The 90,659-nt window shown below is 51.1% G+C and carries 81 protein-coding genes and 1 tRNA gene; 31 read left to right on the top strand and 51 right to left on the bottom strand.

What is annotated here, in order from left to right:
- Positions 1-1,099, bottom strand: a 1,099-nt coding sequence (locus IQ268_RS17840) for a GDSL-type esterase/lipase family protein (protein ID WP_228035477.1), incomplete at its 3' end; no start/stop codon positions are given.
- 393 nt (positions 1,100-1,492) lie between these two features.
- Positions 1,493-1,639, bottom strand: a complete 147-nt coding sequence (locus IQ268_RS17835; protein ID WP_193881890.1) for a hypothetical protein — start codon at positions 1,637-1,639, stop codon at positions 1,493-1,495.
- Between IQ268_RS17835 and IQ268_RS17830 the strand changes: the two genes are divergently transcribed.
- The gene (locus tag IQ268_RS17830; RefSeq protein ID WP_193881887.1) at positions 1,632-4,208 is read left to right on the top strand and encodes a U32 family peptidase; all 2,577 of its coding nucleotides are present in this window, start codon (positions 1,632-1,634) and stop codon (positions 4,206-4,208) included. The genes IQ268_RS17835 and IQ268_RS17830 overlap by 8 nt on opposite strands.
- Positions 4,209-4,226: 18 nt before the next feature.
- Here IQ268_RS17830 and IQ268_RS17825 read toward each other — a convergent pair whose 3' ends face one another.
- Together IQ268_RS17825 and IQ268_RS17820 are read right to left on the bottom strand one after the other, a co-directional pair.
- Complete coding sequence (locus IQ268_RS17825) at positions 4,227-4,736, bottom strand: cyclopropane-fatty-acyl-phospholipid synthase family protein (protein ID WP_228035476.1); 510 nt, start codon at positions 4,734-4,736, stop codon at positions 4,227-4,229.
- Positions 4,729-5,136: a hypothetical protein gene (locus IQ268_RS17820; protein ID WP_193881884.1), complete on the bottom strand. Its 408-nt coding sequence runs from the start codon at positions 5,134-5,136 to the stop codon at positions 4,729-4,731. The genes IQ268_RS17825 and IQ268_RS17820 overlap by 8 nt, the downstream gene beginning before the upstream one ends.
- A gap of 218 nt (positions 5,137-5,354) precedes the next feature.
- On the opposite strand from IQ268_RS17820, the gene IQ268_RS17815 reads away from it, so the two are divergent.
- The 4 genes from IQ268_RS17815 (at position 5,355) to IQ268_RS17800 (ending at position 8,487) form a co-directional block, all read left to right on the top strand.
- Entirely contained in the window at positions 5,355-6,047 is a 693-nt protein-coding gene (locus IQ268_RS17815; protein WP_193881881.1) for a response regulator transcription factor, read from the top strand.
- A gap of 206 nt (positions 6,048-6,253) precedes the next feature.
- Complete coding sequence (locus IQ268_RS17810; RefSeq protein WP_193881878.1) at positions 6,254-7,543, top strand: cell wall metabolism sensor histidine kinase WalK; 1,290 nt, start codon at positions 6,254-6,256, stop codon at positions 7,541-7,543.
- An 88-nt stretch (positions 7,544-7,631) separates the two neighbouring features.
- Positions 7,632-8,198 (top strand): hypothetical protein, encoded by a 567-nt coding sequence (locus tag IQ268_RS17805; RefSeq protein ID WP_193881876.1) that lies wholly within the window; start codon positions 7,632-7,634, stop codon positions 8,196-8,198.
- A 97-nt stretch (positions 8,199-8,295) separates the two neighbouring features.
- Complete coding sequence (locus IQ268_RS17800) at positions 8,296-8,487, top strand: hypothetical protein (RefSeq protein WP_193881874.1); 192 nt, start codon at positions 8,296-8,298, stop codon at positions 8,485-8,487.
- Between the two features lie 50 nt (positions 8,488-8,537).
- Here the strand turns inward: IQ268_RS17800 and IQ268_RS17795 are convergent, their stop codons facing one another.
- On the bottom strand, positions 8,538-9,116 hold the full coding sequence (locus IQ268_RS17795) for a hypothetical protein (RefSeq protein ID WP_193881872.1): 579 nt from the start codon (positions 9,114-9,116) through the stop codon (positions 8,538-8,540).
- Between the two features lie 370 nt (positions 9,117-9,486).
- Here IQ268_RS17795 and IQ268_RS17790 point away from each other — a divergent pair, with 370 nt between their 5' ends.
- The 4 genes from IQ268_RS17790 to IQ268_RS17775 are packed head-to-tail and all read left to right on the top strand — an operon-like array spanning position 9,487 to position 11,960.
- Positions 9,487-10,197, top strand: a complete 711-nt coding sequence (locus IQ268_RS17790; protein ID WP_193881870.1) for a TVP38/TMEM64 family protein — start codon at positions 9,487-9,489, stop codon at positions 10,195-10,197.
- On the top strand, positions 10,197-11,135 hold the full coding sequence (locus IQ268_RS17785; protein WP_193881868.1) for a phosphodiester glycosidase family protein: 939 nt from the start codon (positions 10,197-10,199) through the stop codon (positions 11,133-11,135). The genes IQ268_RS17790 and IQ268_RS17785 overlap by 1 nt, the downstream gene beginning before the upstream one ends.
- Positions 11,136-11,191: 56 nt before the next feature.
- On the top strand, positions 11,192-11,464 hold the full coding sequence (locus tag IQ268_RS17780; RefSeq protein ID WP_193881866.1) for a hypothetical protein: 273 nt from the start codon (positions 11,192-11,194) through the stop codon (positions 11,462-11,464).
- Positions 11,451-11,960, top strand: coding sequence for a hypothetical protein (locus IQ268_RS17775; protein ID WP_193881864.1), 510 nt, complete (start codon positions 11,451-11,453; stop codon positions 11,958-11,960). Before IQ268_RS17780 ends, IQ268_RS17775 begins: the two co-directional genes overlap by 14 nt.
- 34 nt (positions 11,961-11,994) lie before the next feature.
- On the opposite strand, the gene IQ268_RS17770 is transcribed toward IQ268_RS17775, so the two are convergent.
- Together IQ268_RS17770 and IQ268_RS17765 are read right to left on the bottom strand one after the other, a co-directional pair.
- Positions 11,995-12,597 (bottom strand): hypothetical protein, encoded by a 603-nt coding sequence (locus tag IQ268_RS17770; RefSeq protein WP_193881861.1) that lies wholly within the window; start codon positions 12,595-12,597, stop codon positions 11,995-11,997.
- A gap of 9 nt (positions 12,598-12,606) precedes the next feature.
- A complete protein-coding gene (locus IQ268_RS17765; RefSeq protein WP_193881858.1) occupies positions 12,607-13,872 on the bottom strand; it encodes a glycoside hydrolase family 10 protein in 1,266 nt (421 codons plus the stop codon).
- 332 nt (positions 13,873-14,204) lie between these two features.
- Between IQ268_RS17765 and IQ268_RS17760 the strand changes: the two genes are divergently transcribed.
- The 3 genes from IQ268_RS17760 to IQ268_RS17750 all read left to right on the top strand — a co-directional run bounded on the left by IQ268_RS17760 (position 14,205) and on the right by IQ268_RS17750 (position 19,957).
- Positions 14,205-15,038, top strand: coding sequence for a transglutaminase family protein (locus IQ268_RS17760; RefSeq protein WP_193881855.1), 834 nt, complete (start codon positions 14,205-14,207; stop codon positions 15,036-15,038).
- 145 nt (positions 15,039-15,183) lie between these two features.
- Entirely contained in the window at positions 15,184-18,861 is a 3,678-nt protein-coding gene (locus IQ268_RS17755; RefSeq protein ID WP_193881852.1) for a PAS domain S-box protein, read from the top strand.
- A 10-nt stretch (positions 18,862-18,871) separates the two neighbouring features.
- Positions 18,872-19,957 carry a hybrid sensor histidine kinase/response regulator gene (locus IQ268_RS17750; protein WP_193881849.1) on the top strand — a complete coding sequence of 362 codons (1,086 nt, stop codon included), beginning with the start codon at positions 18,872-18,874 and terminating at the stop codon, positions 19,955-19,957.
- A gap of 28 nt (positions 19,958-19,985) precedes the next feature.
- Here IQ268_RS17750 and IQ268_RS17745 read toward each other — a convergent pair whose 3' ends face one another.
- The 3 genes from IQ268_RS17745 to IQ268_RS32990 form a co-directional block, all read right to left on the bottom strand.
- Positions 19,986-21,158: a hypothetical protein gene (locus tag IQ268_RS17745; protein ID WP_193881847.1), complete on the bottom strand. Its 1,173-nt coding sequence runs from the start codon at positions 21,156-21,158 to the stop codon at positions 19,986-19,988.
- Between the two features lie 22 nt (positions 21,159-21,180).
- On the bottom strand, positions 21,181-21,696 hold the full coding sequence (locus IQ268_RS17740) for a hypothetical protein (RefSeq protein WP_193881844.1): 516 nt from the start codon (positions 21,694-21,696) through the stop codon (positions 21,181-21,183).
- Positions 21,697-21,811: 115 nt separating this feature from the next.
- Positions 21,812-21,937, bottom strand: a complete 126-nt coding sequence (locus IQ268_RS32990; protein WP_255527221.1) for a hypothetical protein — start codon at positions 21,935-21,937, stop codon at positions 21,812-21,814.
- Positions 21,938-21,987: 50 nt separating this feature from the next.
- On the opposite strand from IQ268_RS32990, the gene IQ268_RS17735 reads away from it, so the two are divergent.
- Together IQ268_RS17735 and IQ268_RS17730 are read left to right on the top strand one after the other, a co-directional pair.
- Positions 21,988-22,434 (top strand): DUF6335 family protein, encoded by a 447-nt coding sequence (locus IQ268_RS17735; RefSeq protein WP_228035475.1) that lies wholly within the window; start codon positions 21,988-21,990, stop codon positions 22,432-22,434.
- Positions 22,435-22,554: 120 nt separating this feature from the next.
- Positions 22,555-23,337 carry an SDR family NAD(P)-dependent oxidoreductase gene (locus tag IQ268_RS17730; protein ID WP_193881838.1) on the top strand — a complete coding sequence of 261 codons (783 nt, stop codon included), beginning with the start codon at positions 22,555-22,557 and terminating at the stop codon, positions 23,335-23,337.
- Between the two features lie 577 nt (positions 23,338-23,914).
- Here IQ268_RS17730 and IQ268_RS17725 read toward each other — a convergent pair.
- Positions 23,915-23,986 (bottom strand) — tRNA-Gly (locus IQ268_RS17725).
- Between the two features lie 679 nt (positions 23,987-24,665).
- Here IQ268_RS17725 and IQ268_RS17720 point away from each other — a divergent pair.
- Positions 24,666-25,508 carry an Npun_R2479 family HD domain-containing metalloprotein gene (locus IQ268_RS17720; protein WP_193881835.1) on the top strand — a complete coding sequence of 281 codons (843 nt, stop codon included), beginning with the start codon at positions 24,666-24,668 and terminating at the stop codon, positions 25,506-25,508.
- Between the two features lie 184 nt (positions 25,509-25,692).
- On the opposite strand, the gene IQ268_RS17715 is transcribed toward IQ268_RS17720, so the two are convergent.
- The 5 genes from IQ268_RS17715 to IQ268_RS17695 all read right to left on the bottom strand — a co-directional run bounded on the left by IQ268_RS17715 (position 25,693) and on the right by IQ268_RS17695 (position 29,641).
- On the bottom strand, positions 25,693-26,583 hold the full coding sequence (locus IQ268_RS17715; RefSeq protein WP_193881832.1) for a metal ABC transporter permease: 891 nt from the start codon (positions 26,581-26,583) through the stop codon (positions 25,693-25,695).
- A 71-nt stretch (positions 26,584-26,654) separates the two neighbouring features.
- A complete protein-coding gene (locus tag IQ268_RS17710) occupies positions 26,655-27,455 on the bottom strand; it encodes a metal ABC transporter ATP-binding protein (RefSeq protein WP_193881829.1) in 801 nt (266 codons plus the stop codon).
- Between the two features lie 475 nt (positions 27,456-27,930).
- Positions 27,931-28,479, bottom strand: a complete 549-nt coding sequence (locus IQ268_RS17705) for a pentapeptide repeat-containing protein (RefSeq protein WP_193881826.1) — start codon at positions 28,477-28,479, stop codon at positions 27,931-27,933.
- Complete coding sequence (locus IQ268_RS17700) at positions 28,479-28,835, bottom strand: Rieske 2Fe-2S domain-containing protein (RefSeq protein WP_193881824.1); 357 nt, start codon at positions 28,833-28,835, stop codon at positions 28,479-28,481. The genes IQ268_RS17705 and IQ268_RS17700 overlap by 1 nt, the downstream gene beginning before the upstream one ends.
- Positions 28,836-28,963: 128 nt before the next feature.
- Positions 28,964-29,641: a ferritin-like domain-containing protein gene (locus tag IQ268_RS17695; RefSeq protein ID WP_193881821.1), complete on the bottom strand. Its 678-nt coding sequence runs from the start codon at positions 29,639-29,641 to the stop codon at positions 28,964-28,966.
- A 452-nt stretch (positions 29,642-30,093) separates the two neighbouring features.
- Here IQ268_RS17695 and IQ268_RS17690 point away from each other — a divergent pair, with 452 nt between their 5' ends.
- Positions 30,094-31,065 (top strand): metal ABC transporter solute-binding protein, Zn/Mn family, encoded by a 972-nt coding sequence (locus IQ268_RS17690; RefSeq protein WP_193881818.1) that lies wholly within the window; start codon positions 30,094-30,096, stop codon positions 31,063-31,065.
- A gap of 204 nt (positions 31,066-31,269) precedes the next feature.
- Entirely contained in the window at positions 31,270-32,991 is a 1,722-nt protein-coding gene (locus IQ268_RS17685) for a R3H domain-containing nucleic acid-binding protein (protein WP_193881815.1), read from the top strand.
- Positions 32,992-33,447: 456 nt separating this feature from the next.
- Here IQ268_RS17685 and IQ268_RS17680 read toward each other — a convergent pair whose 3' ends face one another.
- The 4 genes from IQ268_RS17680 to IQ268_RS17665 all read right to left on the bottom strand — a co-directional run bounded on the left by IQ268_RS17680 (position 33,448) and on the right by IQ268_RS17665 (position 37,877).
- Complete coding sequence (locus IQ268_RS17680; RefSeq protein ID WP_193881812.1) at positions 33,448-34,275, bottom strand: ABC transporter permease; 828 nt, start codon at positions 34,273-34,275, stop codon at positions 33,448-33,450.
- Positions 34,276-34,449: 174 nt separating this feature from the next.
- A complete protein-coding gene (locus IQ268_RS17675; protein ID WP_193881809.1) occupies positions 34,450-35,307 on the bottom strand; it encodes an ABC transporter permease in 858 nt (285 codons plus the stop codon).
- A 24-nt stretch (positions 35,308-35,331) separates the two neighbouring features.
- The gene (locus tag IQ268_RS17670; RefSeq protein WP_193881806.1) at positions 35,332-36,654 is read right to left on the bottom strand and encodes a PotD/PotF family extracellular solute-binding protein; all 1,323 of its coding nucleotides are present in this window, start codon (positions 36,652-36,654) and stop codon (positions 35,332-35,334) included.
- 20 nt (positions 36,655-36,674) lie between these two features.
- Positions 36,675-37,877: an ABC transporter ATP-binding protein gene (locus IQ268_RS17665; RefSeq protein ID WP_193881803.1), complete on the bottom strand. Its 1,203-nt coding sequence runs from the start codon at positions 37,875-37,877 to the stop codon at positions 36,675-36,677.
- Positions 37,878-38,473: 596 nt separating this feature from the next.
- On the opposite strand from IQ268_RS17665, the gene IQ268_RS17660 reads away from it, so the two are divergent.
- Positions 38,474-39,196, top strand: coding sequence for a GntR family transcriptional regulator (locus IQ268_RS17660; protein WP_193881800.1), 723 nt, complete (start codon positions 38,474-38,476; stop codon positions 39,194-39,196).
- Here the strand turns inward: IQ268_RS17660 and IQ268_RS17655 are convergent.
- Positions 39,185-39,526 carry an IS1 family transposase gene (locus IQ268_RS17655; RefSeq protein WP_193881797.1) on the bottom strand — a complete coding sequence of 114 codons (342 nt, stop codon included), beginning with the start codon at positions 39,524-39,526 and terminating at the stop codon, positions 39,185-39,187. The genes IQ268_RS17660 and IQ268_RS17655 overlap by 12 nt on opposite strands.
- A gap of 18 nt (positions 39,527-39,544) precedes the next feature.
- Positions 39,545-39,670 carry a hypothetical protein gene (locus IQ268_RS32985; protein ID WP_255527220.1) on the bottom strand — a complete coding sequence of 42 codons (126 nt, stop codon included), beginning with the start codon at positions 39,668-39,670 and terminating at the stop codon, positions 39,545-39,547.
- A gap of 259 nt (positions 39,671-39,929) precedes the next feature.
- Here IQ268_RS32985 and IQ268_RS17650 point away from each other — a divergent pair, with 259 nt between their 5' ends.
- Together IQ268_RS17650 and IQ268_RS17645 are read left to right on the top strand one after the other, a co-directional pair.
- Positions 39,930-40,997 (top strand): DMT family transporter, encoded by a 1,068-nt coding sequence (locus IQ268_RS17650; RefSeq protein WP_193881795.1) that lies wholly within the window; start codon positions 39,930-39,932, stop codon positions 40,995-40,997.
- A 1,351-nt stretch (positions 40,998-42,348) separates the two neighbouring features.
- A complete protein-coding gene (locus tag IQ268_RS17645; RefSeq protein ID WP_193881792.1) occupies positions 42,349-42,744 on the top strand; it encodes a hypothetical protein in 396 nt (131 codons plus the stop codon).
- Between the two features lie 145 nt (positions 42,745-42,889).
- Here the strand turns inward: IQ268_RS17645 and IQ268_RS17640 are convergent, their stop codons facing one another.
- From IQ268_RS17640 to IQ268_RS17565, 16 genes are all read right to left on the bottom strand, one after another.
- The gene (locus IQ268_RS17640; RefSeq protein WP_193881789.1) at positions 42,890-44,980 is read right to left on the bottom strand and encodes a penicillin-binding protein 2; all 2,091 of its coding nucleotides are present in this window, start codon (positions 44,978-44,980) and stop codon (positions 42,890-42,892) included.
- Between the two features lie 5 nt (positions 44,981-44,985).
- Positions 44,986-45,549, bottom strand: a complete 564-nt coding sequence (locus tag IQ268_RS17635; RefSeq protein WP_193881784.1) for a cytochrome c oxidase assembly protein COX14 — start codon at positions 45,547-45,549, stop codon at positions 44,986-44,988.
- A 526-nt stretch (positions 45,550-46,075) separates the two neighbouring features.
- Positions 46,076-47,860, bottom strand: a complete 1,785-nt coding sequence (ilvB, locus tag IQ268_RS17630) for a biosynthetic-type acetolactate synthase large subunit (RefSeq protein WP_370584674.1) — start codon at positions 47,858-47,860, stop codon at positions 46,076-46,078.
- Positions 47,861-48,232: 372 nt separating this feature from the next.
- Complete coding sequence (locus IQ268_RS17625; RefSeq protein WP_193881778.1) at positions 48,233-49,489, bottom strand: MFS transporter; 1,257 nt, start codon at positions 49,487-49,489, stop codon at positions 48,233-48,235.
- 168 nt (positions 49,490-49,657) lie between these two features.
- The gene (locus tag IQ268_RS17620; RefSeq protein WP_193881775.1) at positions 49,658-50,248 is read right to left on the bottom strand and encodes a hypothetical protein; all 591 of its coding nucleotides are present in this window, start codon (positions 50,246-50,248) and stop codon (positions 49,658-49,660) included.
- Between the two features lie 140 nt (positions 50,249-50,388).
- Entirely contained in the window at positions 50,389-51,075 is a 687-nt protein-coding gene (locus tag IQ268_RS17615; RefSeq protein ID WP_193881773.1) for an urease accessory protein UreF, read from the bottom strand.
- A 32-nt stretch (positions 51,076-51,107) separates the two neighbouring features.
- The gene (locus IQ268_RS17610) at positions 51,108-51,620 is read right to left on the bottom strand and encodes an urease accessory protein UreE (protein WP_193881769.1); all 513 of its coding nucleotides are present in this window, start codon (positions 51,618-51,620) and stop codon (positions 51,108-51,110) included.
- A complete protein-coding gene (locus tag IQ268_RS17605; RefSeq protein ID WP_193881767.1) occupies positions 51,617-52,492 on the bottom strand; it encodes an urease accessory protein UreD in 876 nt (291 codons plus the stop codon). The genes IQ268_RS17610 and IQ268_RS17605 overlap by 4 nt, the downstream gene beginning before the upstream one ends.
- Before the next feature lie 35 nt (positions 52,493-52,527).
- The gene (gene ureG / locus IQ268_RS17600) at positions 52,528-53,160 is read right to left on the bottom strand and encodes an urease accessory protein UreG (RefSeq protein WP_193881764.1); all 633 of its coding nucleotides are present in this window, start codon (positions 53,158-53,160) and stop codon (positions 52,528-52,530) included.
- Positions 53,161-53,182: 22 nt separating this feature from the next.
- The gene (gene ureC / locus IQ268_RS17595) at positions 53,183-54,889 is read right to left on the bottom strand and encodes an urease subunit alpha (RefSeq protein WP_193881761.1); all 1,707 of its coding nucleotides are present in this window, start codon (positions 54,887-54,889) and stop codon (positions 53,183-53,185) included.
- Positions 54,879-55,301, bottom strand: a complete 423-nt coding sequence (locus IQ268_RS17590) for an urease subunit beta (RefSeq protein WP_193881758.1) — start codon at positions 55,299-55,301, stop codon at positions 54,879-54,881. Before IQ268_RS17590 ends, ureC begins: the two co-directional genes overlap by 11 nt.
- 4 nt (positions 55,302-55,305) lie before the next feature.
- Positions 55,306-55,620 carry an urease subunit gamma gene (locus tag IQ268_RS17585; RefSeq protein WP_193881754.1) on the bottom strand — a complete coding sequence of 105 codons (315 nt, stop codon included), beginning with the start codon at positions 55,618-55,620 and terminating at the stop codon, positions 55,306-55,308.
- Positions 55,621-55,968: 348 nt separating this feature from the next.
- Positions 55,969-56,469 carry a 3'-5' exonuclease gene (locus IQ268_RS17580; RefSeq protein WP_193881896.1) on the bottom strand — a complete coding sequence of 167 codons (501 nt, stop codon included), beginning with the start codon at positions 56,467-56,469 and terminating at the stop codon, positions 55,969-55,971.
- A 150-nt stretch (positions 56,470-56,619) separates the two neighbouring features.
- On the bottom strand, positions 56,620-57,012 hold the full coding sequence (locus tag IQ268_RS17575) for a DUF6464 family protein (RefSeq protein ID WP_228035472.1): 393 nt from the start codon (positions 57,010-57,012) through the stop codon (positions 56,620-56,622).
- A 216-nt stretch (positions 57,013-57,228) separates the two neighbouring features.
- Positions 57,229-59,313 (bottom strand): elongation factor G, encoded by a 2,085-nt coding sequence (gene fusA, locus IQ268_RS17570; RefSeq protein ID WP_193881752.1) that lies wholly within the window; start codon positions 59,311-59,313, stop codon positions 57,229-57,231.
- Positions 59,314-59,629: 316 nt separating this feature from the next.
- The gene (locus IQ268_RS17565) at positions 59,630-59,986 is read right to left on the bottom strand and encodes a hypothetical protein (protein WP_193881750.1); all 357 of its coding nucleotides are present in this window, start codon (positions 59,984-59,986) and stop codon (positions 59,630-59,632) included.
- A gap of 329 nt (positions 59,987-60,315) precedes the next feature.
- On the opposite strand from IQ268_RS17565, the gene IQ268_RS17560 reads away from it, so the two are divergent.
- Positions 60,316-60,639, top strand: coding sequence for a helix-turn-helix transcriptional regulator (locus IQ268_RS17560; RefSeq protein ID WP_193881748.1), 324 nt, complete (start codon positions 60,316-60,318; stop codon positions 60,637-60,639).
- A gap of 297 nt (positions 60,640-60,936) precedes the next feature.
- Here the strand turns inward: IQ268_RS17560 and IQ268_RS17555 are convergent, their stop codons facing one another.
- Positions 60,937-61,209, bottom strand: coding sequence for a SemiSWEET family sugar transporter (locus IQ268_RS17555; RefSeq protein WP_193881746.1), 273 nt, complete (start codon positions 61,207-61,209; stop codon positions 60,937-60,939).
- A gap of 154 nt (positions 61,210-61,363) precedes the next feature.
- A complete protein-coding gene (locus IQ268_RS17550) occupies positions 61,364-61,828 on the bottom strand; it encodes an orange carotenoid protein N-terminal domain-containing protein (RefSeq protein ID WP_193881745.1) in 465 nt (154 codons plus the stop codon).
- A gap of 768 nt (positions 61,829-62,596) precedes the next feature.
- On the opposite strand from IQ268_RS17550, the gene IQ268_RS17545 reads away from it, so the two are divergent.
- Positions 62,597-66,409: a PAS domain S-box protein gene (locus tag IQ268_RS17545; RefSeq protein WP_193881743.1), complete on the top strand. Its 3,813-nt coding sequence runs from the start codon at positions 62,597-62,599 to the stop codon at positions 66,407-66,409.
- Between the two features lie 73 nt (positions 66,410-66,482).
- Here IQ268_RS17545 and glgA read toward each other — a convergent pair whose 3' ends face one another.
- The gene (glgA, locus tag IQ268_RS17540; RefSeq protein WP_193881742.1) at positions 66,483-67,958 is read right to left on the bottom strand and encodes a glycogen synthase GlgA; all 1,476 of its coding nucleotides are present in this window, start codon (positions 67,956-67,958) and stop codon (positions 66,483-66,485) included.
- A 476-nt stretch (positions 67,959-68,434) separates the two neighbouring features.
- Between glgA and IQ268_RS17535 the strand changes: the two genes are divergently transcribed.
- Together IQ268_RS17535 and IQ268_RS17530 are read left to right on the top strand one after the other, a co-directional pair.
- Entirely contained in the window at positions 68,435-69,457 is a 1,023-nt protein-coding gene (locus IQ268_RS17535) for a ParM/StbA family protein (RefSeq protein WP_193881741.1), read from the top strand.
- Between the two features lie 74 nt (positions 69,458-69,531).
- Entirely contained in the window at positions 69,532-69,708 is a 177-nt protein-coding gene (locus IQ268_RS17530; protein WP_193881902.1) for a hypothetical protein, read from the top strand.
- A 124-nt stretch (positions 69,709-69,832) separates the two neighbouring features.
- On the opposite strand, the gene IQ268_RS17525 is transcribed toward IQ268_RS17530, so the two are convergent.
- On the bottom strand, positions 69,833-70,096 hold the full coding sequence (locus IQ268_RS17525) for a hypothetical protein (RefSeq protein WP_193881740.1): 264 nt from the start codon (positions 70,094-70,096) through the stop codon (positions 69,833-69,835).
- Between IQ268_RS17525 and IQ268_RS32980 the strand changes: the two genes are divergently transcribed.
- Entirely contained in the window at positions 70,095-70,220 is a 126-nt protein-coding gene (locus IQ268_RS32980; protein ID WP_255527218.1) for a hypothetical protein, read from the top strand. The two genes, IQ268_RS17525 and IQ268_RS32980, sit on opposite strands and share 2 nt — an antisense overlap.
- A 60-nt stretch (positions 70,221-70,280) precedes the next feature.
- Here IQ268_RS32980 and IQ268_RS17520 read toward each other — a convergent pair whose 3' ends face one another.
- Both IQ268_RS17520 and IQ268_RS17515 read right to left on the bottom strand, forming a co-directional pair.
- Complete coding sequence (locus IQ268_RS17520) at positions 70,281-71,027, bottom strand: SDR family oxidoreductase (RefSeq protein ID WP_193881739.1); 747 nt, start codon at positions 71,025-71,027, stop codon at positions 70,281-70,283.
- Between the two features lie 355 nt (positions 71,028-71,382).
- Positions 71,383-71,508: a DUF4278 domain-containing protein gene (locus tag IQ268_RS17515; protein WP_193881737.1), complete on the bottom strand. Its 126-nt coding sequence runs from the start codon at positions 71,506-71,508 to the stop codon at positions 71,383-71,385.
- A gap of 58 nt (positions 71,509-71,566) precedes the next feature.
- Between IQ268_RS17515 and IQ268_RS32975 the strand changes: the two genes are divergently transcribed.
- A complete protein-coding gene (locus tag IQ268_RS32975) occupies positions 71,567-71,689 on the top strand; it encodes a hypothetical protein (RefSeq protein ID WP_255527217.1) in 123 nt (40 codons plus the stop codon).
- A gap of 159 nt (positions 71,690-71,848) precedes the next feature.
- Here IQ268_RS32975 and IQ268_RS17510 read toward each other — a convergent pair whose 3' ends face one another.
- The 5 genes from IQ268_RS17510 to IQ268_RS17490 form a co-directional block, all read right to left on the bottom strand.
- Positions 71,849-71,989 carry a hypothetical protein gene (locus tag IQ268_RS17510; protein ID WP_193881735.1) on the bottom strand — a complete coding sequence of 47 codons (141 nt, stop codon included), beginning with the start codon at positions 71,987-71,989 and terminating at the stop codon, positions 71,849-71,851.
- Between the two features lie 8 nt (positions 71,990-71,997).
- Positions 71,998-73,377, bottom strand: a complete 1,380-nt coding sequence (locus IQ268_RS17505) for a carotenoid oxygenase family protein (protein WP_193881733.1) — start codon at positions 73,375-73,377, stop codon at positions 71,998-72,000.
- A gap of 361 nt (positions 73,378-73,738) precedes the next feature.
- On the bottom strand, positions 73,739-74,254 hold the full coding sequence (locus tag IQ268_RS17500) for a GrpB family protein (RefSeq protein WP_193881730.1): 516 nt from the start codon (positions 74,252-74,254) through the stop codon (positions 73,739-73,741).
- Between the two features lie 242 nt (positions 74,255-74,496).
- Positions 74,497-75,261: an SDR family NAD(P)-dependent oxidoreductase gene (locus IQ268_RS17495; RefSeq protein ID WP_193881727.1), complete on the bottom strand. Its 765-nt coding sequence runs from the start codon at positions 75,259-75,261 to the stop codon at positions 74,497-74,499.
- Positions 75,262-75,270: 9 nt separating this feature from the next.
- Positions 75,271-76,251, bottom strand: a complete 981-nt coding sequence (locus IQ268_RS17490; protein WP_193881725.1) for a fatty acid desaturase — start codon at positions 76,249-76,251, stop codon at positions 75,271-75,273.
- Positions 76,252-76,654: 403 nt separating this feature from the next.
- On the opposite strand from IQ268_RS17490, the gene IQ268_RS17485 reads away from it, so the two are divergent.
- On the top strand, positions 76,655-78,337 hold the full coding sequence (locus IQ268_RS17485) for a serine/threonine-protein kinase (protein ID WP_193881721.1): 1,683 nt from the start codon (positions 76,655-76,657) through the stop codon (positions 78,335-78,337).
- Positions 78,338-78,379: 42 nt separating this feature from the next.
- Here the strand turns inward: IQ268_RS17485 and IQ268_RS17480 are convergent, their stop codons facing one another.
- Positions 78,380-80,851 carry a BRCT domain-containing protein gene (locus IQ268_RS17480; protein ID WP_193881718.1) on the bottom strand — a complete coding sequence of 824 codons (2,472 nt, stop codon included), beginning with the start codon at positions 80,849-80,851 and terminating at the stop codon, positions 78,380-78,382.
- A gap of 302 nt (positions 80,852-81,153) precedes the next feature.
- Here IQ268_RS17480 and IQ268_RS17475 point away from each other — a divergent pair, with 302 nt between their 5' ends.
- From IQ268_RS17475 to IQ268_RS17460, 4 genes are all read left to right on the top strand, one after another.
- On the top strand, positions 81,154-82,233 hold the full coding sequence (locus tag IQ268_RS17475; RefSeq protein WP_193881716.1) for a glycosyl transferase: 1,080 nt from the start codon (positions 81,154-81,156) through the stop codon (positions 82,231-82,233).
- Positions 82,234-82,435: 202 nt separating this feature from the next.
- The gene (locus tag IQ268_RS17470) at positions 82,436-83,278 is read left to right on the top strand and encodes a FecR domain-containing protein (protein WP_228035471.1); all 843 of its coding nucleotides are present in this window, start codon (positions 82,436-82,438) and stop codon (positions 83,276-83,278) included.
- Positions 83,262-84,971, top strand: a complete 1,710-nt coding sequence (locus IQ268_RS17465) for a CHASE2 domain-containing protein (protein WP_193881713.1) — start codon at positions 83,262-83,264, stop codon at positions 84,969-84,971. Before IQ268_RS17470 ends, IQ268_RS17465 begins: the two co-directional genes overlap by 17 nt.
- A 166-nt stretch (positions 84,972-85,137) precedes the next feature.
- Positions 85,138-87,624 (top strand): PAS domain-containing protein, encoded by a 2,487-nt coding sequence (locus IQ268_RS17460; RefSeq protein WP_193881709.1) that lies wholly within the window; start codon positions 85,138-85,140, stop codon positions 87,622-87,624.
- On the opposite strand, the gene IQ268_RS17455 is transcribed toward IQ268_RS17460, so the two are convergent.
- The gene (locus IQ268_RS17455; protein ID WP_193881706.1) at positions 87,610-89,751 is read right to left on the bottom strand and encodes a caspase family protein; all 2,142 of its coding nucleotides are present in this window, start codon (positions 89,749-89,751) and stop codon (positions 87,610-87,612) included. The two genes, IQ268_RS17460 and IQ268_RS17455, sit on opposite strands and share 15 nt — an antisense overlap.
- Positions 89,752-90,659 lie beyond the last annotated feature (908 nt).

Below are 90,659 nucleotides of genomic sequence, written 5' to 3'. Positions count from 1 at the left end.
GTGTGGGGGTAGGGGCGGGGGTAGGACTGGGTGATGGTGAACTGCTCACCGGAATAAAGTCGATGTAGTCAACCCGTGCCCATTCACCGCCGTCTGCCACTCCACTGAGTTGAATGGTTGAACCCGCTTGCAGGGTTACACCTTGGGCAACAGTACGAGTCGCCTTGGTTTTGGAGGTAACCCAGCTATCGGTTAACCACTTGTCGAATGTCCAGGTATCGGTGACACCGCCAACTTTGACGGTTAGTTGAGACTTTCCATCTGTTTCGTCAAAATAGCCAACAACAACGTTGTAAGTACCTGTAGGGCCGTTGAATGTTCCAGTGGCGCTACCCGTTGTTCCTCCACCTTGATAGAGGCTGATGATTTTGCTGCCTGATGCGGGGCTTTGATTCGACTCAATGACGTAGTTGGTCAACTGCATCGCCTCTGCTTCCAGGCGAATAACGTTGGGCGTTGGGCTGGGGGAAGGAGATGGAGAAGGAGATGGATTACTGAGAACCGGGAGCGGCAGCAGTGCATCGTACCAGACATCCGCAATCTTGGCGTATCCGCTAGCGGTGGGGTGAATGTCGTCAGAGGACAGATCGCTAAAGGTTAATTCTTTGAAAATATCGACGAACTTAACCTTTTTACCCTGGGAGGCTTTGGAGCTAACTAAACCAGGAATCTGGGCGTTGTACTCCAGTACTTGTTGCTGATCGAGGGGTCTGTCAATTGGTGGAATAGAACCGACTAACAGATAAGCGTTTGGAACTTTAGCAACAATTTTGTCGATCAGATTGTTGAGGCGATCGATCGCTGTACTCAGTTGATAATCCTGAAGGACATCATTGGTACCGATCATCAGCATAATGACATCGGGCTGATAGCTCGTTAACCAACTGTCAACGTTGTTAGCAATTTCATCAATTCTCCAGCCCCCGTGCCCCTCATGATCACGATCGATAGTGCTGGGGCCTTCCTTCTGAGAACCAACAAAATCTACATCAAATCCGCTGGATTTTAGTTGATTCCACAGGTTGTCGCGATACCCTGCGGGGTCCCAATCTTTACCACGTGTGTTCGAATCCCCAAGGGGCATTATTTTGATAGCCATTTTTTCTAGCGTGCTTTAATAGTTGATCGTGAGCGCACAACAAATTGCTACAGCGTGCTGCTTGGAGAGTTCAGCGTGCTGCTAGTAAAGTTGTCAGTATCGGTACAACCAGCCAGAAGAAAAGATGAAAGCGCTCTGGCAATGTTGAAACGGGTACGTAGGCTTTCATCCGTAATGGTCAGCTCACCTCGAATGGATGTGCGTAATTTAACAAGTTTATATTAGGCAGGCTCTGCGTAAGATTACTAGAAAACAAATGTGTCTTTATTGACTCTTTATCGTTATCGCTACTTTCTCCATAAAAATGATGAACTCTCGCAAAACGGCGTTATTGGTTGTTAGCCAGGAGAGAATTGCGCCCAGCCGCCATTCGGCTGATGAGCCGACGTTGATCTAAAAATCAGGAGGCGATCGCTGAAATCGGGCAGAAAATCGGGCATTGCGGTAAACCGCTCTAAGCTTGCTACCTTTTAAAGGGGAGAATGCCGACACTGCGGCTAACCTGCCCCGATCGCCATCCTGATAGAAGCCAATGAACACCGATTCAACCCTGTTGTCCTCTGATCGATCCGCCTTGCAACGTCCTGAATTGTTAGCGCCAGCCGGACACTGGGACTGTGCTAAAGCAGCCGTAGAAAACGGAGCCGATGCCATTTACTTTGGCTTAGAGCGGTTCAACGCGCGGATGCGGGCGCACAACTTTACCGAAGCTGACCTGCCTCGCCTGCTCGATTTCTTGCACCGCCGTGGGGTTAAAGGTTATGTCACGCTTAACACGCTCGTTTTTCCGGCAGAACTGGCCGAAGCCGAGCAGTATCTTCGCACCATCATTGCTTCTGGGGTGGATGCGATCATTGTTCAAGATGTTGGGATCTGCCGATTAATCCGCCACCTATCGCCCGACTTTCCCATTCACGCCTCAACCCAAATGACCATTACCAGCATGGCAGGAGTTGAGTTTGCCAAAACGTTGGGTTGTCAACTTGTGGTACTGGCACGGGAATGTTCGATCGACGAAATGGGAAAGATTCAGCAGCAACTTGCCGATCGCTCCATGTCATTACCGCTAGAAGTCTTTGTTCACGGAGCGCTGTGTGTCGCTTATTCGGGTCAGTGCTTAACCAGTGAGTCCTTGGGCGGACGCTCTGCCAACCGGGGCGAGTGCGCCCAGGCTTGCCGGATGACCTACGACCTAGTGGCAGACGGCAAACTGGTTTCGCTGGGCGATCGCCGTTATTTGCTCAGCCCTCAAGATTTAGCAGGTTTGGCTGTTTTACCCGATCTGGTGCGAGTGGGGGTAAGCAGCCTCAAAATTGAAGGTCGGCTTAAAACGCCAGAATATGTCGCTAATGTGACCCGTGTATATCGGCAGGCGATCGATCGTGTCATGGCAGAACTGGCTGGAGTGGAAGGCAACACCCCTGAGGCGCACGACCGCAATCACTACAACCTGGAGATGGCCTTCTCGCGTGGACTCTACACCGGATGGCTGCGTGGCGTTAACAACCAGGAATTAGTACATGCTCGGTTTGGCAAAAAGCGAGGTGTTTATCTGGGTGATGTGACCCGAATCCAGGGCGATCGCATTACGGTACGGCAGCAAGCACCCGTAAAACCGGGAGATGGCATTGTTTTTGACAGCGGACATCCCGAAACCAGGGAAGAAGGAGGACGCATTTATGCGGTTGAACAGCACGACCAGATGGTAGTGCTCACCTTTGGACGAAATGACCTCAACTTGAGCCGGGTGCAGGTGGGCGATAAGGTTTGGAAGACCAGCGACCCGGAACTCGATCGCCAATTGCGCCAAACCTTTGCTGGCGATATGCCCCAGTTTCAGCGCCCCATTTCAATCGACGTTTATGGTGAAGCCGGACAGTCCCTAAGCGCGATCGCGCGCGACTCGCAAGGGCATGTTGTTCAGGTTGAATCATCCATGCCGCTGGTGGCAGCACACACGAAACCCCTCACCACAGAACGGCTGCAAGAACAGTTGGGGCGGTTAGGTAATACTTCGGTTTATTTAGCATCTCTCACAAACCAGGTTGATGGGGCAGTGATGTTGCCCGTTAGTGAGTTAAACCGATTGCGGCGCGAAATTGTGAGCCAGCTAGAAGCATTGAGCGCGCAACCTAAGCGCTGGCAACAGCAAGAAACTGCCTCCTACAAGGATTTACTGCCTGATGTTGATTCATTGACGCGATCGCATCCTCCCCTGGCTCATCCCCAACTCATCGTGTTGGTACGAAACCTGCAACAGCTACAGGCGGCACTGGAGGCTGGCATTGAAACGCTGTATTGCGAGTTTGAAGATCCGCGCCGTTATCGTGAGGCGGTTGCTGTAGTTCGGCAGTTACAGGATAGGGCAGAGAATGCAGCGGGCACCGTTTCTACCCCGTCTATCTGGGTTGCGCCTCCTCGCATTACGAAACCGGGAGAACAGTGGATTTTGAAGCAGGTGCGCGGCTGCAATGCAGATGGCTATCTGGTTCGTAATTATGACCAGCTTCAGTGGTTTGCGGGCGATCGCTGCGTGGGTGATTTCTCGCTCAATGTCGCCAATCCCCTGACGGCTGACTATTTTATCAAGTCTCATACCCAATTAGAGCGTCTGACGGCATCCTATGACCTCAACATTGCTCAATTAGACGATCTGGTGAGTCATTGTCCGCCCCATTGGTTTGAAATCACCATTCATCAGCATATGCCGATGTTTCATATGGAGCATTGTGTCTTTTGTGCCTTTTTGTCGGAGGGAACGGATTACACCAATTGCGGTCGTCCCTGCGAAAGCCATGCGGTTACGTTGCGCGATCGCGTCGGCACAAACCATGTGCTACAAGCGGATGCGGGCTGTCGCAATACCGTTTTCAATGGTGTGGCTCAAACGGGAGCCGAATATGTCCATCGCCTGATCGAACTGGGAGTGCAGTACTTCCGCCTTGAATTTGTGAATGAATCACCCCAACAGGTAACGCAAACGATCGCCTGTTATCATCAATTGCTGCGAGGAGAAATCACTGGTGCCCAACTGTGGCGAACCTTGAAGTTACAAAACCAGCTTGGTGTAACGCGTGGGCCAATGGGGTTAGCCACTGCCGGACGGTAAGCTGTGAGGCAGGCTGCTTTACAGGGCTGGCATGGTTTCTGGAATTACCCAGTAGTAGAGCAATGCGTCTTCTTCATCCGCATGAACAGAGACAGTTCGATCGGGTTTCCAGGTGTCCATGTCAAAGTCGCGCGAGATGATCCGAGTGCCCGGTTTGAGTTGGCGAAACAGGTGAGGACGCAGTTTCAGGTTGAGATGAGGCAATAGATACAGCACAACCACCGTTGCGTCATTGAAATCGCTTTCAAATAAGTCTTCCAGCCGAAAGGTGACGCGATCGCCCACTCCAGCCCAGTGAGCCTGCTCCGTCGCTTCGACAATCCGGGTCGGGTCAATGTCAATTCCAACACCGCATGTGCCAAACTGTTGAGCCGCTGCAATCACCACTCGTCCATCGCCGCTGCCTAAGTCGTACAAAATGTCGTTGGCCGTGACCTCGGCGAGAGCCAGCATAGCGTTGACCATATCTAGAGGGGTTGGAATGAATCCAATATCGGGTTTGCGAGGCGGCATTTCAAACCTATTCATTGATAATTTCGTAGCGCACCAGTCGTCTAACTTCGTTGAGCGATAAATCCAGTTCTTCGGCAATTAGCACTTCGAGTTGGCTCACATCGGTGACGGGAAACTCAAACTCCAGACGTTTTAAGACTGAGTCGGTCGTTCTGATCTCCACCTGAGAGATGCCTTCTGCTCGGTTCACAATGGCCTGAATGAACGACACTCCTACCGCAAACCGAATTTCAAGATTGGTGTCAGCTTGCAGTTTGTTTTCAGTGTCATAGGGTCGGCTCAAAACATGGCTGGTTAATATACTGCCGCCCACCCAAAACGCGATCGCTAAACAGGGTAAAGGCAACCAAAATTCTAAGCCGAGTTGTTTCAACCGACGGTAGAACGAACGAGACGAGTGGGTGGGGCGAGTCATAGCAAACAGGCAGACATGTGCTGGAATAGGAAGAGAAGGAGCGGCAAAATCTCACTGCCGAGAGACGTATACTGCTGCCTTCTTATCTACTCTAGATAAATGTAGGAGTCTTTTAGTGAGTTGACTAGAGGTAACTTGATCGGCGCGACCGTTCCCAACGTAATCTAACTTAATCTTGTCCCATACCCAGACTTCACTACAACTGAATCCTTAAGGGAATGCGAATCTTACTGGCAGAAGACGATCCTAAGCAGTTAGCACCGCTCCATGCCGTCTTATCACAGGCCGGACATACTGTTGATGGTGTCGAGGATGGCGAAGTTGCACAATGGTTACTGTCGCAGAAAGAGTATGACCTGCTGATTTTAGACTGGATGCTGCCTGCCGTGAGCGGCTTAAATCTGTGTCGGCAGTTCCGAAATTTAGGCAAAACGGCACCTGTTTTGATCATGACGGCAAAGGATACCACACCAGACAAGGTGGCTGGGCTGGATGCCGGGGCAGATGATTACCTGGTTAAACCTATTGATGTGCTGGAGTTTTTGGCGCGGGTGCGGGCGTTGGGGCGACGATCGCCCATGTGGCAGGGCGAGACGCTGTACCTGGACGATTTGCAGCTTCATCTCAGCAGCCTTACCGTGGAACGGCATGGCGTTAAAGTTGCTCTCTCCAGCCGGGAGTTTCAGTTGCTCGAATATTTCTTGCGCCATCCTCGACAGGTGCTAAACCGCAATCAGATTGAGCAGGCAGTTTGGGAATGGGGCACGGAACCTGAAAGCAATGCCATTACTGTTTTAGTCCGCAAGTTGCGGCAGCGGCTCAATGCAGTGGGAGCAGGAGACTGGATCGAGACGATCTACGGGATGGGATATCGCCTCTCGCCCCCTAAATCTGCTGTTTCGTCGGCTTGAACCGGGCTTTACTGGGAGAAAAGTACAGCTCTTTTGTACGCTGGAGATCAGCGATCGCCCCACTTTATCCGTTTAGTGTGAGCTGGTTAATACTGTGCAGGTAGACAATATGGTTTTCGCACCGCTCCCCAAGCAGCAGGTTTCCTCCTGTACTCCAACTGCGACCTGGCTTGATATGACTGCTTTGCCAATCCGAGCCAATACCCATGTTTAACCGTAGTCGTCGCAATCTGGCTCGCTGGTTCACCTTATCGATGGGAAGCATTCTGGTTGTCTTCTCAGGCATTATTTATTATCTCGAAATTGAAGATAAGCTAGAATCCCACGATCGGCTGCTGTACCAAAAAGCGAGAGTGATGGCATCGAGTATTGAGTATGAGCTGGTAGATCAGGTGTGGCAGGTAGACCTGAGTAATGTTCCAACCCTGGGTAGCAACACCCAACCGCTGAATGGAGAGTTACTCTATGCCCGCTGGTACGACAGGGGCAGGCAATTGGTTCAGTTTTTTGGCGCACCTCCCCCACCCCAGCTTGCTTTCCCGCCTGGTTTTGTGACGATTCAAACGGAAGAAGGAACGGTGTGGACCATGAAACCGTATCCCTGGATACGCCAGGTGACGCTGCCTGTCCAGGAAGGCGATGTTGTGATTGGCTACCTTCAAGTTGCCACACCGTTAACGACGACCCAGCAGGATCTCCATCAGTTTCGCTTACTGCTGACGCTGGCTTTGCCGATCGCGCTGGGGTTAATTAGTCTGGCCGGGTGGTGGCTCGGCGGAGTGGCAATGCAGCCTATTCGGCAGGCGTATCAGCAATTGCAACGCTTCACGGCTGATGCGTCTCACGAATTGCGAACGCCCCTGTCTGCTGTTCTTAGCAATGCTCAGGTGGGGCTGTTAATGCTGAGTGATGATATCAACCAGCAGCGCGATCGCTTAGAAAATATTGTTGATAGCGCTAAGTCAATGACTCTGTTGGTCAACAATCTGCTGCTGCTAGCGCGCCATCAAGGTCGGCTTGCGCCCGATACCCTGAAGACAATCGAGCTGAATAGCTTGCTTCAGGAGTTGGCTGACCAGTATGAACCAAGTGCCGCCACCGTGCAACTCAAGCTGATCACGGAACTTCCGCCCCAAATCATTGAAGTGCAGGCCGATCCAGACCTGTTGCGGCAGGCAGTTATGAACTTACTCAGCAATGCTTGCAAATACACTCCCGCTGGTGGAGTAGTACAACTGCGGCTGGTGCCCCATCCGGGCTGGGCGATCGTTCAGGTCGAAGATAGCGGCATTGGTATTCCTGAAGCTGATTTACCCTTTGTTTTTGAACGGTTTTATCGGGTTGATACAGAACGATCGCGCGGCAATGGTGGCTTTGGTTTGGGATTGGCGATCGTCCAACAAATCACTCAAGCCCACGGCGGGCAGGTGCAGGTAACCAGTCGGGTGGGCAAGGGGTCAGTGTTTCAGCTTGAACTGCCGCTGTATCAAACATAATGTCGGCATTACGCCATCACTTTTAGATCACAATCATTTTGAACACTATAAGGAGTACAACCCAATGGGATTATAGTTCCGTCATTCTATGAAACTCATTTCACAACCTTTATTTGTAGCTCTGCTAAGCTTAACGATCGCACCATTCACCGTGGCAACGGCTTCAGCTCAAACTGAACCTGTGTCTCCTGCCGTTGAAGCAGATACAGCAGAGATGTTAATGGCTCAAACCGTAGCACCGGGTCGTTCTACTCTTTCAGGCCCCAGCTACATTGGCGTTGGTGGCAATATTGGATTTGGTGGCAGTACGGCTCTGGGTGAGGGCAACTTCACTGTCTTTAGCAAAGTTGGGCTAACTCCCAACCTATCTGCTCGCCCTGCTGTGGTCATTGGCAGCGACCCTACTATTCTTGTGCCCATTACTGCCGACTTTGCGATCGCGCCCATCAGTGAAGGAGTTGGTTTGCCGATCGCGCCCTATATTGGTGGCGGTGTTGCGATTTCTACTGGAAGTGATAGCCTGGTCAGACCTGTGATTACAGGGGGTGTGGATGTGCCCCTCGCTGCACGAATTACAGCAACGGCTAATGCCAATGTTGCCTTTTTCCGAGATACCGAAGTTGGAGTCATCGTTGGTGTTGGCTACAATTTCTAGCGCATTGGTATCTGGCGCATTGATATCTGGCGTATTGATATCTGGCGCATTAATGATAGAGGGAAACACCCATGCCTTGCAGTGAGGAACATGAAACATGAAGCTGTTCCAGCAACTTCTGCCCTTGCTCATAGGATGTAACGTTCTGGCAGGAATTTGGGGCTGCGATTCCCAACGAGATTTTGAGGCTGACTTGGAAGCAGACGAGCAAATTCAAGTTCCAGTGGTTGCACCAACCGCAGACGAGGACGCGATCGCACCAAATTCCACGGCTGATGACCAGGGATAACTTGAGGGGCAAACTGGCTGCTCAGGGGCAGAGATAGAACGCAAGACCGATTAAGATGCCGTCCCCCAGTTGGCCTCTGGCTGGCCGTGGAGAGCTTCAACGTTGGCGATCGCTCGTCGAGCCATCATTCTCCAGTTGGTTTGGTCATCATAGGCCGCTCTTATCAGGTCGCCTGTTGCATCGTAAACCCGGCAAAATAGCACCGTTTCGTCGCTTCCCGGTTGGGGAGATAGGGTAACGGGATGGTGGAGCTGTTGCGGCGACATTGTGGCTAGAGCCGCCAGCACTCCTTTGGAAAAGTTAGAGTCATATCCCGACTCCACACAATAGGGTCGATCGCCTCTCAGGTAAAGCTGCAACTTAACCACAGGCTGTCCCCGACGTTCGACGGTTTCAAAGCGTAGTTCCTGGATGTAACCTGCCAGTGCGGTGGCGGTGATGGGTACAACTTCCCCATCGCGGATGGTATACCACAAACAATGGTTGGAGCGGTTTGCATAAATTCGCATCAATGCTGGCGCTTCCACCAATCCCAATTTAGGCTGTCGTAGGGCTTCTAGCATTTGAGACAACAGCTCGTTTTGCTGAGTCAGGGCGGCCAGGAGTTGTGCTGTTTCTGTCGTACTCATCGGTTGCTTTCCTGTATCTGTACTTTTATATGTAGAGAGTTAAGCGTAGAAGTTAGGCATAGAAGTGTAGGGAGCGATCGCCGCAGTGGGCACTTAACCGAATCTGTTAACTAGAGGATGCGTTCAAACCCATCCCTAATCAGCGGGCAGGAGCTTATGAAGCGAGTCATAGTATATTTGTACTAAATTCTTTCAAAAGTTGCAATTGTCAGCAACAGGATGTAACGCTAGCTTAGGATTGGTCTGGGTTGGTTGGTAGCCCAAATGTCAGTCTTAGGAACGGTGAGAATACCGTTTAATCGCTGTACACCTAATACAATGCCGATCGCACTCTTCCTGTTTAGTTACTTATCTTTCAACACACTCGCTCATGAAATTAGGCTGGCTGCGTAGCCGTAAGGTTTTACTGTTAATGGGAGTCGGCGTGTTACTCGCTTTAGGTGCCAGTCTGTTGCCGCTAGATGCATGGGCCAACAGAGTTCGCCAATGGCTAGAAACGCTTGGTATTTGGGCTATTCCTGCCTTTGTTCTGCTTTACCTGATCGTTACTGTCCTTTGTTTGCCCAACATGATCTTGATGTTGGTGGCTGGAACCGCATTTGGGTTGCCGTTGGGTATCTTTTCGGTGTCGATCGCAGATACAGTCGGTGCAGCGGTGTGCTATGGCCTGGGGCGAACGATCGCCCGGAACCGCGTGAAACGCTTGATGCAGCGCCATGCCGAATTTGCCCATCTTGACGAGGCATTAGGGAATCAGGGCTGGAAGATTTTGTTGCTGACTCGGTTATCGCCCATCGTACCGTCCAATATCCTGAACTATGGCTTTAGCTGCACCAAGGTGAACTTCTGGCACTATATTTTCTTTACCTGGATCGGCATGTTGCCGATTATTGGGCTGTATGTGTACGTGGGTTATTTTGGCGGTGCCATGCTACGGCAAGGCGCTTCTCCACAGGCGTTAGCCATTCAAGCCGTTGGGTTGGCGATCGCCGTGGTTGCCGCAATCTACACCACTCGGCTGGCTAAGTCGGCTCTGTCGCAAAAGCCTTCTAAGTCCACCCGACGACAAGATGCGGAGTAATGCGGCATCGCTACGGCACGCGATTTCAGTCCGGGTTCTGTTTGGCGATCGTTGGGTTGGGCATAGGGTTGGGCTTTCTATGGTTGCTTCGGGTATTGTCATTGCCGCCCAGAGTTCTCCCGGTTGCCCCTTTGATTTCCTCGGTTATTTCCTCACCGCCACCCGTTTTACAGTATGAGAGCCGCAACCTGGGACAAAGCACCGTTCACATCCTGCATATTCCAGCCCAAAGTCGCTTCAGGGTAACGGTGGCGCGATCGCCAGCGGTGGATTCATTAACAACACTGGCTCAAGCATCAGGCGCGATCGCAGCCATCAATGGCGGTTTTTTTGATCCATCGAATCAGCAATCGACCTCTTATGTGATTCAGCGTGGCGCGATCACAGACGACCCAACCGCAAACGAGCGGCTGATGCAAAACCCCGACCTGGTACCCTATCTGCCTGCCATTCTGAACCGGAGTGAGTTTCGCCAATATACCTGCCGTGACTCGATTCGTTATGAGATTGCGCGGCACCGCGATCCGGTGGCGGCTGGGTGTCAACTGATATCGGCCTTAGGAGGTGGTCCCCAATTGTTGCCAACGATGACCCTGGAAGACGAGGGCTTCATTACTACCGTTGATGGGGCGATCGTCCGCGATCCGTTGGGCAGTCGCCAACCCAACGCCAGAAGCGCTGTTGGGCTAACTCGCGAGGGAGACGTAATTTGGATGATGGTAGCGCAAGTAGATGCGCCTTCCCCTTCGGGTTTGCCGTTAGCGGCGATCGCAGAATTAATGGCTGAATTGGGAGCCAACCGCGCTATGAATTTGGATGGCGGCAGTTCATCTGCTTTTTATTACAACGGTGAAACCTGGTACGGTAAAGTCGATGCGGCTGGTAATCCGGTGGTGCGTCCGGTTAAGTCTGCGCTTGTGGTAGAGCCAGTGTCTTGAGTTACAGAGCTGAGTTGTAGTACAATTGTTCTGTTGCAACTCATGTGGAGCCGACGATGGCACGCTACAACGCTTGCAGTGGTTCTGATGTTTATGACGATGACGTAAGCGCGTTGGCAGCGGCGGGTGGCGAGTGGTGGGATGAAGAGGTTGAGCCGTATGACGACTGGTTCATTCAGGATTGGACGGAACGCTGTGAGCAGTACGAAGCGGCAGCGTTGTCGATAAGGGCGATCGCTTCCCCATTGCAGCCTGATGATGTTCCGTTTCCTGAGATGATGGCTGCTGCACGCCAAATGCTGGCACTGGAAACTAGTGAAAAGCGTTAGGTACGGCTTCAGGGGAAACCGGGACGGGTCAGGTGGGTATTCTAGAGCAAAAGAGGTTCGCTCTCTCTATGCTCTGTCTATGCCCCAACGCGATCGCGTACTGGTTGCGATTTTGAACAATCAGCCTGATCTGACCATTGCGCGGGAACAGCACTGGTATCGGATTCCAGTCGAAACCATTGAGAAAGTGTTCCAGAAGCACGGGATGCCGCAATGGCTGGCCTTTTACCAAACTAAGGTGTTTGGCAACGAGGCTTACTCTATAAATTACATGGCTCAGGTGTTGCGAATTACAACCGTAACCCGGTCAGACCTGTTTCCGCATGAACCAGTGAATCAGAAGACGCAACGGCAGTACTACAAACTCGAATTATCTCCATTGCAATCGTTGGCAAGGCCAATTGTGAGCGATCGCTTCAGACGCGTTACCTTTATTCCAACCACGCTTGAGCGGCTACAAACTGCAACCAACCTTGCTGATTTGCACGGGTGCTGATTTGCATGAGTGCTGATTTGCATGGGTAAAGCGTTCAGTCCGGCTGTTTGATAGGAGGCACTTCACACAGCAATTGCGATAAAGCTGAGCCAGTAATGGCTGTGGCGACAACCCATGCCAGTGTTAGCCCGATCGCTTCCCCAATAAACAATCCAGTGATTTGTCGCAGTAAAGCCCCCACTGCCCAGCCGAGCGCTAAAGCCATTGCCCAACTCATCGTATTAATCATCACCCAGCGCACGACGTAAACCGCCTGTTGCTTCAGTGCCCACCCTTGCAGCCAGCCTAACACCAAGCCAGTTTTGATCCCTTCAATGACACCAAAGACGACTCGCGACGGCAGATCGGTTACGGCTTCCGGCACGACCCATCCCATTGCGCCGATGCTAGACCAACCCAACAATCCCCATGCGGCTGTCGTGGCGAGTATCCAGTGCCAGGACTGAGCCAAGTAGTGTCGCAACATTAATCCCTGGAACACACCAATGGCGGCACCTCCAATCAGTCCTTCTACGACACCGAGGTCAGTCTGTTCGCCAAGCTCAATCCAATACAAACTCGCTACAAACCCGGTTGCCGTAGCTAGTAGCCACTGCGGCAAGAAAAACCATCCTGGTTTGATTGATTTGAAGGTCATCGAGAGTGCTTAAGATGGGGTTGCCGAAAACAGCGCTTGAAACCGCGATCGCCTCATCCGAGGTGATTCTGGTGTGATGTATCCCCACAAACTCTCCCAATAGAAGAAAGCCACACCAGTAAATCCTTTTTCGCGTGCCACGTCTACCTGTTGCTGAATTTGCTCAAAGGAGACGGGTCGTCCCCAGGAGCCGGAAAAGATGCCAATTCCAACCGGAATTTTCTCACGGGCAGCTTCAATGGCAGGCCGTTTTAGTTCGGCTTTAAAGGCATTGATATCGTTACGATACGCTTGCAGGATCAGTTCTTCTACCCAACCGTTTTCAACCCAGGTTTGCCAGTCTTGCAAATAGGAACGGTAGGCAAATTGATGTGGGTTGGGGGATAAGGTCACCAAACAGTCGGGATTGAGCGATTTCACGGTTTGAAACAGGCGTTGCATGAATTCGCTGAGTTTCGCGGCTCGCCACTGCATCCATTCGGCCTCCTGCGGGTCGGTTGGAGGCAGTAGACCGTTGTGCTCGGTTTGATAAAGCTGAATAGTAAAGTCATCATAACCAAGGTCAACGGGTAAGCCAAAGTGATCGTCTAGCTGAATGCCTTCAATGTCGTAGCGATTGACCACTTCAACGATTAAATTCAGCAAAAATTGCTGCACGTCGGGATGCAATGGATTTAACCAAACGCGATGGCCGATCGATGTGCCCAATGTGCGTTTTATGGTTTGAAGCGCGGAATGAAGCGGTGAGGATGGAGTATTGGGTAGTTCTTGTTCTTCAATGTTGCCGATCGCTTCAGAGCCATCGAGCCGTTTAGTGACCCAGTCGGGGTGGGTTTGCACCAGACTGGACTGAGCCGGAGCCATAAAGCCATATTCGAACCACGGAATCACCCGTAGCTGCTGGCGATGTCCCTGGCGGATGATCCGCGCCAACACATCGTCTCCAAATCGCAGGCGGTTTAGAAACGGATCTTGCAGTTGGCCGGTTGCTTCTTTGGCGACTGAACTGGGGTAGAAGGTGTGGCCGCGATTCCAAACGACGGGATAAACGGTGTTGAAGTTAAGCTGTGCCAATTGATATAGGGCGCGATCGATGCCCCACGGGTTAAACAACACCGCGCTGTTAATGTTGGTCAGCCAGACCCCCCGCAGTTCAGTGGTTGCTGCGGGGCTGGCCGGAAGATGTGAGGCGATCGGGGCAAAATGATTGGAGAGAGCGATCGCCAGCAGTAAACTGAGTAAACCAATCAGCCAGGTTGTGAGCCACTTCGTCATTTAGCCTGTATCAATACCGTTGATGACTTCTAGACAGTGTGTCCTGTTTAGAATCAAAGCTCCGTTTGCCGTAACAGTTCTTTGCGTATGGGGGTTCCTGTCAGAAACCATTGTCATTTTAAGGGCAAGAATGCAAAATGTTGCACCTCTGCTCCAGGTAACGGCCTGGTTTGCTGGTCTAGGATTTTTTAAAGTTGTTTAAATGAAAATGTCTGGCTCGCGGCGCGATCGGGTCGGTTGCTGGGGAATTTGTAGAATACGCTACTACCAGCCCGGTCGAGTTAGCCCTTATTTGAAAAGAAGCGTTCCTTATTAAAAGGCTGTTCAATCTAATGCAATTTAAACTTGGGTGCGAGCTAAGCTATACCCTGACTGCGCCTAGTACCTTCATTTTTAACATTGGTGTGGCGCAAAACACGCGCCAGCAAGTGTTAGACGAAACGCTATCTATTACTCCAACCATTGAGATGGAGGAGTATGTTGTACCTGAAACAGCAACGCGATTTCTGCGGGTTAATCCTGCTGCGGGCGATCTCCACATTCGCTACAACGCCTTGGTGGAGTTGTCTCACGTCTGGGCCGATCCGCTCGATATTCCAGAAACGCCGACGACGACTTTACCGTTGCAGGTCGTTCCCTATTTGTTTCCCAGCCGCTATTGCCAGTCCGATCGCTTGATGAATTTAGCGCAAGCCGAATTTGGCGATTTGCTGCCGGGCTACTCTAGAGTAACTGCTATCTGCAACTGGATTTACGATAACGTTGCTTATCTTTCGGGCAGCACGAATCAGCATACGTCTGCCTATGATACGGCAGTGGAACGGGCAGGTGTCTGTCGAGATTTTGCCCACTTAGCGATCGCGTTTTGTCGGGCGCTAGGCACGCCAGCTCGATTTGTATCGGGGTACGCCTACCAGTTAAATCCGCCTGATTTTCACGCTTTTTTTGAGGCGTACTTAGGCGATCGCTGGTATTTATTTGATGCAACCCGCCTGGTTCCGATGGCTGGTTTAGTGCGAATTGGTACCGGCAAAGATGCGGCGGATGTATCGTTTGCCACCATCTTTGGCACAATCGAGATGACCAAGATGCAGGTGTTTATCGATCGGCTTCAGCCGCCGGAAACCAGCGAAGCTCCATCCGATCAGGCTGTGTCTACCGCTTGAACGAAAGCGGCTGACTGGAACAGTTGGGGCTGGACGGGCGATCGTCACCCAAAAAAGCGAGCGATTGCGATTAAGCTCGTCTGGGGAGGCATCATTAAGATGATGATTAAATTCACTCACCTCACCTGTCATTTCAGGATTGCTGATGTCTGCCGCTATCTTTGCTGAAATTGATCTGAAAGCAGCGATCGCCCGTCCGTTTCTCACCGTCTCCTCGGATGCGCGAGTGGTGGATGCCGTTCGTCTGATGGCCGGAGTTGCTTCGACCCCAGATTCTAGCGCTGATCGAGGCTTGAAGCTGGCGGAGCCGCACACTAGCTGTGTGTTGGTGATGGAGGGAGTTCGCCTGGTCGGTATTTTGACAGAGCGAGACGTAGTGCGCTTGAGCGTCACTGGTTCTCTGGCCGATAGCGCGATCGCTGACGCCATGTCTCATCCAGTCATTACATTATCGGAGGTTGAGCTTACCGATCGGGTTCTTCCCTTCACCCTGTTGCAACAGCATCAAATCCGCCATTTGCCTGTGGTTAACTCCCACGGTCAGGTTGTTGGGTTGCTAACGTCCGAGAGCCTCCAGTGGAGGGTGCGTCCTATTCAAGGTGGTGAAGAGGAGCGGGCGATCGTTGGCGATGAGGAAACGTCGCAACAGGCACAAAGCCGAGCGTTACTGTCCGCCATTCCCGATTTGATGTTCCGGGTGAGTGCCGATGGGGTGTACCAAGGGTACATGACGGAGCATCGGAGCATTGATATTTTACCGGAAGCGATTAACCCTGTTGGTCGGCGGATGGTGGATGTGTTGCCGCCCGACCTGGCTGAACGGCAAATGCACTATTTGCAGCAGGCGTTGGCGACGGGCGAACTGCAAGTTTATGAACATCAACTTCAAATTGGCGATCGCCTGCAATATGAAGAAGTCAGAGTAATCAAATGTACCGACAATGAAGTCCTGTTCATGATTCGAGACATCAGCGAACGCAAGCAGGCGGAAATTGCACTCTATCAGATGAATCAGGAACTGGAACGCCGGGTAGAGCAACGCACAGCCGCGTTACAGCAGAGTGAAGCTTTATTGCGAGAAACACAGCGGTTTGCCCGTCTGGGTGTCTGGGATTTTGATGTAGCGACTGGCGCAATTCACTGGTCTACCGAGCTATTCCTTATTTTTAGGTGCGATCCTGGCCAACCAGAACCCTCCTACGAGCAGCAACGTCAATGGTTTTGGCCGCCCGACTGGGAACGTCTCGATCGGATGGTTAACCGAGCGGTGCAGTTTGGCGAGCCTTATGCCTTAGACTTGCAGATTGTGCGAGCCGATGGTTCTAGTGGATATATCTTTGTGAAGGGGCAAGCGAACCGCGATGCCACAGGTCAGGTGAATCGGCTGTTTGGTATTGTCATCGATATCAGCGATCGCAAATTGGTAGAAGCCGCACTGCGGGAGAGTGAACGCCGCTATGCCACATTAACCGAAGCAGCTCCAGTGGCCATTTGTCGGTTTGATACGGTGGGTAACTGCATCTACGCCAACGATCGCTGGAGCGAAATGACTGGAAGACCAGTCCAGACGGCTTTGGGAACAGGATGGATTCAGGCGTTGCACCCGGAGGACTGCGATCGGATTCTGAAGCAATGGTCGCAATCCGTAGGGCAAGGCAGAAGCAACCAGGGGGAAGGCAGGCATCTGCGTCCCGATGGCAGCATTCGCTGGTTCTACTATCAGGCCATCCCGGAAACGGATGCAGAAGACTCGCTCATTGGCTACATTGGCACCCTGACGGACATCACCGAGCGCAAGCAGGTAGAGTCTGCCTTACAGCAGAGCGAGGCGCGTTATCGTGCCATCGTAGAAGACCAGACTGAGTTAATTTGCCGATTTCTGCCAGATGCCACTATCCTCTATGCCAATGAAGCGTACTGCCGCTTTTTTGGGCTGAGGCAAGAGGAGATCATCGGCAGGAGCTATGAGCCAATTGTGTTTGAGGAAGACCAGGAACGGGTAACTCGACTGGTTCGTTCCATTAGTTTTGAGCAGCCGTTTGTCACGGTCGAGAATCGGGTGGTTGTCGCTGGAGAGGTGCGCTGGACGCAATGGAACAACCGCGCCTTATTTGATGAGCAGGGCGGCCTGGTTGAGTTTCAATCGGTTGGGCAAGATATTACCAAACGCAAGCAGGCAGAGTTTGAGCTTCAGCAAGCAAACGAACAGCTTACCCGTGCCAATGCAGAACTTGCCCGTGCGACCCGTCTTAAGGATGAATTTCTCGCCAATATGAGTCACGAACTCCGTACTCCGCTTAACGCCATTTTGGGTATGTCTGAAGGGTTGCAGGAGGAGGTGTTTGGCACGCTCAATGCTCGTCAACATCGGGCGATCGCCACGGTCGAACGCAGCGGCAGGCACCTGTTGGAATTGATTAACGATATTCTTGAGGTTTCAAAGATTGAAGCGGGCAAACTGGAACTGGAAATTCGGTCTGTTTCACTGCAACACCTGTGCAACTCCAGTCTGTCGTTTGTGCGGCAACAAACGATCCAAAAAAATATTCAACTGACGAAAACCATTCTGACGGATTTAACAGACATAGCGATCGATGAGCGACGGATGCGGCAGGTGTTGATCAATCTATTAAGTAACGCCGTCAAGTTTACACCCGTGGGCGGGCAGGTGACGCTGGTGGTGCAACTGGAGGACGCAAGGTTGGAACCGAAGCGAGCAGGAATGCCGTCCCTTATGCACCTGGCTCATCACTCTACCCTGCTATTCTCTGTGATTGACACCGGCATTGGGATTGATCCAGAAAATATTAGTAAACTCTTTCAACCGTTTATCCAGATTGACAGCAGCCTGAGCCGTCAACACACCGGAACTGGACTGGGTCTTACCTTAGTGAAACAAATTGCAGAACTGCACGGTGGTTATGTTACGGTCAGCAGTGCGGTTAACCAGGGGAGTTGCTTTAACGTCCATATCCCGCTGGTGGTTCAACCCGATCGCAGGGCTGAACCGCTATTGGTGGCGGCTCCCGCTACGTCTCTGTCGTCAGATAATGATCGGGTTTTGATCGTAGAAGACTCGGTTGTTGCCTCTGAGCAGATTGCTCGCTATCTATATGAATTGGGCATGGAGGCGGTGGTTCATCCACGCGGGGAGGGAACCATTGAGGAGGCGCTACGGCTCCAACCTGGCCTGATCATTCTGGACATCTTGCTGCCCAATCAATCGGGCTGGGAAACGTTGAGACAGCTCAAGGCTCACCCCCAAACGAAGGATATTCCTGTTCTGGTGGTTTCGGTGGTAGATGAGCGATCGCAAGGGTTAGAATTGGGTGCGGCAGAGTACCTGGTAAAGCCGATTATGCGGGAACAGTTTCGGGCAGCCCTGGAGAAACTGCGCGGAACGGAACCCTCTCAATCTGCTGTTTTAGTCGTGATCCCTGACCATTCTGCCGATCGCCCCCTGATTCTGTTAGCCGAGGACAATCAAGCGAATATTGATACCTTCTCTGATTACCTTAGTAGTCGGGGCTATCGCTTAATTCTTGCCAGGAACGGACAAGAAGCCATTGACCTGGCTACAAACCATCATCCTGACCTGATTTTGATGGATATTCAGATGCCTGAAGTAGATGGCCTGGAGGCAATTCGGCGAATTCGTGCGAATCCGCAACTGGCTGCAACTCCTATTCTGGCGCTAACGGCATTGGCGATGCCCCACGATCGGGAAGCCTGCTTACAGGCAGGTGCTGATGAGTATCTGTCTAAACCGATGAAGCTGAAACAGCTTGCTACAACGATTCAGCACCTTTTGAATCAATCATGAGTTCTGATTTATGAACGCTCAGCCTTCGATTTTGGTGGTGGATGACGAACCGAACAACTTCGATGTCATTGAAACCTTTTTGCACAACGAAGGCTATGAGTTGAACTATGCTTCCAGCGGTCAAAAGGCGATCGATCGGCTGGACACGGTGCAGCCCGACGTTATTCTGCTAGATGTGATGATGCCTGACCTGGATGGGCTTGAGGTCTGTCGGCGCATCAAGGCGCAGGTTCGCTGGCAGGTGGTTCCTATTATCGTGGTTACGGCTCTCACAGCAAAAGAAGATTTGGCTCGCTGTTTGGCGGCAGGCGCAGATGATTTCATCAGTAAGCCCATCAACGGCATGGAGCTACGAGCCAGAACTCGTTCTATGTTACGCATCAAGCAACAGTATGACGATCTGCAATCCTTGCTTCAAGTGCGAGAAGACATGGTACACATGATCGTCCACGATTTGCGAAACCCGCTGACCAGTGTGTTGCTATCCACTGAAATGCTGCGGCTACCTGGACTGTCGTCCGAAAAGCAACAAAAAAAGGTTGAACAGATTGCGATCGCCGGATCTCAACTGCAATCGTTGATTGATAGTTTGCTGCTGTTGGCAAAGTTGGAATCTGGCAAGATGACGCTCAATTGTACTGAAATTGACCTTGCTCAGCTTTGTATGGCAGCCGTGACCGATCTGGAAGCGATCGCCGCCCAAAAGCAACTCCGTTTGCTGGCTCAGCTACCCGATGGTGGCGAGCCTGTGACGGTAGATGTTCCTGTTTTTCGGCGAGTTCTCGATAATTTGCTGTCGAATGCAATTAAGTTTGCGCCCCGAAAAAGTCAGGTCTTAATTACAACAGACTATCTGGAAAGCGGCGAGGCAATTGTGCGTGTGACGGATTCAGGCCCCGGGGTTAGCGAAGTGTTAAAGCAGCATATTTTTGAGAGGTACGAGATAGGTACGTTGATCAACGGAACCTCGCAAATTGGGCTAGGGTTAGCGTTTTGCAAGATGGCGATCGAGGCGCACGGTGGGCAAATTACGGTAGAAGATAATCAACCCCAGGGAACGGTGTTCAGTATTTTGCTGCCCCGGCTGGCAACTTAATCCGTATCGCTGCTGTAGAGCCTATGGTCTAAAATGCAGTCTGATACCGTCCCTGCATGGATGAGACAGGATAGCTAAACACAGCAGCTACCGCTGTTCGTTCTGGCATTCGGCTGGGTTCAACGATGTAGACTGTTCCACCACCCGCCAGGGTATGAATGGCGGTGCTGTCTAGCAGGTTTTCGTCTCCTGTTTGAGCCGTGTCGTGCAAATCAACCTTTTCTGTTCCTAAATCAAAGTGCCCCCATTGCTCTGCTCCCGCTAACAGGAATAGGGTTTCAATGTGCTGACGGTAGGCGGCTGGAATAACATCCTGTAGTTTGCCGGACGCGCGATCGGCAACGGCCAGTTCTCGGTACCGTTCGGCTGCGGTCTGGCGCATCTGCTGAGCGTAAGGCTGCACAATCTGCCATGCCTGATGGTGCAGGTCTTCTGGCTTTGTCACGTTTGGATTGCCGCTAATCTCATGATCTAGCAGATGCGGATAGGTGTTTGCTTTGCGATAGATCGAGGTGATGTAGCCAATGCCCGCCAACACCAGGGGAAAGCGATCGCTTCCCAGCAACTCGCACAACCCGGTATCCAATTGCTGGCAGTAGCTCAAAATGGTGTCCTGGTTGGTAGTGGTGCTGACTCCTGAGGATAACAAACCAACGCCCTTTGTAGTTGCCCGGTCGTCCGGTTGCAGTGCGTCTGCTTCATCGTGGCGAAGCGCAATTTGTAAGTCCTCTGGCCGCTGCTGTAAATCAATTTCGCTGATGGACTCACGGGAACAAAGAAACAGCTTTACCTGGTTTTGACTAAAAGCCAGAATGAAAAAGCGCCCGTCTCCTGTCAGGTTGGGAAGCAGGGGAGCCAGACAGAAGCGATCGCCCACGGCTACTGTTGCGTCAAAGTGGAGCGGTAACCGATAGTATCGAAAGCAGTTGGGCGCAATAAAAACAGCCAACCCAGCCCGACAGTTTTGCCAAAAACTGAGATGGTCAATGCCTTGAGCGGGTTTAAGCAGTTCAATGACATCTGGTCGCCACCAACCCAGTTCAGCAAGTTGATTTTCTGCGTCGCGTAGCAAAGCCTTGAATTGAGCAGATATCTGTTGAGGAGTCTGGCTGGCAATATGAGCCGATAAATAGAGCGAGACGCAAGGCCGTTCGGAGATCCTTACCAGATCTCGTAATTCAGTTTTTGATAGCAGAGTCATTTCAGTGTTTGCGTACAGAGAGTTACGCACCGATGGGTTCAACGTAACCTTGAATGTTTTCAGGTTCGAACTGGCGCAAAATGCTAGTAGCCTGACGCACAATGGCATCGGTTCCTTCAATGATGATCAGGTATTTGCCATCATTAAGGCGGTTGCGATAGGCCAGCGCATCGCCACTGCCACTGGTCCAACCAACGCCCCCACCCACTACGACTGCACCCAATGCTGCGGAAGCGGCTCCTAAGAGTCCACCAATGATATGGTTGCCAATGCTGCCTGCCCATGAAAAAATTTCAATTCCAGTCAACAGGTTGAATGCATATCCTGCTACAAAGCCAAAAGGAATGAGCCAGTAGGCCAGTCCACGAGATTGCTTGCGAGCTTCCTGATTTGGCTCGATTAAGCCAAAATCATCTGCATCCTGATAGCCCCGTCCCAAGAGTGTTACCTGGTTCATGGGCAACCCTGCCTGTTCTAAGGCTGAGTAAGCTGATTCTGCTTTCATCCGTTCGGGTAAAACGGCAACTAAATAATTCATAACGATCGCAATGTTGACGATTAACAGGTTTACTTCAACGGTATCGAAGCTGCACCACGTTTCCCTCTGTCGTGAGAGGCTTCATGCTGCGATCGCATTGCGTCATCGGACAGATTTATGGCGCAATTCCCTGCTGATGCCCCCGTTGTCCCAGACCAATGTTAGGACAGTGCCAGAACAGCACCAGAACAGCACCAGAACAGCACCAGGACACTGGATTCTCTCCATTTGGAGATGTCACTCAACGGTGATGAGGATACGGTGAGAAGGAAATTCGGTGATTGAGCTTCATTGCCGACCAGTAGTGTTGCAGTTGGAGATGCAGACAGCATGGTAGATCACAATCAAGGCGTAATGCCAAACGAACCAGAGGCAGTTACCTCGCGCGGCAGAGATAGTGTTGGCACGCCAGAGGATGAGCTTCAAGGAGTAGAATACCGCGACCCGAAGGCAGGTCAACGGCTGGATCGCATGGGCGATCGCATGGCATCTGGGGATGAAACGACTCCCGATCGGAACGCGAACCTGGAGCAAGCTAAGGTAGTGGGTGATGAAGCGATCGGTGGTACTGCTCCAACACCGGAACAGAATTTGACGGAAAGCAACGCAGCGGCGGCAGGAGTCGAGATTCCAGATCGGCAACCATTGGCGGTTGAAGACATGCTCGATCGACGGGATGATCAGCGTTGGGAGCTAGATCCGCAATCCTCCGATGATTATCAAGAGCATGATGTGTAGAAGCAATGCAAGGCCACCGGGGTGGATGGCTGCACTGAAGTCATGCTCAATTAAGTCATGCTCAATTAAACTAATCTGAGTCTTATTCAGACGTTGTTCGGGCATTAGGAGAACTGAATCATGCAGCTAGAGGGAAAGGTGGCTGTGATTACGGGCGGCAGTTCGGGAATTGGGCAAGCAACCGCAGAGTTGTTTGCCCAATCTGGGGCTAAGGTCGCCATTGTTGGGTTATCTTCGGACGATTTGCAAGAAACGGTAAATAAGATTCAGCAGCAGGGTGGAGAGATTCTGGCTTTTTCGGCGGATGTCTCAAAGCCAGAGCAAATTCAGGCTGTTATGAAGCAGACGGGCGATCGCTGGGGGCGAATCGATATTGTATTAGCCAATGCTGGCATCAATGGCGTTTGGGCACCTCTGGAAGAGTTAGACCCGGATGAGTGGGATCAAACCATTGATATTAACCTGAAGGGCACTTTTTTGACGGTGAAATATGCAGTGCCCTACTTAAAGCGGCAGGGTGGTGCTGTTGTTGTGATGTCGTCGGTAAACGGTACTCGTATGTTCAGCAATACGGGGGCAACGGCCTATGCTTGTTCCAAAGCGGCACAAGTGGCGTTTACCAAGATGGTGGCGCTAGAACTGGCAAAGGATCGCATTCGGGTTAATGTAGTCTGTCCGGGTGCTATCTCCACTGACATCAATGAAAGTACTGATCAGCAGTCGTTGGAAGGTATTCGGCTTCCGGTTAAGTTTCCAGAAGGTCAAATTCCGTTGACCGATGGTAAATCTGGTACTTCAATGCAGGTTGCTCAGCTGGTGCTATTCCTAGCGTCGGATGCGTCGAGCCATATCACCGGAACCGAGATGTGGATTGATGGAGGGCAATCGTTGCTGCAAGGGTAATTGCGTTGCTTCAATGCTGGACACTCTTGTAGCAGTGTAAATTTGATGCTTCGTTTCTCACGCCATCGTTGCCAGAATCGTCGAGTTCCCTCCCCATTGGCGTTGCACAATGGAGCGATGAAATCAGGAAAGAAACGACACAGTGCCCAGAATAGGGCGCAACTGACATCAGGAAAACGGGAAACTGAAAGGTAAACGAATTGAACGGCTCAGAGAGGGCATCATACGACTGTGATTAACCCGGGTCAAGCAAATAGGTGAATTACTCCCAATGTTGATGCGCCTGGGACGGTTCTTGAAGTCGGTGGACTGGAAGCGTTTTTGGGGTCAAAAAACAAAATTGGGCTGTGAACGGCGGTTGCCCACTCCCAGCAACGGCTCTCAGGCTGGAAGAAGGCAAGCGTTTAATGCTTTATTTACATCTGGCTTTCGAAAACCCTGAATCTCAGTAGCTCTAACCTGCCTACACCACCCAATCATTCTTGGCGATCATCACAGGCGATCCTGAAAGGGCAGATAGATCTTGCTGAAGTGCAAATGAAGTGCAAAATCTCAATTGCCAGCTTGGTGGGGTGGAAGCGGATGATGGGACTCGAACCCACGACATTCAGCTTGGGAAGCTGACGTTCTACCACTGAACTACATCCGCAAAAGGGTTCCTTTAGAATAACATCAACCGCGATCGATCTCCTGATAGCTCGTCATGCTAATGAAATCACTCGCGGCTACTGGAGCAGCAGGTAAAGGCATTTTCACCGTGGAAGTTGGTTCAAGCCAAGCACTGATAAAACATCTACTGCACGGCGGGCTGTTGCCGGATAGATGCACAAGAGGATGTCTCAGCAGGCTCCATAAAATTCACAGACTTGGGAGACTTTAAGACAGACTGGCTCGGAAGTTACCCAGGCTTGAGGAGTAGGGGGCTGTTCTCGGGCTTAGTACTATTCAAACCTCTCCCAGGACAGCACATAAAAATTAACGATGCTTGGGCTTAGCCTGCGTCGTCCCGAACCGTTAGCTGGTGGATGTAGGCGATCGCCCTTCATCGGACGTTAAAAAATTGATCGACGAGCGTGTTGCTATTGTTCTTCAAATGGGAACACTCAAACCTAAGAGTCTTGTTAGCTCAGATCGCATCTCGACCCTATTCTCAATTTAGCGTCAGTCAGCTTTGCGAGAACCCGTTCCATAACAAAGATTCTTTCTATAATTTAGTTGTGGCTAATGCTCAGCAATAGGCATCAACGCCGTTTTGTCCACCAGTAACTCTATTTATTCGACTGTCCCCGCTCTACCGTCGTTCCTTCTAAATCAAGCGAGCACTCAGGATGTTTAATGCCACCGAACTTCTGATTGATGATTTTGTCAACAAGCTTAAAGAAGGCTACAGCCGGACGTATGGCGGTTGGAAGCACGATTATGAAGACATTATTGGTTGGGTTGGGTCGATGGCTCTGGAAAACATTGCCAATAGCGACGCTCTCTACCACAACGTCGAACATACTATTTTGGTGACGCTGGTTGGGCAAGAAATCTTGCGTGGCAAGCACATCCGCGAAGGGGGCGTTTCGTGCGAAGATTGGCTCCACTTCATTATTTCGCTGGTTTGCCACGACATTGGTTACGTCAAAGGGGTATGCCGTAACGACCAAAACGGCTGGTATTCTACAGGTCGCGATGGCGAAATGATTAGCTTGCCACCGGGTTCTTCAGACGCTAGCTTGACCCCCTATCACGTCGATCGCGCCAAGCTGTTTATCGATGAACGGTTTGGTGGACACAAGCTGATCGATGCCGAACACATCAAGTTCAACATTGAACTAACCCGGTTTCCGGTGCCCAAAGCAGAAGACCACCAGGATACCGAGAACTATCCGGGGCTAATTCGCGCCTCTGATTTAATTGGTCAACTGAGCGATCCCCGCTACCTGAAGAAAATTAGCGCGCTCTACTACGAGTTTGAAGAAACCGGAGTTAATAAGGCGCTTGGGTATCAGCATCCAGGCGATCTTCGCAAAAACTACCCGAAGTTCTACTGGAATGGCGTATTTCCCTATGTTAAAGACGGGCTGCGATATCTAGAGTTGACGCAACAAGGAAAGCAAATTATTGCCAACCTCTATTCCAATGTGTTTGTTGTGGAGCATGAGCCGCTGGGTGGGTGCCCCTAGCTGCCCCGACAGACGGTGGCGATCGCTCAAGACTGCAACTTAAACCTGTAACATTAAGGTGCCTGTTTCTACTGGGGGTTATTCACCTTACAGCAGTTCTCAATCGAGTCAGCCACAGTCTCGCCAAGATGGGTTTGGGGTGTGGTGAATGCAAATGAAAGTGGCTGTAATCAGTTCATGAGCCTTAATGACGACCCAGCAGCCCTTTTAACTCTCGCCAAACCTTGGGTTCCTGGAGGCTTGGCTGCGGGTTGGTAAGTACGCCATGAGTGGGGCTAAACAGCAGCGCTAACCCAAACAGGCCAGACACGACCAGCACAATCGCTGGCCCGGACGGCAAATTATAGAAATAGCTGAGATACATGCCGCTAGTGCTGGCAATAATGCCGATCGCCGCACCCAGCAACATTACCTGATGCAGCCGATTGACCAGCAGGTAGGCAGTGGCTCCCGGTGTAATCAGCAGTGCCAGGACAAGAATCACCCCTACCGATTTCATACTGGCAACAATGGTGAGCGCAATTAGCACCATTAATCCAAAGTTGAGCAAATTAGTCGGCAAACCAGCCGCCTGTGCTCCAACGGGGTCAAACGTATAAAACAGCAGTTCTTTGTAGAGCAGTTTGACAACCACCAACACCAGTAGCGAAATCAGTGCGGTTTGCCAGACCTCAGCCACGCTAACCCCCAAAATGTTGCCAAACAGGAAGTGGTTGAGATCAATTTTGTTATCACGCTGAATTAGCGTAATTAAAGTGATCCCCAGGGCAAAGCAGGCCGAAAATACAATTCCCATTGCGGCATCTTCTTTAATGGGCGATCGCGTTCGAATCCAGGCGATCGCCATTGTACTTAATACGCCAGCAATAAACGCTCCAACAAAAATATTGGCTCCAATCATAAAGGCGATCGCCAAACCTGGCAGCACCGAATGGCTGATGGCATCTCCTAATAGCGCCAATCGCTGTACCATCAAGTAACTGCCGACAACGGCGCAAATTAAGCCAACCAGCACTGCTACGATGAGCGATCGCTGCATAAAGCCATACTGAAGCGGTTCAAGAAGGACATCCATTAATTCGGTCAGGAGTTATAAAAAACAGATCAGCGATTACAGAGCGTTCAACTCGCAGAAGGTTCGTCAGGTCAGGCCGCCTCACCGGAGAAGAAAGCCACCTTTCCGCCATAGGCCGCATAGAGATGATCACGGGTTAGCACCTGCCGCCGCGTTCCGCTGGCAATTAATTCTGTGTTCAGTAAGATCAGGTCGTCAAAATGGGCGATCGCGTCTCCCAGATCGTGGTTAACGACCATCACATGCTTCTCGGCATCGGCCAACTCTCGAAATACCTCAAACATCACGGCTTCCGTTCGCTGGTCAATGCCAATAAACGGTTCATCAAAGCAATAGATTTCGGCTTGCTGCGTCAGTGCCCGTGCCAGAAAGACCCGCTGCTGTTGACCACCCGAAAGCTGACCAATTGGGCGATCGCGGTAAGCGCTCATCCCCACTCGCTCTAGCGCTGCTTCTGCCGTTCGCCGACTGCTGGCTGAAAAGGAGCGGAACCACCCGGCCTGCCGAATCCGCCCCATCATCACCACATCCCAAACGGTAGCGGGATAAGTCCAATCGACCTGCGATCGCTGTGGTACATAGGCAATCTTGTCTAACTGACTGGCTAATGGCTTGCCGTGATAATTCACCGAGCCATGAGTCACTGGAACCAGCCCCAGCATGGCTTGAAGCAGCGTACTTTTCCCGGCTCCATTGGGGCCAATTACACCAACCAAACGACCGGGTTCCAACGTCAGTGTGATATCTCGTAACGCCTGAACCGACCGATACTGTACGCCGAGATGTTGAATGGCGATCGCCCGCTCCAATCTGGCCGGAACGTCGATATTGATTTCGTAAGCAGAGGTAAAGGCGTTAATCGGTAAGTCCATAGGACATCCTGTAAAAACTGCAAAAATGAAAGGAATATGAAAATACGTAAATCCAGGGTAGCCTAAAAAATGAAAGGAATATGAAAAGAAATCGTAATCAAAACCTGAGTAACGGCTCATCCATGACTGGCAGGAGGCGAGCAAGAGAATTACTGTCGTTGGAGGCCAGATCTAGAGAATCTGGCGCTCCAATGGTAGTAAAGCTTTTGCTGTGAGCCGATAGGGTGGGTCAGTTGGCAGACCATTACCGACGACCCCGTTGGCTAACTCACAGGTCGCAGAAGGGGCACAGAGAGTTGAAGTCAGCTATTGCCTTTGCTGCAACACTATCTATAGTGGGCAATGGTTGCCCCACAGAGCATCTGTCCTTTGAAGCAGCTCACTCAAAACAATCCAACCGATTTACCGCTCTGTTGGTAGAGGCTTTGAAGATACGGGATCACTACTGCTGCACTACCGAGTCGATCTGTTTACGTTACTCATGAACCGTGCCATCAGGCAGTATTGTCCATCCCAGATCAATAGTGGTTTCGGTTGCCCATTTCAGTTTGGCTTGTTTGAGATTGGCACCTCTCAAAATAGCAGCCGTCAGGGTGGCATCAGTCAGGTTGGCGCGGCTCAGGTCGGCACTACTTAAGTTGCATCCGGTCAGGGTTGCCCAGCTTAAGTCGGCTCGTTCTAGCTGGGCTTTGGTCAGTTCTGCCCGTTCCAGGTTGGTACCCCGCAAAATTGCCAGCATCAATTTGGCATCGCTCAGGTTTGCCCGTCGCAGGTTTGCGCCCGTCAAGTTGGCACCGTTTAAGTTGGCACCGCTGAGGTTAGCCTCACTTAAATTGACACCTACCAGGTCTGCGCCGCTGAAGTCTGCCCCGCTCAGGTCAATTCGCCACAGCGTTGCTCCCGCTAAATTCACTTCACGGAAATTGCGATCGCCCTGAGCATATCGGCGCACTAATGCCTCTGTATCCATATCTCCCCAGCTCATTTCCCAGCCTGGGGGCAACCATCCAGCATTGAAAGCCATCACAAACCTCCTGATATCTCTACTAAAACGGCATCTCCTTCAACCTGAACCGGATAGCAGTGCAGCGGATTTAAGTCTTTCTCAAGATAGGTGAGATCCGTGGGGTAAACGTTGCGAGGGTACAAATTTTCACCGGTTCGCAGGTCGTACCGATAGTGATGCCAGGGACACTCAATCGCATGTCCCCAGAGCCAACCCTGGATTAGGGGCGCTTGTCGGTGGGGGCAATCAGCCGCGATCGCGTAAAATGTACCCTCTACGTTAGCTAAAATCAGCCGTTGCTCGTTCACGTCCACGGCTCGCATTTCACCGGGAGCCACCTCATCCACCCAAGCCACGTTAACCAACTGCACCATAGCCCTATCTCCGATTTAAGATCAGGGCTGGGAAACTCGTCACTGCTTCTCCAGCCCTGGCGTAGAGGCGCACACCAGCATCCCACTCACTCCTATGCACGCCTCTACCATCCGCATAAACGACCCGCTTACCGATGCCCATGCCCGTTGGGTACTACCATGAACCGGGACGTATAGGGCGATTCTCCGGGGGTGCCTCGCCGGAAGTGCCCCGACGGCCCATCGCCCAAGAACTCAGAGAACCAGGCTTCGTGTTCAATTTCCTCATTCAGAATGGCCAGAGCCAGTTCGTAAGTGCGGTGATCTTTGCCGAAGGTCATGTTGCACAGATCGGTATAGACCCGAATGGCGCACCGTTCTGCCTCTACCAGAACGTGCAGCATCTTATAGATATCTCCCTGCTCAACCGATTGCTTGACATCTGCAATGGCTGCTTTTGCTTCTTCAGTGCTGCCGCCTGTAAACCCAACCCGAGCCGAGGCGTTGCCATTGCCCTGATGTTTTTCTGGTAAGTAAGCATCTGGACAGGCTGCTTCGTCTGCAAACGCCCGGATATCACGGGGCAGTTCTCCGCCCAATTCATAAATGCGGGGCACCAGTGCCTCAAAGTGGTTGCGGTCTTCGAGACGGGCATCTTCAATGATTTCCTTTAAACCCTCGCCATCAAAGCCGATCGCATTGACGCGCAGAATAGTGTAGTAATAATAGGTTGTAAATTCAGCCGAGGCCGCTCGCACTAGCTTTTGAACCAGCTCGTTTACATCAATGCCAGCCGTTTGCACAACTTCTTGAGCAACTTTAGCCATGATCGTTCTCCTAATTAAGAGTCTAATTAAATGAGAATCGCCAGCCGCTCGTTGGGTCACTCCTCAACTGTGTTTAACCTCGTCTTCCTTTGGAGGATGTTGTAAAAGTCTGATTAGTTACCCGATAGGTGTAGGGGCGAAGCATACTCTGCGAGAAGCAAGCTACGAATCAGGATGGCTGGAACAACCGAGACATTGTCTACCAGATGCTTCGCCCCTACTTGGCAATTCAGGATTTTGACTATTCAAATAAAGTCGTAATGAGTATGACTTTATTATGTCTGGGAGCGATCGATCCGAGTAGCAGAATTTGCAAACCTTAATCAGGTTGGAGGTTTCTAGCAGCGGGTTGACTCCGGTATAGCGGCAAGTGGAAGAGCATCTGGCAAAAGGTAGGTCACTGATAGGGCAAGATCAAGAGACTATGAACTAAAAATGAAACCGCAGGAACTATGCAACAACAGAAGACACGATCGCGGTGGCTAGCCATTGTAGGACTGCTGGCAGGGCTATGGCTGGGAGGATGCGATCGGCAAACTACCGCCGAGGGCACAGCGGCTGAAGATTCGTTGCCCAGGGTTGTATCGACCAGTACCATCATCACCGACTGGGCAGAGCAAGTGGGTGGAGATGAAATTAACCTGACGGGGATTCTCGATCCGGGCAGCGACCCGCATGTGTATGAACCAGTGCCAGCGGATACGGTTGCCCTGGAAGAAGCCGACCTCATCCTGTATAACGGCTACAATTTAGAACCTGCCCTGATTCGATTAACCGATTCGGCAGGCGCGAATGCTCAGCGGCTAGCCGTTGGTGAAGTAGTACCCCCTCTACAAACGGAATTAGAAGGACGGAGCAGCGTACCCGATCCGCACGTTTGGGGCAGTGCCGAAAATGCGATCGCTATGGTTGCAGCCATCCGTGATGCTTTGATTGAGCTGTCTCCTGAAGACGAAGCCACTTTTACTCGAAATGCAGAACAACTGACGCAAGAATTAGCGCAGTTGCATACCTGGATTGGCGAGCAGATTGCCACAATTCCGCCCGACCAGCGCAAGCTGATTACAACCCACGATGCGTTTGAGTATTATGCCCGTGCTTATCAGCTCGAAGTGGTTGGCACGCTAATTGGCATCAGTACCGAGGAGCAACCGAGCGCTCAAACGGTTCAAAGGTTAGTGAATGCGGTGCGAGCCGCCGGTGTGCCCACTATCTTTGCTGAAACGACGATCAATCCTCGTTTAATTACCACAGTGGCGGAAGAGGCTGGGGTAGAACTGTCGCCCAATCCGCTCTACTCCGATTCCATTGGGGCACCGGGTAGTGAAGCCGATTCGTATATCAAGATGATGGTGGCGAATACAAGGTCGATTGTTGAGTCGTTAGGCGGAACCTATACTCCTTTTCAAAATGCTTCTGAATGATGCCAGCGCGTATCGATGCATCGATACTGAGAGAACAATCCCTACTGGGGCGATCGGTTCTCCCGCCGCAACTTGAGACGATCTTGCTACAGTTAAGATCTGTACTATTAGCCTGTTATTAGCCTGTTAGCCTGCAACCTTTAGCGATTCGTTCCCAATTGAACCAGCAGTTTGAATTCACCCTAACACCACCCGTTCAGATTGATGCAGATAACTAATGATCTCCAGAAGTTACTGGATATCTTGCCCCCCGAAATTCGGCAGCGGCTAGAGCAACATCCCCAACGAGACAATTTAATTGAAGTGGTTCTGGATTTAGGACGTCGTCCAGAAGCCCGTTTTCCCGACCAAGCAGAATATCTTTCTCATACGGTTGTCACTCATGAGCAGATCAATGAGTGTATTCAGCAAGTGGGCGCGTTTGGCGGCGACAACCGGGCTGGAATTGAGCAAACCTTACACCGCATCAGTGCCATTCGCAACCGAGCGGGTGAAGTCATTGGCCTAACGTGCCGGGTGGGTCGTGCCGTTCAAGGGACGATCGCCATGATTCGTGATTTAGTTGAAACGGGTCAATCAATTCTGATGTTGGGTCGTCCCGGTGTGGGTAAAACAACGGCACTGCGCGAGATTGCCCGTGTACTGGCTGATGATTTAAACAAACGAGTGGTAATCATTGACACCTCTAACGAAATTGCTGGCGACGGTGATATTCCTCACCCGGCGATCGGTCGGGCACGACGGATGCAGGTTGCCCATCCCGAACTTCAGCATCAGGTGATGATTGAAGCGGTGGAAAACCACATGCCAGAGGTGATTGTCATTGATGAAATTGGCACAGAGCTAGAAGCCCTGGCCGCACGGACGATCGCCGAACGGGGTGTGCAGCTTGTGGGAACGGCGCACGGTAACCGAATTGAGAACTTGATCAAAAATCCCACCTTATCGGATCTGGTGGGCGGTATTCAATCGGTAACGTTGGGTGACGACGAAGCCAGGAGACGGGGCAGCCAAAAGGCGGTGTTGGAGCGTAAAGCCCCACCCACCTTTGACATTGCCGTGGAAATGTTAGAGCGGCAGCGTTGGGTGATACATGAGAGCGTTACGGATACGGTGGATAGTCTGCTGCGAGGGCGGCAACCACAACCGCAACTGAGAACGGTGAATGATAGCGATCAGGTTATCATCACCCGTGAGGTTCCCAATCCAGGAACAGGCAGAGCTGCGTCTAGTTCTGTTAGTTCTGTTCAACCCTCTCAGCCCCAACGTGGAGCTGGACAAGTGTTACCCTTTCCGCAGCCGCGCTATCCCGAAAAGAGCCTGGGGACATGGGACCCGTCTCAAAATTTGTCATTGGCAGCACCGCCCTACAATGGCGCACCGTGGGCTGAGCAGACAGATGAGAGCGATCGCCAAACGTTAGAGGGAGCGCTACGGGTTTACCCCTATGGCATCAGTCATCATCAGCTAGAGCAGGTCATCCAAACGCTAAACCTGCCTGTTCATTTGGTACGAGAGATGGATGGGGCAGATGCAGTGTTAACCATCCCCACCCATGTAAAACATCAATCTAAGCTGCAACGGTTAGCAAAACGACGGCATTTGCCAGTGCAGGTTGTTAACACTAACACGGCTCCGGAAATCGCTCGCAGTTTGCGGCGGCTGTTGGGAATGGAACAATCTGAGGCGGTTGCAGAACATGAATTAAGCCTGTTTGAAAGCGGCAACAAAGATGAACTAGAAGCATTAGAAGAAGCGAGACGCGCCGTGGAGCAAATTGTTATTCCAAAGGGGCAACCCGTGGAGTTACTGCCCCGCTCTGCGGCGGTACGTCAGATGCAGCATGAGTTAGTCGAACGCTATCAACTCACTTCTACCAGTTTTGGAGAGGAACCCTATCGTCGTCTGCGAATCTATCCGGCCTAAACGCTCCTGAACCTGATGAAGCGTGAGTACTCTGCATCCATCTGGCCTCTTTCATCTGGTCTACTTCTAAAGTTTCATCAGGAACGCGTCAAAATAGTCCTAAAGTCAGTTCTCGCCCCAGTTCCAGACAACTACTATCTTATGTATTAACAAGATTTTCAAACCGCATCTTACATACTACAATGAACAGCAAAATTCCCTACCAGAGTGGTGCTAAACCTCCTCAAGATAGCCCTACGTCCGTTGAAACAACTTCATCTTCACAAAGGTCTCAAATTGCTCTGTTGCTAAAACGCATCAAGGGCTAACGGCAACAACACTGGGAAAGTGAGAGGGCAGTGCCCTCTCACTTTCCGTTAGGGGATTTTCAGGATTTGGACGTTCCTGATGGGAGCGTAGACGACAGATACCACGATTCTGTAATGCCTTCAGCGCTAAATTGATCAGCCTCTTTAACTACCGTTCCTGCTGATTTTGAAGTTCCTCCAACTTTTGCATGGTAAATAGGGCAATGGCAATCAGCACGAAGGAAAACACAGTCGTTAACGTTCCCAGGGCGTAAAGCGCAGGAGAGGTGACGTTAGTAGTCATCCCAAAAATCTCTAGTGGCAATGTGTTGGTTTCCCCGGAAATCAATGAGGTGCGGGTGAACTCATCATAGGAAAGAGTGAACCCAAGCAGCCCCACACCAATGACGCTGGAGGCTATGAGGGGAAAGACAATGCGCCAAAAGGTGGTGCGATCGCTCGCTCCCAAATCGCGGGCAGCCTCTTCGTAGGCCGGGTTAAAGCGACCAAAAATTCCCAACATAATTAAAAAGGCAAATGGTAACGTCCAGGTCAAATGTCCTGCCAGCGCTGAAGAGTACCATTGAACGGGCAGATTCAACAGACTGAAGACTACACCGATGCCCAACGAAACTAGAATACTGGGCACAATGAGGCTGGAGATCGTCAAATAGAACACCAGGTTCGAGCCTCGGAAGTTAGTGCGAAACGCCAACCCTGCCAAGACGCTAAAGACCACAGTGATGAGCATGACCAGAAGACCCAGCCAAAACGATCGCCCAAAGGCTTCTACAAAATTACCAATTCGCTGTTGTCCAAATACAGCACCAATCCAATGAAAGCTAAACCCACGCATGGGAAAGGTTAATTGGCCTTCTGGCCCCTGAAGTGACAGTAGAAAGACTGCAATCATGGGGCCATAGAGAAACAGAACAAACAAAGCAAAGAAGACCGTTAGCAGATGAGCGGAGAAGGGCGTTTTTTGGGTCGCTGCCATAGCATTTATGAAGAGATGGAGGGATGGTGTTCAGAATGATGGACGGTAGGGCGCTTATAGCAGTTCTCAATCGAGTCAGCTACAGTCTTGCCAAGATGGGTGTGGGGTGTGGGGTGTGGTGAATGCAAATGAAAGTGGCTGTAAGAGGACTGGCAGTAGCGCTATCATCTTGATCTAAATTTGCTTGCGGATATCAACAATGCGGAGAATGCCAAACACAATCAACAGTGTGATTGCTAACAGCACAACGGCATTGGCAGCCGCCATTGGGTATTGCAAGCTATCAATTTGGTTTTTGATCAGATAACCCACCGACGAGGCTTTGCCGCCACTCATCAGGCGCATAGTGGCAAACTCACCCATCACCAGCGTTACAACAAAGATCGTGCCGATCGCCACACCAGGAGCCGCCAACGGCATAATGATTCGTTTTTGAATATTAAAACTGGATGCGCCTAAATCCTCAGCCGCCGAAATTAACGCGCGATCGATCCGCATCATGCTGTTGAAAATGGGAGCCACCATAAACAGCGCATAGAGATGAACCATCGCCAGCACCACCGAGAAGTCAGAAAAGAGAAACATCTCCACAGGCTGATTGGTCAGGTGTAACCCTATTAGCGCTTTGTTAATCAGCCCTTCCCGCCCCAAGAATGGAATCCAGGAGATCATGCGAATGATATTAGAGGTAAGAAAAGGAACAGTACAAATGAGAAACCAGATCGTTTGCCATTTGGAACTCTTGATGCGAAACGCCAAATAGTAAGCCACTGGGTAGCTAATTAGCACACAGACCAGCCAGACCAGAAACGCAAACTTGAAGGTGTTGAGATAGGTTTTGAGGTAAACCGGTGATGAAAAGATACCCAGGTAGTTGTTAAACGTGAATCCTGGAACCGATGTAAATCCATTGAAATCCCAAAAGCTGATGATCACGATCGCCATGATCGGCAGAACCAGCGCAAAGAGAAAGGTGAGGGTCTGAGGCGCAACGAGAAGATAGGGTCGAAGATCTTTGGAAGAGATTTGCATAGAAGAAAGTTGGCGCTAATTGAACTATGCCACAACGAATTCGGTCCATTTGTAGACGAGATACACTTGCTCATTCATAAATGAGTTCCAGCAAACAATGTTGCTAACCCGTTCGTCAAAGTTACCGCCATCGCGTACTGCCCCTGCCGCATCAATGGTCTTACCGTAGGGGTCTACAATATCGATCGCTGCGGTTTTGCCCTCATACCAGAAATCCCATTCCTCTGGCTTCATGAACTTGCGTGCCGTCGAAGGAGTGGCGCTATAGTACCCTTGACGGCTGAGGAAGCCGCCAAGCCAGCCATCCAGCACCCAGTTGAGATATTCATAGGCCGCATCCAGTTGAATGCCGGAGAGATTTTTAGAGAGTCCTAAACCGCCACCCCAGCCGCGATATCCTTCCTTTAACGGGGCATAGATGCAGGGCAATCCTCTTGCTTTTACCGCCGTCACCGCTGGCGACCACATCGATTGCACAATCACTTCTCCAGATGACATAAAGTTGACGGACTCGTCAAAACTTTTCCAGAAGGCGCGAAACTGCCCTGCCTGCTTTTGCTCAATCAAAATCCTTGTTACTTTGTCGAGTTCTTCACGGGTCATGCTGCCTTTATCTTCAAAGGTCATCAATCCCTGCGCTTCAATGATCATGGCGGCATCCATAATCCCAATGGAGGGAATATCCAGCAGCGAGGTTTTGCCTCTAAACTCTGGATTGAACAGCTCCGCCCATGACTCAATCTTTCTGCCAACCAGATCGGGACGATATCCCAGGGTATCGGCACCATATTGGTAGGGAATGATGGTGGCCCAATTGGTAGGGTCAGTGGCAAACTCGGTGGAGTTTTGATCCTTGAGGAACATGACCTTGCGCGGAGCCGTTCCTTGAGACGTGTTCACCTTTGCGCCTGGAGCCAGTTCCCCGGTGGTAAAAATAGGCGTAATCGCATCAAATTGGCTTAAGCGGCTGACATCGATCGCCTGAAGATTGCCAGACGGAATCACTAACGGCAGCGAGAAAAACTCACCATCAAAGATGTCGTACTGCTTCGGCTGAGTAATGCCAATCTGGATGACCTCCGCTGTACTCAGCGCTCGCATCTGAATTTTGAACCCCAGATCTTTTTCGGCCTGGATGCGGATGTCATTACTTTGCGCGGCTCCGGTGCCAACGGTGCGAATGACCACATCTTTGATCTGGTTAGTGATCACTTCGGGGCCTTGAGCCGGGTTGTTGGGAGTACCGCTAGGCGCTTGAGCGACCGGCGCTGAACAGCGAGTTGCCGCGATCGCCGCGCCAGTTGCCAGCCCTGCTCGAATGAATCTGCGTCGATTGATTCTAGACATAGGTTGAAACTTGCTCGATGTTAATGGGGTAGGAATACGCAATCACCTTCTGACCACCGCAGGCTAACCACCTGCCCTTCAGAATACGGATCGGCTTCCCAATCGGTGGTGCGAACCTTGCACAGCAAATCTTTGCCTGTTTTCTCTTCCATCAACGTGATGCGCGTGACATAGCCCGTCATCTCAATCGAGACAATCCGCGCCGTAACGTGGTTGACACGGTGGTTTGGCTGACCGCTGCCTGCCCCTATTGCCTCAATACGGATTAGATCAGGACGAACCGAACACGCTGCTGTAGAACCCAGAGGAACAGCATATCCCTGCGAGTAGAGAGAGCCGATTCCGTCCACTTCTAGCTCAATCACATCCACATCGGATGCGGGTTCAGGAATACAGTGCCGTACCTTACCCTGAAAGATGTTGTTATCGCCCATAAACTTAGCGACAAACTGGGACGCGGGTGCTTTAAACATCTGTGACGGCGTTGCTACCTGATCCAAACGACCGTGACTCATCACCACCACCATATCCGAAAGGGAAAAGGCTTCCTCTGTGTGGTGCGTCACCTGCACAAACGTCATGCCAAACTGTTTCTGAATGCGGCGTAGTTCGGTTCGCATCTGTACCCGCAAGTTTTCATCCAGAGCACTTAAGGGTTCATCGAGCATAAGTACTTGTGGACGAGTCACCAGCGCCCGTGCCAGGGCAATTCGCTGTTGCTGCCCACCGCTCAACTGGCTCGATTTGCGGTTAGATAAGTGGCTCAGCCCCACCAGTTCCAGCATTTCGCCCACTCTGGCTTTGCGCTCGGTATCGGATATCTTCTGCATCTCCAGGCCAAATTCAATGTTTTGCCACACCGTCATGTGTGGAAACAGCGCGTAGCTCTGAAACATCATTGATGTGTTGCGTTTGGCGGCAGGAATATCATTAACGCGGCGATCGCCAATGAAAACATCGCCACTGGTAATCTCTTCATGGCCAGCAATCATCCGCAGTACCGTCGTTTTGCCACAACCGCTTGGGCCAAGCAAGCAGCAATAATAGCCCGCTGGAATATCCAGCGTAATGGTTTCAACAGCCGTGACCGGGCCATATTTTTTGGTTACCTGCCGCAGCGAAACCCCGGCAGCCGCATTCGCCAGAGCGCTTTGAATACTGCCTGTAGCAGGAATTGTTGAACTGGCTCCGGTCACTCTTGCTTTGCGTGCATCAGTTGTCATGACGTTTCCTTCGAGAACAAGTCTGGGTAAAATCAAGCTGAATCAGTTTAAAAAGCCAGCCGTATTGAACCGTCAGCGCCAGATGCCCATACCGTTGGCTGTGTTGATTCAAGTCAGTGCAACTGTTAATGTGCAGTCAACAGCATCTTACTGGCCGCACCAAATCATTATCAGAAGCTACAACCCTTTTCCAGCAGTTGTACAGGCATGGTAAATGAATCAGTTGCCTTCAATTAACCTCCGATCATTGAAAGATTTTTGTATTTCCACTTACACTTTCGTGATGCGTTTAGTGAGTGATGGAACCGCGATCGCATTCTTGTCTAGCAGCGGGATGATTTTGAATGGGAACAACGGGTTTATTTAAGCAGCAGTACCAGAACATGCTGAGGGAATCATCAGGTGCTTAGTCATCCAACGATTAAAACGCGATACCTTCCCCGTCATCGACGATGCTTCGCAAAGAATTGTAAAGTGCTGCCAGCAGAAGTGATTCCAGCTAACAGCCATTCATGCAGAAATCGTATACAATAATTGTGTGCATTTAGATGGGGAAGAGTGCATCGACTTGCAATTGCATGAAAAGGACCCTAACGATGTCTGATGTTCCACACCGCTCTGGCTCTAAAGTTAGGGCAAAACCAACAGAAGATTTCATTTACACTGAACTATATAACGCTATTTGTGAACGCCAACTTCTACCCGACACCAAACTGGGAGAAGTTCTATTGGCAGAGCATTATGGAGTCAGCCGTACGATCATCCGACAGGCTTTGATGCGGCTATCGGGCGATCGCCTCGTGAAGCTAGAACCGAATCGGGGTGCCTTTGTTGCCCGCCTAACCTTAGAGGAGGCACGGCAAATTTATGCCGCATGGCGGTTAGTAGAAGCAGAGATTATTCGAGAAGTGTCTACCACTATCACGCCAGAGCAGGTCGCCCGTCTGCGTGCCTTAATTGCCGCCGAACGCCAAGCCTGTGAAGCAGAAGACTACCCTTTGCTAACTCGGTTATCTACCCAGTTTCATATTCAATTAGCCGATTTGTGCAGCAACCCATTTCTCAGCCGATTTATTAAAGAATTGATTCCGCAAACGTCCCTGGCTTACTTTTACGAAGTTCGTAAAATGCCTCTCTGTACAAAAGACGAACATGGCGAAATCCTGGACTTCATTGCAGTCGGTGATGCTGAAGCAGCCGTTGCCGCCGCAAAAGCCCATCTGGATGGCATTGAAGCCGCTCTGGATGCGCGAGCAGCGCTAGAACCAAAAGCGAGTTTGGCAGACAAATTAAAGTCTAGAATGCCTTCAATGTCCTGAGTCAGTATCGTTTGACGATGTTTCCTCACTGGAAAACAGCCCTGACTGCTTAATCCAGTTATAAAGTGTGCTGTGGCTGATTCCGGTTAGCCGCTCCATTTCGCGCAACCCTAAGCCTGCGCTATACATTTTGATGCAGAGTTGCCGGGTGTCTTCGGAATACCCTCTGACCACATAAGCTTCGATATATTGACGGCCACAATTCTTGCACCGATAGTTTTGTCTTCCACGCCGATGTCCATTCCTCTGGAATTGCTCCGAGCCGCAGGTTGGGCATTTCATGAGGAGGTGTTTTGTTTTAAGGGTGTACTGGGGTAAGACCATAACCATAATTAGTCAATAAACGACTCAATTAAATGCAGCACGATTGCTAAAAGCCGAGCAACGGCAGACGGTTAGCGTTGCGATCGCCATTGCCCTTTCATTGCCCACAACGTTTAGCTGATCGGTGTTCAAAGCGATCGGCTGCGACATTAACCCTTTTTCGACATAGTGCTTTCAGCCGCAACCCGTAGTTGTAACCGGATTGCGTAGTGGCGTGGCTCATCGCTTTCAATCTCCTTTATCGCAGAACCCAACTGAATGTCTGGGATTGACCACAATTAGCAGCACATCGCTTGATTTGCATACCAATTTTACATACAGTAATTGTATACAAAATTTGGTCTGTTTATTTTGTATTTGAAAACACCATTCTTAGCTTCAATCCCGGTTATCCCTACAAACGCTTGCCATGACTGCTTCAACACCTCTTTCCACTCGCCCCTCTCAGCCCGTTGCGCCAGAGTTTCCGTGGCTCTATTTCAAGACGATCGCCAGGCTAACTGCAATGCCTCCAGCCTGGAATAAGGCCGTGGCGATCGCTCAGCCGGTTTTAGGCGGCATCATTCTGGGCATTGCTTTAATTGGCATTGCGTTTGCGTCTATCTTCATCGTGATTGCCGAACAGACGCTCAGCCCCAGGGCGATCGCCTTCAATCGGTTACTGATTGCCGCGATCGCCTTTGCCGGATGGCGTTATGCTCAAAGACGTATGGCACCGCGATCGGCTGTCTCCACAAACCATGCGCCGACTGACCTGCCTGCTGATGTACCCATAACCTGGCAAAACTACCTGCTATTTTTAGTAGCTGGCGTTAGCTTTGCGGCCTCTCTGACCTGTGCGGCATGGTCACTCACTCAAACCAGCGTGGCTAACTCAGCGCTATTGAACAACATGATGCCCATCTTTACCACCCTGGGGGCATGGATGCTGTTAGGTAGGCAGTTTAGCCTGCGGTTTGTCTTAGGGTTAGGAATAGCGATCGCAGGGGTTGTGACGATCGGCCTTCAGGATTTACATGTGGCATCGGGGCAAATCACAGGCGATGCGGCAGCGTTAGGGGCGGCTGTGTTATTAGCTGCTACGATTTTGAGCGTCGAGCAATTGCGGACAAGGTTTTCAACCCCAACCGTCATGATGGCGATCAGTTTGATTGGAGGTGTGGCGATCGTTCCCACGTTGGTGGTGAATGGGGATACCGTCTTTCCTGAAACCTGGACAACTGGACTCGCTGTAGTGGCACTGGCGCTAATTTCTCAGGTGATTGGTCATGGACTGTTAACCCACAGCCTGAAGCAGTTCTCGTCAGAACTAGTATCTGTTTCTATGTTGGCTATCCCTGTCCTCTCTACGGCGTTGGCGATGGTGTTGTTTTCCCAGCAACTCACTCTCGTAAACGGATGTGCGTTTCTGATGGTTCTGGTCGGTATTTACATCTCGATTTCTGCAACCAACCGTAAGAGATCGATTGAACCGTAGCAAACAGGGGGCGATCGCCCTCGTCTCCCTGGTTCTGGTGAAGGTTCGTACGTTCTTTGAAATTAGAGAGCAGGGGACGGTTCAGGTGACAATCAGACCTTTAAAGCATCCTTTAAACACACAAACGCCGACAGACTGAGTCTTTGTCAGGTTGACTCTACTGCCGGCGTTCTACAAAACGGTTGAGGTTGGGTTAAAGACAGACCATGAAGTTAGTTTAGGCTGAAGCGATAGGTATATTTATTTCGCTTCGCAGGGTAAAAGAGCCTGTTTGAATATCTCAAACTAAATCAAAGGCATTTACTAACTGTTTAGAGGGTTCACGTTCAGTTGCCAGCACCGAAGCAAGATTAGGCATTTCCTGCCAGCAGTGGGAGCAAAACCAATAAACACTACCATGTCGAGCGTGGCGGAGCAGTTGTTCGGAGCAGCAAGGGCAAGTATTCATAACGCTAATTAAATCCAGTTTTAATGAGTTGCAAGGAATATAAATCGGAAAGACAAAGGTAGATTAACAGCCAATTCAGTTGCTAAGTATCAAACAAAGAACATGATGAGTAACACCTAAATATTAGTGAATTTTTCAGTGTCTTAACCCTACTTTTTGTGAAGCCTTATTGAGCCGCTACATTCAACGAATCCAGTTACCAGTATGTGATCCCCGGCTTTCTAGTTACGTCTGTCTTCAGATAGATTGATCCCCGTTGGATTAGAGTTAAGAGCTTAACAAACATTAAAGATATAGCAGCCGTCAAACTCATTTAAAGGTAGCAATAGAGACTTTATTTAGTTTGATTCGCAAAATGCAAAAACATACCCTCTCTACAGCAAATCTCCTCTTTTTTGGATTTTATATTGACATGTTTTTTAGATGAAGAGAGTGATCCAAACTACAGTTTTAATTAAAAATAAGATAAGGCGACTGTTCAGTTTTAGTATCGGGATGTTAACAGAAATAGGATGAGGATGAAGCGAAGCTGTTAGTTGGCGATCGTTCACTGCCAACGTTTCCAGCGCCCCTTCAACACCGTAGCAAGCAGATCAGCTCCATCGTTACCTGAAGCCACAACGAAGTTGTTAGTTTAATTTCAATCTTTTGATTCTTGTTGAGAACTAAATAGTTAAATGAAGTTCGAGACTGTTAACAACCCGGATGGGCGCATTCCTCTTGCCTTGCGTTCCACCCATTGCATCGGATTGACGTTCGACTCAGCGATTGGAGGCAACAATACTGCCAATTAGCCGCCGCGCCGAACCGCTGATTGTCACTGGTTTAGCGGTTTTAAGAGCCCCTACAGTCTTAAGAGCCATTACAATCAGTTAAGATAACTTAATCAATTAAATTGTATTCATGCTGAGTGCTCTCTTACCGTTTCAGCTCCATCTCGACTCTGCAACCCTGGCTAGTATTGGTCTTTGGTCTTTGGCGCTTTATCTGGGGTTTTCGCCCATCAGCCATTGGGTCATAGAGCAGCTTAGCCGCTGGTTAGATGCCGCTGAACGGTTATTTTATGTCTCCGCAGAAGAATTTGAGCGTACTCGCCCTCATCGGGAATCGCAAAATGCCCTCTACGCCTCGTTGTTCAGCATTGTGCCGTTTTTAGTGGCAGGCAGCCTCTGCAATTATGCGATCGAAGTTGGGCTAGGTCGCAGTTGGGCTATTAGCGTTGGGATTTTGGCATGTATGGGTAGCGGCGTCTATGAGTTAGGCCGTCGCGATGGAGAAGCGTCTAAGGAGAAAAACTGACTCGCAGGCTCAGGCAGAGATCCCCATTCCATTGGCTCATTCTCAACAAAGGACGAATGACCCGTAACGAACAGTGGCGCAGGAATAGTAGGCTCACTCTCGCCTCGGCGTACCAGCACCGCGCTTAACCGAGCACGAACTCCAATTACCATTGCGTTTCTGTGTCGTACTCCATCGCTTCAGGTGCCGCTTCATCCACCTCCGGGTCGGCTATTGGTTCTTCGTATAACGGTTCTTCGTAGAGGGGTTCTTCATAGAGGGGTTCCTCATACGATGGTTCTTCCAGATAGGACTGATCCATCTGTGCAGAATCGGGTTCTGTCTCGTTAGAGTCAGTTGCCACTGACTCCTGCGAAATAGGTTGGCTTGGCAGAATTTGCTCAAGTGTAATCAGCGCTTCCATAACTGCTTTGGCGATCGGAGCCGCAACGGTTGAACCATAGGCATCTTCGCCCTGTGGCTCATCAATTACAACCAGGATCGTGTAACGCGGGGTATCTACTGGAAACGTTCCCACAAAGCTTGTAATTCGAGCTGAGGCCAAGTAACCGCCATCTGGACTCGCTTTCTGTGCTGTTCCGGTTTTACCCGCAATTCGATAACCAGGAATTCGAGCCGATTTACCAGTGCCTTCCTGCACAGCGGTTTCCATCATGTCTAAAACCGTTTGCGTCGTTTGCAGCGAAAAGAGCGATCGCGCTTCAGGTAAATCCGGCTGCCATTGAAGCTGTCCGTTTGTGTTAACCAGTCCACGAGCCACATGCGGAGTCACCAACTTGCCTCCGTTAGCAATGGCTCCGTGCAACTGGAGCAGTTGAATTGGCGTTAAAGAAAAGCCCTGTCCAAAGGCCGTCGTCGCTGGTTCAATTGACGCACTGGTGAACTGCTCAACGCTTTTCATTTGTCCTACCGTTTCAGCAGGCAAATCGATTTGAGTTGACTCACCAATTCCTAACTTCTCCATCCAGTTGTAATATGTTGCCGCATCCATCTGTTGCATGATTCGCACCATGCCAACATTGCTGGAATACTTCAAAATTTCTCTGATGCTGAGGGTACCGCGCCCGCCATGTTCATTAAAGTCAGAGTTCTGGATCGGCCAGCCACCAATGGTAATTCGTCCTTCATCATTAAAACTATCGTTGGGCTGCACGGCTCCTGCCTCAAGCGCGATCGCCACATTGATCGGTTTGAACGTGGAACCAGGCTCATATAAATCGCTGACCGCCCAATTGCCTAAAAAATCGGTATCAGACTCATAATACTGGTTTGGGTCAAACGTGGGTTGAGAGACAAAGGCCAGCATCTCCCCGGTGTGGACATCCATCACCATTACAGTGCCGCGCTTAGCGCCATAGTGTTCCATTTGGCGGTGTAGCACAACTTGCGTGGTTCGCTGCAAGCGACTGTCGAGCGTTAGCTGTAAACGCAAATCGTCCTGGTGTAGCAACTCATCCGGTACGTTCTCCGGTACGATCGCACCATTACCCATACGCCGCAACTGCATCGCGCTGAGTGACCGTTCTAACTGCTCCTCGTGGCTGGCTTCAACCCCAACCTGCCCATCGCGATCGACATTCACGTAACCAACCACATTGGCAAATAAACTCTGTTGGGGGTAGAGGCGCTGTTGATGTTTAATCAATTCCAGGCCATCCAACTGCAAGTCTAAAATTTTCTCGGTGACATCTTCGGAAACCGCTTCGTTCAACAGGATGCCGCTCTCAGCCTGACTAAACTGGCTAACCAAAGCAGACGCTGGACGCTGTAGTAGCGGTGCCAGTTGGTCGGCTACAGTTTGCAGGGGTACTTTGAAGAGAATCGGATGAGCATACAGCGTAAACACAGGCTGGTCGATCGCTAACACATTGCCCAACCGATCAATAATTGGACGGCGCGGCACAAACGGAAGCAAATGAAGAATTTGCTGTTCCTGCGCCCGTTCCCGCAGCATAGGCGCTTGTACCACTTGCAGCCGAAACAAATTGATGGTCAACCCCAGGCCACCAAGGGTAAGAATGAACCAAACCAACAGCAGCCGAAACCGAGACGGACGCACCAACGGTTCAGTTTGCGATCGCCCTGGCTGACGCACCGGACGACTGACTGCGCCTGCCCCGGCTCGCTTGCGTTTTGGCGTGAACGAAACCACCCTATCTAAAGGATGTTGATGCCTCGTAAGTTCGGTGCGGTGACGAGGTGAGTTGCGGCGAGAGGGAGGAATTGAAGTAGACATACGGGTTAATACCCCAGAGGGCCAGTTGGAGCGGCATCTGGAACCAGTTGCTCTGAAGGGGATGCCAGGGGTGGCCGAGGGGTGGCCGGTTCTAGAAAAATGGTATTACCCGGGCTGGGAAGCAGTAGCCCTGTATCAGACTGTCCGGCCTGCTGAGCCATCTCGTTTTTGAACACCTCATTTGCCGTCGTCAGTTGCCGTTCTTTCCGTTGCAAAGCCTCTAGCTGTTGAAATTGACGGCTCCAGATTTGCTGAGAATAGACTGTCCAACTATAGACCGCTAAAACAGCGGCAATCAAACTCACTGTGACAAGCGAAGAGCCACGATGTGCCACCATCAAAAGTTTCAGCCATGCGGGATCGGCCTGAGCGTTTGGCAGCGATTTTACTGTTTGTCGATTGACCCCCACCGGCATTGACTTGGGCTGAAGCGGAACAATCTGCTGTTTGCTGTGGCGCGATCGAATCGGCGGAGCAAATTCTGCAATCTTAGATTCCTGGCGGTAGGAAACCGATCGTCGTGGCAGCGATCGCTGTTTTGTAACGCTAGATCTAAGGGCAGCAGACATAATTTACTCCTTGCTCACACCACAGTTTCAACACATTGGATTAAATTGCAATCCGGCTTCAACCGTCACCGCCGATTGCATGGACAGCTACAAATTAGCGAACCGCCTGATAGGAACCCTACATTACCCCACAGCCGATCGAGAAACCTCACTATCACTCAGCATCAGTGTACTGCTGATACCCAGAGTGACAAGGCAACGCTGGTTACACAGGCTCAACCCAGTGCCAACGTTAGTGCCTGAGCGGCTGGTATCCCCAAACGTACCCAAGAAGTAGCGTAGATGGTTCCTCAGTATAGATGCGACCCAGTTAATAAACCACCCATTTACGCAATTTTTTCAAAAAATGTCGTCTTTTGGAGTGATTGATCCCCATACGAGGGCCTCGACTTGCTTTCTCTACTATTTCGGCTCGTACCAAAAAAAGCATACCCCCAGAAGCAGAGGTATGCTCATCTCAAAATCATGTTGGTTCTAGAGGTAATCCGAATAGCAATCTTTCTACAGTTTCAGTAGAACCAGAGGGCTAGAGTTTAGTGCCGCATTCAGGACAGAAACTGTTGCTGGACGTGTTTTTAGCACCACAGTTTTGGCAGTAGATCAGCTCGATCGCCTTCTCTAACCTGGGGTGCTCTGGCAACCCAATCATCTGGGAATTGCTCTTGCCAGGAGCCACCATTGGATAACAATTTTCCTCGCGATACACTTCCGCATTAACCAGCACCGGGCCATCGTGCGCCAGCATTTCAGCGATCGCATCTTGCAGTTCGCTCGGATGACGAATGACCATGCCCTTAATACCAAAAGCTTGAGCCAGGATAACAAAGTCGGGCATTCCCACTTCCATATTGGAAGAAGAATAACGCTCACCGTAGAAGGCTTGCTGCCACTGACGTACCATTCCCTGCCAGCCGTTGTTGATGATCACAGTCTTGACGTTGATGCCGTACTGCGCCAGCGTGCCTAGCTCCTGCATATTCATTTGGAAGCTAGCATCCCCGCTGATACAAATAACTTGCTCATTGGGTAATGCTACTTTGACTCCCATCGCTGCTGGCATACCAAAGCCCATTGTGCCTAATCCGGCACTTGAGATCCAACGACGAGGCTTGGTTTTAAGGAACTGAGCCGACCACATCTGGTGCTGCCCCACGTCTGTTGTGTAATAAGCGTCGGGAGCCTGACGGTTGATCTCAACAATCACCCCTTGAGGAGACAGCAATTCGGGATAGCTGGGCACCACTAGCGGGTAATCTTGTCGCCAGCGATCGATCCGGTGCAGCCATTCTCTTGTTTGCTCAGAATCGACCGCAGCGCCTTCTTCTGCCTCTCGCCGCAAGAGTTCCAGCAATACCTGACGCACATCTCCCACAATCGGCACGTCTGGTGCCCGGTTTTTGCCCACTTCTGCCGGGTCAATATCGATGTGAATGACCTTGGCGCGAGAGGCAAACTCGTCTAGCTTGCCAGTGACGCGATCATCAAACCGGGCACCTACCGCAATCAACAGATCGCACTCGCTTACTGCAAAGTTGGCATAGGCGGTTCCATGCATTCCCAACATCCCAACGGCCAGGGGATGATGCTCGTCGAAGGCACCCAGCCCCATCAAGGTCGTTGTGACCGGAATCTGGAACCGTTCTGCTAGTGCCTGAATTTCAGCATGAGCATTGGATGAAATAGCTCCACCCCCGACATATAACAACGGGCGGCGAGACTGACGAATCAGCTTGGCGGCTTGAATTACCTGGCGAGGGTTGCCCTTTACCGTAGGGCGATATCCAGATAGCTTCACGGAGCCAGGGTCTACAGGCGTGTAATCAAACTCTTTTAGCCCTACATCTTTGGGAACATCGATTAATACTGGCCCAGGCCGCCCCGTTTGAGCAATATAAAAAGCTTCTGCCACAATTCGTGCCATGTCGGCGGGATCGCGCACAACATAGGAATGCTTCACAATGGGCAGCGTGATGCCAAAAATATCGGTTTCCTGAAAGGCATCGCTACCAATGGCGGCCAGCGGCACCTGCCCGGTTATCACCACCATTGGAATGGAGTCCATCTGAGCAGTGGCAATGCCAGTGACTAAATTGGTTGCACCGGGGCCAGATGTGCCAAAGCAAACCCCCACCTTTCCGGTAGCGCGAGCATAGCCGTCAGCCGCATGAGCGGCACCCTGTTCATGCCGTACCAGAACATGCTTGAGATGTCCGGCTGCTTCCGATCGATAAAGCTCGTCGTAGATTGGCAGAATTGCCCCACCGGGGTAGCCAAAAACATGCTCGACACCGTGCCGTCTAAGGCTATCCATCAGCGCAAAAGCACCCGTCGCCCTTGCGGGGGTAGCATGGTGGTTCAGCGAAGTACTGTTCAGCGAAGTACTATTGGAAACGGTAGCGTGGGAAGACACGGGTAGAACGTCAGGCATAGTCAAATCTGTAGCTAATGATGCAACTTATTAATACACCAGTCTAGTTCTCAAGACCGCTTTCTGTCGAGCCGTCAAGAACCGGATTCAAAAACGAATTAAAGCCTTCAGGCCAGGACTGTACGGTAGTTTAGCGGTTGCGGTTAGAGCGGTTTGTTCGAGTAGGCTCGATCGCCGTGTCAGGGTTTGATGATGCTCATTTGCATTTCTTGATAATCTCTAACGCTAGATTCCCCACTGGTGCAGATGCGATCGCTATTCAAGCCCATTCGACTGTGACGGGTGAGCCGTCTGCCATGCCCAAGTGCCACCGATGGCAACCGTGACGCTCATGCCAATGAAAACGGCTCGTAGCCCGATCGCATCGGTTAAAGGGCCTGCGAGCGCCAGCGGCAAACTTAAGGCAATATTAATAATGTTATTTTGGAAGCCAAACACCTTTCCACGCATCGACTCGGGTGTTTGCTGTTGAATTAGCGTTTGCATTGGAATAGCAACCAGGGCTGCGCCAACGCCCAGCAGGAGACTTAGCCCCAGCCCCAGCCAGAGAGTTTGAATAAAGGTAAACACCAGCAAGACCGAGGCAACCGTGATGAACCCAACCAGGGTGAGAAACCGATGCGGGAAGCGATCGCCCCAATGGCCTAATGTGCCTGCCCCCACCACCATGCCAATGCCTGCGGCAGCCAGCAAAAAGCCAAATTGGGTTGGTTTTAGCCCTACTTCTTCGGCCAGTTGGATCGTCAAAACAGTGAGCACCGCACACACGGCATATAGAATCATTAACTGAAGCATGGCATTGCTCACCAGCCGATCGTGCTTCAAATAGCGCAATCCCGCTTTGAAGTCGCTCCAGGGATGGGTGGCGATCGCAGATTGGGCGTTCCCAACAGATTGACTCGAAAGGGTTTGCAGCAATGCGCCTGCCAGCAAATAGCAACTGCTAACCAACAGCACCTGCCCATAGTCGCTACTCCACTCTTTCGCCAAACTTAAAAGCGGTTCGCCCACGGCAAAGCCAACAATTAAGGCTCCCATCATGGTCGTGGTGAACAGGGCATTGGCCGACAGCAAATCCTGTCGTTTCACAACAAGTGGAATGGCAGCCAGTTCGGCAGGAGCAAAAAACTGGGTCAGGGTGGACTGGAGAAAGGCGATCGCCAACAGCACCACAAATAGCTGTGGCAGAAACGGCAGAGCCAGCAGCAGCAGCCCCCGGCCAAAATTGCAGGTGGTTAGCACCCACTTTTTGTTGGAGCGATCGACCACAATTCCAGCAATTACGCCAAAGAAGATAGCTGGAAGGGTAAATGCCACCATCAACGTCGATCGCATTGAATTTTCGATGCCTTCTGCTGGCTGATAATTGGTCAACAAGGCAATTAACAGCACAAAAAAAATCTTGTCTGCAATCTGCGATAATGCCTGACCAAACCACAACACCAAAAAGGATTGGTTTCGCAAAAGCTTGATAAAGCTACTGTTTGAAGCAGATGAAGCGGGTGGAAACATACAAATAGCAAATGGCTGTTGGGGTGGGGCATCACAATAGACAGCGTCTCTATAGTTTGTGCTTTGGACAGCAAAAACTACCAGGAATAAGTCTCTTGTCCAGATTAAGAGCTGAATGATTGCCCTGAGGGATGCCCAATTACCAGTTTGAGGAACGGCACAACAACTTTATGTTGCGGCGTTGGTACTGTAGCGATCGAGCAGCGCATTCAGAAATTGAGCAGCGGTGGTCAACTGGCCGCGTTGAGTCGGGTGACGGGTCGCAAGGCGAGCAGGCGGCAGCCAATAGCCGTGAACCGTTTGTGGCGATCGCCACACCTCTAAATGCTCGACGGGCGGGTCGGCATAAAAGCTATCTTCGCCGTTGCCCAACCAGGCTGAACTCCAGTGCGTAAAGTAGTCGTGGCTGACTCGATGAATGGGAAAGTTGGCGTAGAGGGGCACCCCCCAACCATCCAATGCAATAAACGCGTTGACAACACCTCCCTGCCGCTGCCATGCCCTGGCCGCAGCGATCGCCCCCACCACGCCTGCACTAAAGCCAATGAAGACTAGCGGCACCGTTGAGGTGGCATTATCCACCCCAGAATCAGGAGGCTTGAGAGCGTCACTCAAAAAATTCAGGATGTGGATAGGTGAATAGGCTGGCTCAGATTCAGCCGGAAAAACCAGGATGTTGGATGGTTGGTAGGCTAATGCTGTCAAAAAGCGTTGAGTCAACGCTAAGGAATGAATACCCGGACAAACCACGATCTTCATTGCTTCATTATCGCAACAAACGATCGCAACAAATTACCGCAACAAACGATCGCAACAACCTTGCCGACGGGCGATCGCTGATATCAGTTGTAGAACAAGATCTCACCCATGCTCACTAGGGCGAAAAAAACATTTATTCTTCAGGTCGAAAATTGTTTGCTAAGCAGCCGTTGATGCGTCATTTGGGCAATATCGATGGCAGGCGTACAGGACCACATATCATCTAACGAAAGGGCTGAGGCTTGAGTGGCGATCGCGTCCATTTCTGCTGCCATCTTCCAGAGAATAGCCTGCGCGCTCAGGTGTCCCAAAACGCCCAAGCGAATGGCCGCACCGACTAAACCCGTCACAAAGTTGTGGAGAAACGCAAAACAAGTGTCGCTCTCGCTCAACCGCACAGCACGCCCCACCACTGCAAACACGATGGGATGTAAACCGGGCGTTTGGTTGGTATCAATATTCTGCTGCAATGCCTCCAGTTGAGCATCATTCCAGGTCGATCGCGCCACTAGCAACAACGCCTGTCCACTGCGACACTGAGCCTCACGGGTGGCCTGAATTAACGTCTGAGCATATAAGGACTGGTCAGCACGTCGAATTTCGCCAAGATCGGCAGCAGCACTGGCGCGATAGGCATGGAACAAGGCAATTAAATCGGAGCAACCCACTTTGTTGTGCAACAGCAGATAAAGAAACGTTTCTACATCCTGGGCCGAGCGAATTTGCTGGGTTTGCACCATTGCTTCTAAGCCATGAGAAAGCGTGAAAGAGCCTGATGGAAAAAAGGAATCAGACAATTGCATCAGAGCAAGACGAGAATCAACCATAGCAAGCTTTCTATATCGAGCGTTCCAATAATTTAATGATGCGCGTGGGGCGAAAATTGTAGCGGTGCCTCAGGCGATCGCACCTCGTAGCCAATACATAAGCCTGGAATATTGACAGTTCTCACGGTAGCTTCCATCACGGCTGGATCCGCTACCATTTCCACATAAATGCGATCGCCCTGCACCAGAATCGGCCAGTGATGATTACCCAGCACATGCCCCAGATAAATCAGGTCAATGGCATGTCCCGCTGCGGTGCCATTAACGCTCAGCGTCATCACGGTTTGGGCATCCAGATGGATCAGCAGCAGTTGCCCGGGTTGGGTGATAAATACATCTCCCGTGCTGAGCGGCTGTTCGCGGCTTTTAATGATGCCTAGCGCTATTCCAGCGGTGGAATAAGCATGAATCCGACCTTTGGCGCGATCGTCTGGCTGCAAATACACCTCTAACAACGCTCCCGTCTGGCGAGCCTGCGCCACTTGCTGCTGCAAAGCTGGGTCAGTTGTTTGATTGCCCAAGTAGGTTTCTGCCAGGATAGTCATTTTGGGATCTCTGGTAAAGCGGGTTGATGGTTCAGATGCCGCATTCTGTTTAAAGCCTGATTGATGTAAGTTTTCATGAGCGGCACATTAGATGACATAACTCGCACCAGCAAGCCATTACAGTTGGGCAGAGGAGAACTGGCCGCAGTGAGATTGGTCTGTGCATGGGCAAACTGCTCTAAGTCCAGCCCTAGAGCGTGTAAATTAACGCCAGGCAAGATGATCATCACACTGGCGAGGATCGGTTGAGACGCAAAAATAGCGTGCCTCGTCAGCTCGCCCTCTCCCTTGATTTGCATAGCATCATTGAAAACCAAAGCTCCATCGGGCGTACAAACTCGCAACCGACTAAAATAACGATGAAAGTGAAAGCATTCTCCTCGCGCCAGGCGACCGGGAACCATCACGTCACTCAAAAATAGGCTTCCGGTTGAGGCCAGTGTGACTCGCATCGTTTGCTCTAAACTAGCGTTGCGATACAGAATAGTGGGTTCTGGAACAAACTCTAAACCTGCGCCAGCGCCAACCTCAATGTCGTAATGGATGCGGGCGAGTTGATCCACTGCCATCTGATGCACCTTTGTCGCTGACTGGTCGGTGAGGTAAAGGCTGGTGCGATCGCTCAGCCGAACACTGATGCGGAAGCGATCGCCCGCCAGTAGGCCAGGTGACGAGTTCATGATGTAAAGATAGGCACGATGAGCATCCGTTGGGTCTAGCCGCAACGAACGTGAGAGCCTGAACGGATAAGTTGCATACTGGCGCTGCACAAACGATCGATGGTATTGATCCAGCCCAATCTGCACAGCCAAATGGTTTTGGCCTGAGTGATCGAGTGCTGCAATGGATGAATCAATCAATTGAGCAACCATACCTGTTCTGTGTTTGTATTGTGTGTGCATCCAGGTTATTGAACCAGCGCCCGCACAGGCCGAAACAGCAATTGATCAAAGATGAATTGCACCACCTGATCTAATCCTTCACCTGTTTTACAGTTGGTATAGGCGATCGGTTTATCGCGTCGTCGTTCTGAGGCATCGCGACGGATTAAGGCCAGGTCAGCACCTACATAAGGGGCAATGTCAATTTTGTTAATCACCACCAGGTCTGCTTGCATAAACCCTGGTCCATTTTTACGAGGAATGTCGTCACCTGCACCGACATCCAGCACAAAAATGTAGGCATCAATCAGGTCATAGCTAAAGGTTGATGCCAGATTATCGCCTCCACTTTCGACAAAAACGAGATCTAATTCTGGAAACGATCGCTCCAGGTTGCGAATAGCCAACAGATTCATCGTCGGATCTTCGCGAATGGCAGTATGAGGGCAACTACCCGTTTCCACACCCACAATCCGTTCGACGGGCAGAAGACTTTGTCGCTTGAGGCGATCGGCATCTTCCTGCGTCAGCAAATCATTCGTCACCACCGCCACTTCAATCCCCTGATGCATCAGCAACGGCACCAACCGTTCTAGCAGAGCCGTTTTACCACTGCCAACCGGGCCACCCACCCCCAAACGAGCCACTGATTTTTGCACGCTTTTCTCCCCCAGCATGGGTTTATCGGAACATATAGAGCCGACCGAGCGGCACCCGTGAGACGGGTTCACAGGTCGCAATTTCACCATTCACCCGTACCTGAAAGGTGTCTGGATCAACTTCAATGTTGGGGCAGGCATTGTTGTGCAACATATCGGCTTTGCTCAGCGATCGCGTCCCTTTCACAGGTAGCAGTTGTTTGCGTAGCTTTAGCTTGTCGGGCAACCCCTGATCCAGCGCGGTTTGGGTAACAAAGCAAAACGATGTGGATTGTTTGGCACTGCCAAAACTGCCCCACTGTGGCCGGTAGATGATGGGTTCGCAGGTCATTAGCGAGGCATTGGACTCGCCCATTGGCGACCAGGCAATAAAGCCACCCTTGATTACCAGCTCTGGCTTGACCCCAAAAAAGCCCGGTTGCCACAGCACGATATCAGCGATTTTGCCGGGTTCAATTGAACCCACATAGGCATCAATTCCACAGGTTTTAGCCGGATTAATGGTGTACTTTGCCAGATACCGCAGAAGCCGCTGATTGTCGTTGCGATCGCTATCTTCGGGTAGCGCCCCTCGCTGGTCTTTCATCTTTGAAGCCAACTGCCAGGTACGACAGATCACTTCACCAATTCGCCCCATGCCCTGACTATCCGACCCCATCATGCTAATCGCGCCCATGTCGTGCAAGATGTCTTCAGCGGCGATCGTTTCAGCCCGGATTCGCGATTCGGCAAAGGCAACATCTTCCGGCACCTTCGGATTCAAGTGATGGCAGACCATTACCATATCCAGGTGTTCATCAAACGTGTTAACCGTGTAGGGGTTAGTAGGATTAGTAGAAGACGGCAGACAGTGCGAATAACCTGCCACCTTAATGATGTCCGGCGCATGTCCACCGCCAGCCCCTTCGGTGTGGTACATGTGAATGGTGCGCCCCCGAATTGCGGCCAGTGTGTCTTCCACATAGCCCGACTCGTTCAGCGTATCGGTGTGGATTTGCACCTGAAAGTCGTACTCATCGGCAACCGATAAACAGGTATCAATTAGAGCAGGCATTGCGCCCCAGTCTTCGTGAATTTTGAGGCCGATCGCCCCCCCTTCAACCTGCTCTACTAAGCTGGCAGGAAGACTGGAACTCCCTTTACCCAAAAACCCAAAGTTGACAGCAAACCCTTCAGAGGCTTGTAGCATTAATCCCATGTTGTAGGCTCCGCCAGAACAGATGCCCACCGTCACAGGCCCCAGCCCCCCGCCAATCATGGTTGTCAGGCCACTAGAGAGAGCCTCGGCACAGAGTCCAGCGCTGTCAAAGTGGACGTGGCAGTCGATGCCACCGGGTGTGGCAATTAAGCCTTCCGCCGATCGCACATCGGTATTAGCACTAACCACTAAGTTGGGCTGGACTCCCTCCATTACGCCAGGGTTGCCCGCCTTACCAATGCCAACAATCCGCCCATCTTTGATGCCAATGTCGGTCTTCACAATGCCCTGTACCGGGTCCATCAGCACCACATTGGTAATGACCAGATCCAGTGCGCCTTCAGCGGCGGTAACGCCAGGAGCCAATCCCAGGCCATCGCGCAGGGTTTTGCCACCACCAAACACGCATTCGTCCCCGTAAACCGTGGTATCTCGCTCTACTTCAGCAATTAAAGAGGTGTCTCCTAAGCGAATGCGATCGCCTGTGGTCGGCCCAAACAACTCGGCATAACGCTCCCGACTAATTTCCATGCTGTTCCTCTGAGGGCATTGTGCTGTAGCCTAGCGATCGCACTCGCTCTAGTGCCGTTGCTTTGGCATCAGGCGCATCTAACGCCTGATTCACCAGACCATTCAGTCCCTGCACCTGGCGCGTGCCGCCAATGGCTACCAACGCCACTGCCTTCGTGTCGCCCGGTTCAAACCGAATCGCCGTCCCGGCTGGGATATCCAGGCGAAACCCATACGCTTCAGCTCGATCAAACTGCAAGGCACGGTTGACTTCAAAAAAGTGGTAATGGGAACCGACCTGAATGGGGCGATCGCCCAGGTTGGCTACTGTCACCGTTTTGGTTGGCCGTCCGGCGTTAATTTGCAGGGTTCCAGGCAGACACAGCACCTCGCCGGGAAAGGAATTAGGAGTATTTGGTATGGCATTTGTCATGGCATCAGGTTCCAGCACTGCGAATCGGATTGTGAATACTGATCAGTTTGGTGCCATCAGCAAAATGGGCTTCCACTTGAATTAATGGAATCAGTTCCGTTACGCCAGGTAGCACGTCTTCAGTGGTTAGTAATGCGGCACCCTCAGACATGAGCTGAGCCACGGCTTTGTCTTCGCGTGCGCCTTCAATCATGGCATCGGTGATGAATGCGATCGCTTCAGGCACATTGAGCTTCAGACCTTTTTCCTTACGACGACGGGCAATTTCTGCCGCTGTAAAAATAGTCAGCCGCTCCATTTCTCTGGGAGTCAAGTACATGTCAACTCTCCACACCGTTCAATGACACCCGCATTACACCGCGTCTTTACTAACGAATGAGTAGCATAAATTACAAAAGCTGCATCAACTTCCATCAGCACCAGGTGCCAACGTTGGTGAAGGTCAGCAACAAATCGCAAGTCACAGCTTCAGAGCAACCCAGCAACGATCACACAATTGCTTTGAAGGGTAGCGATCGCCTTCAGGTCTGCCTTCCAATCTGCAAATAGCTGAATTGTGTCAAATTCTTCTACAACAGGCTTTCGTTCGGTTGCAGTATGACGCGAACCGCTAACCCGTCACCCATGCCCATCACCCATGCCCATCACCGATGAAGAATGCTCACTCTCAAAGGGTTCTCTGCGGCTGATGTGCCGCAATGACAATTTGGGCACATGCTTCTGCATCGGATAACGCCTGATGGTGGTTCAATTCAATCCCCAAATGCTCACAGACATTGGGCAATTTGGTTGGATGAATCCTCCATGTGCTACGAGCCAGTTGAACGGTACACACAAAGGGATGCGAGGGGCGAGAAATTCCATGGGCATCACAGCAGGCATACAAAACGCCCCGGTCAAACGACGCATTGTGAGCTGCCACAAACTCTGCATCGGCCAGAAGCAGATGGATATCTGTCCATAGCTCACCAAAAGTTGGCTGGTCTGCAACGTCTTGCCAGCGAATACCGTGGATATGAGTGAACCGAAATGCTGAACGGGGCGGACGAATTAGATAGTGAACTCGTTGCACAATTTGATAGTTCTTTACCCGAACCAACCCAATCGAGCAGGCGCTATCTCTTCCGTTATCTGCGGTTTCAAAATCCAGAGCGACAAACGTTGTCATTGGCAGTTGTATAGAAGGAGGCAGATTCCGTTTATTTTCTATTACCTGGGTCACGTTTGTCATCCTGCTGCACCACGGGCAAGGATCGACTTGAGAGTAACTTGAGGTGGTACGAGCATGGATGCATCAACCCCCTGCCTGATTTTGCCATCATCCGTTGAGGGAGCCAAACGACTGACTGTACTTAAAATTCGTGACTAGCAACGAATGGGATCTGGTGACATAATGCACGCAGCGATCGCAACAGCCACTGGGATTAACTGCACACCGCAGCAGTTCCGATCGGGCGTTGTACAAGCAGGTACTGTCTCCCATAATCCAGCGTCCGTCTACCAAACTCTTCTCTGCTGGAGTATCAAACAGTTGAACGTAGAGTACAACTCTATGGAGCTGACACCGTCCTGACCGGAGCTGATGCGGTGCCTTCACTCCAGAACCATATAGGTGCATTCCCGGTTGAGGGTTCCAGTCCAGGTATAAATGCCCCAGGGGTAAACAGGAATGGCTCAGAATAACGTCTGCGGCTAGAGAATTTACAGCCATTTTCAGTTGCATTCACCACACTCCAAACCCTACCCCCACACCCATCTTGGCAAGACTGTGGCTGACTCGATTGAGAACTGCTGTAACTCCATAAAACCCAATATCGACAGACAGTCCAACGATGACATTAATCCTGACGATTCCTGGCTGGCATAGTGCCAGCCAGGAATCGTCAGGATACCCTCTGCAAAAAACAGCTAGGGACTAGAAGCGGGACTAAGAAGCAGCTTGGCGCTCTTTCGCTTCCTTGATCACCTCTTCTGCAATGTTGTTCGGGCAAGGAGCATAGTGGGAGAACGACATGGAGAACTGACCCCGACCCGAAGTCATTGTACGCAGGTCGCCGATGTAGCCAAACATTTCGCTCAACGGCACATCTGCCTTGATGCGAGCGCCGGTTGGCCCGGTTTCCTGCGATCTCATCATCCCCCGACGACGGTTCAAGTCGCCGATGACATCTCCCATGTAGTTGTCGGGTGTGAACACATCGACATTCATAATCGGTTCAAGCAGTTGAGGAGCCGCCTTGGGCACAGACTGCCGATAAGCCGCTTTCGCAGCAATCTCAAAGGCGATCGCCGATGAGTCTACTGGGTGGAAACCTCCTTCTGTCAGCGTGAACTTCAAGTCCATGCAGGGGAAGCCAGCTAACACACCTTTATCGATGCAGCTCTCAAAGCCTTTTTGTACGGCTGGCCAGTACTCTCTGGGGACGCTACCACCCGTCACCTTAGACTCAAACTGGAAGCCGCTACCTGCTTCACCGGGTTCAATGATGTAGTTGATTTTGGCATATTGACCCGAACCACCAGACTGCTTCTTGTGGACGTAGCCATCTTCGAGGCGCTTGGTAATCGACTCGCGGTAGGCCACCTGGGGCTTACCCACCTCTACCTCCACACCATGAGTTCGCTTGAGGATGTCAACCTTGATGTCCAGGTGCAGCTCGCCCATTCCCTTAAGAATCGTTTCGCCGCTCTCCTCATCCGTCATCATGTGGAAGGACGGGTCTTCCTGCACCATCTTGGTTAGCGCTGCTACCATCTTTTCCTCGCCGCCTTTGCTCTTGGGCTTGACTGCGATCGAAATAACGGGTTCTGGGAACACCATTGGTTCTAGCGTCGCCGGATGTTTTGGATCACAGAGGGTATGCCCAGTCTGGATATTCTTCATCCCGACGATCGCCACAATGTCACCCGCCTGAGCCGAGTCCACTTCTTCACGAGAATTAGCGTGCATCTCCACTAGACGGCTAATGCGCTCGGTTTTGCCAGTGGCAGTATTCAGCACCGTGTCTCCCTTAGACAAGGTACCGGAATACAGGCGAGTAAAGGTCAATGCGCCAAAGCGATCGTCCATGATCTTAAATGCCAGCGCCCGTAACGGCTTCTCTGGGTCAACGATGGCAAACGTTCCCGTCTCGTTTCCTTCCAAATCAACTTCTGGCTGCGGCTTCACCTCAGTTGGATTGGGCAGATAGTCCACCACAGCATCCAACACCAACTGCACCCCTTTATTTTTGAAGGAAGAACCGCAGTAGGTTGGGAAGAAAGCCAGATCGCGAGTGCCCTTGCGAATACAGTGCTTAATGGCATCAATATCTGGCTCTTCTCCTTCCAGATATTGCTCCATAATCGCATCGTCTTGCTCAACCGCTAACTCAATCAACTGTTCGCGGTAGCGCTCGACCTCATCGACCATATCAGCAGGAACCTCTTTGATCTGATAATTCATCGGATCGCCAGAGTCATCCCAGATCCAGGCTTTGCGGGTCAGCAAATCAACCACACCCGAAAACTGCTCTTCAGTACCGATGGGCAACACCATCACCAGCGGCTTAGCGGCCAGCACCTGATCAACCTGCTTAACCACCCGGTAAAAATCTGCACCCGTGCGATCGAGTTTGTTGATGTAGACGATACGAGCAACTTTAGAATCATTGGCATAGCGCCAGTTAGTTTCAGATTGCGGTTCAACTCCGCCGGAGCCGCAGAAAACGCCGATGCCACCATCAAGAACCTTGAGAGAACGATAGACCTCAATGGTAAAATCAACGTGACCTGGGGTATCGATAATATTTAGTTGGTGATCGTTCCAGAAGCAGCTTGTTGCCGCAGACTGAATCGTGATACCACGCTCTTGCTCCTGCTCCATGAAGTCCGTCGTCGCCGCGCCTTCATGCACCTCACCAATCTTGTGGATTTTACCAGTGAGCTTCAGGATTCTTTCAGTTGTGGTCGTTTTACCTGCATCTACGTGGGCGAAGATGCCAATGTTTCGATAGCGAGTGAGGTCTTTCATTTTTGCTCTCTAGATTAAATGCGACAAACCGTTGGTGACCACCTGCAAGCGTGACTTAGAGGAAATCGGTGTTGCTTTCGTCGCCAGTGCGGGATGGGTTTCAATCCCCTAGAATATTAAAGAACCCTTTTCCACACTTATGGCAACGTTACTAATTGTAAAGTGTTGAGATTTAAATTGTAGAAGGGAGCGGGCAACAATTCAAACAACGCCATTACTGAGCAGCATAGCGTTGCTGAGATTGCCAAACGTATCGAGCCGCAACACGCCCTGGAACCAGGTCATAGATGCCAATGGGTTGGCGGCAAAAGACGGCTTAATCTTCTAGCACTCGACGAATGCGCCGCTCTAGCTGATCCAGGTCAAGTTCACCTTCGTCACGGCTAATGCGACGGACGGTTGAGTTCACCTTAGCGAGATTTTGCAACAAGTCCGTCAAAATTTCTTGCTGTTGGCGGGACTGAATAACTTCACGGGGCTCCTGTACCAAGTCGCGAATAATTGTGTCTTCTGCACGGGCAGCCACAACCGGATCGGCTTGTCCCTGAAGGTACACAAAGGTGCGTCGCCCTGGCCCCCGCTCTTCTTCCACTGGAAGCAGTGCTGTCACCTGGTCTGAGCGAACGTACTTGCCAAACCCTAGATGAACCAGCACTGATGACTGAATCTTCATTGAATTCTGTGAATCGCTATATCCCTTCTTTTCATCATAAGCCGAAGATAAGGAAGGGGTAGGCTAATATAGGAGCGGGTTTCACCCTATTTTTAGTCGTGGTTTACTCTGTCCAGATCAGGCCGAATGGCACACGCCTGGCCTTCACGTGGAACGGTGCGATTTAGCTTCTCGAAAACTGCTACCGTCCTTGCCAGTTTGACTTTAATTTCTGTCACTCTCGCTGCATGCAGGGTTGAGATCGTATCGAGCTGCTCTGCTCTTGAGATAACTTCGATAGAAGTTAGAATGAGGCTACCTTTCAACAGAAGCTACGCTGTTAACGTTTAATGCCAAAGTCTCCGACTCTTCCGTCTGAATTAGTTGTTGCTGGTTTTCATGCCCTGTCCGATCCACTCCGACTCAAGGTGTTGGATTTGCTGCGCGATCAGGAGATGTGCGTCTGCGACCTCTGCGACGATTTGAGCGTTACCCAGTCTAAACTATCGTTTCACCTCAAGACGTTAAAGGAAGCGGAGTTGGTTCGCTCTCGTCAGGAAGGTCGATGGATTTATTACAGCCTCAATTTGCCGCAATTTGTTGTGTTAGAGCAGTATTTAGCAGAATACCGCCGCTTTAGTGCTATTCTGCCCGCCCGCACCTGCCGCAGTTAGATGCTGGTGCTGACTCGATCGCCATCCCGCCGCGTTACAGATGCTTCTACCGTAGCCTTGCAGAGGCTCGGCCATGCGTAGCCCCTACTCTGAATTATGCATCTCCTGTAAATGTGCAGGTTTAGAGGCTGCTTAAAAAGTATCAAATATGCTGCATTCGCCCCCTAAATCCTCCAGACTTGGGGGATTTTGAAACAGAATCGGCTCGGAAGTCCTCCAAGGTTGGGAGCTTAGCACTTGCGGAAGCCACAAGAAGGAGCGGCTCGAGTAGGCAATTGGCACCTTTAAAGCATCCTCTTACAGCTTTGGACGCGGCTTTCTGTAGATCAACGCCTGACCAATCACCGTTAATGACAAGATAAACGTCACGGCATTGGCCAGGATCACGGGCAGATCAGCAATGAGTACGCCATAGACCAGCCACAGAAAAACGCCCACACAAAAAATACTGAATGTGCTTAATGATAAGTCTCCGGCAGATTTAGTTTGCCACGTTTTAAGGACCTGAGGCAAAAACGAAAATGTGGTGAATGAAGCGGCGGCTAAACCTAAGATGGTGACAAAGTTCATGAAATTTGGGGTAGAGAGGCTCACTCTTCCTCATGGTAAAAGACAAGGGTTGGTGCGATCGCACCAACCCTTGTCTGACTTAGTTACTTATTAAGCTGGATATTAAGCTGAGTAACCAAAGTGAACTTATTCCGTATTCAAAATCGGTATGCCTTTAGCGCGTAGCAGACGCACCCATCTCGCGGACAATACTCCGCATGAAGTTGATCCGTTGCTCGAACTCTAGCTGTTTGATTTGCTCGGTAAATTCATTGGTTTCGGCAGGCAGTTGGTAGTCAGACGGCAATTGAATAATCTTGCCGCTTTCCATTCCCTGCGCCAGTTTGAACCACAGCTCAATGCGGGCACTGGGATCAAGTGCTGCATATTGCTTACTGAAGTCGGACTGTGCGCCGCTGGCAATATCACGCTGTGCTTGCAGTTGCTCCTGGGGAGAACGCGCCTCGATCCCGTCGTACAGGGCTTTGGCTAGCGTCTCTGACTCTGCTGGAGGTGCAGGGGTCAATTGGTCTTTAATATCGAGGTAGCCATACCACAGCAGAGCAAGCTGGGTGTCTACATCAAAGCGGCGAAAGGAATCGATCGCTTTTTTGGTGTTGTTATCAGTTGCGTATGTCATAATTTGTCTCCATCATTTTGGATGGGCAAAGGCTTTCCTGGAGTTCTGAGACCGTATGAGAAAGGTTTGCCGTTTCATTTACAAAAGTTAAACAAAATACCGTTTAGATTAACCATGCTATAGGTAGAGACTGCACCCATAGCTCAAGAGGGATGCACTAGAACCCAGTTCTATAGCACATCCGGTTGCTCTAACGCATTCATCAACGCCATGCGCCGACAGTCAGCCATCAGCCATGGAACACGATCCACGTAGCACGAGCATTGATTGCAGTAATGGAAAATTCTGTTGTCCTCAGTATTACTCCGGCTTTCAAGTCCTCCATGCCCTCTACTGAGCGGAAGGCACAATTTTTTACTCCCACTCAAGCTTTAGTAGGCAGGTAGTGGATGCCACGCCACGCCAGTGGCGTGTGCAGCTACACCGTTGCTATTCCAGAGCATTTGGAGCCAATATACTGGAAGATCCGATCGTACATAAGGGGAAACTTTGTAAACTGAGCTTAAATTGAATAAATAGGGGCAGACGGGTGCCGCCAACACTAGCCACTGGTGAGGCTTTAGCACTTGAGTAAGGACAGTTCAATCGTCTTTAGGGTGCATTATATTGCGACTCGTTCACTTTAACGATTTGTTTCAACTGTAAATTGGGTTAGGGCAAGGAACCGTTCGCTTAGTTGCTTTTAGCGTGATTTCTCGGTTTGAACAAGAACCCATCTGAGGCGATCGTTGATCTGAATACTAGCGTTTCTGGAGATAGAGGGCACCTATGAGCCTCTTATGGCAACTGAAACAAGACAGCATTTGGATTGACGCAGATCCGTTAGAGCAATCGGTAGAGCTTGATGCAGCCGAACTGAGAGTGCTTGAACGGCTGCACTCGCCCATTTGGATCTACGACATTCAAAATAGTCGGATGTGGTGGGTCAATCGGGCTGCGTTGCCGCTATGGAATGCGGCCAGCCAGGAGGAACTGCTGCATCGCGATTTTAGCGATACGTCAGAAGCCGTTCAGACTCTTCTGCTCTCGTATCTTCAACAATTTGAGCAGGGCAAAACAATTACCGAAAGCTGGACGCTGTATCCGCAGGGAGGAGCCGTAACACTCCGCTGTGTGTGTTCGGGAGTGCGGATTGACGGGGGAAGATTGGCGATGCTGGTTGAAGGCACCACCCCGATAGAGCAAATTCAGCCAGATCTGGTGCGATCGCTCGCAGCAGTGCGCCAAACCAGAGGGTTGATGTCGCTCTTTTCAATGGACGGCACGCCGTTACTTCAAAATCCAGCCGCTATTCGGTGTTACGGGAATTTAGATACAACCCACGCGCTCGATTCTTTGCTGGCACAGAGCCATCCGTTTCTGCACCGCTTTGTGGATCGAGATGTTGGTCAGCATATGCTGACTACCGTTTCAGCAGAGCAGACCTGTCGTCTGGAGGCACAGGTTATAACCTTACAAGGAATTCGCTGGCACGACATTGATGCCCAGTTGATCCATGACCCAATTGCTGGCGAGACTAGCATCCTGGTCAACGAAAAGGATATAACCGAGCGCAAACGAGCCGAACTGGCTATCCGTCAGCGAGAGCAGCAGCTAGAACTGCTGTTTGCGCGATCGCTAGACGGCTTCTTTTTCATGATGTTGGACGAGCCAGTGCAATGGGATGACAGCGTTGATAAAGACCAGGCATTGAATTATGTTTTTGCTCATCAACGCATTACCGAGGCGAACCACGCCCTTCTGGCTCAATATGGAGCGGAACAGGAGCAGTTGATTGGACGAACTCCTGGCGACTTTTTTGCCTGTAACCTGGCCTACAGCAAAGCGCTGTGGCGGCAGTTGTTCGATCGCGGACAACTCCATTTCTATAATCAAACGCAACGGCTAGACGGAACTCCAATCTGGGTTGAAGGGAACTATACTTGCCTGTACGACTCTCAAAAGCGAATCATGGGTCACTTCGGCATTCAGCGTGATGTCACCGAGCGCCAGCAGGCAGAAGAAGCGCTCAAGCATAGCGAGTCGCGGTTTCGCTCGATCGTTTCTAACTTGTTGGGAGCTGTTTATCGATCGCGAGCCGAGGATAATTTTTCAACGGTGTTCTTTAGCGAAACGGTTGAGGAGCTTACAGGGTATCCGGTATCGCTATTCATGAATGATCCATCCTTCACGATCTTCAACATTACCCATCCTGATGATCTGGCGGCAACGGAGGAGATCATCAATCAAAGCTTAGCAGCAGGGCAACCCTATACCCTGGAATTCCGTATCATTCGAGCGGATGGTGAGGTGCGCTGGCTGTTTGAAAAAGGTCAGGGTGCATACGATACGGCTGGAAACCTGGTCTGGATTGATGGGGTTTTGTTTGATGTCACCGATCGCCGCCAAATGGAAGAGGCATTGAAAACATCAGAAATCCGATATCGTTCCCTGACTGAAAACACAGCTGACGCGATTTATTTAATTGATGCTGACTTTGACCTGGTTTATTACAATCCAGCCATCGAGACTATTTTTGGTCGCCCCAGAGAGTACTTTTATATCAATCGTCCTCAAAGTTTCTTAGACTGCATTCATCCAGACGATGTGCAAAACGTGACGGAGGCATTTTTCGTCGCAGCCCATCGTCACGACCTGGTTGAAGTCAATTATAGAATTATTCGTCCTGATGGAGAAATCCGTTATGTCAGGGATGCTTTGCATGTCATTCGCGATGAGTGGGGCACGATTCAAAGTTATCAGGGCATTATTTCTGATGTCACAACGCTAAAGCAGAGCGAAGCCGCACTGCGGCAACAGGCCGAGCGGGAAAGCCTGATCCAGGCGATCGCCCAAAATATTCGTGACTCCCTCGATTTACACCGCATTTTAGACACCACAGTCTGCGAAATCAGAACGTTTCTTCAGGCAGACCGGGTGGTAATTTACGGCTACGAATCAGCCTCCTCTGTCCGGATTTTGGTAGAAGCGGCCACGGAGGATGTTCCGTCTATGCTGCACTGGCAGGGGCAAAATTCGCTGTTTACAGATGAAGCCTGGATCAATCATTATCGGCAGGGACAGCATCAGATCTGTTCAGATATTGAACAGGGGGGAATACCACCAGAAGCGGTTGATTTAGCGGAGCAGTATCAAATTCGGGCAATGCTAATTGTTCCAATTGGGCAAGGCGAAAATCTGTGGGGATTGTTGGTAGCACACCAGTGCCACAACCCTCGGCAGTGGCAACCGTCAGACATTGAATTACTGCAACAAATTGCCGTTCAAACTCGTATTGGAATTCAACAGGCTGAACTGTATCAGCAGGTGCAAAAGCTCAACACCAACCTTGAACAAGAGGTGCAAGACCGAACGGTGCAACTGCAACAAGTGCTCAATTTTGAAGCGCTGTTGAAGCGTATCACCGACAGAGTGCGCGATTCATTGGATGAACACCAGATTGTACAAACTGCCGTTAGTGAGTTAGTTCAGGGATTGAGTTTGAGCAGTTGTGATACAGCCCTATTTAGTGATAGCGAGGAAAGCCTTCAGATTATTCATGAATGCACAGTGGAATTAGCCACTTTTCAGGGTGCTACGTTGGCCTTTAGCGAAATATCCGATATTCTTCCTCAACTCAGTCGAGGTGAATGTCTGCAATTTTGTGAACTGTTTCCCAGACCGTACAGCCCTCACTGGAAGCGTAGTTCCATTTTGGCCAGTCCTATTTTTGACGACCAGGGTGTACTGGGAGATTTGTGGTTATTTCGGGCGACCAATGAAACGTTTAGCGAGTTAGAAATTCGGCTGGTGCAGCAGGTCTCAAACCAGTGTGCGATCGCCATTCGTCAAGCGCGGTTGTTTCAGGCCACCCAAACGCAGGTGGAAGAATTGGAACGGCTAAATGGATTGAAAGACGACTTCTTGAGTACAGTGTCTCACGAGTTGCGAACGCCAATGTCTTCCATCAAACTTGCCATAGAAATGCTGGAACTGAGACTGCAACCGCTTGGGCTACTAACGGCAGAGTCGAGTTCAACCAGTCGCTATTTCCAGGTACTAAAAAACGAATGCCACCGCGAAATTACCCTGATCAATGACCTACTCGACCTGTCGCGGTTAGCGGCTGGAACCGAGCCGTTGATCTTGACCCAGATTGACTTAACGCACTGGATCTCGAGCCTGATGGAACCCTTCTATGAACGAGTGGTTCGGCAACAGCAAAGCCTGGATCTGCATTTAACGGAAGCGTCACTGTCCATCACAACCGATTTATCCTATTTGGAACGCGTTTTAACGGAGTTGTTAACCAACGCCTGCAAATACACGCCGCTGGATGGGCAAATTGAGGTTGCCGTCAAGCCGAACCAGACAGGTGTTCAGATTCGAGTCAGCAATTCTGGTGTAGAAATTTCAGCCGTTGAACGCGATCGCATTTTTGAAAAGTTTTATCGCATTCCTAACAATGACCCGTGGAAACATGGCGGAACTGGCCTGGGTCTGGCGTTAGTGAAAAAGATTTTAGAACAGCTACACGGCAGTATTGAAGTCCAGAGTGAGCCGGGATGGACTCATTTTCTCGTGCAATTGCCTTCGCTGTAAAAGCATGAAAGGGCAGAAGCATGAAAGGGCATTGACCTGCAATGCCCCTCTGTTGCTGTAATTGCCTGTCAGGCTACTTGTGTCTGATCTGTTCGTAAATTGCCAGATAGCTTTCAGTCGGGTGGTTCCAGGAGTAGTCGTACTCCATACCTTGAATGGCCAGTTGGCGGAACGCCTCAGGCTCGTTATACCAGAGCTTCATTGCCCGAATCATGGCCGACTCAAACGCCGCTTCGTTGGTATGCTCAAACACAAATCCGTTCCGTTGCTCAGGGGGTTTGGTTGGGTCGTAGTCGCGATCGAAGACGGTATTCACCAATCCTCCTACACCCCGCACAATTGGCACAGTACCATACTTGAAGCCAATCATTTGGGTTAAACCGCACGGCTCGTAATTGCTGGGAACAATGATCATATCTGCACCGGCATAAATAAGGTGAGATAACTCTTCATTGAAGCCTAATTCCAAATGGCAGTTGGGATTGTCATTAAGGTATCGCTTTTCATGCCAGAAGTGATCATTAATTTTGGGTGATGTAGCTGACCCTAGCAACACAAACTGTGCGCCATTGTTTAATGCATAGTAAAGCGCATGGTGAACGAGATGTACGCCCTTCTGGTCATCCAAACGCCCGATATAGGCAATTAAGGGCTTATCTGCATCCTGAAGCAGAAGGCGATCGCGCAATGCTTTCTTGTTCCTGGCTTTTTCGGCAAAGGTATCCTGGCTGTAATGATAGGGAATGTAGCGATCGATTTCTGGATTCCAGAAGTCATAATCAATGCCGTTTAGCACGCCGCTAAACTTATGTTGATGTAAATGCAGTGTATGGCTTAATCCGCACCCCACATCGGTGTGATGTGCTTCCCAGGCGTGGTGAGGCGATACGGTTGTGACAGCGTTGGAGTAAACAATTCCTCCTTTCATGAAGTTCACTGCAAAGGGATTGAAATTATCGCGGAGGCGATCGTAATCAAAATAATAATCGGGTCGGTTCAGGGAGGTTGCCTGTAGCGTCTCAACGCCTCCTGTTCCCTGGTGCTTAAAGTTGTGGATGGTGTAGCAAACGCGCTGATTCTCCATGCCGTGATACTTGTAGATCTCAAACAGCATGACTGGAATTAAGCCTGTCTGCCAATCGTGGCAATGAATCACATCAGGACGCTTGTTGCTTTGCAGCAAGAACTCCAGTGCGGCTTTGCTAAAGAAGGCAAACCGCATATTGTCATCGTCACAGCCGTAATAGCATCGTCGATCGAAGAAGAAATCTTGAGAATGGGGTTCAATGAAGAAGCACAACCGCCCATGAACCCAACCGCAGTAAACCGTACAATGAATGCCGCCGCCGTACCAGGGCACCCACAAATCGCGGTAGGCTTCGTGCATCCCCCAAACGTGGTCGTAGCGCATACAGTCGTACTTCGGCAAAATTAGCTCAACGCAGTTTCCTCGCAGCTCTAACTCGCGGCTGAGTCCGTAAACGACATCGCCCAATCCGCCTGCTTTAATTACGGGGGCGCATTCAGAAGCAATTTGTACGATGTACATCGTTAGTCCTCGCTGGCTTAAGACCGTTTTCTTAACTTCACAAAAGTATATATAGCTTTCCCAAATTAACAACTCAATATAAGAGGGCAAGTAGCCGCCAAATTTCGCGGAAATACGAGGGGTGGTTGGGCGGAAATTTCATCGCCAAACGTCTGTAACGTAATGGAATAGGGCGATCGCCCCATTTCGGCTCACCCGCTCCCAAACCAGTCCGCGATTTAATAATTTCTTTAGAAAGTGCCGCAAATCCAGTTATTGCTAACAAAGAAGAATATTCTGATGCCTCCAGTCGATTGCCGATTAGCATCCCAGATCTGCGTTTTACCCCGTCTGGATTAAGGAAATTGGTGATATGGCAGGGTTAGGGCGATCGCCCCAGGCTGATTTACAGAGGCTTGCCCTCCTGGATGAAGGGGTGTATAGTACATGAGTACTAATGGGGACAAACCTGTACACCTGGAAACAGAGGCATATCCATGACTATAGCTACCAGACAAAAGCGATCTAGTAAAGAGCCAACGGTGGTCACCACTAGCCGAGTTCTGGCACTTGATGCTGGAAACTATGATCTCAAGTACTACGACGGTGCTAGTCATCCTAAAGGCATTCGGTCTGTGCGGTTTCAGTTGCCCAAGGGGCGAGATGCCGTGCGCTACACCGAAACCTCGCCGTTAGTTGAGCTGCCCGACGGCACCCGGTATCATTTTGGTGCTCAAGCTTACAAATACCGCAGGCAGCAGCAAACAGTAGTTGAAAACAAAGTTGACCTGACCAAACTGCACCTCTATGCCTGCCTGGAGCCACTGGACGGCACCATTTCAGAGTTTCCCTTAAGTCTTTACATCTCAACCCCCGAACCTGCTAAAAACGCTGAGGCGATCAAAACACAACTGTTGGGCTGGCATGAGTTCACCCGCAACGGAATTGAATACCAGGTTGATGTGCAGCGAGTCGAAGTTGAACGGGAAGGGATGGGGGCTTATTACTATGCCAAAACGCTAGGGTTGATTCCCGACAACGGTTATACGATTGTTGTAGATATTGGCGGCGGCACCTGGCTAACCCGTCTGGTGGATGCCGAAGGCGAGGTGATTGACGAAAACGTGATGGATCGGGGCGGAGCCTACGAGCTAGCCACTTCCATTAGCTTCGATCGCCGCTTGACCAATAGTTTGGGCACCACAGCCGACCCCAGTCTGGTTATGGATGGATTTAAGCTGGGGCACACCTACGGCGACACAGGGCTAACTTGGGCACCCTGGCTGGAAGAGTATTTGGATTCATGGTTTAAAGGAATCTTCCAGACCATCAAGGCTCAGTACACACCCTACATGGCTAGAGTGACTCGGTTCCTGGTCACAGGCGGCAGCTCCCATCTGATCTCAGAGCGACTGGCTGGCCGCAAGCTGTTTACAGTCATGCACGATCCTCAATTTGCCAACGTGCGCGGTTTGTTTCTTTTATCCAACGATACACAGTTATGTATGACAACAAGATAAGACTCAGCCAGGACGTATTAGAAAAAGCTGAGCGAATTGCCGCAGAATGGGGTCTTAAAAACGCGCGTGCTGCGGTGGAGGCTGTATTCCGTCGCTATTCGGACGAGTACCTGCACGGGCGCGAACCGTCCACACCATGCAACGCATCGGGTATCACAGGTGCGGCAGGCCAGCCCGAAAGACCCACCCCCATCAACGTCTATTCCGATTGCGAAGCGTTGAATGAATTAGACGATTTACTCAGTCTCTAACATCCTCCAACCCATACTGAACCATTAACAGGCTCTCTGATCGATGCCTTCTGCTCAGAGAGCTTTGTTTGATGGACGCTTGAGGGCGATCGCCTTCGAACCCCTATCCAGGCTCAATGACGTGCTACAAGACGGCTTGAATCTGCTCAATCAGTTCGTCTAAATGCTGTTCGCAAAATGCCTCTGCATCTGGCACAGATATTCCCCTTGACACAGCATAGGTTTCAAATGCGTTGTAGACCATGGCCTTTGCCGTCTCCTTCTCTTCGTCACCCAGTGCCCACCGATGTTCAATACATCCACGAATGATTAAGTTCACAAACTGCTGCTCGTGTTTCAAATCAGTGAGGAGCTGATCGGCAATGCTGTAGGAAGAAGGGTTGTTCATGAAGTCTACAAACCAATTCAACGGGGTTAGTCGTCGGCTGTATGCGTCTCCATACACTATATTAGCGGTTGAAACATCAGCGGTTGAAGCGATAGCGCTTCATCAACCCATCGTGCGTGTTTGAGGGAGTAAGCGATCGCTGAGATGATATTGCCAGAGGCCGCTGGCTGAACTCAACGAACCGCTATTTTCCTCCTGCGAGATCAATAAATGTGCCTGTCGAATAGGATGCCTGATCTGAAAGCAGCCACAGAATTGCGTTGGCAACTTCAACGGCCTGCCCTCCGCGTTTCATTGGAACCGTATCTTTGATCCGATCGACCCGATTTGGCTCGCCACCGCTGGCGTGAATGTCAGTGTAGATGTAGCCCGGTCGCACTGCATTAACACGGATGCCTTCAGCGGCAACTTCCCGCGACAGCCCAATGGTCATTGTATCGATGGCTCCCTTAGATGCAGCATAGTCTACATACTCGCCAGGAGAGCCGAGCCGAGCCGCCGCAGAGGATACGTTGACGATCGCCCCACCCGTTCCACCATGACGAGTAGACATCCGCCGAATCGCTTCTCGGGCACACAAAAAGCATCCCGTGATGTTGGTAGCCAATACTCGATTCAGGCGAGCAGCATCCATATCATCAACCCGCATCTGTGGCTCAAGCACTCCGGCATTGTTCACCAGAGCTGTAATGGTACCCAGATTGGCATCGACGGCTTCAAACAACCGAACCACATCCGGTTCGGAAGCAACATCAGCCTGGACAGCGATCGCCTTACAACCTGCACCTTTAACCCTATCCACAATCTCATCAGCGGATTGCCGATTGTGCCGATAATTGACGCACACGTCATACCCCTGTTGTGCCGCCAAAATAGCCGTGGCAGCACCAATCCCTCGACTGCCGCCAGTAATCACGATCACGTTTTGCATCAATTCTACTCCTCATAACAAACCGTTCCCTTCTGTGTGTTGCTTTGGAGCGTTCAATTCACGATGCGAATGCTGGCCTGAGCGCTCAACCAAACAGATATTAAGGAGCTTTAGCTACGTTCCAAGCAACCTCTTCAGCGGTTTCTACTTTACCAACAAAGTGTAAACAGCGATCGGTTTGACATCCTCCCCTGCCATTGAATTGCTCAATTGCGGCCAGAGGGAACCGAAGCCAGGGTTATAGTCTCTGTCCTTTTGAATTCATTGCCGCTAAACCTGCCCAAAGAAAACCCAGCATTTCTGCTGGGTTAATGTCGTTCGTTCTCTAGAGTTGGAAGGAGGTTAAAAGGCTGTTTTAATTTGTTTTGATGATTTGTTCGTGGAGTTCAACACCGCGATAGTGTCCAATTACCTTCCCTGGAATTGTGGCGATCGCAGAAGGTTTAGCATCGTATTGAACACCGCGATAGACAAGTTTCATGATTTGGCCTCTGATGGTTTGGTTTCGCTGCCCTGTATTGTTTTAGGATACGGTGTTCATGTCAGGAGTTGCTTCCCCCAGGCGTGTCACCTGGTTGGATGATATCGCGTCCTGCCGTTGGGCGACGGCTGGGTTAATTGACCTCCTGAACTCTAGTATGCCCGACCACCTCAATCTCTAACGGGTTGCAAGGACGGTTGAGTTAGCGTGAGTAGGGACAAGGGCGATCGCCACAATCAGTATCGTGCGTTATAGAGACTCGTTAAGCCGTTTCCAGGCAACTGGATTCCCTCCCGACCGCCAGCAGCAAAGTTTATCGGATCACCCAAAAGGGCTGTTCCTACAGGCAGCGTTTTAACACAGCCCTGGTGTAAGTGAAACGGAGCCGTTTCCAGGCTCCCTGAGTCCGTTGGGCGCGATCGCCCCTTGAGGCCAGAATTGGGCGATCGCGCCCTTCAAGTTCTGATGCACCTGGCTCCATCAAAAGCACTATGGAAGAGACACCCAGGCACCGTGAAAGCCATAGGGCACCCGTTGTGGTATTTGGATGCGGGCGATCGCCTCATCTGTCATCGCTTGAGTGCCGATGATGACTAACTCAGAGGTATCCTGAGATTCGTCATGCACAAACGTCATCAACCATCCATCATCCTCAACGGTTGAGCCGGGTCGCGGTACAAATACTCCTTCTCCGCCGTAGCGTCCTATTCCAAACGAGTGGACTTGAACGCTCTGGTTGTGGAGATCAAACTTGAGTAGCCCATCAAATTTGGGCATTTCGGTAGGGGCACTTTTGCCAGCGTAGCCATAGCGGGTCTGCCGTCCCAAATACTGTTCGTTAATGCGGGGGAATTCGCAGGGGCGATCGTCGAGAGTCTCTTCCTGTACCGTTCCTGTCCTCAAGTTGAACCGCCAGCGATAGAGCAATGGCAGATCACTCCCAATCTGACGATTATCCCCTTCGTGGGAACTGGGAGACGCGCCTAAAATACTGGTGCTGCCCATGCGACAGGCAATTAACACAATCTCATCTGCCGCTTCGTAGGCATTCAGAGTATGGAAGACATAGCAACTCGGTGCTTCAAACCAGCGAATCGCCTGATTATCACCCTGCCGGGGCAGAATTCCAAAGCGACTGGGGCGATCGCGTTCAAAGGCAAAGGCAGGTTCGCCTTTTTGCAGCCTTTCTAAGCGGAAGGTGAGAGGCAAGTCCATAAAAATGGCGTAGCGCTCTGTAATGGCAAAGTCATGCATCATCACCCCGACTGGCAGATCAATTGGAACCGTTCGCAGCAGTTCTCCCTCAGCGGACACAACGCTGTATTTGACGTAGGGCGGTTGTGCCAGAGAATAGCCAAAGAACATCATTTCCCCTGTCACAGGATCAACTTTGGGGTGGGCAGTGACCGGAGATGTCAGTTTGCCGTTAAAGGTGTAAGAACCGACCGTGTCCAGATTTGGGAGGGCGATCGCATGAGGTTCACCGCCCTCCCACAGGGCAAGGAGGTGATTTCTGTGCCAGACCAGAGCCGTATTCGCCACATTTTTGAAGCCTGCTGGCGAAGGTTGCAGTAAACCACCAAACAACGCCCGCCCTGCCTGTTGCTCTTGTTCAAACCCCTGCGTCCGAATATAGCGATTGCAGTAGCTTGCCCTGCCGTCCTGAATACGAACGCCATGCAACATTCCATCGCCATCAAACCAGTGATACTGTCCCAACGGTGGAAACTGAGGATTGGGACCGTTTCGGACAAACATCCCGTTCAGTTCAGGCGGCAACTTACCCAAAACGGGCAATTCATCGACGGTTGACTCCGTTTGGACGGGAGCGAAGTTATCCAAAAGATAGGGGTTGAGGGTAGCTGTCATGGAGTTGAAACATACTCGGCTTCTTCCTTGTAGCAGAAACGCTCATATATGGATGGGATGTGCTGCAAATAGACTGGCTAGATTGCAACCGGGGTGTTGCTGAATGGAGGTATAAACCATTGAGCGGTCATGGTACTCACGCCTTAAATTCCCCCAGGGGGGCTTTGAAGGTTAAAAGATTCCCAAAAATCGGGGCGACTTCATACCATGACTCAGCACCGCCGAACAGGATATCGATCTACTGCACGATCAGATGAAATACCAACAGCCCTGAACGCTTCTAATGCTGAGTGACCCAACATCAAAAAGGGAAGTATTGCTTTTCTGCTTCACAGCCGATCGAATTTTTGCGTTGCTCAAACTAAGCCATCGATCGCCACATCAGTGCTTTTTTCTCCATTGTTTTGACGAATTCGTCTTTGCCATCCATATAGCCTTCAATATCTTGAGGATACTGTTTCGCTAACTGTCGTTTTAGTTCACTGTACCGCTGGGCATCATCAGGATGGGCAATCATGTAGTCACGAAAAGCCAAATGTCGAGAGATTTCAGATGAGCCAACTTCATAGGTATGAACATTGTGGGTTCTAATCTCAGGTGAACGGTTCTTGCGAAAGTAACGCCGTCCAGGTAGTCCAAATTCGCCCATTGCTTCATACCCAATTGCCGCCATTGCTAAATTCTGCTCATCCGTTCTGGCAATGCTTTTGACTTCAATTAAAATATCAATTACAGGTTTGGCATAAATAAAAATTGCAGTGCTGCCTATATGGTGAATAGCAACCAGGTTATCTCCCATCACCAAAGCAAGCTGCTGAGACTCTATTTGAAACCCTTCCTGCCAGGCTGGATCAGGTGGAACAACGTCTACTTTCATAGTCCTGCTCATTGGTTCTATCTTATTGGTTCTGTCTCATTGGTTCTGTATACTCCCCCGATCTGATTGGCTTGTTGCCATTATGTAGCCGGAAAGCCATCCTCTTGCGATGAATGGTTTGACGTTGCCAAATCACGGTACGAATTCGTCCCATCCAAAGATTGGTTGGCAACTCCGCTTCGCTCCATTGCTGCGCCTCTCTCCCCTGGCTTGTAGAAGCATGGGGATTTCGCGTCTACCCGTTAAAAAATGGTTTTTGCCCCATCGACCACTACGGAGGCTCCATGCAACAAAGCCGGAGCCTCGCTGGCTAGAAAAAGAGCCACCTGAGCAATTTCTTCGGGTTGCCCAAATCGACCAATTGGCATTGTCGCAACGCCAAGGTTCCTGGCGTTGGCGGCATCAGTTTCCGTCTCAAACTCGCGTTGCAGCATTGGGGTATCAATGGGGCCGGGACACAGCGCATTGATGCGAATATTGGCCTGAGCATATTCCAGCGCCAGAGCGCGAGTGAACGAGAGAACAGCACCTTTGCTGGCACAATAAGCACTGTAGAAAGGTTGCGCCACGATCGCCAATTCAGAGGCGGTGTTGATGATAGTGCCGCTACCCTGCTGCTGCATCAGCGGAATGACCTGCTGGCACAGGTGAAAGACCGACATAAAGTTGACGGCAAGAATTTGATTAACAACGGATTCATCGGTTTCTAGAAAGGGTTTAACCGCAGAAATGCCGACATTGTTATACAGAACATCAATGCGATCGAAGCGGTTGGAACACTCGGCCACAGCCGTCGCACAGGCGATCGCCGTCGATAAATCTGCCCGATAAAAGTAAAAGACATGGTTTTTGCTGTGCAATTCGGCAGCGAGGGCTTCACCCGCATCAGCGTTAACATCAACGCCAAATACGATCGCCCCTTCCTGACAAAACAGCCGAGCCGCCGCCAATCCAATACCCGAACCCACTCCTGTTATTAGCGCTACCTTGCCATTCAATCGACTCATGAGCATTCCTCAAGACGGTAACACCAGGAAAGTAGCATCAAAGGCTCCATAAAATGTTTCAAGCTGCAAGTGCCCTTTTTCAGTGATGGCATGACCCTGGCCTGAAAAGATGCGAGATACGCGGAATTGATGGTAGTTGAGAAGCAGTTCAACCAGCGAAACATAGTGAGGTTCTTCACCCGAAAATAGATCGCGATCGAGTTCATGTAAACTATGCCAGGGGCACCGCATCGAATCGTGATGGGCATTATGATAAACGAAATTAAGCAACAGCAGGTTGAGCCACCAATACCGCTGGGAAATGACATTAGAAAACGTGTTGGCCTGTTCGTAGGCGCGATCGCGCTTTGGTAAGGGGCCATCCATTGGCACCGTTTCATAGGTGTGCTGAAACGCATCTACAAATCGCAGCACGGTAATCATGCCAATGTACGCCAGAAAGTAGAGCAATAGCGCTTTAGGTGAAACAATTCCCAACAGGGTAAACAGCCCCAGCCGCACCGTTAAAATCAGGCTAACCCGCCGCCGTTCGTCGTACCGTTGCGGTTGCCAAAAAGGAGCCGTCAATGTTCGAATTCTCACCAGAAAGGCCAGGGCTGGAAAGTACAGCCATTCCAAGGCCAGCAATCCCTTTCGCGCCCAGGCCGGAAGCGACTTCAAATAAGCCGATAAATTAAACCGCTGGAAATCGCAACGGTTGATGTGATGCCCAATGTGCGATCGCTGCAAATCTTGAAACCGGGCATAGCAACCGCCATTGAGCCACAGCACTATGTTTCCGCCAATGGCATTTAACCTGGGACTGCTAAAAATATTGCCGTGCATAAATTCATGCGCCCAATAGGCAGACAACACCAGGCTATGGGTGAGTAATACGACTCCCACCGCATTTAGCCCAACAGTTGCCAGCAGCAGTAACGCCACACCGCCCACATATCCGGCAGCAGTGTATGAGAGGGCGATCGCATTCCAAAGCGGTTTCTGTTTCACAGGGTTCGAGCAAAATCAACGTATCTCTATAAGCTAACGAGCCAACCACAGCGGTGATGTTGTTTGAGACACACTATAAGAATTTCTTTGTTCTTCCCACAATAGTAAAAGCACTTTTTTTACTGTATCAGCTAAGAATAAATAGCCAGTTGCTATCTGCTGAAAAAAGTTGTTTGTTAACTACGGACAGCGCAATCTAAAAAAGCTCAGTGGGACGGAAGAACGAAAACAGAGGAACTGGAACGATGCGCCGTCTATCGTTCTGGCGGTTATTGGCATAGAGGCCGATGGCGATCGCTCCTATAGACGGTTCACAAACAGCACCTTCTACCGAATAAACAGGTCAGGAATGTGTCTATGATTGGAAGACGCAACCTATAACGTTTGATTTCGGGCGCGGCGCATGAACTCACTAGTCGGGACAACGCTACAAGGCGGCAAATATACCCTGGAACACGTGTTGGGGCAGGGCGGCTTTGGCATCACCCTCAAGGCAACGCACCACTATTTGCGACAAACGGTGGTCATTAAAACGCTTGACCCGGCTAAACGTCTTGATCCGCAGTTTGCCCAGGCCGATCGCTGGTTCCGGGATGAAGCCAGACGGTTGGCGCTTTGTGTCCATCCCAATATTGTGCGGGTTAATGACTTCTTCACCGAAGATGGCATGTCCTACTTAGTCATGGACTACATCCGAGGGCAGTCGCTTGAAGAAATTGTCTTTCCCAACCAACCGCTGCCCGAAGAGGTTGCCATTCATTACATCCGGCAAATTGGAGCCGCGCTGGAAGTCGTTCACAACAATGGGTTGCTGCATCGAGATGTGAAGCCGCAAAACATCATGCTGCGCCAGGGCACACAGGAGGTGGTGCTAATTGACTTTGGCATTGCGCGCGAGTTTACGCCCGATACCACCCAGACGCATACCAGCATTGCCACGGCTGGCTATGCTCCGATCGAGCAATATCTGGCGCAAGCCAAGCGCACACCTGCAACCGATGTTTATGGGCTAGCCGCAACGCTGTATGCGCTGCTAACCGCTTATGTTCCGGTGGCCTCTATTTTGCGCGATCGCCAACCCATGCCCGCCCCCCGCGATTTACAGCCTCAGATCAGTGCTGCTGTTAACCAGGCAGTCATGCGCGGCATGGCCGTGGATGTACGCTACCGTCCTGCAACCGTTGCAGACTGGCTGGCGTTACTTCCCGGTGGCGCAACCCCGGCAACTGCTTCGGCCATTCCGGCTCCCCAGGGGGCAACTCCAACTACAGCGGCAACCGTAGCGGTTAGCCCTCGCGCTGCGGCCCCTCGCTCCCCTGGCACATCGCAAGGTCGATCGCGCCCTCGATCGCGACCCGCCGCCGCAATACCGTCTCCGCGTCCATCATCCAACTGGAAAGCGTTGACCATTGCCGGAGTAGTGGCGATCGTCTCGATTGTGGCGGCAGCCGTGGGCGCGGTATGGCAGCAGTCGCAACAAACAGCATCCACTCCCACCCCCACCCCTACCGTTGCAACCTCGCCAGAGGTGGAGATTCCAACTCCCACACCGACTCCTTTTGAAGAACCCACGCCTACGCCGACACCCACGCCTGAAGCAGAATCTCCGTCTCCGGTCGCTGAGCCTCTTGATGATACGGCTGCTGATGACAACCCACCTCCTGAACCTCCGCGTCGCAGCAGCGTACCGGGGATTCCCACCGGCACCTCCGAAGCTCAAATTGTAGAACTGTTGGGTGAACCCAACAGCCGTAACCCCAATGCACTGTGGCAAAATACGCGCTCTGCCTTGTATGAGCTGGTGCCCAATCAGGTAACGGTGGCCTATTTGTATGACAAAGACAGCGATCGCGTTCGCCAGACGGAAGCGTCCTTTGCCCAATCGGTTGACCCGTTAGTCATGCGGGTAACGCTCAACGGAATGTTGAACGGTCAAGCCAGCGAGTCGATTGAGCAAGGGCTGGCGGCAGTGCGACAACGCGAAACCAACGAGTATTCCTTCTCGACGGGAGGGGTTAAGGGCGTGATCCAGCGCAACGATCGCGATCGCATTTACATCGGCGTGTGGGATGAAGACTTACATTAACGGCTACATTGCACCGTTTTTGGCACCAACAACCCATCTCACCTACGCTTCAGCCGGAGCTAGCATCTTTAGCAGTTGGGCTTCCGATAGTTGAGACACTCCCAGCTCCTTTGCCTGTTTAAGCTTTGACCCAGGCGATCGCCCCACCAACAGGTAATCAATTTCGGCACTCAATGAACTGCTGACCCGTCCCCCCGCGTCTACAATCAGCGCCAGCGCTTCATCCTGATTCATGGTTGCCAGACTGCCAGCAATCACAAAGGTTTTGCCAGTTAACGGCTTGGCCTTCACCCGCTGTAATTCGTGCGCCACCTGTTCTTTTTCACTGTTCAGCTCATCAATGCGCTGTTGTAAGGATGCAATACTTTCCCGCTCCTGCGATAGCTCTAGCTGCAAGCGCTCCAGTCGGCGTTCGTGCGCCAGATCGCTCACCTGCTGTTCTAAATGAATCACGCCTGTATGGTCTTGCTGTAAGTGGTGTTCGATCGCCTCTTTGTGTTGCATTAATTGACCAACATCCCTGTGGCAAGTAGCGATCGCCTGCTTTTCATGATAAATCGCTTGCTCAACCTGATGAATGTGGTCGGTCAGCGCATTAATTCGCTGTTCCAGCAAGGTCAGTTTTTCTCGCTCCTGCTTCAAGGCAGTGTCTAACTGTTCCTTTTGCCATGCCAGCTCATCCACCTGCTGATGTAAACGAGAGGTTTCGATCTTTTCTTGCTGTAGATCCCATTCCAACTGCTCTTTTTGCTGCACCAGATCGCCAAAGTGCTGTTGAAATACCAGCCAATTCTCTTTCTGCTGTTGAATTTCATGCCGAAGGTGCGATCGCTGTTGCACAAACTCATTGAACTGTTGCTGCACCACAGAGATACCGCCCTTTTCTTGCCGAATCAACTCTTCCACCCACTCTTTTTGGGCAATTAAGTCGGCAATTTGCTGTTGAAATGATAAAGCGTGCGATCGCTCTTGTTCCAGCTCATGGCTCATTTGCTGGCGCAGGTGCGCCAGTTCGTTGACTTGCGATTCTAAGCCAACGATGTGTTCACGCTCTTGCTCTAGCTCAGCCTCAACCTGCTGCTTTTCTTGCAGCACATGGTCAAACCGCTGGCGCACAATGAAATGATGCTCTTGCTCCTGTTGTAAGCGTTCCTGCAATTGCTCTTTTTGTTGCACGATGCCATTGAGTCGATGGTGCAGAGCCGAAACCTGCTGCTTCTGTTGCTGTAGCTCCTGCTCAATTTGTTCCTTTTGCCAGCTCAAATCATTGATATGCTGCACCAGTTTGGCGCTGTGGTCACGCTCTTGCTGCACATCGCGATCGGCTTCTTCCTTCCGCCGCGTCAGTGTGTCAAGCTGCTGCCGCAGTTGGTTTACCTTTTCCTTTTCAGCCTGAAGCGTCGCTGAAACCTGTGCATTTTGCATTTCCAGCGTCTCAACCTGAGCCTGTAGCGCCACAATGGTCTGGGTTTGCTGTGCGTGTTCTGCTTCCAACGCTTCTTTCTGCTGCAACAGACAGTCGGCTTCTTGATGCAGCAGCGACAGGTTGTGGATTTCTCGTTGAAGATCGGATTGCGTCTGTTCGTGGCGATCGTTCAGGGCATGAAGCTGCTGCTGAAGGGATACAACGGTTTCACGTTCGGTTTGTAGAGTCGTCTCTACCTGTTGCGCATGCTGGGTCAGCGTTTCAACTTGCTGGTGCAGCGTCGTTAAATGATGCTGTTGAGTCTGCGTCTCATCCTGAAGCTGCCCATTGCGATGCGTTAGATGATGATTGGCCTCCTGTAACGCGGTTTGGATGGTTTCCTTTTCGTGGGCGATCGCCTGCAACTGCTCCTGTAGAGAAGCGGTGCTGCCCCGTTCATGGTTGAGATCTGTTTCAATTTGTTCTTTTTGCTGAGCGAGCGTTTCTACCTGCTGCTGTAGCGCTGCAACGTGGCTGGTTTGCCGCTGTAATTCGGCTTCCAATTGCGCCTGGTTTTGCCCAAAGCGATCAATTTCTTGCTCCAGTAAAACCACACTGGCTTGCTCGTGGTGCAGGGCTTCCTCCAACTGATGGTTCTGCTGAGCGACCTTGTCGAGCTGTTGCTGTAGCACCAGGACATGAGCCTTGCCTTGCCCCAGTTCCGCTTCAACTCGCTCGCGCTCTTGCCCCAACTGCTGGATGTGGGCTTCCAGGGCGGCAATGGTGTGTGTCGCTTTCTGTAACTTGGTTTCGAGCTTGCCTTTGGTTTGCTCTAGCTCAGCCGCTGTAAATTTAACGTGTTCAAAGTGGGTTTCAAGCTCTGCTTTACTCTCTTGAAGCTGCTGCTTTTCGCCGTCCAGCGATCGCTTTTCGGCTTCTGTTTGGTCTAGTTTTTCAATCAGGCTCTCTTTTTCGCCTTCTAACTGCTGCTGTTTTTCGAGTTGAGCCGCTAACTGCTGCCGAGAATAGGTACGTAGCCGAACATATGCAATTAACCCAACGGATACCGCAATCGAACCTGCAAGCCCACCAACGAGTTCGTAAGTCATTCCAACTCTCCCTTGAGAGTGCGGCGTTTCGAGTGCTTGAACTATACCACTATTGACTTTTTTAGATTGCTGTTTTTAATAACAGAACGCTGTTTTTCACAATCTTTTGCCAAATAGCATGAGGGACTGCGATCGCCCAAACCACACACCTCATGTCAGCCTTAAACCAATGCACTCCAAACGATGAATAAGGGTTGGTTCACCTTTCAATATTGACTAAAAATCTTGACGATCGTACCCCTGCCCCGCATTCTGGTTACAGAGCTACATCTTACAGAGCTACATCGCGCTGAACAGCCTCCATGCCCCAACCTATTCTCTACGTTGCCATTACCAATCATGGCTTTGGTCATGTGACCCGAACAGCATCCGTGGTGGCTCGCATTCAACAGCGTTGTCCAGAGATGGTCATCATTCTGGCAACAACGGCTCCTCGCTGGTTGCTGGAGTTATACATTGAGGGCGATTTTATTTTGCGTCCACGGGGATTGGATGTGGGAGTGGTGCAAAGCGACAGTATGACGATCGACCAGCCTGAAACCCTCAACCAGTTGCGGCAAATTCAGCAGCAGGCGCGATCGATTGTGGCGGGTGAGGTCACCTTTTTGCGACAAAATCGAGTGGGTTTAGTGCTGGCAGATATTCCGCCATTAGCAGCAACAATAGCCCACGCGGCTAACGTACCCTGCTGGATGGCGAGCAACTTTGGCTGGGATCTGGTGTATCGGGCGTGGGGCGGAGACTTTGTCGAAATTGCCGACTGGATTGGCGAACACTATCAACAGTGCGATCGCCTGTTGCGGCTGCCGTTTCACGAACCCATGAGCAACTTCTCGACGATCGAAGACATTGGCCTGACCGGGGGAGAACCGCGTTACTCTATCGAAGAGATGCGCGATCGGCTCCAGCTTAAATCGCTGACGGAACGAACAGTATTACTAACCTTTGGTGGCTTAGGGTTGAGCCAAACTCCATATCACAATATTGAGCGCTTCCCCGATTGGCAGTTCATCACCTTCGATCACCAGGCACCCGATCTACCCAATCTGCTCAAGATCACCGATCGCACCTACCGCCCTGTAGACCTGATGCCGCTGTGCAATCGCATCGTGTCGAAACCGGGCTATAGCACCTTTGCCGAAGCCTGTCGGCTAGGCATCCCAATTGTGTCCCTGACTCGTGATGACTTTGCTGAAGCTGCCTTCTTGATCGAGGGAATTCAAAACTACGCCGAACATCAGATTGTGCCTCCCGCCGAGTTCTTTGAGGGAGACTGGCAGTTTCTGAAGAAATCGCCCCAGCCTCCCAAGCAAACCCAGTTGCTGTCTGTCGATGGTAATGAGGCGATCGCTCAGGCGGTCATTGATTACCTGGCATCCTGATCGGCCAACGCACATGCAGAGGTTCTGGTTCAGCCGTTCGGGACGGTGTTATGCAAGGTGTGGGTATTCTAAATCTGGAGGATACCGGGCATCAGAACTCGCCATTAGGCCAGGGTAACCCACTTGAATGCAGTGGTCTTCGTTCCTAAGCACCCATCCGTCTGCGATGTTGAGTTAATAGCGGTTAAATAAGGTTGTATTTATGTACCGTAGGCTGATCTGGCTGATTGTTGCGGCGTTAACCGCAACCTTTATACTGGCAAGCCCACACGTGACCGCACAACAGGTTGTGCCTGTACGCATTCAAACATGGCTAGAGGTGCGGCAGTTGGTTGGCAACGTCACAATTGAACGCAGTAATCGCTCGCAACCAGCGCGAGTAGGCGATCGCCTGTCAACCGTCGGAGATGCGATCGCCACGGGTGCCAATTCATCAGCCGTCCTGATCGTAGACACAGGGATTGGAAACGTGAACGTGGCTGAGAACACACTGATGCGAATCCGATCGCTGAGTGTTGCTCCTGACCAGGGGCGCATTACCCGACTAGAGGTACCAAGAGGGCGCATTCGCCTGCAGCTACGCCGATTTACCAGCCCCAACTCTGAGCTAGAAATTGAAACCCCGGCTGGCATCAGCGGCGTACGCGGCACTGATTTTGGGGTGGCGGTGCAGCCCGACGGCAAAACTGGGGTGGCAACACTCAACGGGGCGGTGGTTACTGCCGCACAGGGGCAAGAGGTCGATGTTGCAGGTGGGTTCCAAAACTTCACCATTCCTGCCGAACCCCCTGCACCCGCAACACCCTTGCGAAACGATACCCAGCTTCAGTATCAATTCGTTCGGCTAATCGAAGGAGGCGTGCGGCGGATTCGTCTTTTGGGGCGGGTCGATCCGGTGAATCTGGTGGAAGTGAACAGAGTGGCGCAAACAACCGATCGCGACGGTCGCTTTAGCGTGCTTTATCCCGCTCTGTCGTCATTACGGGTTGAAGTCAGAGTGTCTACACCATTAGGGACAGAGCAAGTGCATGTGCTGGAGTTTTAGACCTAAAAAGCAAGAACTGTTTCATCGCCTATTGCATCACTATCACTGGTACCTACTGCCAGGGTTACTTTCCGCTGGAGCGATCGCGCTACTCTCTGGGTTGGGAGCCTTTCAACCGTTAGACCACATGGCTTACCGCCAATTGTTTCGGCTGCGGGGGAACCTGGCAATAGACGATCGCATCGTGGTTGTTGCCATTGATGAAGCCAGCTTAGTGCGCTTTGGTCGGTTTCCGTGGCCGCGCCATCACTATGTCACCTTACTCGATCGCCTGACCCAGGCCAGGGCAGGTGTTGTGGCGTTTGACCTGATCTGGTCAGAACCCAGTGCCGATGATGCTGAACTGGCAGCAGCAATGACCCGCCAGGGGCGAGTGGTGCTTGCGGTCGCCCAGGCCGCTAACGGCACTCCATTACAACCGGTACCGATGCTGCAAACGAGTGCGATCGCCACCGGGCATATTTTGGCACGCCAGGATGCAGATGGTTTGACGCGTCAGGTTGCCTTGCACCCATCGGGGCTGCCCTTCAGCTATGCTGCCGTACAGACCTACAGCCTGGTTCATCCATCGATTCAGATGCCGTCCTCGCAGCAACCGTTGTGGCTCAACTGGTTAAGCCAAACCCAGCACATCCCCCATTATTCCTTTGCGGATGTCGTTGCTGGAACGGTTCCCGACGCTGTCTTTCAAGACAAAATTGTGCTGGTGGGTGTAACTGCAATCGGGTTTGATCCGCTGATTACGCCATTTGACTACAACCCGCCCACCAGCGGTATCTACCTTCACGCCACGGCTATCAGCAATCTGCTACAACGCAATGCTTTACAAGTAAAATACAACCAGTGGATATGGCTCATGCTGCTGCTGGGCGGCCCTGGCTTTAGTCTCTGTCTGGGGCAGTGGCGATCGAGTGTGCAGGTCTTTTGCTGGTTAAAATTGTCGCTACTGTGGCTCAGCCTCAGTTGGGTTGGTCTGAAGTTTGGCCTCTTGCTACCGATTGGGCTACCGATTCTGTTGCTGACGTTAACCACCAGTTTGGTTGCTTTGCGTGAACGGCTGGGGTTGAATCGGCTGTTGCAACAACAAATTCAGCAGATTTGGACAATACATCAGCAATATTTAGAATTTCATGCCTGCCACTCAAGCCAGTTGGTTCAGTGGCAGACCCTGCCCGCGTCCATGTACCGGGTAGCGCAACTCACGGTTTTAACCGAGCAGTTTGGTCGGTTGCAGTCGGCGCAACTGGCGATCGCCCACAGCCTTTCAGTTGGCATTTTGGCGAGCGATCTGGATGGACGGGTATGGTTTTGCAATCCCGCTGCAACCCGGTGGCTGGGTGTGCGAATTCATGAGTATCTTCAGCTCTACCTCATTCCTGATTGGTATCAGGTAGAGCAATGGCAAGCGGATATTACTCAACTTCAGCAACAGCAGGTCGTCATGCGAGAGGTTCACTGTGGCGATCGCTGGTACGCTCTGAGGATAGAGCCACTGTTTTATCAAAACCGTGATGCCACACCGCCATTGAATCCGCCGCAACCCGCCGATGGGCTGCTGCTGCTGCTAGAAGAGATTACTGAACAAAAACAAGCGATCGCCGAACTCGCCAGTCTTCAACAACAGTTGAAGAGCCAGCGTATGCAGTTGGACGAGATCAGCCAATATCTGGCAGCCGTTCAAAAATCTCAGTGAGCATCACCTGTTAACCGTATTAATCGTAAAGATATTACGAAGAAGACCCGCTCAAGGTTAGTCAACTCGCCTCAAATTGTGCAGTCTGGATATAGCGGAAACCCAATCTCCAGGGAATATTGATAGTAGTTAGTTTTGAAGCCGACACAATTTGTAGCGCCTCGTTATGAACCATCAAAGCGGTGAGTCGAGTGAAACGGCAATCGATTACCTTCAGCTTTTTCTGGCGCACTCAACAGATGCATGGGCAGAGTACGATATCACAGGTCAGTATCTTGCTATCAACCAGGCAGGAGCGGCAATGTTGAACCTCTCCCCATCTGAAATTGTGGGTAAAACCAACGCCAGACTGGCAGACACAGGTGCCGCCACATTAGGACTCGATCTTGCAATTCAGCAAGTGCTGACCACAGCCAAATCGCTTACGGTAATTCATCATTTCTCGGTAGAAGGCGAGTGTAAGTTCTATGAAGTAAACTACACACCCGTTCTGGTTCAGGGGCAAGTTACGCGCGTTTTTAGCATGGGTCGAGAAATCACCCAGTATCAGCGGTTAGTGAAACTGGCACAGACACAGACAGCGCCTGATGAACAGCATCCGCCAACTAATGGTAGTCCATTCGATGCCGCTACGCTGTGGAATCAGCCCATCGTGGGGGCTGAAATGCCAGATTCGGACTCGGCAAGCATCCCTGCGGCGATCGACCCTTCCGACCGCACTTATCGCCCGCTGACACACCCTCTAACCCGTCAGCGAACGGGCTATGGGTTAGAACGGGCTGACCAGATGCGTCGGAACGCTGAACTGCTCCAGGTCGTGCTGGATAATATTCCCCAATACATCTTCTGGAAAGATCGCAATTCCGTCTATTTAGGCTGTAATCGCCGTTGGGCGGAAATGGCAGGCATTGGCGCACCCGAAAATGTAGTGGGTATGACCGAGTATGACCTGCCCTGGACGGATGAGCAAAAAGTTTGGTATCTGAAGTGCGATCGCCGCGTCATGGATACCAATACACCCATGCTGCGAATCAAAGAGTCTCAGCTTCAGGCGGATGGGCAAACCACCTGGCGCGAAACGAGTAAGCTACCGATTCACGATGCGGAGGGCAATGTCATCGGCCTTCTTGGAACGATTGAAGATGTGACCGATCGCAAGCGGGCGGAAGATTTGCTCAGACAGTCGGAGGCCAAATTCAGGCAACTGGCACAGCGCGAAGAGTTGCTCAACCGTCTTTCGAATCAAATCCGCGATTCCCTCAATTTAGACACAACCCTGCAAACGGTTGTGCGAGAGGTGCGGCAATTGTTGGATACCGATCGCGTCATCGTCTACCGATTTGGCCAAAACTGGCAGGGAAGCGTCATCGTTGAAGATGTCATTTCACCGTGGGATTCGGTACTGGGTGATATTGGTGCAGATGACTGCTTTGCGGCTCAATACGCCGAACGCTATTTGCAAGGTCGAGTCCGAGCCATTGACGATATCCACACAGCCGGATTGGACGAATGCCACGTTCAGTTTCTGGCGCAGATGCAGGTCAAAGCTAACCTGATCGTGCCCATTGTGATTCGCAACGAGCTATGGGGCTTGCTAATTGCCCACGAGTGTCGCGGTGTGCGAATCTGGCTGGAAACCGACATGGATTTGCTAGAACACCTGGCCGGACAGGCGGCGATCGCCATTCAGCAAGCCGAACTGTATGCCCAGGCTCAAGCGGCTGCCGAGCAGGCGCGATCGCAGACTCAACAGTTGCAAACCACACTCTATGAGCTTCAGCGGACGCAAACCCAACTGATTCAAACCGAAAAGATGTCCAGTTTGGGGCAGCTCATCGCCGGGATTGCACATGAAATCAACAATCCGGTCAACTTCATCCACGGCAACCTCACCTACATCACCAACTACGTGCATGATCTGGTGCAGTTAGTGCGGCTGTATCAGCGCTGTTATCCCCAGCCAATTGCCGAGATTGAAACCAAAGTCGAGATGATTGAACTCGAATTTCTGATTGATGACCTCTCCAAAATTTTGTCGTCGGTTCGCATGGGATCAGAACGTATCCGTCAAATTGTGCTATCCCTACGCAACTTTTCGCGCCTGGATGAAGCCGAAATGAAGCCCGTCGATATTCACGAAGGCATTGATAGCACCCTGCTGATTTTGCAGCATCGCCTCAAAAACCGTTCGAACGGAACGGAGATCCAGGTGGTTCGTCACTATGGCAAACTACCGCCCATCGAATGCTACGCGGTGCAGCTCAATCAGGTGTTGATGAACATCATCAGCAACGCGATCGATGCCCTGGATAGCACCAATCTGCCCACCACCCGAGGGAACGCTTCAGGCTCAGTCCAGCCCAAAACGATTACCATCTACACGGATGTCTTACCGGGCGATCGCCATGCTGTGATTCGCATTTGCGATAACGGTGCAGGCATTCCCGCAGAGATTCAAACTCGCCTGTTCGATCCTTTCTTTACGACCAAGCCCGTCGGCAAAGGAACCGGACTGGGGCTATCCATTTCTTATCAAATTGTGGTGGAAAAACACGGCGGCAATTTGAAGTGTAGTTCTGTACCGGGACAGGGCACCGAATTTTGGATTGAAATCCCGATTTCCCAGGGTGATAATCCATTACATTCGTTTTAACAGCCAGGTTCGGACGGTTTCCAGGTGGTCATTTACACAGGCGGTTGGGTTTAGCGATCGCACCTGACAATTATCCCAAACCTGATTAGCCAGCAAAACACTCAGCGTTAGCAGCAGCAAGGCCGCTCCGGTAAACAGCCATTTCATCGGCGCGGCAACCGACGGCACCTGCCAAACACGAATCGCGCGATCGCGGCTTCCGCTCGCCAGCAGTTTGCCATTAGAGCTAAAGGCGATCGCACTGACAGAATCGGCATGTCCTGCAAAGGTGCGTAAGAGTTTACCCCGCTGCAACTGCCAGAGCTTGATGGTGTTGTCGTGGCTACCGCTGGCTAATAGCTTACCGTTGGGGCTGAGGGCGATCGCGCTCACCAAATCAGCGTGCCCCGCAAAGGTGCGTAAAAGTTTGCCCCGCTGCAACTGCCAGAGCTTGATGGTGTTGTCGTGGCTACCGCTGATTAACGTCTCAGCATCGGCACTGATGGCGACAAAGCAGACCCGCTCGGTGTGCCCAACCAGCGTATTGAGCAACCGTCCAGTCTCCAGATCCCAGAGCTTCACCGTTTTGTCGTGGCTACCGCTGGCTAACAGCGCTCCGTCGGGGCTAACGGCAACGGTGCCCACCCAGCCCAAATGTCCCTGCAAAATCCGCTGTTCCTGGTGGGTATCGAGATGCCATAGTTTGATGCTGCCGTCTGCACTGCCGCTGGCCAGGGTTTTACCGTCCGGAGAGAGAGCGATCGCCAGCACCCAACCCGAATGTCCAGTCAGGGTGCCCACTAGCGCACCCGTTACACAGTCCCAGAGCTTAATCGTGTTGTCTCCACTGCCCGTTACCAGGGTTTTGCCATCCGGGCTGATTGCCACCGCCGTCACCACGTTGGCATGACCATAGAAGCGATGCAGGGGTTCTCCGGTTTCCAGATTCCACAGCCGCGCGGTTTGGTCGTCGCTGCCGCTGGCCAGCAGTTTGCCATCGGCGCTAATGGCGATCGCCTGCACCGAGGCCGTGTGACCTGCCAGCAATCGCACGCATCCTGGCACAGGCTGTATTACTGGACGAGAAGGATATACCGCTGTTTGAGACGACACCAGAGACATCGGCAGGTCGTTGCTGCTGGTTGCCTCGTCTGAAGCATCAAACAACGGTAGCGGAGCGGGCTGCGTTAAGACGGCGAGCGGGGTTGCCGCCGCCGATTCGACCAGCATTCCGTTGTCCATCCGCCATTGGGCAATTCGTTGTAACGCCTTTACAGCGTCCATATCCTGCCCGGATGCTGCCGCCAGAACTCGAATCCACAACTGCTCAGAAAGTTCTAAATTGCCTTCAATCTGAGCAGCACGATAGGCATCATTTTTGAGAGCAACAATATCAGACGGGGTGGCATAACGTGGCACTAAAATCAAATGCTGTTTAGTAATCGGTTCAGCAATGATGTAGGGCGTTTGACGCGCAGTGCCGTGCCGTTGCGCCAATTCTGGAATGCGGCTGGTGAGATACTGATTCAAACCCTCTACGGTGGCGCATTGTCCTGGTAGCCCCAGTCCTTCTAGCAAGGCATAGGTAAAGATACCTTGCTCAAGTGCCTCAATTTCGTAGGAGAATTCGTTGGGGCTGCATGAAAAGATGCTGATCACACCAGATTGACGTGCGATCGCTGCGGTCTGGTTGCCAATTCCCGGCCCCGTCCGCGCGTTTTGGTTGCGGCAAGCATCCAGAATTAACACCACATTATCGGCTCCACAGCGGCGCAACCGTTCCGTGATGTAGTGAATGGCAATAGCGGTGTTTTCAATGTCTTCCGGGTCACCATCGGCAGGCATTAAATAATCGCGATCGTCATGCCGAATCCCATGACCGCTAAAAAAGAACCAGAAGTTGTCTCCTGCTTCCATAAAGGGTTCTGCAAAAATTTGCCGCAGCATTCGCAGCAAATTTGCCCTGGAGGGCTGGGTTGATTTGCCATTAATAGGCAGTGAATGATCCGCAAAGAAAAAAATTCGCTCGAATCCGGCTTCATCCATCAAAAATGTCTGCATTGCCTGCGCGTCCTGGGTGGCATAGCGCAGCGGTGGTAAGAAGCTGTAATCGTTAACTCCAATGGCGATCGCCCAATTTTTCACCATGTTCCCTGATGATGTGAGTCTAAACGGCGGCGTGTTGTGAGCAGATGAGGTTCATCGTCTCTATCGTTCGTTTTATCGGCCAGGTGGATTAGCTAAGATGCGTGCCCAAATGTTTAAGATGCAATTGACGGATAAAATTCCACACCAGCCGATATCCAAATGCAAACGAAACAACCGCTTGTGATGTTGCTGATGCAACGGTGGATGAAATTGGCCTCCTTGTTGAATCGATAGGGTTGAATCGATCGCAAACCCTGGTTTTGTTGGCTGACTATGCTGCAAATAAAGCGGTGCTGTGCGGTATGACTTGCCTCACTCCTACGGATAGGAGCGTCCGAACCTGCAACATTCCGTTCGGTTAGACGGCCTTCGAACTTCGGCATGAACCTGAACGCTTGAGCGCTCAGGTCGAAGCCAGAATTGGGGGCTATAGGGGCTATAGGGGGCTATCAAAGACAGGACTCATGGATTCGTACATCCATTCAGTACCGCCGTGATGCAAGTAAAGGGGAACAGAAACGCTTGGCAGCATATCCTGATACGCTCTCTATCGGCTGATTGACTGCAATGGGGTGACTCCATTGTGAAGACGGACTGGTGTAAGAGACGTAAATATCCGGAGTCGAGGCTTGAAGCTTCAATAAAGAACCATATAGTTTTCGTAAACGTCGGTTGATAGCGGTACTGCATTGCAGTATGCATTCACCCCAAGCCTGCGGTGACATAGGGGGAGTGAGAGAGGTGCTAAATTGCGTCTTTACGGTAATTGGTGCAGCGAGCGTTACGTGATAAAGCGTAAAGCCCCCGTGTTTTGAACCGGGGGATATAAGCGAACTGCCAAATTTATTTGGCAGTCAAAGATCGAATCAACTCTCGAATCACGTCATTCTGACTGCGTTCTTTTTTCT

This window comes from Oculatella sp. LEGE 06141, from assembly GCF_015207605.1.
Taxonomy (GTDB): domain Bacteria; phylum Cyanobacteriota; class Cyanobacteriia; order Elainellales; family Elainellaceae; genus Oculatella.
This window is presented reverse-complemented; position numbering and strand designations above follow the sequence as displayed.

Coding starts and splice junctions, on each gene's coding strand:
- IQ268_RS32980 (WP_255527218.1), top strand. CDS start 70,095: ATGAAGTCTACAAACCAATTCAACGGGGTTAGTCGTCGGCTGTATGCG.
- IQ268_RS17830 (WP_193881887.1), top strand. CDS start 1,632: ATGAACACCGATTCAACCCTGTTGTCCTCTGATCGATCCGCCTTGCAA.
- IQ268_RS17620 (WP_193881775.1), bottom strand. CDS start 50,248: ATGAAGATCGTGGTTTGTCCGGGTATTCATTCCTTAGCGTTGACTCAA.
- IQ268_RS17605 (WP_193881767.1), bottom strand. CDS start 52,492: ATGGTTGCTCAATTGATTGATTCATCCATTGCAGCACTCGATCACTCA.
- IQ268_RS17615 (WP_193881773.1), bottom strand. CDS start 51,075: ATGGTTGATTCTCGTCTTGCTCTGATGCAATTGTCTGATTCCTTTTTT.
- IQ268_RS17585 (WP_193881754.1), bottom strand. CDS start 55,620: ATGTACTTGACTCCCAGAGAAATGGAGCGGCTGACTATTTTTACAGCG.
- IQ268_RS17765 (WP_193881858.1), bottom strand. CDS start 13,872: ATGACGAAGTGGCTCACAACCTGGCTGATTGGTTTACTCAGTTTACTG.
- IQ268_RS17695 (WP_193881821.1), bottom strand. CDS start 29,641: ATGGCTAAAGTTGCTCAAGAAGTTGTGCAAACGGCTGGCATTGATGTA.
- IQ268_RS17710 (WP_193881829.1), bottom strand. CDS start 27,455: ATGGACTTACCGATTAACGCCTTTACCTCTGCTTACGAAATCAATATC.
- IQ268_RS17560 (WP_193881748.1), top strand. CDS start 60,316: ATGCCAAAGTCTCCGACTCTTCCGTCTGAATTAGTTGTTGCTGGTTTT.
- IQ268_RS17815 (WP_193881881.1), top strand. CDS start 5,355: ATGCGAATCTTACTGGCAGAAGACGATCCTAAGCAGTTAGCACCGCTC.
- IQ268_RS17675 (WP_193881809.1), bottom strand. CDS start 35,307: ATGCAAATCTCTTCCAAAGATCTTCGACCCTATCTTCTCGTTGCGCCT.
- fusA (WP_193881752.1), bottom strand. CDS start 59,313: ATGAAAGACCTCACTCGCTATCGAAACATTGGCATCTTCGCCCACGTA.
- IQ268_RS17770 (WP_193881861.1), bottom strand. CDS start 12,597: ATGACCTTCAAATCAATCAAACCAGGATGGTTTTTCTTGCCGCAGTGG.
- IQ268_RS17750 (WP_193881849.1), top strand. CDS start 18,872: ATGAACGCTCAGCCTTCGATTTTGGTGGTGGATGACGAACCGAACAAC.
- IQ268_RS17475 (WP_193881716.1), top strand. CDS start 81,154: ATGCCCCAACCTATTCTCTACGTTGCCATTACCAATCATGGCTTTGGT.
- IQ268_RS17650 (WP_193881795.1), top strand. CDS start 39,930: ATGACTGCTTCAACACCTCTTTCCACTCGCCCCTCTCAGCCCGTTGCG.
- IQ268_RS17645 (WP_193881792.1), top strand. CDS start 42,349: ATGCTGAGTGCTCTCTTACCGTTTCAGCTCCATCTCGACTCTGCAACC.
- IQ268_RS17825 (WP_228035476.1), bottom strand. CDS start 4,736: ATGAATAGGTTTGAAATGCCGCCTCGCAAACCCGATATTGGATTCATT.
- IQ268_RS17625 (WP_193881778.1), bottom strand. CDS start 49,489: ATGTTTCCACCCGCTTCATCTGCTTCAAACAGTAGCTTTATCAAGCTT.
- IQ268_RS17810 (WP_193881878.1), top strand. CDS start 6,254: ATGTTTAACCGTAGTCGTCGCAATCTGGCTCGCTGGTTCACCTTATCG.
- IQ268_RS17520 (WP_193881739.1), bottom strand. CDS start 71,027: ATGCAAAACGTGATCGTGATTACTGGCGGCAGTCGAGGGATTGGTGCT.
- IQ268_RS17610 (WP_193881769.1), bottom strand. CDS start 51,620: ATGACTATCCTGGCAGAAACCTACTTGGGCAATCAAACAACTGACCCA.
- IQ268_RS17685 (WP_193881815.1), top strand. CDS start 31,270: ATGCAGATAACTAATGATCTCCAGAAGTTACTGGATATCTTGCCCCCC.
- IQ268_RS17800 (WP_193881874.1), top strand. CDS start 8,296: ATGAAGCTGTTCCAGCAACTTCTGCCCTTGCTCATAGGATGTAACGTT.
- IQ268_RS17515 (WP_193881737.1), bottom strand. CDS start 71,508: ATGAAACTTGTCTATCGCGGTGTTCAATACGATGCTAAACCTTCTGCG.
- IQ268_RS17635 (WP_193881784.1), bottom strand. CDS start 45,549: ATGTCTGCTGCCCTTAGATCTAGCGTTACAAAACAGCGATCGCTGCCA.
- glgA (WP_193881742.1), bottom strand. CDS start 67,958: ATGTACATCGTACAAATTGCTTCTGAATGCGCCCCCGTAATTAAAGCA.
- IQ268_RS17580 (WP_193881896.1), bottom strand. CDS start 56,469: ATGACAACGTTTGTCGCTCTGGATTTTGAAACCGCAGATAACGGAAGA.
- IQ268_RS17680 (WP_193881812.1), bottom strand. CDS start 34,275: ATGGCAGCGACCCAAAAAACGCCCTTCTCCGCTCATCTGCTAACGGTC.
- IQ268_RS17740 (WP_193881844.1), bottom strand. CDS start 21,696: ATGAATTATTTAGTTGCCGTTTTACCCGAACGGATGAAAGCAGAATCA.
- IQ268_RS17665 (WP_193881803.1), bottom strand. CDS start 37,877: ATGACAACTGATGCACGCAAAGCAAGAGTGACCGGAGCCAGTTCAACA.
- IQ268_RS17565 (WP_193881750.1), bottom strand. CDS start 59,986: ATGAAGATTCAGTCATCAGTGCTGGTTCATCTAGGGTTTGGCAAGTAC.
- IQ268_RS17780 (WP_193881866.1), top strand. CDS start 11,192: ATGGCACGCTACAACGCTTGCAGTGGTTCTGATGTTTATGACGATGAC.
- IQ268_RS17545 (WP_193881743.1), top strand. CDS start 62,597: ATGAGCCTCTTATGGCAACTGAAACAAGACAGCATTTGGATTGACGCA.
- IQ268_RS17455 (WP_193881706.1), bottom strand. CDS start 89,751: ATGGTGAAAAATTGGGCGATCGCCATTGGAGTTAACGATTACAGCTTC.
- IQ268_RS17465 (WP_193881713.1), top strand. CDS start 83,262: ATGTGCTGGAGTTTTAGACCTAAAAAGCAAGAACTGTTTCATCGCCTA.
- IQ268_RS17495 (WP_193881727.1), bottom strand. CDS start 75,261: ATGAGTCGATTGAATGGCAAGGTAGCGCTAATAACAGGAGTGGGTTCG.
- IQ268_RS17655 (WP_193881797.1), bottom strand. CDS start 39,526: ATGGTTATGGTCTTACCCCAGTACACCCTTAAAACAAAACACCTCCTC.
- IQ268_RS17555 (WP_193881746.1), bottom strand. CDS start 61,209: ATGAACTTTGTCACCATCTTAGGTTTAGCCGCCGCTTCATTCACCACA.
- IQ268_RS17640 (WP_193881789.1), bottom strand. CDS start 44,980: ATGTCTACTTCAATTCCTCCCTCTCGCCGCAACTCACCTCGTCACCGC.
- IQ268_RS17460 (WP_193881709.1), top strand. CDS start 85,138: ATGAACCATCAAAGCGGTGAGTCGAGTGAAACGGCAATCGATTACCTT.
- IQ268_RS17715 (WP_193881832.1), bottom strand. CDS start 26,583: ATGGATGTCCTTCTTGAACCGCTTCAGTATGGCTTTATGCAGCGATCG.
- IQ268_RS17820 (WP_193881884.1), bottom strand. CDS start 5,136: ATGACTCGCCCCACCCACTCGTCTCGTTCGTTCTACCGTCGGTTGAAA.
- IQ268_RS17795 (WP_193881872.1), bottom strand. CDS start 9,116: ATGAGTACGACAGAAACAGCACAACTCCTGGCCGCCCTGACTCAGCAA.
- IQ268_RS17550 (WP_193881745.1), bottom strand. CDS start 61,828: ATGACATACGCAACTGATAACAACACCAAAAAAGCGATCGATTCCTTT.
- IQ268_RS17690 (WP_193881818.1), top strand. CDS start 30,094: ATGCAACAACAGAAGACACGATCGCGGTGGCTAGCCATTGTAGGACTG.
- IQ268_RS17745 (WP_193881847.1), bottom strand. CDS start 21,158: ATGACTCTGCTATCAAAAACTGAATTACGAGATCTGGTAAGGATCTCC.
- IQ268_RS32985 (WP_255527220.1), bottom strand. CDS start 39,670: ATGTCGCAGCCGATCGCTTTGAACACCGATCAGCTAAACGTTGTGGGC.
- IQ268_RS17755 (WP_193881852.1), top strand. CDS start 15,184: ATGTCTGCCGCTATCTTTGCTGAAATTGATCTGAAAGCAGCGATCGCC.
- IQ268_RS17470 (WP_228035471.1), top strand. CDS start 82,436: ATGTACCGTAGGCTGATCTGGCTGATTGTTGCGGCGTTAACCGCAACC.
- IQ268_RS17805 (WP_193881876.1), top strand. CDS start 7,632: ATGAAACTCATTTCACAACCTTTATTTGTAGCTCTGCTAAGCTTAACG.
- IQ268_RS17590 (WP_193881758.1), bottom strand. CDS start 55,301: ATGACAAATGCCATACCAAATACTCCTAATTCCTTTCCCGGCGAGGTG.
- IQ268_RS17485 (WP_193881721.1), top strand. CDS start 76,655: ATGAACTCACTAGTCGGGACAACGCTACAAGGCGGCAAATATACCCTG.
- IQ268_RS17505 (WP_193881733.1), bottom strand. CDS start 73,377: ATGACAGCTACCCTCAACCCCTATCTTTTGGATAACTTCGCTCCCGTC.
- IQ268_RS17700 (WP_193881824.1), bottom strand. CDS start 28,835: ATGGTGCAGTTGGTTAACGTGGCTTGGGTGGATGAGGTGGCTCCCGGT.
- IQ268_RS17480 (WP_193881718.1), bottom strand. CDS start 80,851: ATGACTTACGAACTCGTTGGTGGGCTTGCAGGTTCGATTGCGGTATCC.
- IQ268_RS17790 (WP_193881870.1), top strand. CDS start 9,487: ATGAAATTAGGCTGGCTGCGTAGCCGTAAGGTTTTACTGTTAATGGGA.
- IQ268_RS17720 (WP_193881835.1), top strand. CDS start 24,666: ATGTTTAATGCCACCGAACTTCTGATTGATGATTTTGTCAACAAGCTT.
- IQ268_RS17785 (WP_193881868.1), top strand. CDS start 10,197: ATGCGGCATCGCTACGGCACGCGATTTCAGTCCGGGTTCTGTTTGGCG.
- ureC (WP_193881761.1), bottom strand. CDS start 54,889: ATGGAAATTAGTCGGGAGCGTTATGCCGAGTTGTTTGGGCCGACCACA.
- IQ268_RS17660 (WP_193881800.1), top strand. CDS start 38,474: ATGTCTGATGTTCCACACCGCTCTGGCTCTAAAGTTAGGGCAAAACCA.
- IQ268_RS17535 (WP_193881741.1), top strand. CDS start 68,435: ATGACTATAGCTACCAGACAAAAGCGATCTAGTAAAGAGCCAACGGTG.
- IQ268_RS17575 (WP_228035472.1), bottom strand. CDS start 57,012: ATGGCTGTAAATTCTCTAGCCGCAGACGTTATTCTGAGCCATTCCTGT.
- ilvB (WP_370584674.1), bottom strand. CDS start 47,860: ATGGATAGCCTTAGACGGCACGGTGTCGAGCATGTTTTTGGCTACCCC.
- IQ268_RS17525 (WP_193881740.1), bottom strand. CDS start 70,096: ATGAACAACCCTTCTTCCTACAGCATTGCCGATCAGCTCCTCACTGAT.
- IQ268_RS17760 (WP_193881855.1), top strand. CDS start 14,205: ATGCAATTTAAACTTGGGTGCGAGCTAAGCTATACCCTGACTGCGCCT.
- IQ268_RS17705 (WP_193881826.1), bottom strand. CDS start 28,479: ATGGCTTTCAATGCTGGATGGTTGCCCCCAGGCTGGGAAATGAGCTGG.
- IQ268_RS17510 (WP_193881735.1), bottom strand. CDS start 71,989: ATGGAGCCAGGTGCATCAGAACTTGAAGGGCGCGATCGCCCAATTCTG.
- IQ268_RS32975 (WP_255527217.1), top strand. CDS start 71,567: ATGTCAGGAGTTGCTTCCCCCAGGCGTGTCACCTGGTTGGATGATATC.
- IQ268_RS17730 (WP_193881838.1), top strand. CDS start 22,555: ATGCAGCTAGAGGGAAAGGTGGCTGTGATTACGGGCGGCAGTTCGGGA.
- IQ268_RS17670 (WP_193881806.1), bottom strand. CDS start 36,654: ATGTCTAGAATCAATCGACGCAGATTCATTCGAGCAGGGCTGGCAACT.
- IQ268_RS17500 (WP_193881730.1), bottom strand. CDS start 74,254: ATGAAAGTAGACGTTGTTCCACCTGATCCAGCCTGGCAGGAAGGGTTT.